Annotated in this window: 101 protein-coding genes and 1 pseudogene (1 of these 102 running past the window's edge); 42 read left to right on the plus strand and 60 right to left on the minus strand. The window is 39.2% G+C overall.

The window, feature by feature from the left end; all coding sequences use genetic code 11:
• Window positions 1-1,139: 1,139 nt before the first annotated feature.
• From R0J88_RS03925 to R0J88_RS03940, 4 genes are all read right to left on the minus strand, one after another.
• Complete coding sequence (locus tag R0J88_RS03925; RefSeq protein ID WP_410899142.1) at window positions 1,140-1,460, minus strand: hypothetical protein; 321 nt, start codon at window positions 1,458-1,460, stop codon at window positions 1,140-1,142.
• Window positions 1,461-1,468: 8 nt separating this feature from the next.
• Window positions 1,469-2,137: a nuclear transport factor 2 family protein gene (locus R0J88_RS03930; protein ID WP_410899143.1), complete on the minus strand. Its 669-nt coding sequence runs from the start codon at window positions 2,135-2,137 to the stop codon at window positions 1,469-1,471.
• 887 nt (window positions 2,138-3,024) lie between these two features.
• Window positions 3,025-3,726, minus strand: a complete 702-nt coding sequence (gene deoD / locus R0J88_RS03935; RefSeq protein WP_006794609.1) for a purine-nucleoside phosphorylase — start codon at window positions 3,724-3,726, stop codon at window positions 3,025-3,027.
• A 14-nt stretch (window positions 3,727-3,740) separates the two neighbouring features.
• Window positions 3,741-4,958 (minus strand): phosphopentomutase, encoded by a 1,218-nt coding sequence (locus R0J88_RS03940; RefSeq protein WP_410899144.1) that lies wholly within the window; start codon window positions 4,956-4,958, stop codon window positions 3,741-3,743.
• A gap of 192 nt (window positions 4,959-5,150) precedes the next feature.
• Between R0J88_RS03940 and udk the strand changes: the two genes are divergently transcribed.
• The 3 genes from udk to R0J88_RS03955 all read left to right on the plus strand — a co-directional run bounded on the left by udk (window position 5,151) and on the right by R0J88_RS03955 (window position 7,996).
• On the plus strand, window positions 5,151-5,783 hold the full coding sequence (gene udk / locus R0J88_RS03945) for a uridine kinase (RefSeq protein WP_006794607.1): 633 nt from the start codon (window positions 5,151-5,153) through the stop codon (window positions 5,781-5,783).
• A gap of 17 nt (window positions 5,784-5,800) precedes the next feature.
• On the plus strand, window positions 5,801-7,027 hold the full coding sequence (locus R0J88_RS03950) for a NupC/NupG family nucleoside CNT transporter (protein WP_410899145.1): 1,227 nt from the start codon (window positions 5,801-5,803) through the stop codon (window positions 7,025-7,027).
• A 258-nt stretch (window positions 7,028-7,285) separates the two neighbouring features.
• Entirely contained in the window at window positions 7,286-7,996 is a 711-nt protein-coding gene (locus tag R0J88_RS03955; RefSeq protein ID WP_410899146.1) for a substrate-binding periplasmic protein, read from the plus strand.
• 426 nt (window positions 7,997-8,422) lie between these two features.
• Here R0J88_RS03955 and R0J88_RS03960 read toward each other — a convergent pair whose 3' ends face one another.
• The 12 genes and pseudogenes from R0J88_RS03960 to R0J88_RS04015 form a co-directional block, all read right to left on the minus strand.
• Window positions 8,423-8,632, minus strand: a complete 210-nt coding sequence (locus tag R0J88_RS03960; protein WP_002959120.1) for a cold-shock protein — start codon at window positions 8,630-8,632, stop codon at window positions 8,423-8,425.
• Window positions 8,633-8,871: 239 nt separating this feature from the next.
• Window positions 8,872-9,585 (minus strand): hypothetical protein, encoded by a 714-nt coding sequence (locus R0J88_RS03965; RefSeq protein WP_410899147.1) that lies wholly within the window; start codon window positions 9,583-9,585, stop codon window positions 8,872-8,874.
• Window positions 9,582-10,322 (minus strand): annotated as a pseudogene (locus R0J88_RS03970) (iron transporter). The gene R0J88_RS03965 and the pseudogene R0J88_RS03970 overlap by 4 nt, the downstream one beginning before the upstream one ends.
• The gene (locus tag R0J88_RS03975; RefSeq protein WP_410899148.1) at window positions 10,309-10,662 is read right to left on the minus strand and encodes a cupredoxin domain-containing protein; all 354 of its coding nucleotides are present in this window, start codon (window positions 10,660-10,662) and stop codon (window positions 10,309-10,311) included. Before R0J88_RS03975 ends, R0J88_RS03970 begins: the two are co-directional and overlap by 14 nt.
• Entirely contained in the window at window positions 10,655-11,956 is a 1,302-nt protein-coding gene (locus R0J88_RS03980) for an ATP-binding protein (RefSeq protein ID WP_410899149.1), read from the minus strand. The genes R0J88_RS03975 and R0J88_RS03980 overlap by 8 nt, the downstream gene beginning before the upstream one ends.
• 62 nt (window positions 11,957-12,018) lie before the next feature.
• Complete coding sequence (locus R0J88_RS03985) at window positions 12,019-12,678, minus strand: response regulator (protein WP_410899150.1); 660 nt, start codon at window positions 12,676-12,678, stop codon at window positions 12,019-12,021.
• 11 nt (window positions 12,679-12,689) lie between these two features.
• The gene (locus R0J88_RS03990; RefSeq protein ID WP_410899151.1) at window positions 12,690-13,337 is read right to left on the minus strand and encodes a hypothetical protein; all 648 of its coding nucleotides are present in this window, start codon (window positions 13,335-13,337) and stop codon (window positions 12,690-12,692) included.
• 13 nt (window positions 13,338-13,350) lie between these two features.
• Window positions 13,351-14,121: an SDR family oxidoreductase gene (locus R0J88_RS03995; RefSeq protein ID WP_410899152.1), complete on the minus strand. Its 771-nt coding sequence runs from the start codon at window positions 14,119-14,121 to the stop codon at window positions 13,351-13,353.
• Window positions 14,118-14,807: a TenA family transcriptional regulator gene (locus R0J88_RS04000; RefSeq protein ID WP_410899153.1), complete on the minus strand. Its 690-nt coding sequence runs from the start codon at window positions 14,805-14,807 to the stop codon at window positions 14,118-14,120. Before R0J88_RS04000 ends, R0J88_RS03995 begins: the two co-directional genes overlap by 4 nt.
• Window positions 14,800-16,278, minus strand: a complete 1,479-nt coding sequence (locus R0J88_RS04005; protein ID WP_410899154.1) for an AMP-binding protein — start codon at window positions 16,276-16,278, stop codon at window positions 14,800-14,802. The genes R0J88_RS04000 and R0J88_RS04005 overlap by 8 nt, the downstream gene beginning before the upstream one ends.
• Window positions 16,275-16,928: a thermostable hemolysin gene (locus R0J88_RS04010; RefSeq protein ID WP_410899155.1), complete on the minus strand. Its 654-nt coding sequence runs from the start codon at window positions 16,926-16,928 to the stop codon at window positions 16,275-16,277. The genes R0J88_RS04005 and R0J88_RS04010 overlap by 4 nt, the downstream gene beginning before the upstream one ends.
• A 152-nt stretch (window positions 16,929-17,080) precedes the next feature.
• Window positions 17,081-18,649 carry a diguanylate cyclase gene (locus tag R0J88_RS04015; protein ID WP_410899156.1) on the minus strand — a complete coding sequence of 523 codons (1,569 nt, stop codon included), beginning with the start codon at window positions 18,647-18,649 and terminating at the stop codon, window positions 17,081-17,083.
• 305 nt (window positions 18,650-18,954) lie between these two features.
• On the opposite strand from R0J88_RS04015, the gene R0J88_RS04020 reads away from it, so the two are divergent.
• The 3 genes from R0J88_RS04020 (at window position 18,955) to R0J88_RS04030 (ending at window position 23,677) form a co-directional block, all read left to right on the plus strand.
• A complete protein-coding gene (locus R0J88_RS04020; protein WP_410899157.1) occupies window positions 18,955-20,766 on the plus strand; it encodes a glycoside hydrolase family 3 protein in 1,812 nt (603 codons plus the stop codon).
• 1 nt (window position 20,767) lies between these two features.
• Window positions 20,768-21,493, plus strand: a complete 726-nt coding sequence (locus R0J88_RS04025) for a 5-oxoprolinase subunit PxpA (protein ID WP_410899158.1) — start codon at window positions 20,768-20,770, stop codon at window positions 21,491-21,493.
• Between the two features lie 159 nt (window positions 21,494-21,652).
• A complete protein-coding gene (locus tag R0J88_RS04030) occupies window positions 21,653-23,677 on the plus strand; it encodes a S9 family peptidase (RefSeq protein ID WP_410899159.1) in 2,025 nt (674 codons plus the stop codon).
• A 590-nt stretch (window positions 23,678-24,267) separates the two neighbouring features.
• Here R0J88_RS04030 and R0J88_RS04035 read toward each other — a convergent pair.
• Entirely contained in the window at window positions 24,268-25,869 is a 1,602-nt protein-coding gene (locus tag R0J88_RS04035; protein WP_410899160.1) for an isocitrate lyase, read from the minus strand.
• Window positions 25,870-26,102: 233 nt separating this feature from the next.
• On the opposite strand from R0J88_RS04035, the gene R0J88_RS04040 reads away from it, so the two are divergent.
• Window positions 26,103-28,283 (plus strand): malate synthase G, encoded by a 2,181-nt coding sequence (locus tag R0J88_RS04040; protein ID WP_410899161.1) that lies wholly within the window; start codon window positions 26,103-26,105, stop codon window positions 28,281-28,283.
• A gap of 274 nt (window positions 28,284-28,557) precedes the next feature.
• On the opposite strand, the gene R0J88_RS04045 is transcribed toward R0J88_RS04040, so the two are convergent.
• The 4 genes from R0J88_RS04045 to R0J88_RS04060 all read right to left on the minus strand — a co-directional run bounded on the left by R0J88_RS04045 (window position 28,558) and on the right by R0J88_RS04060 (window position 33,276).
• Entirely contained in the window at window positions 28,558-29,283 is a 726-nt protein-coding gene (locus R0J88_RS04045; protein WP_410899162.1) for a YebC/PmpR family DNA-binding transcriptional regulator, read from the minus strand.
• A gap of 121 nt (window positions 29,284-29,404) precedes the next feature.
• Window positions 29,405-30,022, minus strand: a complete 618-nt coding sequence (locus R0J88_RS04050; RefSeq protein ID WP_410899163.1) for an HAD family hydrolase — start codon at window positions 30,020-30,022, stop codon at window positions 29,405-29,407.
• 312 nt (window positions 30,023-30,334) lie between these two features.
• Window positions 30,335-30,829, minus strand: coding sequence for a DUF6702 family protein (locus R0J88_RS04055; protein WP_410899164.1), 495 nt, complete (start codon window positions 30,827-30,829; stop codon window positions 30,335-30,337).
• Window positions 30,829-33,276, minus strand: coding sequence for a M1 family metallopeptidase (locus R0J88_RS04060; protein ID WP_410899165.1), 2,448 nt, complete (start codon window positions 33,274-33,276; stop codon window positions 30,829-30,831). The genes R0J88_RS04055 and R0J88_RS04060 overlap by 1 nt, the downstream gene beginning before the upstream one ends.
• 284 nt (window positions 33,277-33,560) lie before the next feature.
• On the opposite strand from R0J88_RS04060, the gene R0J88_RS04065 reads away from it, so the two are divergent.
• The 7 genes from R0J88_RS04065 (at window position 33,561) to R0J88_RS04095 (ending at window position 40,925) form a co-directional block, all read left to right on the plus strand.
• Window positions 33,561-33,797: a hypothetical protein gene (locus R0J88_RS04065; RefSeq protein WP_010556105.1), complete on the plus strand. Its 237-nt coding sequence runs from the start codon at window positions 33,561-33,563 to the stop codon at window positions 33,795-33,797.
• A gap of 133 nt (window positions 33,798-33,930) precedes the next feature.
• A complete protein-coding gene (locus tag R0J88_RS04070) occupies window positions 33,931-34,167 on the plus strand; it encodes a hypothetical protein (protein WP_410899166.1) in 237 nt (78 codons plus the stop codon).
• A 78-nt stretch (window positions 34,168-34,245) separates the two neighbouring features.
• A complete protein-coding gene (locus R0J88_RS04075) occupies window positions 34,246-35,493 on the plus strand; it encodes an exonuclease SbcCD subunit D C-terminal domain-containing protein (RefSeq protein ID WP_410899167.1) in 1,248 nt (415 codons plus the stop codon).
• Window positions 35,490-39,140 carry an AAA family ATPase gene (locus R0J88_RS04080; RefSeq protein ID WP_410899168.1) on the plus strand — a complete coding sequence of 1,217 codons (3,651 nt, stop codon included), beginning with the start codon at window positions 35,490-35,492 and terminating at the stop codon, window positions 39,138-39,140. Before R0J88_RS04075 ends, R0J88_RS04080 begins: the two co-directional genes overlap by 4 nt.
• An 11-nt stretch (window positions 39,141-39,151) precedes the next feature.
• Window positions 39,152-39,808, plus strand: a complete 657-nt coding sequence (locus R0J88_RS04085; protein ID WP_410899169.1) for a class I SAM-dependent methyltransferase — start codon at window positions 39,152-39,154, stop codon at window positions 39,806-39,808.
• A gap of 149 nt (window positions 39,809-39,957) precedes the next feature.
• The gene (locus R0J88_RS04090; protein WP_410899170.1) at window positions 39,958-40,404 is read left to right on the plus strand and encodes a hypothetical protein; all 447 of its coding nucleotides are present in this window, start codon (window positions 39,958-39,960) and stop codon (window positions 40,402-40,404) included.
• A gap of 128 nt (window positions 40,405-40,532) precedes the next feature.
• On the plus strand, window positions 40,533-40,925 hold the full coding sequence (locus tag R0J88_RS04095) for a hypothetical protein (protein ID WP_006793298.1): 393 nt from the start codon (window positions 40,533-40,535) through the stop codon (window positions 40,923-40,925).
• Window positions 40,926-40,996: 71 nt separating this feature from the next.
• On the opposite strand, the gene R0J88_RS04100 is transcribed toward R0J88_RS04095, so the two are convergent.
• Genes R0J88_RS04100 through R0J88_RS04110 form a run of 3 tightly spaced genes read right to left on the minus strand, consistent with a single transcriptional unit; the run spans window position 40,997 to window position 42,406 of the window.
• Window positions 40,997-41,389 (minus strand): ACT domain-containing protein, encoded by a 393-nt coding sequence (locus tag R0J88_RS04100; RefSeq protein WP_410899171.1) that lies wholly within the window; start codon window positions 41,387-41,389, stop codon window positions 40,997-40,999.
• A 17-nt stretch (window positions 41,390-41,406) separates the two neighbouring features.
• The gene (locus R0J88_RS04105; protein WP_410899172.1) at window positions 41,407-41,949 is read right to left on the minus strand and encodes a DUF6942 family protein; all 543 of its coding nucleotides are present in this window, start codon (window positions 41,947-41,949) and stop codon (window positions 41,407-41,409) included.
• Between the two features lies 1 nt (window position 41,950).
• Entirely contained in the window at window positions 41,951-42,406 is a 456-nt protein-coding gene (locus R0J88_RS04110) for a YaiI/YqxD family protein (RefSeq protein ID WP_004588273.1), read from the minus strand.
• A gap of 120 nt (window positions 42,407-42,526) precedes the next feature.
• Here R0J88_RS04110 and R0J88_RS04115 point away from each other — a divergent pair, with 120 nt between their 5' ends.
• Window positions 42,527-43,048, plus strand: a complete 522-nt coding sequence (locus tag R0J88_RS04115) for a lipocalin family protein (protein ID WP_410899173.1) — start codon at window positions 42,527-42,529, stop codon at window positions 43,046-43,048.
• Between the two features lie 236 nt (window positions 43,049-43,284).
• On the opposite strand, the gene R0J88_RS04120 is transcribed toward R0J88_RS04115, so the two are convergent.
• Genes R0J88_RS04120 through R0J88_RS04130 form a run of 3 tightly spaced genes read right to left on the minus strand, consistent with a single transcriptional unit; the run spans window position 43,285 to window position 45,553 of the window.
• The gene (locus tag R0J88_RS04120; protein ID WP_410899174.1) at window positions 43,285-43,626 is read right to left on the minus strand and encodes a DUF3325 domain-containing protein; all 342 of its coding nucleotides are present in this window, start codon (window positions 43,624-43,626) and stop codon (window positions 43,285-43,287) included.
• Window positions 43,623-45,218 (minus strand): PepSY-associated TM helix domain-containing protein, encoded by a 1,596-nt coding sequence (locus R0J88_RS04125; RefSeq protein ID WP_410899175.1) that lies wholly within the window; start codon window positions 45,216-45,218, stop codon window positions 43,623-43,625. The genes R0J88_RS04120 and R0J88_RS04125 overlap by 4 nt, the downstream gene beginning before the upstream one ends.
• Window positions 45,215-45,553 (minus strand): hypothetical protein, encoded by a 339-nt coding sequence (locus R0J88_RS04130; protein WP_410899176.1) that lies wholly within the window; start codon window positions 45,551-45,553, stop codon window positions 45,215-45,217. The genes R0J88_RS04125 and R0J88_RS04130 overlap by 4 nt, the downstream gene beginning before the upstream one ends.
• Window positions 45,554-45,775: 222 nt before the next feature.
• Here R0J88_RS04130 and R0J88_RS04135 point away from each other — a divergent pair, with 222 nt between their 5' ends.
• From R0J88_RS04135 to R0J88_RS04145, 3 genes are all read left to right on the plus strand, one after another.
• A complete protein-coding gene (locus R0J88_RS04135; protein WP_410899177.1) occupies window positions 45,776-46,132 on the plus strand; it encodes a VOC family protein in 357 nt (118 codons plus the stop codon).
• A 149-nt stretch (window positions 46,133-46,281) separates the two neighbouring features.
• The gene (locus tag R0J88_RS04140; protein ID WP_410899178.1) at window positions 46,282-46,869 is read left to right on the plus strand and encodes a uracil-DNA glycosylase family protein; all 588 of its coding nucleotides are present in this window, start codon (window positions 46,282-46,284) and stop codon (window positions 46,867-46,869) included.
• Window positions 46,870-47,133: 264 nt separating this feature from the next.
• The gene (locus R0J88_RS04145) at window positions 47,134-49,518 is read left to right on the plus strand and encodes a TonB-dependent receptor (RefSeq protein ID WP_410899179.1); all 2,385 of its coding nucleotides are present in this window, start codon (window positions 47,134-47,136) and stop codon (window positions 49,516-49,518) included.
• Here the strand turns inward: R0J88_RS04145 and R0J88_RS04150 are convergent.
• Complete coding sequence (locus R0J88_RS04150; protein ID WP_058429330.1) at window positions 49,502-50,431, minus strand: LysR family transcriptional regulator; 930 nt, start codon at window positions 50,429-50,431, stop codon at window positions 49,502-49,504. The genes R0J88_RS04145 and R0J88_RS04150 overlap by 17 nt on opposite strands.
• A gap of 90 nt (window positions 50,432-50,521) precedes the next feature.
• Between R0J88_RS04150 and R0J88_RS04155 the strand changes: the two genes are divergently transcribed.
• From R0J88_RS04155 to R0J88_RS04165, 3 genes are all read left to right on the plus strand, one after another.
• Window positions 50,522-51,328: a class II aldolase/adducin family protein gene (locus R0J88_RS04155; protein WP_410899180.1), complete on the plus strand. Its 807-nt coding sequence runs from the start codon at window positions 50,522-50,524 to the stop codon at window positions 51,326-51,328.
• 126 nt (window positions 51,329-51,454) lie between these two features.
• A complete protein-coding gene (locus tag R0J88_RS04160; RefSeq protein ID WP_410899181.1) occupies window positions 51,455-53,446 on the plus strand; it encodes an AMP-binding protein in 1,992 nt (663 codons plus the stop codon).
• Between the two features lies 1 nt (window position 53,447).
• On the plus strand, window positions 53,448-54,320 hold the full coding sequence (locus tag R0J88_RS04165; protein WP_010556125.1) for a bile acid:sodium symporter family protein: 873 nt from the start codon (window positions 53,448-53,450) through the stop codon (window positions 54,318-54,320).
• Window positions 54,321-54,378: 58 nt separating this feature from the next.
• Here the strand turns inward: R0J88_RS04165 and R0J88_RS04170 are convergent, their stop codons facing one another.
• Entirely contained in the window at window positions 54,379-55,287 is a 909-nt protein-coding gene (locus tag R0J88_RS04170) for a LysR family transcriptional regulator (protein WP_410899182.1), read from the minus strand.
• 115 nt (window positions 55,288-55,402) lie between these two features.
• On the opposite strand from R0J88_RS04170, the gene R0J88_RS04175 reads away from it, so the two are divergent.
• The 5 genes from R0J88_RS04175 to R0J88_RS04195 are packed head-to-tail and all read left to right on the plus strand — an operon-like array spanning window position 55,403 to window position 60,001.
• Window positions 55,403-56,623 carry an acyl-CoA dehydrogenase family protein gene (locus tag R0J88_RS04175; protein WP_410899183.1) on the plus strand — a complete coding sequence of 407 codons (1,221 nt, stop codon included), beginning with the start codon at window positions 55,403-55,405 and terminating at the stop codon, window positions 56,621-56,623.
• A gap of 9 nt (window positions 56,624-56,632) precedes the next feature.
• On the plus strand, window positions 56,633-57,454 hold the full coding sequence (locus tag R0J88_RS04180; protein WP_410899184.1) for an SDR family oxidoreductase: 822 nt from the start codon (window positions 56,633-56,635) through the stop codon (window positions 57,452-57,454).
• 12 nt (window positions 57,455-57,466) lie between these two features.
• On the plus strand, window positions 57,467-58,540 hold the full coding sequence (locus tag R0J88_RS04185) for a phosphotransferase family protein (RefSeq protein ID WP_039037317.1): 1,074 nt from the start codon (window positions 57,467-57,469) through the stop codon (window positions 58,538-58,540).
• Entirely contained in the window at window positions 58,540-59,244 is a 705-nt protein-coding gene (locus R0J88_RS04190) for a histidine phosphatase family protein (protein WP_410899185.1), read from the plus strand. The genes R0J88_RS04185 and R0J88_RS04190 overlap by 1 nt, the downstream gene beginning before the upstream one ends.
• A gap of 10 nt (window positions 59,245-59,254) precedes the next feature.
• Entirely contained in the window at window positions 59,255-60,001 is a 747-nt protein-coding gene (locus R0J88_RS04195) for an SDR family oxidoreductase (RefSeq protein ID WP_170865589.1), read from the plus strand.
• Between the two features lie 62 nt (window positions 60,002-60,063).
• Here R0J88_RS04195 and R0J88_RS04200 read toward each other — a convergent pair whose 3' ends face one another.
• Complete coding sequence (locus R0J88_RS04200; RefSeq protein WP_006793277.1) at window positions 60,064-60,633, minus strand: hypothetical protein; 570 nt, start codon at window positions 60,631-60,633, stop codon at window positions 60,064-60,066.
• 211 nt (window positions 60,634-60,844) lie between these two features.
• Here R0J88_RS04200 and arfB point away from each other — a divergent pair, with 211 nt between their 5' ends.
• Window positions 60,845-61,258 (plus strand): alternative ribosome rescue aminoacyl-tRNA hydrolase ArfB, encoded by a 414-nt coding sequence (gene arfB, locus R0J88_RS04205; protein ID WP_006793276.1) that lies wholly within the window; start codon window positions 60,845-60,847, stop codon window positions 61,256-61,258.
• A 53-nt stretch (window positions 61,259-61,311) separates the two neighbouring features.
• Here arfB and R0J88_RS04210 read toward each other — a convergent pair whose 3' ends face one another.
• The 3 genes from R0J88_RS04210 to R0J88_RS04220 form a co-directional block, all read right to left on the minus strand.
• Complete coding sequence (locus R0J88_RS04210; protein ID WP_006793275.1) at window positions 61,312-62,196, minus strand: spermidine synthase; 885 nt, start codon at window positions 62,194-62,196, stop codon at window positions 61,312-61,314.
• Window positions 62,189-62,812 carry a fused MFS/spermidine synthase gene (locus R0J88_RS04215; RefSeq protein ID WP_410899186.1) on the minus strand — a complete coding sequence of 208 codons (624 nt, stop codon included), beginning with the start codon at window positions 62,810-62,812 and terminating at the stop codon, window positions 62,189-62,191. The genes R0J88_RS04210 and R0J88_RS04215 overlap by 8 nt, the downstream gene beginning before the upstream one ends.
• Before the next feature lie 461 nt (window positions 62,813-63,273).
• Window positions 63,274-64,149, minus strand: coding sequence for a LysR substrate-binding domain-containing protein (locus R0J88_RS04220; RefSeq protein ID WP_410899187.1), 876 nt, complete (start codon window positions 64,147-64,149; stop codon window positions 63,274-63,276).
• A 107-nt stretch (window positions 64,150-64,256) separates the two neighbouring features.
• On the opposite strand from R0J88_RS04220, the gene R0J88_RS04225 reads away from it, so the two are divergent.
• Window positions 64,257-64,937, plus strand: coding sequence for a hypothetical protein (locus R0J88_RS04225; protein WP_410899188.1), 681 nt, complete (start codon window positions 64,257-64,259; stop codon window positions 64,935-64,937).
• A 43-nt stretch (window positions 64,938-64,980) separates the two neighbouring features.
• Here R0J88_RS04225 and R0J88_RS04230 read toward each other — a convergent pair whose 3' ends face one another.
• Entirely contained in the window at window positions 64,981-65,280 is a 300-nt protein-coding gene (locus R0J88_RS04230; protein ID WP_410899189.1) for a gamma-glutamylcyclotransferase family protein, read from the minus strand.
• Between the two features lie 316 nt (window positions 65,281-65,596).
• Here R0J88_RS04230 and R0J88_RS04235 point away from each other — a divergent pair, with 316 nt between their 5' ends.
• Both R0J88_RS04235 and R0J88_RS04240 read left to right on the plus strand, forming a co-directional pair.
• Complete coding sequence (locus R0J88_RS04235) at window positions 65,597-66,148, plus strand: hypothetical protein (RefSeq protein ID WP_410899190.1); 552 nt, start codon at window positions 65,597-65,599, stop codon at window positions 66,146-66,148.
• Between the two features lie 111 nt (window positions 66,149-66,259).
• Window positions 66,260-67,099, plus strand: a complete 840-nt coding sequence (locus R0J88_RS04240) for a DUF2971 domain-containing protein (protein ID WP_410899191.1) — start codon at window positions 66,260-66,262, stop codon at window positions 67,097-67,099.
• A 184-nt stretch (window positions 67,100-67,283) separates the two neighbouring features.
• On the opposite strand, the gene R0J88_RS04245 is transcribed toward R0J88_RS04240, so the two are convergent.
• The 3 genes from R0J88_RS04245 to R0J88_RS04255 form a co-directional block, all read right to left on the minus strand.
• Window positions 67,284-67,772 carry a GNAT family N-acetyltransferase gene (locus R0J88_RS04245; RefSeq protein WP_410899192.1) on the minus strand — a complete coding sequence of 163 codons (489 nt, stop codon included), beginning with the start codon at window positions 67,770-67,772 and terminating at the stop codon, window positions 67,284-67,286.
• A gap of 57 nt (window positions 67,773-67,829) precedes the next feature.
• Window positions 67,830-68,273: a GNAT family N-acetyltransferase gene (locus tag R0J88_RS04250; protein WP_008130523.1), complete on the minus strand. Its 444-nt coding sequence runs from the start codon at window positions 68,271-68,273 to the stop codon at window positions 67,830-67,832.
• 200 nt (window positions 68,274-68,473) lie between these two features.
• Window positions 68,474-68,974, minus strand: a complete 501-nt coding sequence (locus R0J88_RS04255; RefSeq protein WP_008130525.1) for a lactoylglutathione lyase family protein — start codon at window positions 68,972-68,974, stop codon at window positions 68,474-68,476.
• Between the two features lie 114 nt (window positions 68,975-69,088).
• On the opposite strand from R0J88_RS04255, the gene R0J88_RS04260 reads away from it, so the two are divergent.
• Window positions 69,089-69,955: a LysR family transcriptional regulator gene (locus R0J88_RS04260; RefSeq protein ID WP_008130527.1), complete on the plus strand. Its 867-nt coding sequence runs from the start codon at window positions 69,089-69,091 to the stop codon at window positions 69,953-69,955.
• 74 nt (window positions 69,956-70,029) lie between these two features.
• On the opposite strand, the gene R0J88_RS04265 is transcribed toward R0J88_RS04260, so the two are convergent.
• The gene (locus tag R0J88_RS04265) at window positions 70,030-70,701 is read right to left on the minus strand and encodes an HAD family hydrolase (RefSeq protein ID WP_410899193.1); all 672 of its coding nucleotides are present in this window, start codon (window positions 70,699-70,701) and stop codon (window positions 70,030-70,032) included.
• Between the two features lie 454 nt (window positions 70,702-71,155).
• Here R0J88_RS04265 and R0J88_RS04270 point away from each other — a divergent pair, with 454 nt between their 5' ends.
• Window positions 71,156-71,944 carry a hypothetical protein gene (locus tag R0J88_RS04270; protein ID WP_410899194.1) on the plus strand — a complete coding sequence of 263 codons (789 nt, stop codon included), beginning with the start codon at window positions 71,156-71,158 and terminating at the stop codon, window positions 71,942-71,944.
• A gap of 518 nt (window positions 71,945-72,462) precedes the next feature.
• Here R0J88_RS04270 and R0J88_RS04275 read toward each other — a convergent pair.
• The 3 genes from R0J88_RS04275 to nhaR form a co-directional block, all read right to left on the minus strand.
• Window positions 72,463-73,503 (minus strand): methionine synthase, encoded by a 1,041-nt coding sequence (locus R0J88_RS04275; RefSeq protein WP_410899195.1) that lies wholly within the window; start codon window positions 73,501-73,503, stop codon window positions 72,463-72,465.
• A gap of 31 nt (window positions 73,504-73,534) precedes the next feature.
• A complete protein-coding gene (locus R0J88_RS04280; protein ID WP_410899196.1) occupies window positions 73,535-74,509 on the minus strand; it encodes a DUF1852 domain-containing protein in 975 nt (324 codons plus the stop codon).
• 507 nt (window positions 74,510-75,016) lie between these two features.
• Window positions 75,017-75,910: a transcriptional activator NhaR gene (gene nhaR, locus R0J88_RS04285; RefSeq protein WP_410899197.1), complete on the minus strand. Its 894-nt coding sequence runs from the start codon at window positions 75,908-75,910 to the stop codon at window positions 75,017-75,019.
• A gap of 109 nt (window positions 75,911-76,019) precedes the next feature.
• On the opposite strand from nhaR, the gene R0J88_RS04290 reads away from it, so the two are divergent.
• The 4 genes from R0J88_RS04290 (at window position 76,020) to R0J88_RS04305 (ending at window position 79,053) form a co-directional block, all read left to right on the plus strand.
• Window positions 76,020-76,331 carry a hypothetical protein gene (locus R0J88_RS04290; protein ID WP_039037334.1) on the plus strand — a complete coding sequence of 104 codons (312 nt, stop codon included), beginning with the start codon at window positions 76,020-76,022 and terminating at the stop codon, window positions 76,329-76,331.
• A 364-nt stretch (window positions 76,332-76,695) separates the two neighbouring features.
• Window positions 76,696-76,983 (plus strand): helix-turn-helix domain-containing protein, encoded by a 288-nt coding sequence (locus R0J88_RS04295; protein WP_090495002.1) that lies wholly within the window; start codon window positions 76,696-76,698, stop codon window positions 76,981-76,983.
• Window positions 76,976-78,244: a HipA domain-containing protein gene (locus R0J88_RS04300; protein WP_410899198.1), complete on the plus strand. Its 1,269-nt coding sequence runs from the start codon at window positions 76,976-76,978 to the stop codon at window positions 78,242-78,244. The genes R0J88_RS04295 and R0J88_RS04300 overlap by 8 nt, the downstream gene beginning before the upstream one ends.
• A 164-nt stretch (window positions 78,245-78,408) precedes the next feature.
• The gene (locus R0J88_RS04305; protein WP_276755614.1) at window positions 78,409-79,053 is read left to right on the plus strand and encodes a hypothetical protein; all 645 of its coding nucleotides are present in this window, start codon (window positions 78,409-78,411) and stop codon (window positions 79,051-79,053) included.
• A gap of 176 nt (window positions 79,054-79,229) precedes the next feature.
• Here R0J88_RS04305 and R0J88_RS04310 read toward each other — a convergent pair whose 3' ends face one another.
• The 4 genes from R0J88_RS04310 to R0J88_RS04325 form a co-directional block, all read right to left on the minus strand.
• The gene (locus R0J88_RS04310) at window positions 79,230-81,563 is read right to left on the minus strand and encodes a S9 family peptidase (RefSeq protein ID WP_410899199.1); all 2,334 of its coding nucleotides are present in this window, start codon (window positions 81,561-81,563) and stop codon (window positions 79,230-79,232) included.
• 245 nt (window positions 81,564-81,808) lie between these two features.
• Window positions 81,809-82,387, minus strand: coding sequence for a DJ-1/PfpI family protein (locus R0J88_RS04315; protein ID WP_410899200.1), 579 nt, complete (start codon window positions 82,385-82,387; stop codon window positions 81,809-81,811).
• Window positions 82,388-82,499: 112 nt separating this feature from the next.
• On the minus strand, window positions 82,500-85,700 hold the full coding sequence (locus R0J88_RS04320) for a glycoside hydrolase family 2 TIM barrel-domain containing protein (protein ID WP_410899201.1): 3,201 nt from the start codon (window positions 85,698-85,700) through the stop codon (window positions 82,500-82,502).
• Between the two features lie 135 nt (window positions 85,701-85,835).
• On the minus strand, window positions 85,836-87,077 hold the full coding sequence (locus tag R0J88_RS04325) for an NADH:flavin oxidoreductase/NADH oxidase family protein (protein WP_410899202.1): 1,242 nt from the start codon (window positions 87,075-87,077) through the stop codon (window positions 85,836-85,838).
• 92 nt (window positions 87,078-87,169) lie between these two features.
• Here R0J88_RS04325 and R0J88_RS04330 point away from each other — a divergent pair, with 92 nt between their 5' ends.
• Window positions 87,170-87,574, plus strand: coding sequence for a MerR family transcriptional regulator (locus R0J88_RS04330; protein ID WP_243534284.1), 405 nt, complete (start codon window positions 87,170-87,172; stop codon window positions 87,572-87,574).
• On the opposite strand, the gene R0J88_RS04335 is transcribed toward R0J88_RS04330, so the two are convergent.
• The 7 genes from R0J88_RS04335 to R0J88_RS04365 all read right to left on the minus strand — a co-directional run bounded on the left by R0J88_RS04335 (window position 87,571) and on the right by R0J88_RS04365 (window position 97,167).
• The gene (locus R0J88_RS04335; RefSeq protein ID WP_341219741.1) at window positions 87,571-87,978 is read right to left on the minus strand and encodes a hypothetical protein; all 408 of its coding nucleotides are present in this window, start codon (window positions 87,976-87,978) and stop codon (window positions 87,571-87,573) included. The genes R0J88_RS04330 and R0J88_RS04335 overlap by 4 nt on opposite strands.
• A gap of 56 nt (window positions 87,979-88,034) precedes the next feature.
• Entirely contained in the window at window positions 88,035-88,487 is a 453-nt protein-coding gene (locus R0J88_RS04340) for a GNAT family N-acetyltransferase (RefSeq protein WP_410899203.1), read from the minus strand.
• Between the two features lie 54 nt (window positions 88,488-88,541).
• A complete protein-coding gene (locus R0J88_RS04345; protein WP_410899204.1) occupies window positions 88,542-89,123 on the minus strand; it encodes a hypothetical protein in 582 nt (193 codons plus the stop codon).
• A gap of 124 nt (window positions 89,124-89,247) precedes the next feature.
• Window positions 89,248-90,714: a DNA recombination protein RmuC gene (rmuC, locus tag R0J88_RS04350; RefSeq protein WP_410899205.1), complete on the minus strand. Its 1,467-nt coding sequence runs from the start codon at window positions 90,712-90,714 to the stop codon at window positions 89,248-89,250.
• A gap of 666 nt (window positions 90,715-91,380) precedes the next feature.
• Complete coding sequence (locus R0J88_RS04355; RefSeq protein ID WP_410899207.1) at window positions 91,381-94,527, minus strand: DEAD/DEAH box helicase; 3,147 nt, start codon at window positions 94,525-94,527, stop codon at window positions 91,381-91,383.
• Between the two features lie 423 nt (window positions 94,528-94,950).
• Complete coding sequence (locus R0J88_RS04360; RefSeq protein ID WP_410899208.1) at window positions 94,951-95,913, minus strand: transcriptional regulator; 963 nt, start codon at window positions 95,911-95,913, stop codon at window positions 94,951-94,953.
• Window positions 95,914-95,928: 15 nt separating this feature from the next.
• Window positions 95,929-97,167: an AAA family ATPase gene (locus tag R0J88_RS04365; protein WP_006793244.1), complete on the minus strand. Its 1,239-nt coding sequence runs from the start codon at window positions 97,165-97,167 to the stop codon at window positions 95,929-95,931.
• A 775-nt stretch (window positions 97,168-97,942) separates the two neighbouring features.
• Between R0J88_RS04365 and R0J88_RS04370 the strand changes: the two genes are divergently transcribed.
• The gene (locus tag R0J88_RS04370; RefSeq protein ID WP_006793243.1) at window positions 97,943-99,157 is read left to right on the plus strand and encodes a hypothetical protein; all 1,215 of its coding nucleotides are present in this window, start codon (window positions 97,943-97,945) and stop codon (window positions 99,155-99,157) included.
• A gap of 63 nt (window positions 99,158-99,220) precedes the next feature.
• Here R0J88_RS04370 and R0J88_RS04375 read toward each other — a convergent pair whose 3' ends face one another.
• Window positions 99,221-100,096: a DNA replication terminus site-binding protein gene (locus tag R0J88_RS04375; protein ID WP_410899209.1), complete on the minus strand. Its 876-nt coding sequence runs from the start codon at window positions 100,094-100,096 to the stop codon at window positions 99,221-99,223.
• 583 nt (window positions 100,097-100,679) lie between these two features.
• Between R0J88_RS04375 and R0J88_RS04380 the strand changes: the two genes are divergently transcribed.
• Window positions 100,680-102,029, plus strand: a complete 1,350-nt coding sequence (locus R0J88_RS04380; protein WP_276755860.1) for a class II 3-deoxy-7-phosphoheptulonate synthase — start codon at window positions 100,680-100,682, stop codon at window positions 102,027-102,029.
• A 64-nt stretch (window positions 102,030-102,093) separates the two neighbouring features.
• Here R0J88_RS04380 and R0J88_RS04385 read toward each other — a convergent pair whose 3' ends face one another.
• Window positions 102,094-102,903: a pyruvate, water dikinase regulatory protein gene (locus R0J88_RS04385; protein WP_006793240.1), complete on the minus strand. Its 810-nt coding sequence runs from the start codon at window positions 102,901-102,903 to the stop codon at window positions 102,094-102,096.
• Between the two features lie 154 nt (window positions 102,904-103,057).
• On the opposite strand from R0J88_RS04385, the gene ppsA reads away from it, so the two are divergent.
• On the plus strand, window positions 103,058-105,430 hold the full coding sequence (ppsA, locus tag R0J88_RS04390; protein ID WP_410899210.1) for a phosphoenolpyruvate synthase: 2,373 nt from the start codon (window positions 103,058-103,060) through the stop codon (window positions 105,428-105,430).
• 63 nt (window positions 105,431-105,493) lie between these two features.
• Here the strand turns inward: ppsA and R0J88_RS04395 are convergent, their stop codons facing one another.
• Window positions 105,494-105,706 (minus strand): PGPGW domain-containing protein, encoded by a 213-nt coding sequence (locus R0J88_RS04395; protein WP_008131796.1) that lies wholly within the window; start codon window positions 105,704-105,706, stop codon window positions 105,494-105,496.
• A gap of 144 nt (window positions 105,707-105,850) precedes the next feature.
• On the opposite strand from R0J88_RS04395, the gene R0J88_RS04400 reads away from it, so the two are divergent.
• Window positions 105,851-108,898 (plus strand): FAD-binding and (Fe-S)-binding domain-containing protein, encoded by a 3,048-nt coding sequence (locus tag R0J88_RS04400; RefSeq protein WP_410899211.1) that lies wholly within the window; start codon window positions 105,851-105,853, stop codon window positions 108,896-108,898.
• Window positions 108,899-108,954: 56 nt separating this feature from the next.
• Here R0J88_RS04400 and R0J88_RS04405 read toward each other — a convergent pair whose 3' ends face one another.
• Together R0J88_RS04405 and R0J88_RS04410 are read right to left on the minus strand one after the other, a co-directional pair.
• The gene (locus R0J88_RS04405) at window positions 108,955-110,151 is read right to left on the minus strand and encodes a cation:proton antiporter (protein ID WP_410899212.1); all 1,197 of its coding nucleotides are present in this window, start codon (window positions 110,149-110,151) and stop codon (window positions 108,955-108,957) included.
• A complete protein-coding gene (locus tag R0J88_RS04410) occupies window positions 110,151-111,362 on the minus strand; it encodes a tyrosine-type recombinase/integrase (protein ID WP_276755853.1) in 1,212 nt (403 codons plus the stop codon). Before R0J88_RS04410 ends, R0J88_RS04405 begins: the two co-directional genes overlap by 1 nt.
• A gap of 139 nt (window positions 111,363-111,501) precedes the next feature.
• Here R0J88_RS04410 and R0J88_RS04415 point away from each other — a divergent pair, with 139 nt between their 5' ends.
• On the plus strand, window positions 111,502-112,065 hold the full coding sequence (locus tag R0J88_RS04415; protein ID WP_006794784.1) for a YSC84-related protein: 564 nt from the start codon (window positions 111,502-111,504) through the stop codon (window positions 112,063-112,065).
• Between the two features lie 163 nt (window positions 112,066-112,228).
• On the opposite strand, the gene R0J88_RS04420 is transcribed toward R0J88_RS04415, so the two are convergent.
• From R0J88_RS04420 to R0J88_RS04430, 3 genes are all read right to left on the minus strand, one after another.
• On the minus strand, window positions 112,229-112,927 hold the full coding sequence (locus R0J88_RS04420) for a hypothetical protein (protein ID WP_410899213.1): 699 nt from the start codon (window positions 112,925-112,927) through the stop codon (window positions 112,229-112,231).
• 254 nt (window positions 112,928-113,181) lie between these two features.
• Entirely contained in the window at window positions 113,182-114,198 is a 1,017-nt protein-coding gene (locus R0J88_RS04425; RefSeq protein ID WP_410899214.1) for a patatin-like phospholipase family protein, read from the minus strand.
• Window positions 114,199-114,337: 139 nt separating this feature from the next.
• A protein-coding gene (locus tag R0J88_RS04430) for an alanine/glycine:cation symporter family protein (protein WP_006794782.1) crosses the window boundary here: on the minus strand, window positions 114,338-115,343 show its 3' portion. The gene runs 401 nt beyond the window's last position; the window shows 1,006 of its 1,407 coding nt (coding positions 402-1,407); the start codon falls outside the window, past its right edge — the gene reads right to left on this strand; it ends in the stop codon at window positions 114,338-114,340.

Raw genomic sequence — 115,343 nt, forward strand, 5'->3', positions numbered from 1 at the left:
GTAATTTAATATTTTATCTGAAACAAGAAGCTACGCTTCTAACGTGAGCAAGCTCTACGTCTACAAAACAAGGCTAAACTATAACCTGTTCACTTTGTTTTCTCATTTTCTTCTCATTCGCTTCTCTTTGTGCATTACTGTTTTAAAGCCCATTTTTCACAAAGAGGTTAAGAGGCGCTGCGCTTTTAGAGTTAGGGACTAAGTAATTTAATATTTTATCTGAAACAAGAAGCTACGCTTCTAACGTGAGCAAGCTCTACGTCTACAAAACAAGGCTAAGCATTGCCCAGATCATTATGTTTTCTCATTCGCTTCTCTTTGTGTATTACTGTTTTAAAGCTCATATTCACAATGCCGTGGCTAAATACAGCCTGTAGAAGCGTTTTAGTTATGCTATAAAAGTGATTGTTTTACCACCGAGAAGTGAATGAGAAAAACAGGAGCAGTGACTAACCAATATTTTTTAACTCTGTGTAGCGCGAAGCGCCTCGGTGCACTCTGTGGTCATATCTAATTTTAAGTAATAAGAAGTCTCACTTCTAACGTTAGCAAGCTCTACGTCTACAAAACAAAGCTCTATGCTGTGTATTATGGCTACTCATTTAGTCCTCATTCATTTCTCTTTGTGCATTTAAATTTTAAAGCCCATTATTCACAAAGAGGTTAAGAGACGCTGCGCTTTTAGAGTTAGTGAAAAGCTCATTTTTCAAAAGCAGTGGTTAAATATGGTCTGAAGGCGCGCTTTGCTTTCGTTTAAAGCAACATGTTACTTATGCTATAAAAGTGATTGTTTTACCACCGAGAAGTGAAGGAGAAGACCTGGATAAGTAACTAATATTACTAGTGTTTTCTCTGTTTAGCACGAAGCGCCTCGGTGTGCTCTGTGGTGATAAAAGATCACTTACCCTGTCACTTTGGCTGCTCATTTACTCCTCATTTGCTTCTCTTTGTGCATTAAAGATCTAAAAGCCCATTATTCACAAAGAGGTTAAGAGACGCTGCGCTTATCGAGGTAGGGGCAAGTAATTTGATGAATAAACAGCAACCGCGCTTCTAAGTTGAGCAAAATTGATGTTGATAGCAAAGTGACTAAATCTAAGATGTAGATGTAAACCCTGCAGTCATTTAAGCTTGTAATACTAGCGCTTAAAGTACAAGTCGATTGCTTTGGTGAGTAGCTCGTCGAGTTGCTCTTCAAAGCCATCCATATCGATTTCAAAATAACTAAAGTACTTTTTAACCTGCAATTGCGATAGGTTACGGTTTTTTACGCTGTATTGGCGTTCGTCTTTTTGTTTATCGTAACGCGGTAAAAAGACAAATTGTGCGTAGTACGGTGACTTAATATGCTTGTTGGCATAACGACAAAAATCTTCAATATATTCTGCGCCTTCAGGGCCTAAACAACCGGGCTCTACTCTGTACATTAAGCGAAGTTTTTTGTCGTCAGTAATTTGCATAATAATCCTTAACGAAAAAATAATACGCGGATTATTTTTCCGTTTTTAATTTGATAGCTCGATACAAGCTCTGAGCGTTTATCTATTACGTTCTCGTCTGCTGAACAGGTTTCTGATAGCTCATGGTCTATTACTATATCACCGTGTACTATGCGTTTAATTGGCGATGAGTGGATACACTTTAGCTTTTTAAACATTAAACCATAACGTGCAATTAGTTTTTCTTTTCCTTTAAATAATAGCTCATTGGGGAAAATATAAAACTCTACATCTTCATCGTAAACACGAATAAACTCTTCAATGTTGCGTGCGTTGTATGCTTTTATAAGTTGTTCAACCACGGCTAGTGATTCGCGAGATTGTTTGGCTTTAGCTTGCTGCTTAGCTGTTAAGGCTTCTTTTGCTTGGGCTACTGCTTTTTCTGCTTCGGCTACGGCCGCCGCTTTTTCTATTTTATTTTTAGGCTTTTCAACGGGCTTAGGTGTTTCATCGCCTAACACTTTTGAGTCATCTGGTTTGGTTTGGTCAACAATAGGTTTTTTAAGCTCAGGAGCTTTATATTCAAGTGTGTTTACTTTTTCGTCCGCTTTTTGCTGTTCGTTAGTGGGCTCTGTGGCATAACTATTTAAAGCTAGCGTAAAGGTAAATAAAGCAAAAAAAATAGATAACGATTTCATAACTTTCCTAATAAAAACACTAAGCGTGTACTGTATTGCAACATAGCAAATTTTAACGTTTTCGGGTAGCAATTAAATAAATGACCTTGGCTTTCATAGTGAAGTTTAGCTTGAGTTTAACCCAGCTTTTAAAATAATTTTGTTAAATACATAATTTTTAATGATGGTATAAAATTGATTGTTTCACCACCGAGAAGTAAAGAAAAGGCAAGGAGCCATGATTAATTGTTACTCCTGTTTTCTCTGTGTAGCGCGAAGCGCCTCGGTGTGCTCTGTAGTGATACCTTTTTTAAGTAACAAGAAGCTACGCTTCTAACGTGAGCAAGCATTCGTCTACAAAATCAGTTAACCCTGCTTACTATGGCTACTCATTTACTCCTCATTCGCTTCTCTTTGTGCATTAAGATTTAAAAGCAGTGGCTGAATGTAGCCTACAGACTCGCTTTGCTTTCGTTTAAAGCAACATATTACTTATGCTATAAAAATGATTGTTTTACCACCGAGAAGTGAAGGAGAAGACCAGGAGTAGCGACTAACCAATATTTTAACTCGGTGTAGCGCGAAGCGCCTCGATGCGCTCTGTGGTCATATCTATTCTTAAGTAACAAGAAGCTACGCTTCTAGCGTGCGTCTACAAGACAAAGCTCTAACCTGTTCATTTGGCTACTCATTTTCTTCTCATTCTGTTCTCTTTGTGCATTACGTTTTTGAAAGATTATTCACAAAGAGGTTAAGAGTCGCTGCGCTTTTAGAGTCTGGTACTCATGATTTTATTATTAAGGCATAAAAAAAGCCGCATAAAATGCGGCTTTGGAGGTTAGTCTCACTTCACTTTGGGCGTGTCTCCAAAACTTAGTGAATACGTTACCAAGGAACTGTTTTATTGATTAGATAGACTCTAATGCAATTTTAACCATTTCGTTAAACGTGCTTTGACGCTCATCGGCAGGTGTTGCTTCGCCAGTGATCACGTGGTCACTTACGGTGAATAACGCCATTGCGTTTGCGCCGTATTCAGCTGCAACGCCATATAAACCGGCTGTTTCCATATCTACTGCAAGAACGCCTAACTTATCTAAATCTTTGTAGAAAGTGTCGTCTGCTTGGTAGAAAGTGTCGGTTGTGAATACGTTACCTACTTTTGCTTTAATACCTAGCTCTTTTGCGGCGTTTACGCCGTTTAACAGTAGGTCAAAGTCTGCAATTGCAGAAAAGTCGTAACCACGAACACGTGCACGGTTTACGTTTGAATCTGTGCTTGCACCTTGTGCAAAAATTACGTCACGGATTTTAATGTCGGTACCAATACCGCCACATGTACCAATACGTATAATGTTTTTTACGCCAAAGCTAACAATTAGCTCACGTGCGTAAATAGACATTGATGGAATACCCATGCCTGAACCCATAATGCTTACTGGCTTACCTTTGTAAGTACCTGTAAAGCCAAACATGTTGCGTACACCCGTTACTTGTACCGCATCATCTAAAAAGTTTTCAGCAATATATTGCGCACGTAGCGGATCGCCTGGCATTAAAACTGTTTCGGCGAAATCACCAACATTTGCATTTATATGAGGAGTACTCATTCGTTGTTTCCTTTTTATTTTTGCGCGTTTAATTGAGTTAAAAAGCTGTCGCCATATTCAAGCTCAGACAAGTTAAACCACTGTGCTAGTGTTTGACCAATATCTGCAAAACTGTCTCGTTCACCTAGTGGCGTATTACCCATGCCAGGCTTATACGCTATCACAGGTACGTATTCACGTGTGTGCTCAGAACCTGGAAAGGTTGGATCACATCCGTGGTCGGCAGTGATCATTAATACATCATCTGCATTTAACTGGTTTAGTATAGTTGGTAAGTAGTCATCAAATTCTTTTAATGCTTTAGCGTAACCTACAGGATTACGGCGATGACCAAATTTTTCATCAAAATCAACTAAGTTGGTAAAAATTAAGCTGCGATCAGGTGCTGTTGAAATAACCTCGCTGGTTTTTTCAAGCAAGTTCATAAGCCCAGGTGCTTTGTGCTTTTGGGTTATGCCTTGATGCGCATATATGTCTGAAATTTTACCAATACTAATTACTTCGCCGCCGTCTTTTGCTAGTACATCTAACAAGGTAGGTGCTGGCGGAAGTACTGAATAGTCACGACGATTACCTGTTCGTGCAAAGTCTTGACTATTTGAACCCAAAAATGGCCGCGCAATCACTCGCCCTATATTCATTTCATCAAGCAGCGCCCGTGCGATTTCGCAAACTTGATAAAGCTTCTCTAGGCCAAATGACTCTTCATGCGCGGCTATTTGAAACACGCTATCAGCTGAGGTGTAACAGATTGGTTTACCTGTTTTTACGTGCTCTTCACCTAGCTGTTCTAATATGGTTGTTCCTGATGCATGGCAATTACCTAAGATGCCAGGAATACCTGTACGAGCTATAAACTCGTCTACAAATTCTTGTGGGAAACTTGGCTGTGTTTTTGGGAAGTATCCCCAATCAAATAACACAGGTACGCCAGCCATTTCCCAATGACCTGATGGTGTGTCTTTTCCGCTAGAAAGTTCTTTAGCGTAACCCCATGCACCTTGTGGTGCTTGGCGGTCTGAAACTAAACACGTTTCTCCACCGGCGGCTTCGCAGGCGTCGACTAAACCTAATTTTGATAGGTTAGGAAGCGAAAGTGCACTGCCTGTTTCGTCGTAATATGCTTTTAATAAGTGAGCGAATGTATTGGCGCCAAGATCACCAAATTTATCTGCATCTGGTGCTGCACCGATTCCTAGGCTATCTGCCATTAAGATAATTGCTCTTGCCATTTTGACCTCACTTTGTTTCTAGGTGGTTACTTTATCTGCTGAACGATTTTTACGTACAGGACAAAAGTCCTGTTTCATAAAACCTAAACATTATAAATTTGCGTTCTTAAGCGAAGCAAAAGAGATTAATCGTGTCTTTTTTGCTATTGTGATCTACCAACAATATATCCTTCTGTGTGGGTGAGAACTTTAGTGACACGAACAACTATTATAGCTATTGCTGGCGCGTCTGCGTCGGGCAAATCTCTTTTTAGCCAAACTATATACAACGAGTTGGTTAATGAGCTTGAACCGGGCGCAATTGCCATTATTGAAGAAGATGCTTATTACAAGGATCAGTCGCATTTGCCGATGGCTCATCGTACGCAAACGAACTACGACCACCCTGATGCATTTGAACATGAGTTAATGCTTGAACATTTAACTCAACTTCGTAGCGGAAATTCAGTAGAAGTACCAACATATGATTATGCACAGCATACCCGCAGCGATAAAACGCGACGTGTAGCCGCTGCAAAAATTTTAATTGTTGAAGGTATTTTATTACTGAGCGACAAAGCGCTTAATAAAGAATTTGATATTAAGGTATTTATAGATACCCCTTTAGATATCTGCTTAATGCGTCGTATGCAACGTGATATGGAGCAGCGAGGCAGAACGTTACAATCTGTTGTTGAACAGTATCAAGCAACTGTAAGACCGATGTTTTATCAATTTATTGAGCCTTCTAAGCATAATGCAGATTTAGTAGTGACTCGAGGCGGCATGAACCGCGTTGCGATTGATATTATAAAAAGTAAAATTAAATATTTACTACAAGAATAACAACGGGAAACATTTGTATGACAACATTTATGAGCTTAGTAGGCATGTGTGTGCTGCTGGGTATTGCCTTTGCCGCGTCAACTAATCGCAAGGCAATTAATTTAAGAACCGTTGCTATAGCATTTGCAATGCAAGTTGTTATTGGTGGCTTTGTTCTGTTTTTTGACGCAGGAAAAAACGTATTAGCAAGTATGTCGGCCGCTGTTTCATCGGTTATTGGCTATGCCAACGATGGTATTGGCTTTTTGTTTGGCCCTCTGGCTTCACAAGACACACTCGGTTTTATTTTTGCAATTCAGGTTTTGCCCGTTATTGTGTTTTTCTCAGCGCTAGTTGCTGTTTTATATCACATTGGCATTATGGATTGGATTATTAAGATTTTAGGCGGTGGTTTACAAAAGCTTTTAAAAACCTCGCGCACAGAATCACTTTCAGCAACAGCAAACATTTTTGTTGGCCAAACTGAAGCACCGTTAATTGTTAAACCTTTTATATCAACAATGACCAAGTCTGAGTTATTTGCTGTAATGGTAGGTGGCTTAGCCACTGTAGCTGGGTCTGTAATGGCTGGTTACGTAATTATTGGTGTAGAGCTTAAGTACTTAATTGCAGCCAGCTTTATGGCGGCACCGGGTGGTTTTTTAATGGCAAAAATGATTGTGCCAGAAACAGAAACACCTAAAGATAACTTAGCTGATTTAGATTTAAACGATGACGATAAACCGGTAAACGTAATTGATGCTGCTGCATCAGGTGCGGCAAATGGTATGCATTTAGCACTTAATGTTGGTGCAATGCTACTGGCATTCGTAGCGTTAATTGCGCTTCTAAATGGTTTATTAGGTGGTGTAGGCGGATGGTTTGATCATCCAACATTAACGCTACAAGAAATTTTAGGTTATGTATTTGCTCCTGTTGCATGGTTACTAGGTGTACCGTGGGATGAAGCAATTATAGCCGGCAGTTTTATTGGTCAAAAGATAGTAGTAAACGAGTTTGTTGCTTACTTAGACTTTATAAATTATCGCGATACGTTAAGTGCGCACACACAAGCAATTGTTACGTTTGCTTTGTGTGGATTCGCTAACTTATCATCGATAGCCATTTTACTAGGTGGGTTAGGCGGTATGGCGCCTAGCAGGCGGAAGGATATCGCACGCTTAGGGCTCAGAGCAGTGTTAGCAGGATCTATGGCTAACCTTATGAGCGCAGCAATTGCTGGGTTTTTCCTCTCGCTAGCTTAGAAACTTAAGAGATGAACCGGTGTTGCAAAACAAGAAGTTAGTACTTTAAGGGGTTAAAGTGCTATCTGACTTGAACGATACTTCACCAAGGGCCGCAAGGCCCTTTTATCGTTTTAGCCGTAAATTACCTTATCCTTTACCTTATCCTAACTACCACTTAATCATTATAATGCTCTATTTTAATCACTTTTTTTTGTAATTATTCTATTTTGTTCCACACTTAAGTTAGTGTTTTTAATCCAATAATGACTCGCTGTTGTGAAATACATTCTGACCCTTTTTATACTTGTTTTATCGTTTTCTACTTTAGCTGAAAAACCGTTACTGGTAGTTACAGAATTAGCACCGCCTAATCAATTTTTAATAGACGGTGAAGTTCAAGGTAAAGGGACACAGTACATAAGGGACATATTTAAACAGGCCGGTTTAACACCAGACATACAAATGTACCCTTGGGCTCGCGCTTATAAAATGGCAAGCGAGGAGAAAAACACGTTTATATACAGTATTGCTCGTACAGCAGAACGAGAAAATCAATTTCAGTGGGTAGGCGAAATTGGTCGCTTTGAAATGGGGTTTGTTGGGCTATCAGACAGAACAGATATAGTAATCAATAATATTAACCAAGCAAAAAATTACAAAATTGCTATGCAACATAACGACTTTTCAACACAAACTCTCACAAAAATGGGGTTTGAGGGCGTTATAACTTCAGATATACAGCATTCTTATCAGTTACTACTAGCGAAAAAAGTAGATCTAATATTAGATGACCCGCATTACATGCTCCAATACAGTGATTACTTCAAACTTAAGCCTGGCCACTTAAAGTTTATTTTTAAAATAGATGCACTAACAACGGTTGCTTATTTAGCTGCAAATAAAGATACAGATACAGTTCTTATAGAAAAAATGCAAAAAGCACATAAAGAGATAAACAAAACTAAAAAAAGCCCTTACGGTAAATAAGCAAACTTTTAATTTGTATTGTTTACCTGTGCTGAAAACCAATAACAAGTGTTTGTTACCTCATCGTATTAATTAGTACTTTAATAAGCGCTGCAAGCACTTGTCAGCTTCTTCGCTTTTATACCAACCTGCAATGCAAAACGTATCGTTATCTGCGTAAAAAACTCATTTAGAGCAGCTTTCACGCGCTTTTTCATCCTCAAAAGATCTCTTAATTAAGGGAGTTGGTATTATTCATTAAAACTGGCTATTTCGACATTTTATTGCCACGTATTACTGCCAAAAAGTAGTGGTGTTTAGGGGGAAATAGAATCACTTAAATTGTGCTTGTGTGTAGTAGGTAGGGTTGTTACATAAGTTAGGTTTATTTTAGGCACAAAAAAAGCGCCCTAGGCGCTTTTTTTTCATTTTACTTAAAAAGTAAAATTATACAGCTGTGATGTTATCAGCTTGAGGACCTTTTTGACCTTGTGAAAGAGTAAACTCTACACGTTGGCCTTCAGCTAAAGTTTTGAAACCTTCGCTTTTGATTGCTGAGAAATGTGCGAAAACGTCTGGGCCATTTTCTTGCTCGATGAAACCAAAACCTTTAGACTCGTTAAACCACTTAACTGTACCTGATACGATGTTAGACATTGTAATATCCTGATATAAAAATAAAAAATATGCTCATATGAGCGGGTGTAGCAAAAAATGAGATGGTACTTTAAAAACTTCAGGACGGTACTACAAGTATTACTTATACAACAACGAAATGGAGATTTATAGCTTACATGCTTTCTTTCTAGCTGCGGCCCACTATATAGATAACCAAATATAAGTCAAGCACTTCCTTTAAATACTGAGCAACAAATAACCACATTGTGTTTGCTAGCTTAAAATTCAAATTCTAGGGCTAGTCTAAAACTGTGGTTTTTATCAGACTGGCTAATTTCACTTATAAAACCGGCTTCCCATTTTAGCTGTTTTTGACCTTCAAACCGGTATAACCCAATAAACCCGGGTCCAATTCCGATAAAATCCTCCCCTGCATACAACTCAATAGAGGGTTGAAACGCAGACAAGTATCGGTAGCGATATTGTGCCCTAAACTCTGTCTCCCACTCATTCTCTATGTCTTGCCCCCATTCGTATACCAAAAAAGCATTCATGGTGAGACTTGCACGACCGAACTCTTTTTCAACTACAAATCCCGTTGTGGCTTCAAAAACATCTTTGATATGTTGTTTTTCTAGTTCAAACAAAGCGCCCCAATCGGCCCATAACCGGCCTTGCTCTATTAGTTGCCATCTAAGCTCTAACTCATACGCTTGCAAGCCAAAGTCGCCGTTATCATCTCGCTCGCCCACTAAATAGCCTTCCAATGCCATGGTGTCGTTAATTGCGCCGCCTAAGCCAACGCGCTGCGCTAAAATATTACCACTGTCGGTTTGATGTGACACAAGCCGCCACTCTAGCTCGCGCTCAAACGGCAACACATACGGATGATAAACTTTATCAACCACTATGCTATCAGCATAAGCCAGCTTAGGTATTAATAAACAAAAACCAATTAATACAGTGGCTGCAAATAGGTTTATTGCTTTCATGATTGTTCCTTAGTTATTGATTTAGGAATAAAATAACAAACTGATAAAAATAACACGCTGCTCAGCACATAACTTAAAACACTGGTTAAATTAGGCGTAGCCTCATAACCGGTAAGAGCTCGCAATACTCGTCCAAACTCTGAGTTTTAGGTTAAAATGGCACGTAAATCCCATACGGTTACCGTTGTTGCTATCAAATCAATTTGGCTCGCCAAATCAAGCGCCACAACTATTTTTGCCGAACTATTTAATGCTAACAATACCAATAAAGGAGTAAGCCCAAAGCGCTGCTTGGTTGCACTCAATAAAAAATACAACAACACGCTAAAGCTGCTGCATATTCCCAACCCTAAAAAAGTGCCAATAAATAAACTTCGAGCCGCTTCGTTGTTTTGCCAATAGCCAATTAGGTAAATAATGTAGTGACTTAAATAAAGTGTCATTACGCTAATAATCGCAATCATAAAAGCAGCTGTTGCTTGTTTAATGGCGTAGTAAAGCGCACTAATAAAAATTAAAATACACAAACCAATTTGGGCATACTCTAAACCCTGATAATCAAACAAGGGGCTAATTAACGGCGCACTTTTTACAAATAAAAATGTTAGGCCTATGCCTAAAACAAGCATACCCAATAACCGTAATAAGCTTTGCTTGGCAATCACTTGCAGTAAAATAAGTAAAATGGCGACCGGCAGCAATTGATTGAGGCTCATCACTAGGCTAGTTATTAGCATTAGAGCGCTCCTTTTCAGTCACTACGACAGCACCACGCGCCGTATTTGGCGAAAACTCGCCAAAAAACTCATAGCGCCCAGGGATTAACGGCCCTATATAGATAACGCTTTTGCGCTTAGGGTAAAGTACTTTTTCCCGGTTGAGATCGAAACTATCGAATTCTTCAGGCGTACTATCTTGATTTTCGATTAACAAGCGTACCTTTTTATTAGCTGGCACGACGATTTCTGAGGGGTAAAACAAATGATCTTTTAGTACAATAAGGTAGTCTTTACTGGCGGCGTTAAATGACAAAAATACACAACAATATAAGTAAGGCCTAATAAGTCGTTTAATCACATTTAGCTCCTGCAAAAACTACTTGTACTTTTAAGCCACCCAAATCACTATCCGTTAGGTGAATTTCAGCGCGATATATAGCAATAATATGCTGCACAATTGCCATGCCCAAGCCTGTACCTTGTTCGCCCGAAGGGTGTTGGTCACCGCCAACACGATAAAAACGGTTAAATATTCGTTGTTTCTGATCGTCCGTCATACCAGGGCCACTGTCCTCTATTTGCCAAATACGTTGCTTGTGTATCTGCTTTAGGGTTATTTTTATTTGTCCATTGGCTGGTGCGTACTTTATAGCATTGCTAAGTAGGTTTGAAATCAGTGTCACTAAGGTAAATTCATCGCCGTTAATTATAAAGTCGTCTCCCTCAAGACTGATAGAGTGGTTTTTAGCCTCTATTTTTTCATACAAATGGCTAACACCTTCTTGCGTGATCGCTAATAATGACTGCTCCTTAAATTGCTTTTGCCACTGCTCTGGCTGAGTACGCCCTAGTATTAGCATTTGCTCTACTATATTGGATAGTCGATTAATACCTTGAGTCATGGCTTGTAATTCTTGGTTATCGCCTTGTTGAGCTGCCAAATTATGCACATTAATTTTTAAACTGCTCAGGGGAGTACGTAATTCATGTGCCGCATCAGAGGCAAAAAAACGCTCTCTTAAATAGGCGGTTTCTACGCGTTTAAATAAGTCGTTTAAGCGGCTGATCACCGGTTTTATCTCTTCATCAGTCACCTGCCAATTGATCGCTGTGAAATCATTTGCTTGGCGCAGAGCTAACTGTTTTGATAAACGGGTTAATGGTGCCAGTGCATATTTAACAAAAAAGCTAATAAATAGTGCAAGCAAAGGAACCGCCCATAACATGGGTAACATGGCTGATAAAATAACCGCCTCGGCAAGCTCAAACCGCTTAGCAATCGGCTCGGCAACAATAACGGTGCGTAAAGAAGTAGCAAAAACGAATACCCGCATTCGCTGCCCTGCAATGTTAAGCGTTTGAAAACCCGTTTGATACTGGCTCAAATCAAGATTTAATTCGTCAGAGCCACTAAGGAGCTCACCCCCTTGCCAAATTTGATACAGTAACTGGGCGCTTTCTTGCATTTTTGGCGCCACGGCGTTTATAGATAAAGGCTGTTGCATCAACACTCCAGCGACCACTTTTAGCTCACTATCAAGTAGCTGCTCACCATGGCTCATACTTTTTTGGTAGCCTTTGACTAAAGCTAAAAAGCAGGTTAACACCATCATTGATAGTAAAATAAGGGTTAAACGCTTACGAATTGACATGGAACATGATTACCTTTGTAAATCCAAGTTTGTGCAATCTAGCGGCGTTTTAATCACGTGAACTACCTCTTTCCCACGACATAGCCAATACCACGGAGAGTTTTAATAAAATCGCTGGGGAATTTTTTTCGTAGGTGATGAATATGCACTTCAATGGTGTTAGAGCCAATCTCTTCACCCCATTGATAGAGTTTATTTTCTAACTGCTGTTTAGATTGCACGCGACCTTGGTTTTCCAATAGCGCCTTTAGCAGCATGTACTCTTTTCGTGGTAGAGAAAGTAGCTCATGGTTGAGTGTGACAGTATGCGCTGACGTGTCCATAGTCACTTCACCACACTGTAATAAACTCGACTGAGCTTGATTTACTCGTCGGCTAGCTACGCGCAAACGAGCAAATAATTCGGCTGGTTCAAATGGCTTAGCTAAATAATCATCAGCGCCCATATCAAGCCCTTGCACTTTGTCATCTATGCTACTTCGTGCGGTTAGTATAACCACCGGAATCACTTTTTTTTGGGCTTTTATGTGCTTTAAAATTTGTGAACCATCACCATCGGGTAAACCTAGGTCAAGTATAACCAACTCTATTTCACCACTGCCTAAGCATTGCAACGCATGCTTAACCGTTGCGCTATGCTCTACACTGTAGCCTTCTTGGCGCAATGAGCGGCAAAGCCCTTGCGCCACAAGATGATCATCTTCAACTAATAATAAATGCATTGTTTATTTTGCTATCTCTTTAGTTTTTTATCTACTTTAGCTAATAAAGAGCTAATTGCTTGTTGACGATATTTATCAGCTTTAGCACGAGTATCACGAATACCTGCAGCTTGCGCAACTAACAAATGGGCTTTAGCTTGATCATATTCACGTTCGTCATATAAAAACTCACCATACAAGTAATTAGTATCAATGCCTTTTTTGTTAAAAGCGAGCGCTTGCTTAAAAAACTTATCGGCGGTGTCATCATCACCAAAACCAATTGGCCAACCCGGTACTTTACTGTATAAGGTTGCAAGGCTAGCATACGCTGAGCCACCTAAAGCACTGTCGTCTATTTTAAGGGCTTGCTCTAATGACGCTTTTGCATCTTTAGCATAGCCCAGGGCTCCTAATCCGCCCTTTGCGCCAGCAAAACTTGCCAGTACAATGCCGTTCCACGTATAGCTATTTGCTGAATCAGGATAGTTTTCAATAAATTGAGCACTTTGCTCACTCAGTTGAGTAAACGCTTTGATTTGTGCGTCATCTTTTAGCTCATAATTAGCGACCGCCCACTGCTGTTGAATAGCGAGTAAATCGCTTTGTTCGTCTGCAAATACCGGCGATGAAAACACACTAACAATGCTTAAATAAGCTACTAAAGTAAATTTTTTCATAATAAATCCTCTATTAACCTAAAAACTGTTTTATTTTAGGAAGTTGTTTAGCAATTGCGTTATCCACAATACGTGGAAAAACGCCATTGATACGTGCAAAAAGTTTCTCAGGAAAACCAATAAATCGTCTGGTTTTATTTGAGTTTAATAACGCAACTAACTCATCAGCCACCAACTGTGTGGAGTCCATTTGATTACCAAGCGCTTTGTTCATTGCCCGCGTTTGTGCATCATTAATATCTGTATCGGTTGCTCTGGGTGCTAAATAAGTAACTTTAACGCCAGTGTCTGAGAGCTCTCGTGATAGCGCTTCGCTAAAACCACGTAAACCGAACTTACTAGCACAGTAAAGTGTTTGATATGGGTAACCTATGCTGCCAAATGACGATCCAACATTAACTATGGTGCCTTTATTCGCGTGCAACTGCGCTAAAAACAGCTGACATAATTTCATAGGGACGGCTAAATTAGTGCTCAGTAGATTATCAATTTGTTCGCTACTACAGTTACTTAAGCTTTGCATCACATTAATGCCTGCATTATTTATTAGTAACTTAGCGCCACCTAATTTTTTAGCTTTAATGGCTAGTGCCAACATGTTTTCGGCAACCGTTAAATCCCCCACAAAAACCATACTACCTGGGCACTGGCTACTTAACGTATTTAAGGTTTCACTATTTCGCCCCACCAAGAGTAGTTGCCAACCTTGGCCGTGCAGTGTTTTGGCAATGGCTTGACCAATACCGCCTGTCGCACCAGTTAATACACATAAGCCGGTATTCATGCGTGTTGCTCTTGTGCTGATGCTTTAAAAAACGGCTCGTCGTCTAAAGCGCGAAATATATTCCCGTATAAACGGTAAAAACACTTTGCACCATGTAAAATAGCCTGCTGATCCGCCTCGTCAGTAATTTGGTTCATCAAGTTTTCAAAAAACTTTACGTGCTCTATATCAAGCGCACCATGAGAGGTTAAATAGCTAAATGCTTTTTTAGGTAAACCAACTGCATCAGCAATATTTGAAGCTGCGCCATCAGCCAGTGCAATTGAAGTCCCTTCGAGTACATGGACCATGCCAAAAAAGCCTAATGGGTTTTTACGAGCGATACTGTCATACGCATACGAGACCATCATTTCGGTAGCAAATTGTGGCTGACTATGGCGCACACTTTCTTTATCAAACCCACAGGCGGCAATATCGTTTAGCACCCACTCCTGATGACCAATTTCTTCTTCAATATATTCAGCTACCGCTTCACGTAACCATTCTTGCTCATCAGTTAAACGTGCGCCAAGTGACATCATTAAAGGAACGGTGTGTTTTACATGATGATAAGCCTGCGCTAAAAACGAGGCATACTCTTCAAGCGTTGCTTGTCCGTTAAATACACGCTGTATAATTGGCGCAGCTAATAAGTACTCACGCTCGTTTTGAGTTTGTGCTTTTAATGTATTAAAAAAATTACTCATGGATCACTGCTCCAAGTCGGTAAAATTGTTCAAAGATAGGGCTATAGTGCTGGCTAATTGCTGCTCGTTTAGGGCGATTATTAGCGGTTAATAATCCTTGCTGCTCGTTTAAAGGTTGGGCTAAACGGTGCCACTTTTTAATCTGTGCGTAGTCGGGAAGTTGCTGGTTTACTGTTTTTAAATGTGCTTTTAATTGCTCATCACTAAATCCGGGAGCCGCATAAATAAGCGCGCTTAAAAATTGCTGGCTTTCACCAAACACCACCGCCTGCTGTATCGCACTTTGGCTTAAAATTAATGATTCAGGCCATTCGGCGCTAACATTTCGCCCCATACTGGTGATGATCAGGTTTTTTACTCGCCCTTTTATGTAAAGCTTATTATTGTGCTTAGTTACTAAGTCGCCAGTGGCGTACCAGGTATTTGGGTTATGCGGCGTTTGATTTAAATACCCTAAAAATAACGATCCTTTAATAAATAACTCACCATTTTCAACTTTCGTTTCAACGTGCCCTAGCACTTCACCAGCACTATTTATATCGTCATCATTGGGGGTATTTAAACTCACCACTGAGGCTGCCTCAGACAAACCATAACCTTGATAAACCGGTAGGTTATATTCTCGTGCAGCTAAAATTAAAGACTCACTAACCCGTGCTCCGCCAACAGCAATAAACTTAAGTGACTTTGGTGGCTGCCAGCCTTGTTTTGCAAAGGCAACTAAACATGTTAATAACTCAGGCACTAAAATAAGGGTGTTAGGTTTTACACTATCGATTGCGCTAATGAGTTTGTTAGGGTTTTTTAACCCTGAGCCAACAAAACCTAATTCATTTAGCGGCATTAAATGTACACAACCACCACTTAACAGAGGCGCATACACACCCGCTATATTTTCTAATAGTACTGGCAGCGGAAGTAAACATAGATGCACAGGGTTACTAATGTTTATTCGCTCACATAATGACTTAGCGACCTGCAACTGGCTTTGTGTTGATAAGCACACCCCTTTTGGCTCGCCAGTAGAACCTGAAGTAAATGTAATTTTTTGCGTACCAGTAAAATAGTCCACGGGCTCAATCGCATCGAGCTGATAAATATAAAAGGTATAATGCTCAAATAATGTTACCGACAATAAATGCTTACCAAGTGAATCACGTGGCATATCACTAATAAAAAACTGCGCACCGCATTGAGCTAGCACATACTGTGTTTGCTGATGACTAAAAAAATGGGCGATAGGCACCGCAACCTTGTTTGCAGCGCTGGTTGCGGCATCAACAACCAGCCAAGCTGGAGTATTATCAAGCTGGAAGGCAATTGCGCCAGAGTCTAAAGCGTTAAAAATAGCTGTCAGCTTATTAGTTTCTTGTTGTAACTCCAAAGCACTAATAGGCACTACTTTATTGGCTAAGTAACTAACAACCACGGGCTCATTCGCGACCTTATTAATATTATTTAATAGGCTCATAAGCTCTCCAACGCGGTCATCAAGGCATTAATTTGTTGTGTGCTTTGCTGTTTAATATTTAGCAGCATGGGTGTGTTAAGTACTTGCTGATGTGCCTGCGCTAAATTAACAATGCACACCGTAGGTTGGTTTGCATAATAACTTCCCCAACTTAATGGGTTTTCAACTACAAAGCTGTTAGCAACAGCAACTTCAGTGCAGTTAACACCCAGCATTCGAACCATCGCCCGTACTTTTTTTGTAGCGCAAAATACTAAATATTTAGCTCCAGTATTGTAAAGCGCCTCGTTAACAACAATAAAATGACCAAGCGTTGCCCTACGATGTGTAGAGCATAAGTTACCTAACTCAAATATTTTGCTACGCGGAGTTTGTCCTAATATAAAGTGCTCAATGGGCTCTGCAGTGTACTGCTCAATAAATAAGGGAGAGGTAGCTTGCCTTAAACCTAACGTACATTGCCCCTCACTTGTTGTGTATTGGCAAAGTAGTGGCATAAATGATTTAAGCGTTGCATTGTAAGCCACTAAAAATCCATCTTTTACCGCAGATTCTAGTGCATTGCGATGCTCACCATTTTCTCGAGCAGTTATTAAATGTGCCGAATTTGATATGTTATCTAGTGATAAGTTTGACTGTGCTAATTGCATAAACATCGCCCGTTTAAGAAGTATGTTTATAAGTTAAAGAGCGAAACTTAAAAAAAACTTAAGAAACAAAAAAGCCCTTAAATAAATTTAAGGGCTTTTAAAGTAAAGTCTATTTTTAAACTAAAGATTAATTCAAATTAAACATGTCTATATTAACTAGGCTCTGCCACTACGCAGCGATTACGGCCATGCTCTTTAGCATGGTAAAGCGCTTTGTCTGCACATTTATATACTTGGTCTATGTCATTGCTGTGAATTGGCCAAGTTGCAATTCCAATTGAAACGGTAATAAAACCGATTGTTTCCATTTGCGTTGTTTCAACAGTGGTGCGTAATCGCTCTGCTATTTTTAGAGCGCTTTGACTGTCTTCATGAGGCAATACAAGTAAAAACTCTTCACCACCAATACGCGATACAATATCTCCTTTTCGAGAGATCTTTTTTATAATATCGGCTAATACTTTAAGTGCATCATCGCCTTTATCGTGCCCAAAGGTATCGTTCACACGTTTAAAAAAATCGATGTCTATTTCTAAAATAGCGAAAGGTGTTTGCTTTAACATTAGCTGACTGAGTAAACCATTTAAGCTTCTACGATTGTGGGTGTTTGTCAGCGGATCGGTTTGGGCATCGTGCTTAAGTTGCCCTATTTGTGTTTGTAAAATATTGACGCCATTAAGCATGGCCAGTTTCAATCTTTGGCTTTCAAAGTACCACGCTTTTATTTTTTTTAGCTTTTCTATACTGTTTACTTCGTCGAGTCTGTTTGCACTACTAGCGAGTTGCTTTAATGGGCGTGAAATGAAATACGAAAATACACCTATGAATATGAAGGTAACTAACGCCATAGGGAGCGTTCTTGAAAATACTTCCATAATTAATGTATCTAAAGACGTAAGTGTTGCTTTGATGGGCCGTTGGGCCACTACGCCCCAGTTTGAATTAATAACGGGTGAAAATCCTGCGAGCATTTTTACCCCTTTGCTGTTTACTACAACGGCTTGTCCCGCCTCTCCTGTAATAACCGCATTGATTACTTTATTATTGGCAACGCTTGTACCTACTCGCTTGCTATCTGGGTGATACAGGATTTGCTTATTAGCATCGACGACATAAAGGTGCGATCCCCCTTCGTAAAAGTGTTGCTCTAGAAGATCATTTAAAATATTTCTTTCTTTTAAATATAACGAGCCGCCCACATAGCCTAAATAATTTCCCTCTTTGTCAAATAAGGGGTGCGATATAAATATAATTAAATTATTGGCTGCTGACATGTACGGCATACTAATAAGTGGCTTTTTTTCTTTTAAAGCCTGTGTTGCGCCGGGAGAGGAAATTGATTTTCCTATGATCTCAGGTAAATAAGGGGATGTGGCATTTATAACCCCATTCTTACTGATAACAACTGAATTAAAGCTATTTGTTTGCAAATTTAAGCGCGTTACTTCTTCTTGCAGCAATGCTGCATTATTTATGTTTTGCTCAATTTTATTTGCTGAATATGCTAGTTGTTGTTTTGCAGACTCTAAAAAGTTGTCGGTTGCTGAAGCTAATTTATTAGCGTAAGCGAAGTTACTTTTTAATGTATGGCTTACTAACTGCTCTTTTTGTACTTGGTACGTTGAATGAAAACTACTAATGAGCGTGGCTAAAGCCGCAGAAAAAGCCAATAGCACAATAAGAAGACGCAGATTAAGCACAGGAAATAATTTATTCAGCAAAAGTAAATAGCCCACAGTACACTGCTATTAAAGCAAGTACTTTGTTAAAAAGTATTTACAATTATACCCCGCCATTTATTAATTATCTAATATTTGAGCACATAGTGTATTTTTAATAACCAGCCAAATAACTTTTTATTACATTGTGACGTTACATTCCCCCCTACTAACTAGGGTGCGCTTATTTTGCAGTTGTATAAAAAAATAGATAAGCTGCTTTTACTTGTTCATTTTATTTAGCTTTGGAGTGTATTTTGCTAAATAAGTATGTTTTATCGTCAATTATTTTTATATCTGGGTGCTTAATGCCATCAATTAAAGCGGTTGCAAAACCGGCTCTTTCTCTTGAGGAAAAACTAGGGCAAAAGTTAATGCTCGATTTTCGCTATTTCTGTGAACAAGGCACTGGTAAACATTGCAGAACACCAATGACAAAGCTACCAGAGTCATTGGCACGCGTAATCAGCGACTATAACATTGGTGGCGTCATATTATTTTCAGAAAACACACAGTCAATTGAACAAACCATTACGCTTAGCCATCAACTTCAAGTGGCTGCCCGTAAATCTTCAAGTAAACTGCCACTATTTATATCAATAGACCAAGAGGGCGGAAGAGTTGCGCGTTTGCCGCGTGATGTTGCAACGTCATTCACGGGTAATATGTCTATTGGTGCAACCTATAAACAGCACGGCGTTGACTTTGCTACTAAATCAGCAACGGTTATTGCCAATGAGCTAACAGCCCTGGGGATCAATGTAAATTATGCACCTACCATTGATGTGAATATGAACCCAGACAACCCCGTTATAAATGTACGCTCGTTTGGTGAGAACCCACAACGAGTGAGTGAACTTGGCGCAGCACAAGTGGCTGGGTTTGAGAGCAATGGCATAATTACATCGCTCAAACATTTTCCGGGACATGGCGATACTCACGTTGATAGCCACACAGGACTCCCTAATGTTGCTCACTCAAAAAATACCATTTACGAACAAGATTTAGCCCCTTTTAAACATATTATTGCTAAGCAAAATCCCGGTATGATCATGACAGCGCACATACAATACCCAGCGCTAGATAGCTCAACCTTTGTCTCTGTAGAAGGCAAAACAATGATTAAACCCGCCACTATGTCGCGCACTATTATTACCGACATTTTAAGAGGTGAGCTTAACTATAAAGGCGTAGTGGTTACCGACGCACTTGATATGGCTGGTATTAGTCAGTTTTTTACACCCATTCAAGCTGTTATAAATACATTTTTAGCCGGCGTTGATATTGCGCTTATGCCAATAGAAATAAGAACGCCCGATGATATAAAAAAGCTTGATGAGCTTATTAAGTCGTTAGTTCATGCTGTCGAGTCAAATCAGTTAGATGAGCAAGAAATAACACTGTCGGCTGCGCGTATTATTTCGCTTAAAAATGCATTTGAGTTATCTACTGAGTTTGACCCTATTAATGCAGTAGTTAATGCAAAAAGTATATTAGGCAATAAACAACACAGAAAAATAGAGGCCGAGCTTGCTTTAGCAGCAATAACACAGGTAAAAAACACAGAAAACACATTGCCACTAAATTTAAATAATGGCCAACATATACATATTATTATGCCCGACACCCGTAAGTGTATGGCTATGCAGCAAGCAATTGAATCTGCAAGTTCATCATCTATTACGTTCAGCTGCAGCAGCTTACAAGGGTTTGACCCAGCACAAGCAACCCAGAGCATTAAAGCAGCTGATGTTGTCATTGCGGGTAATGCCACGCCTAATCAAAGCGCGGTTGAAATTGGTGGCATGGATGATTTAAAAGATGACCCTAATTTTGCGCTTAACACGCGCGAACAGCCACAAGCGCTTGAGTCACTGCTTGCCATGGCTAACAAATTTGATAAGCGTACTGTATTTATAAGTTTGAGGGCTCCTTACGACATCGCTAAATTTGGCGACTATGCCCACAGTGTACTGGCATCATATGCATACAATATTGATGTAGACACGCACGAACGTGTTTCAGGCCCAGCGTTTACCGCACTCGCTAAAGTAATAGTTGGGCAAGCCACTGCCAATGGCACCTTACCTGTTACAATTAAACCGCAAAAAGGCAATTAACATGAAACTAAATTGTGATTTGGGCGAAAGCTTTGGCTCATGGAAAATGGGGCTAGATGATCAAGTTATGCCACATATTGATATGGCGAACATTGCTTGTGGTTTTCATGGCGGTGACCCTGATGTAATAGCAACAACATTAACGTTAGCTAAAAAAAACAACGTAACAGTAGGAGCGCATCCCAGTTACCCTGATCTTCAAGGGTTTGGACGACGCTCTATGGCGTTAACAACAAGCGAACTAACAAATTGTATTCAGTATCAGATAGCAGCGCTTGAAGGCATGGCAAAAATACAGGGGCTTACGTTAAGCTATGTAAAACCACATGGTGCACTTTATAACGATATGATGGCTAACAACGACGTGTTAGCAACCATTTTATCTGCTGTCGCGAACTACCCTAGCAAACTAAAGCTGATGATTTTAGCGACTAATCAAGCAGATAAACACATCCAGTTAGCTAAACAGTTTAATGTAGAACTGTTACTCGAAGCATTTGCAGATAGGCAATACACTGATGAGGGCCATTTGGTCTCTCGCAAACTCGATGGCAGCGTGCATGATAAACCCGCCATACTTGCACAGGTAAAACAGCTTATACAAACAGGCAGTGTAACTACACGCTCAGGTAAGCAACTAATGCTTAATGCACATAGTTTATGTGTCCATGGAGACAATAACGATGCAATTGAACTCATTAAAGAAATAAAAGCACTGTGTGACTGACCTTTAGTAATATACGAAAGCTGTAAACCCCCTTTACAGCTTTTTACCCCAACTTGTTAAATACACCCATGGAGTTAAATATGAGCTTCATCGCATTGCACTGTTAATTTAATAATCCCTCACTTATAACTGTACATAAGTTAATAACAGGGATTAATAATGAAACAACTTTTAGCACTTAGTTTTATATTAAGCGCAAGCCATTTAGCCAGCGCAAACGAGAATACACACACACTGCAACTTCAAGATGTATTTGATTTAGAATATGCAAATCAAATAGATATTACTGACGACGGAAAAACCGTTTACTTTGTGCGAAACCGCATGGATATAAAAACAGACCGAAAAGTGGGAAACATTTGGTCTGTTAATTACAAAACCAAACAAATGCAGCCCCTCACTTCCGGCGTTCATATGGATTACTCGCCAGTACTTTCTCCAGATGGGCAACGCCTTGCCTTTATATCTACTCGTGATGGCAGCAGCCAAATTTATATGAAGTGGCTTAAAACCGGTGCCATTGCCAAAATAAGTAATTTAACCAGTAGCCCTCGCGCTATTAGTTGGAGCCCCGATTCAAGCCAGCTTGTATTCAGCATGTTTGTACCAAGTAAAAACACGCCACCGGTTAATTTGCCAGGAAAACCGAAAGGCGCAACGTGGGCAGAGCCGGCTAAATTTATTGATGACGTATACTATCGAGCCGACGGTGGTGGATACTCGCAAAAAGGCTTTAATCAATTATTTACACTTGATGCTAACGGCGGAAATGCTAAGCAACTTACCCGTGATGAATTTGATAACGCTGGCGATGTTAGCTTTAGTAAAGATGGCAGCTCACTTTATTATTCAGCTAATAGACATGAAAATAACCAGCTTAAACCCACAAATACTGAAGTATATAAGCTAAACCTTACCACCTTAGCCATTGAAGCAATCACTGATAGAAATGGTCCAGATCAACAGCCTAAAGTCTCGCCTGATGGTCGCTACCTTGCTTATACAGGATACGATGATAAACGTACTAATTACGAGAACACTCAACTTTATATTCGTGATTTAAAAACCGGTGATACTCAAAGTCTGACTAGCGATTTCGATCGCAGCGTTGGCCAAATAAAATGGAGCGCAAATTCAAAAGGCCTCTATTTTAGCTATGCCGATGAAGGCAAAACCGCACTCGCCTACCAACCTCGTAGTGGTAAACGTAAGGTGATCACCGAAAAAATTGGCAGTGTGGCATTCGGCCGACCATACTCAGGCGGGGATTTTGATGTAAGCAATAACGGCGATATCGCGTTTACACTTGCCGACACTCAACGCCCTGCAGATATAGCCACCATTAAACGCGGTAAGGCAGAGCGCTTAACTTCACTTAATAGCGATGCGCTGGGTGATAAACAACTGGCTAAAGTAGAAGAAATTTGGCTTAAATCAAGCTACGACCAATTACCTATTCAAGGATGGATTGCTTACCCGCCAGGGTTTGATAAATCTAAAAAATATCCTTTAGTGTTAGAAATTCATGGCGGGCCGGTGGCTAATTATGGGCCTCACTTTAGTGCCGAAGTTCAGCTTTTTGCAGCAAAAGGTAATGTGGTGTTATACATGAACCCGCGCGGAAGTGACTCGTATGGAAAAGAGTTTGCACAAACCATTCATCATAATTACCCAAGTAATGACTTTGATGACTTAATGACTGGGGTTGATGCACTTATTGAAAAAGGGTTTATTGATGAATCAAAACTATTTGTTACAGGTGGCTCTGGCGGAGGTGTACTAACTGCTTGGATTGTAGGTCACACTGACCGATTTGCTGCTGCCGTTGTTGCAAAACCCGTTATAAATTGGATCAGCTTTGTACTAACTGCCGACTTTTATCCTTTTTTTGCTGATTACTGGTTTCCAGGCAAACCTTGGGACCACATAGCGCATTACATGAAACGCTCGCCAATTAGTTATGTAGGTAATGTGACTACCCCTACAATGCTACTAACAGGTGAAGCTGACTACCGAACACCCATTTCTGAAACAGAGCAATACTACCAAGCGCTTAAGCTACAAGGTGTAGACACCGCTATGGTTCGTATACCCGCTGCATCACATGGTATTACAGCGCGTCCGTCTAACTTAATGACTAAAGTGGCTTATATTCAATGGTGGTTTGATAAGCACAGTAAATAACTTTTCATTTGAGTTAATTATTAAAAGCCACTTTTTTAAAGTGGCTTTTGTATATTTGCAAAGTGTAAACCCCCTTTACATTTTAATGACACATTACATATCGGACTTAACCGATTTCTCAGTTAGTAAAATTTCGGTTTATAGCTCTTTTGATAGTTTGAGTTAGTAAAAAACCGGTTTGAGTCACTGTTTATAGCCTTTCAGTTAGTAAAAATTTGTTTTGTGAAAGGTAAGCGTTGGTAAAAAATCGGTTTATAAATTGAGTTTAAGCACTAAAAACATCAAAAATTAACGCATTTCCAACCTTTCATTGCTCTTTTAAGCCCCTTTACAACAAAAAAATACTTATAAAACGCTTTAATTAAGCGGTTAGTTAAACTCTGATCTACAAATGTGGTTAGCTAGTTAAATCGTGATCTGTATATCCATTGTTAGTCAAACTATGATCTGCAATACCCAAGAGACCTGATGTAAGTTTTATTCCTCATAAAAAATTCGCTTTAAATACGGCTAAGGGCTTTGTTATTAAGTAAGATTTTGTTGCACATAAAAAAGGCCTTGCGGCCCTTGAGTAACACTATCTAGAAATTTTAGAACTGGTTCATGGTGTTATCTTCACCACCGGCTTTTAATGCGTTATCACCAGAGAAGTACTCTTTGTGTGTATCACCAATGTTAGAACCCGCTAGGTCTTGGTGCTTAACAGATGCTTGTTCACGGCGAATTTCTTGGCGTTGTACATCACGTACATAAGCAAGCATACCTAGGTCACCAAAGTAGCCCTCTGACAAAATATCTGTGCTAAGTGCTGCTGTGTGGTAAGTAGGCAGCGTAATTAAGTGGTGGAAAATACCCGCTTCACGTGCACCATCACGTTGGAAGTTCTGTACAAGTACGTCAGCAGCGGCGGCAAGCTCTGTTGCATCCATTTCTGGCGCCATAAGTGCTTTGTTGTCACCTAAGCTTGGGTATGCACTAAGGTCACGGCCTTCTTCTGCCCACTCTTGATAAACTTGCTCACGGAACTTAAGTGTCCAGTTGAATGAAGGTGAGTTGTTGTAAACTAGTTTAGCATTTGGTACTTGCTCTTTAACGCGGTTTACAAGTTCAGCAATTTGTTTTACATGTGGCTTTTCTGTTTCAATCCACAATAAATCAGCGCCCGATTGAAGGCTAGTTACACAGTCAAGTACTACGCGGTCTTTCTCTGTTCCTTCACGGAACTGGTACAGGCCATTTTCAAGGCGAGTAGGTTTACACAGCTCACCGTTGATTTTCATTGCCGTATCACCTTCGTTTAAGTCCTCTACACCATTAATAGGCGTAGTCTCTAAGAAGGCATTATACTGGCTTGCTAAATCACCTGGAGTTTTTGATACCGGTACTTTTTGAGTCAAGCTAGCACCTAATGAATCAGTACGCGCAACAATAATACCGTTATCGATACCTAGCTCTAAAAATGCGTATCGAACCGCATTAATTTTTGCTAAAAAGTCTTCGTGAGGTACGGTTACTTTACCCGCCTGGTGACCACATTGTTTAGCATCAGATACTTGGTTTTCGATTTGAATAGCACATGCACCGGCTTCAATCATTTTTTTAGCAAGTAAGTAGGTCGCTTCTTCATTACCAAAACCGGCATCAATATCAGCAATAATTGGCACTACATGTGTTTCAAAATTGTCGATTTTATCAAGCACAGCTTGAACGTCGCCGCCATTCGCTTTTGCTTCATCTAGGTCATTAAATAAGTGATCAAGTTCACGGGCATCGGCTTGCTTTAGAAATGTGTAAATTTCTTCAATAAGCGCTGGAACAGATGTTTTTTCGTGCATGCTTTGGTCAGGTAACGGACCAAACGCAGAGCGAAGTGCAGCAACCATCCAACCACTTAAGTAAACATAACTACGTTTAGTTGTTTTTTGATGGCGTTTAATAGCCATCATCATTTGCTGGGCAGTAAATCCATGCCAACACCCTAAAGACTGTGTGTACTGGCTTGTGTCTTTATCGTAAGCGGCCATATCCTCACGCATTACGTCAGCTGTGTATTGCGCAATTTCTATCCCAGTACGAAAGCGATTTTGTAAACGCATGCGAGTTGCATACTCTGGGTTAATTGCCTGCCATGCATTTCCTTGAGATTGGCATAAAGTAGAAAGTGTATCGGTTTCACGTTGATATGTTGTCATAATAAAGTCCTTCGAACGGGTATATAAATAATTTATGTTGTGAGAGTGGCGACGTTGCTTGTGCTCCGTAGCGCTTAATTCAACATTAGGCTTATTTTTCAGATTTAGTAAATTTATAGTTTTTATTGCGACTATATTTTTTGTGAATATCAAAAACACACTCAACATGGCTTTTTTACGTTATTGTTGCTCAAACGCACAAATACTATGGCGACCGTTTAAGGAAGGCAATTATGACCCACACTCTCACACATTCAGGACTCAGCGTAGATTTAGAGCTCGCTGACTTTGTTAAAACTCAACTACTACCTGGTACACACTTATCAGAACACCAATTTTGGCAAAGTTTTGCAAAAATTGTTCAAACGTTAACGCCAATAAATAAAGCGTTGCTGGCCAAACGTGAACAACTACAGCAACAAATTGATCAATACCACATTGAAAATAAAACGTGGGATAGCGAGCAATACCGTCGCTTTTTAAGTGACATTGGCTACTTAGTACCAGAACCTGCTAATTTTAAAATTGAAACACAACAGGTTGAACCCGAAATAGCTGTTACAGCAGGCCCACAATTAGTTGTTCCAGTAAGTAACGCACGCTTTGCACTTAATGCGGCTAACGCGCGCTGGGGGTCGTTATACGACGCCTTATATGGCACAGACGTGCTAAGTGAAGATGACGGTGCCGAAAAAGGAACTACCTATAACCCTGTTCGTGGCTTTAAAGTAATGGCATACGCACGCCAGTTTTTAGACAAAGCACTCCCTCTTGAAAACGGCTCGCACATAGAAAGCACCAACTATTCTGTTGTAAATGGCGCACTGGTTATTACTCTGCGTGACAGCTCTCAAACCACGTTAGCTGACCCCTCTCAGTTAATTGGCTACCAGGGCGAAGCCCAAAACCCAAGCGTTGTATTGCTTAAAAACAATGGCTTACATATAGAATTACAGATAGATCACCACCATATTATTGGCCAAGCTGACAAAGCGGGTTTAAAAGATGTGGTACTTGAAGCAGCCCTAACTACTATTATGGATTGTGAAGACTCTGTAGCCGCTGTCGATGCACAAGATAAAGTGCAAGTTTACAAAAACTGGCTAGGTTTAATGCAAGGTAACCTAGTTGAATCGTTTAAAAAAGGCGATAAAGTCGTAGAGCGTACGCTGCAAAACGACAGAACATATACCTCTATTGATGGCGCTGCTATAACGCTTAAGGGCCGCAGTATGATGTTTGTCAGAAACGTTGGCCACTTAATGACAAACCCAGCTATTACTGACGTTTACGGCGAGCCGGTTTTTGAAGGCATTATGGATGCAATGTTTACTGCCACAGCCGCCCTGCACGACTTAAATAAAACGTCTGGCGTAAAAAATAGCAGTGCACAGAGCATTAATATTGTAAAACCTAAGATGCATGGCCCAGAAGAAGTTGCTTTTACAAGTACACTGTTTACCCATGTAGAAGAGGCGTTAAACTTACCAAAAAACACCATGAAAATGGGTATTATGGATGAAGAACGTCGTACATCTGTCAATTTAAAAGCATGTATAAATGAAGCAAAACAACGTGTTGTATTTATTAACACCGGCTTTTTAGACCGTACAGGCGATGAAATTCACACATCAATGCAAGCAGGTGTTGCGCTTCCTAAAGCCGAAATAAAACAACAGTCTTGGATCAGTGCTTACGAAGACCGCAATGTCGATATTGGCCTTGCATGTGGGTTAAGCCAAAAAGCTCAAATAGGCAAAGGCATGTGGCCGATGCCAGATAAAATGGCGCTGATGATGGAGCAAAAATTAGCACATCCTAAATCGGGTGCTAACACAGCATGGGTGCCCTCTCCTACTGCTGCAACGCTGCATGCTATGCATTACCATGATGTTAATGTTTTCAGCGAGCAAAACGCTATCGCTCAGCGTGCCATAGCGAGCCTTGACGACCTGCTTACTCCACCACTCATGCAAGACCCATCGTCACTTTCAAAAGAAGATATACAAAGTGAGCTAGAAAACAATGCGCAAGGTATTTTGGGTTACGTAGTGCGTTGGATAGACCAAGGTGTAGGCTGCTCTAAAGTACCCGATATTAACCATGTAGGGCTAATGGAAGACAGAGCAACACTTAGAATATCTAGTCAACATATGGCTAACTGGTTATTGCATGGCATATGTACACAGGAGCAAATTACATCCACAATGGCAAAAATGGCCAAGGTAGTAGACGGCCAAAACGAACACGATAAAGCCTATACCCCAATGGCAAGCAGCCCTGAAACACTAAAAAATAGTATTGCGTTTCAAGCAGCCCTCGCCTTAGTACTTGAAGGAACGACACAACCTAGTGGCTATACTGAACCGTTATTACATAGCTACCGTATACAGTATAAGTTACAGCAAAGTTAATACACTCCAAATGTTTAACGCTGTATCTTAATTGTTTATTTCGTGTCAAAACCAGCCTTAGGGCTGGTTTTTTATTGTCTAAATCAACAAACAAGCACACCAATTTTTATAAAGATGTGCTTAAACACAATTAAAACAACTCATTTTAAAATAGAAACACATAAATTAATAAACTCTATGAATACCTAACATTTCTTTAAATACAAAAAAGCGTGTTTTGTATACACAAAACACGCTTTTTAGTGTTTATTTGCTATAAAACACAACGTTAAGATTATTTTTTTATAATTGCATTGTGATAAACATTTTGTACGTCATCACAGTCTTCAAGCATATTTATAAATTTATCGAAGTTAGCTATAACCTCTTCGTCCTCAATATCAATATTAACTTGAGGAATAAAAGTAATTTCGTCCACCTCAAAGTTAATACCTTCAAATGCGTCTTCAAGAGCTGTTTTAGCCTTAAAGTATTCTGTAGGCGGTGCAAAAACCGAAATTTTACCGTCCTCAGCTTCTACATCAGCAACATCGACATCAGCCATCATTAGTGCTTCTAAAACAACTTCATCGTCATCGCCAGCAAAACCCAATACCGCGTAATGGTCAAACATGTGCGCTACACAACCAGGTGTACCTATTTTTGAATCAGTTTTAGTAAACGGTAAACGCACATCTTTAATTGTTCTATTTGGGTTATCGGTTAAGCAATCAACAATTACCATACAGTTGCCAGGCCCATAGCCTTCGTAGCGAGCAACCGAGTAATCCTCCCCTGCTCCACCGGCGGCTTTCTCTATTGCTTTTTCGATAACGTGCGCAGGAACTTGGTCTTTTTTAGCTTTTTCGATTAGACGACGCAAAGTTTGATTTACTTCAGGATCGGGTTCACCATTTTTAGCAGCAACGTAAATCTCTTTACCGTACTTTGAGTTTACTTTTGTTTTTGCATTAGCTGTTTTGATCATAGAACTTTGACGAACTACAAATGCTCTGCCCATTATGTGCCTCTAATAAATACATTAGTTTTTAATATTTTAACAATTCAAAGCGAGTTGGGCTAGTACGCCTTACGTGCATTTTATAAGGATAGTGTATACATGAAATCAACCAGCAGCCAATTTAACATAATTCTACTTTTTTAGCGTAGCTTTCAACTAAGGCAACTAAGTCGTAAAAATCATGTAATACGTAATCGGCTTGATCTGCGTATGGCGGAGTTTCTTCTGGAGCATATAAACATGCACGCATTTTGGCATTATGTGCAGCTTGAATATCGTACAAATAATCGCCCACATACAGTAAGTTATCAGCACTAATGTTCCAAAGTGTAGCAATGGCGTTTAAAGCACTCGGATCAGGCTTAGCAGGCGCATCACTTCGTGTAAGTACCGTACTGATTGGAAGGGGGTTATTTTTTAATTTAAGTGCAGCAGCTTTGTCAAAATTACGCGTCACTATTGCCATAGGAATATTTCGTTCATTTAACAGCGTAATAGCTTCACTTACGCCAGGTAATAACGTGGCATGTTGAGCATCTAATAATTCGTGCTGATGAACAATGTTCATTGCCTCTTCGCGCATATAAGGAGAAGGAAGTTGCGCGATAAAGTCGAGTAAATCTTCGCTATCGGGACAGCCAATTTGGGCTTTAATAAGTGAAAAGTCGAGTTCTGACGATACTAATGTACCATCAAGATCAAAAATAACACCATGGATAGCCTCTACCTGAGTCGTCATACCAATCCTTGTTTATGAAAATAATTAGTTAAGCTTTTTTCAAACATAAAATTCTCGGAGCTTACACCCTAAAATGGGAACAGTTAATACTAATTATATTTAAATTAATAGTGCGTGGTGTTCATTAACTTCAAAGCAACTAACAATGAAAAGAAGCTTAGCAGTTAGTTGTATATTGCGCAAAACAAGGTAAATATAAACAACTCAGACTTTTACGTATCTCTGTATTTTACCGATCAATTATGAACATAGCTTAAATAGCGCATTAAGATGCGCACTTGAACAAAGTGCGCATTGTGTATTAATGATGAGTTAGTTAGTCTCAAAGCGAGCCTCAAGCCAGGTATCGTCTTGAGCAAAGGTTAGGGTTTTAACCCTACCTTTGCCTTCAACATTGACCATATTTACTTGCGATGACCACAAATCGCGCAGCGCACCGTTACTCATTTTTATCCCTTCAATTCCCTCTGGGATAGGTGCCTCTTGGTAAACCCAAAAAAACTTACCGTCAACCTGCGCGCCAACAAAACTAAGCGGCACAGCGTCACCATTTAATGTTTGCAAAGCCACATGTGACTCAACATATTTAGCAAAACGTTGTTGATCGGTTTTATTGCTCATTATATCAATTTTACCTTCAAATAAGCTGCTAACAGCATGCTCAGTATCGTGTAAGTAAAACCGATGCATAAGCTCAACATTATGCGTTCTTTTGTTAAAAAGCACAGTAGTTACTGATGATTTTAATTGATGCGCCATACTTGGCGCAGCAATTAAAAAGCAAACAACAATAAGCAAAAAACGCATTATTGCTGTTCCTCTACTTCATCCTTTTCGTCTTTTTTTTCATCGCTTTTAAGCTCTGTTTTAATATCTTGCATGATATCGCGACTCACTTTAGCTTTGCTCTTACTCTTTTTAAACACTTCAATACGTGAAGGGATAATACGACGCGGGTAGTTATTATTTTCTATATCAACGTCTGCTGTTTCCCATCGTGGATCAACACTTACTGATACAAGCGGCTTATTTTTATCGGTAACTATAAGCTTTTGTACATTTTTATGATTACGACGCCAAATTTCAGCAGGAATGTAACGCTCTTCTTTAGTGCCATCTTCATACGTGAGCTCAAGTAAAATTGGCATCACCAAACCGCCTAAGTTTGAAAATTCCATCACGTAATAGTTTTGATCGTCACTTAATGCGCGGTCTAGCGTTTTACGCTCCCACGGCTCAAGCCCTTTTAAAAACTTGTTGTACGCGTTGCGCTCTTTATTCGTTACCGTGAATCGGTCATTTTCGTCATAAAAATCAGAAATATCAGGGTTTTTCTCAACCCATGTTTTTTTACCTTCTGCTCGGTTACGCTCAACAAATAACGATGTTGGTTTATCAGCTTCAATATCACGTAGGCGGCTGTAATCTATATCTGGATTCTTAGTATCTAAACGCAGTTGATACACTTTATCTAACGAGATATCTACGTGGTCTGTAGTGTAAAACCAGCCGCGCCAAAACCAATCTAAATCAACACCTGATGCCTCTTCCATAGTACGGAAAAAATCAGCAGGGGTAGGGCGCTTGTATTTCCAGCGCTGTGCGTACTCTTTAAATGCAAAGTCGAATAAATCGCGGCCTAAAATCACCTCACGTAAAATATTAAGCGCAGCAGCTGGTTTAGTGTAAGCATTAGGGCCTAAGCGAAGTACGCTATCTGATTGCGTCATAATAGGCACCTGAACTTCAGATTTCATATACGATACAATATCACGAGGCTCAACACCCCAAGGAATAGTAGGGTCCCATTCGCGTCCAGCAACACCATCTAAAAAGCTATTTAGACCTTCATCCATCCAGGTCCACTGACGTTCATCAGAGTTAACGATCATTGGGAAGTAAATATGACCAACTTCATGAATAACAACGCCAATTAAAAAACGTTTCTCTGATTGAGAATAAGTGCGTGTACCATCATCTTGTAACTTAGTACGTGGACCATTGAAAGTGATCATTGGGTATTCCATACCACCAACCGGACCATTTACCGATTGTGCAGTTGGGTAAGGATAATCAAACGAATACTTTGAATACACTTCCATTGTATGCACTACTGATTCTGTAGAGTATTTTTTCCATAAGTCGCCGCCCTCTTTAGGGAAAAACGACATTGCCATTACAAGTGGTTGAACATCACCGCCTTGCTGATAGCCTTTTGCATCCCACATAAATTTACGTGACGACGCCCACGCAAAATCGCGAACATTTTCGGCTTTGAAGCGCCACGTTTTCGTTTTGTCTGTGCCTTCTTTTTCGTTTTCGAGTGCTTCTTCTTCGGTCACAATAAACACAGGACGCTTAGCAGTTTCAGATTGCTTTAAACGTTTACGCTGCGTGCTTGTAAGTACCTTGCTTGGATTATCTAACTTACCCGTCGCCGATACAATGTGATCAGCTGGTACTGTAATTTCTACGTCGTAATCGCCAAATTCAAGCGTAAACTCACCCGACCCTAAAAAGGCTTTGTTTGTCCAAGCTTCGTAATCTGTGTACGCTGCTAAACGCGGAAACCACTGGGCAAGTAAAAATATATCGTTGCCATCTTTTTCAAAATGCTCATAACCTGAGCGTGCGCCAACAGCATCTTCTTCAACAATATTGAACGCAAAGTCCATGCTGAACTCAACTTCTTTACCTGGCTTTAACGGCTCATTCAAGTCAATACGCATTAATGTATCTACGATTGTTACACGTAGTGCTTTACCGTCTTCGTCTTTAACATTGCTTATTTCAAAGCCAAGTTCGTTGTCACTCATAAATTGCTGGCGACGTAACTGCCCTAGGCTCAGTTTTGCGGGCTTTTGCGCTGGTAAGCTTTCAAGTGTGCTCTTAAATGTTTTTGTAGTTTCAGCAATTGAATCGCTTTTAAAAATATTTTGGTCTAACTGTAACCATAAATATTTTAATGTATGCGGTGAGTTATTTTTATACTCAATGCTCTGGCTTGCACTAAGACGACGCTTTTTTTCATCTAACTTCACGTCAATATCGTAGTTTACTTGTTGTTGCCAATAATTTTCACCTGGTTCACCCGCAGCACTGCGGTAAACATTTGGTGTCGGCAATGCTTCATCTAACTGACGAAACTTATCAACAAACGACCCTTTGGTTTGTTCAACTGAAGACGCAAAAGCACCGCCCGACATTACCACTGGTAATAAAAGCGCACTTAGCGTAAGACTTATTTTTTTCATTGTTAGTCCTAAAATAATTTTGTGATCATACTGTGTCAAATGTAGCCGTTTTCTTCAATTAAATAGCGACCAAACACCCTATTTTTAGGGTGATATTCACTAAAGTTTTGTACGCACAAATAAGAATAATTTGTTAGCTATTTTAATTCATTTAAAAATGTAAAGGGGGTTTACAAATTTTAAACCGACTAGAGCATTAAAACACACTCGTATTAGCCAATTTCAGGTCAAGTTCATCAAATAAGATTACAGTAAAGTTAAGTGAGATTTTAAAGGTCCACGCTATGAAATTCTATATTGTAAAAAAGGCACACAAACTAGACGCTATTCCTGCTGAAAAAGAACTACTTGAGCGCTATAAAGCTGACCATTATTCTTATGTAGATATTGTGTCGGCCTGCAACAAAGAAGATGCCCTAAAGCGGCTAACCACTGAACAAAAACACAGTAAAAAACAGCTCATAATTGGCGTAAATATTGCGGTGTTTTCACTAATTTTAATTATTTGTACGATAAATTAAAATTACCGTAGTTTTTGGTTGATCTTTGTAGTCATTTGTATTTAAAATCGCCCACCTTTTTATTTGAGGCAAATAAATTACTAATATTTATCCTCAAATATTATCGATTACAAGTAAGAAATGCGGTGGGCTTATGGATTTTTATATCCTAAAAAAACAACAAGAACTAATTGCAATCCCAGCCAACGAAAATAGCTGTAAGCAGTACCTTGATTCAGGTTATTTTTACATTGATAAAGTAGCCGCTTGTAACGAAACGAACGCACTCAAAAAGCTGCAATCCAAAAAAACTAAAACGTTAAAAAAACCTCTACTCATCGCATTGATTGCTTTGCCAGTAATTTTTGGCATTTGGTACAGCTTAAGCTAACTGTTTAGTTATACGGGGGCTTGCATCTTTAACAGCCTTGGGTATATTGGCGCTCTTACTGGTTTTTAAGAGCGCGACATGAAAGTCCTTCACACCTCCGATTGGCACCTTGGCCAACAATTTTACGAACACGACCGCCGTGTTGAGCATCAAGCATTTTTTACCTGGTTACTTGCCACTCTTGTTGAGCAGCAAATAGATTTGTTATTAGTTGCAGGCGATATTTATCATACGGCAACACCCAGTGCCAGCGCCGAAAACCAACTTTACCAGTTTATAAAAGACGCTAAAAAACATTGCCCACACATGCACGTGGTAATTATTGCTGGCAATCATGACTCTGCAAATCGTATTTTAGCGGCTCAGCCTTTACTTGCTCAATTTGATACCCACGTAGTAGGGCGTTTTGATGTATCAGCGCCTGGCGATATTATTATAGAAATAAATACTAATAATAAACGCGCTGTAATTGCTGCTATGCCTTTTTTGCGCTCAAGCGATGTGAGCTCACTAAGCCAAACAAAAAACGGCCCTAGCTATGCACAGGGCGTTGCAAATGCATATGAGCTTGCTTTGGAGCATGCCTATAAAATTAATGAGCAAAAATCACCGTTAATTGTAATGGGGCACTTACACGCTAAAGGCGGCGACATATCAAGCGATTCAGAGCGCAACTTAGTGATAGGTGGTGAAGAGTCTATTTCAGCCAATGTGTTTGGCAATAAAGCCAACTATGTAGCTCTAGGCCATTTACACAAAGCGCAACAAGTTGCCAAAAACGAGGTTATTCGCTATAGCGGCACGCCTATTCCCATGTCGTTTTCAGAGCGTAACTATACTCACCAAGTTAATGTTATCGAATTTAAAAGCGATAAAAAACAGAGCATTAGTACAACTGTAACCCCCCTTTACATTCCGCGCTCAGCCGACGTTATTATTTTACCAAAAGGGGAGTGTGTGCCACTGAATGACTTATGTGAACAAATTAAAGCACTCGATACATCACAACATGCTATTGCCCCTTATTTACGCGTAAAACTTAAATCAAGTGATACCGACACCACCTTCAGAGAACAAATAGAACAAGCACTAGAAGGTAAGCACGTAAAATTTTGCGGTATCGAACGCGTTCGTGAACAAACAGCCCAAACCAACAACGACACAGTATTTGAAGATTTAAGTGAAGTTGAAATGCTCAATCCGCTCAATTTATTAGAACAAGCCTTTGCAAACGACAAAGACATGGCAGGGCAGAACGTACCCGATGAACTAAAAGTGCTTTTAAACGATGTAATCAGTGAGCTGGCGGAGCAAGAGCAACTATGAAAATAACCGCAGTACGCATTCATAACTTAGCGTCAATAGTAGACGCCGAAATCGACTTTACTCAAGCCCCACTGAAAGATGCGGGCTTATTTGCAATAACCGGCGACACCGGCGCGGGTAAAAGTACCTTTTTAGATGCTATTTGTTTGGCGCTTTACACAAAAACGGCACGCCTAAAAGGCGATAAAGGTAACCTGATTGATTTTAATGGCGACAGCATTAAATTAAACGATGCGCGTAACTTATTACGCCGTGGAAAGTGGGAAGGCTTTGCTGAGGTTGACTTTGTAGGGCAAGACAAACAACTTTACCGCGCCCGCTATTCTATACAGCGCACCCATAAAAAAGTAACCGGTAAATTAAAAGTCGCCGAGCACACGTTAGTTACCCTACCAGATGAAACATTAATAGCCGACAAAAGCCAAACCTTAAAACAAATAGAAAGTAAAATAGGTTTAAGCTTTGAGCAATTCTCGCGTGCGGTATTATTAGCGCAGCACGAGTTTGCTGCATTTTTAAAGGCCACTGGCGATGAACGCGCGCAATTATTGGAGTGCCTAACAGGTACCGATAAATTTAGCCTAATTGGTAAGCGTATTTTTGAACGTAACAAAGAGTTAAAAGATAAGTTTGATCTACTACAAGCAAGTCTCTCAAGTTATACCTTATTGAGAGAAGACGAATTAGCAATAAAACACACCACGCTTAATGAGCTAAAAAAGCAAATAGAACATACTAAAAAAACAATAATAAGCACAGAGCAAAACCTAAATTGGTACAAGCAAGCAAGTGCACTTGAGCTAGCACTTGAAGAGGCAACAAAAAGTCAGCAGCATGCTACCAACGAGCTTGCAAAAATTGCTCAACAGAGTGAACAAGCAAAACAAGCACAAAGCGCACTTGAGATAAAAGATAATCGAAAACGACATGAGTATTTAACAGCGCAAAATATCACCCTAAATAAACAAATAAGTGACTTAAAAACTATTGACCATGCAACGCTTATTGAAGAGCAAGCAAAGGCACTTAAAACAAAACAAAGCGAATTAAAAATAGCGCAAGAGCAAAAGCAATCTGCTGAGCCAATTATTGTAAAAGCCCGCGAGCTCGACAGCCAGCTTGCTATTCACACACAAAGCATTACTAGCCTTACTCAGCAAAGTGATAAAGAGCAGCAACAACTTAGCGAATTACAAATTCAGTTTAAACACAGCCAAACCGCGCTTGATGAAGCAACTAAGCTAAATACGCTGCATCAGCAATGGCTTACTGAACATACGCAGCTTAAACCGCTCGCGAATGATTGGAATTATTACCAACACAGCTTTAATGCGTATTTAGGTGCCAATGAGCAAATAAAGGCAACCGCTTCTCAAAGCAAACAGCTTCTAGAAGAGCAAACTAAACACGCGACACAGTTAGCAGATCAAACTAAAAAAGTAGAGCTACAAGAACAAAAACTTGCACATCAGCAGAAAGATCTCAACCAACTAAGTGAGCAACTACGTCAATTCAATATTGAGCAATGCGATAGCAAACTTAAAAATATTGAATATTTAAATGATCAGCGCTTGCGCTACCAACAGTTTAATCAAGAAATAAAACACAGCTCACAACAACAAGCCGCGGTTGCAGCCAAACTTGTAAACAGTGAGCAAACGCAAACAACATTGCAACAAAGCTTAGCTTCATGCGAACAAGCACTTAAACACAGCGAATACGCATTAAACCAAGCACGCCTGCGTGCCAGCGAAAACGTAGAGCATTTACGCACTCAGCTTATTCCAAACGAGCCATGTGTAGTGTGCGGGGCAAAAGAGCACCCGTATGCAAGCAGCCAAAGCCCGCAATTAAATAGCCTAATAGCCGATTTTGAAACAAGTTATAACCAAGCTAAGCAGCAACACGATAGCGCTCAAACTAAGCTGCATCAGCATCAAACACAGCATGCTGTACTTGTTACTGAGCACGCCCAACACAGTCAAGCCATACAAAGCGCACAGGCAAAGCAGCTAGAAATTAAAACAACAATGCAAGGAACGCGTACAGAGCTTAACGATTTAACAAAGCAGCAGCTTGATGAAACCCACGCCCAGCTCAGCAACCAAAAGTCTCACTATTTTGAATCGCAAAAACAGCAAACTACCCTACAAGCAAAAGTAAATCAGCAACAAAGCTCACTAAAAGCTGAGCAGCAAATACAGCAACAATTGCATAATTTAAATAGTGAATTAACCAATAAACTAAGCCAAGTAAATACAAAGCACGCTGAGCTAACGTTGCAAATTAATGAGCTCACTACAACGCTTAATGCACAATTTGAAAACAGTAACTTTTGGCAACAGCTTCAATCAGGCGCACTGAACCTAAATGATTTAAGCCAACAGGTTGAGCTGTATCAGCATACATATGCGCAACTTGAGCAAAGTCAAAAACAAATAGACACGACCAATCAGCAATTACAGCAGCTTAAGCCACTAATAACTAAAAGCGAAAGTGCACTTAAAACGCTAAAAGATGATTTAGACAATGCTCAACAGTTACAAAATACAACACAAAGTGAGCGTCTTGCGTTATTTAATAACGAGCAAATAAGCGTAAACGACTACCAAACAAAAATTAATGCCCAGCTTGAGCAATGCCAAACTCTGTTAACTAACAGCCAGCAAACTTACGATAACGCTGTAAAAAAACGAGACGAGCATGCAATTGAGCTTAGAAACGCAGAGCTACGTTTAGCCGAGCAAAGCACGGAGCTTAAAACACTTGAAGAGCGCTATAACGAATGGTTTAGCGACTTTAAAGCCCAGTATAGTGAGGCAACGCACGAGCAGATCACTATTTTACTAACGTTAAGCAGTGAACAAATTAAAGCCCATTTAACCCAGTTTGAGCAGCTTTCAGCTGCACTTACTGATGCAAATGCAGCGCTTAAACAGCAACAAAGTGCGCATACAGATCACCAAAATACTAACAAGCCAACAAAAAACCACACTGAACTCTCCGAGCAATTAGCAGCATTAAATGCAAAGCAAACTGAGCAGCAAAACAGTTTACTTACCACCAATACTGCTATAGAACAGCACAACCAAAATGCCAAAGCGCTTGAGGGTAAACAAGCTGAGCTAGCCACCCTTAAAAAGCGAGTGGAACAATGGCACTTACTTAATAAAGTACTAGGCGATGCAACCGGTAAAACCATGCGTAACTTAGCGCAAACACAAACGCTAAAAATATTACTGCATTACGCAAATAGCCACTTAAAAACCCTTAATAAACGCTACGAGCTTACAGCCATTGCGCAATCGCTCGATATTGCCATTATTGACCGCGACATGGCCGACGAACAACGCTCGGTTAATACGCTCTCTGGAGGTGAATCGTTTTTAGTATCACTGGCACTAGCATTAGGCCTTGCATCGCTTTCGTCAAACAAAGTACAAATCAACTCTTTGTTTATTGACGAAGGGTTTGGTACGTTAGATAGCGAAACACTCAGTGTTGCTATGGACGCGCTCGATTCTTTACAAGCACAGGGCCGCAAAGTAGGGGTTATATCGCACGTGAGCGAAATGAGCGAACGCGTAGCAACGCAAGTCCATGTTAGTAAGCAAAGTGGTGGATACTCCACCGTTGAAGTTTTATAAAGGAGTTAAAAATGCCCACATTTACAGGCGAAGAAGCAACGCATTACGATAGTCGCATTACCCGCTTAGTACCGGGATACGCACTTTTACACCAACTGACCAACGCACAACTACTTGCTACATTAGCAGACAATGCGCATATTTTAGTCGTAGGAGCCGGTACAGGTAAAGAAGTACTCGCCCTTGCCGCGCTTAACTCTACATGGCAATTTACAGCGCAAGATACCTCAAGTGATATGCTCGCCATTGCTAAACAAAAGTTTGAAGAGCACGGCATAGCAAAGCGCGTTAACGTTATTGAAGGCGAACTTGATAAACTCTCTACCAAGGCCGATACCGCACTATGCCTACTCGTAATGCACTTTTTAGAAGACGATGGCAGTAAAAAGCAGCTACTTAAAAACATTAAAGCTAATTTAAATAAAGGCGCACACTTATATATTAGCGATTTAATGAAACCCGAAACCGACTTTGAGCGCGAAGCACAAATTACTGTGTGTGCCGATTTAGGACTAAGTGATGCAGGGCAAGCCTACACAGCGCAAAACTTAGAAAGTGAATTTTACCCACTTGATAGAATGCGCTTAAGTGAGCTACTGAGCGAGTGTAAATTCGGCATTCCTAAGCTTTACTTTAAGGCGCTTGGTTTTAGTGGGTACGTTGTTTAATCGTCTTAATTTAAACATCGGCTTTTCCTGAGTCGATGTTTTCCTCTGAACACATTCTTACAACTTCTAACAGCTACAAACAAAGCTCTCACAGTTTTATTACGAATTAGCGATTATGATTGTACTCATTACCAACACAGAGAATAATCATGAAAAAAAGTTTAATTGCCCTTTTATTACTGTCTGGCTGTGCCTCTCAAGGCGTTGACCGTGACGACCAAGGTCATATCATTAAGCATTACTATGCAACAGTCGAATCAATTGAAAAGGTAAAGCTGTCATCAGAAATCGGAACCGGAATCATGGTTGGTGCAGGCATTGGTTTAGCCGAGGATTTAGATGGTAACACCGAAGACATGATCAGCGGTGCAATTGCCGGAGCATTGATTGGCGGACTTTTTACGGCATTATTTGAAGGCGGTAACACAGCATACCAATACACACTTAACGATGAAGATAACGGCGAATTTAATGTAATTCAAAAGACAAAATTGCCGAAAAGCACTCGCTGTGTAAGAGTTAAAACTGGAAATAAAGTACAGCTAGAAGCGGCTAATAACAGCTTTTGCATAAACAATAAAAGTACCGAAAGCTAAGCTAGCGACAAAAGTTGTATTATTTATCACTTACAAAATGTTGCAATTAAACCAACCCATTAAAATTACTTTTTGGTGTGCTTTGTTATAAGCTCTTTAGCAGTATATTTATCCATCAAGGAAGCACTATGAAGTTTGAACAGTTATTAAATAATTTTGATATGGGCGTGTGTGTTGAGCAACTTCAAAAAGAGTCGTTATTAGACCTGGCTTTACTTTTTGTCACTGTTGATGGCTCCATTGCTGACGAAGAGCTAAATGTAGTGAGTGCTTGGGCACAAAAAATTGAATGGAACTCAGCAATAGAAATAGACAATTACATAATAGAGATGACTAAAAAATGTGTTTCAGCGGTGCAAACAAACGAAATAGAGTCATTTATTCAACACCGTATGTCGCACATTATTGACCAACCAATGAGGGTGTTTGTTTTAGAGCTTCTTAAGCAAGTAATTGAAGCTGATGGCATAACCCATGAAAACGAACTTAAGGCATTGAAAATTGTTGAATCTATTGTGTAATTAAAAATATTAAAAGCTAGGTTACTGAACGTTAAACAACTCAGAACCAGAGACTTTTAATGAAATTAAGTTTAAGCAATCTCTTTAAGCGCACATAGCGCCGACTGTGCTTTATCTATTTGTACAAAAATATGGTCGTGATAAAACGCAGCCACTACATTGGCACTAATATTATGCTCGGTTAATTTGGCCGATACCGCAGCGGTTAAGCCAACAGCCTCAAGGCTTGAATGCACATTAAGGGTAATTAAATTATATTTAGCTTCATAAGTAATACCGGCTTTGTCAGCGGTATCTGCATTTAAAATAAGGGTTAGGCCTTCTTCTTCAACGTAGCTGGCAAGTGGGTTTAAATGAACGTAGTCGGCAAGGTCGCCTGCTAAACAGCAAAATATATATTCACCCTGTTTAAGCTCGGGGTTCATTGATTTTAATAACGTATTTAGCTCTAAAATTCCCACCATGTTGACTCCTTACATTTTTAATTAGCTGTTTTAAGCTTGGCAACTAGCTCGCTTAATCGGGCTATTTTAATATTACTTAACTGCCGGTAATCAAAGTACGGGCACACGATAATGTTATTCGTTGTATCAATTGCAAACTCATCGTCTAACCAATTAAATTGCGCATTAAGCTTACCTTGCTGTAATAAGTTTTTAGCATGGGTTCGCCCAGCAATAATATGCAGTTGATTTTTATTTGCGCCGTTAATAATGGGCGCACTAAATAACAGCGCTGTTTTACTGTTTTTTTGCAGTAAAAATGTATCGCGATACGCTTGCCAGCTAGCGGCTTGTTTAGCAAAGCTGTAATGCTCACTCGGTAGTGCAAACAACACTTTAGCGTATACGTTAAACACTTTACGCCAGCCATTACCGCAGTGCTGGTTTATGGTATTTATTTGCTCGTTTATTACAGGCTCAACACTGTGTAGGGTTTCAAAGTAGGGCATAGGCGGCGCTTTTGCCACATAAACGGCTACGCTAAAGGCTTGCTCACCTAAGCCAATTAGTTGCTCACTCACACTAGCTCGCCTTTTTTTGCGCTAAAATACGGTCGAGGTTATTGGCAAAGTTTTGGCGGTCGGTTTGGCTAAGCGGTGGTGGCCCGCCACTCATTTCTACGCCGCTTGAGCGCATGGTATCCATAAAGTCGCGCACGTTTAATAACGAGCGAATATTCTCTGGCGTGTAAAGCTCACCACGCGGGTTAAGTGCTTGGCCACCGTTATCTATAACTTCACTGGCTAGCGGTATGTCGCCAGTAATAACTAAATCGCCTTTTTCTACACGCTTTACTATTTCGTCATCGGCCACATCAAACCCGCTCGAAACCTGTACGCGGCTTATAAATTTTGAAGGCGGAATGCGCATTGCATGGTTTGCTACTAAAATGGTTGGTGTTTGCGTGCGCTCAGCGGCTCTAAAAAGTATTTCTTTTATTACCACAGGGCATGCGTCGGCATCTACCCATATTTTCATGCTTAAATCTTTTAATTGCTCTAGTATTTAGCTGATCCTATAGCAATTTATTTTAATCGGCTAGCAAACTTTATTTGGTTAAAGCCGTACAAACTGCATCACATTTAAAAAGGAGCTTTCATGAAGGCCATTACGACTATTTTACTTATTACAGGGTTATTTTTACTCACTGCCTGCACAAGTGCACCTGAAGGAATTACCCCGGTTAAAAACTTTGACTTAGAGCAGTACAAAGGTAAGTGGTACGAAATTGCCCGCCTTGATCACTCATTCGAAGAGGGCATGGAGCAAGTAACCGCGACTTACACAGTAAATGACGATGGCACAGTAAAAGTGCTCAACAAAGGTTTTATAACTAAAGAGCAAAAGTGGGATGAAGCACAGGGCTTAGCTAAATTTGTAGAAGGGACTGACACAGGCCATTTTAAAGTCTCGTTTTTTGGCCCATTTTATGGTGCTTACGTAATTTTTGAATTAGACCAAGACGACTACCAATATGCATTTATTACAAGTTATAACCGTGATTATTTATGGTTTTTATCACGTACACCTACCGTTAGTGACAAACTTAAACAACATTTTATAGCTAAAGCAAACAAACTAGGCTTTGCTACAGAGCAAATTATTTGGGTTAAACAGTAGTTATTTAGCGATGTAAAGGGGCTTTACAGTTGTAGTGCTAATGATTGTTACAGCTGTAATAAAACGATCATTTTACTGTAAGGTAAGTTAAATATGTTAGGGCTATATTAGCTGCACTTGCAACAAGACAAGCAAGTATTGGACATGCTGAATATCCCCCTATTGTTGGCAAGCTTTATAGCTTGCCATTTTTTTGCCTAAAATTAATGGCTTTCTTTGGATCAGGTTTTTACTAACTAAAGTGAATTTACTGCCAGTAATAGCACTGATAAGCCAATCAGTAACATATTTAAAAAGCTAAATGGCTTAATCAACTTTTCTATAAAATTATAAAAAATCGTTATAATTAATACACTTAGCCCCATAAAGCCACAAAACAGTAAAGCACCGTATCCCTGCTGCGTAACAACACAGAGCAATAAACTTAGTAAAATACTGATCCAGGCAACTATTAGCAGCAAATTACTTTGCAACTTAGAGGGACGCGTTGTAAACACCGTTTTAAAATGCGCTGGCTTTGCCAAAGCAAAACCATTAAAAGCAAACAAACAGAGGCTAAAGCTTAGTAAATCAATCATGCTTCTTGCCTCTTTTTATTATCGGCTAGCTTATTAGCTGTTTTTTTAGATGCGCTAGAAGCAGTACGTAATTTTTCGGTTTGTACTAAAAACAGTATGCTAAACAGTAAAAATACCGCATCGAAAATAAACAAGGCCCATTGTTTATTAAGTAAGTAGCTCACCATATTGCCCTGTGTGGTGAGCGCATTTATTGCCGGTACACTCAAACACGCGAGGGCATTTATGGCTGCCATTACACGCCATTGCAGCCTATCGCGCTTTAAAAGTGCCATAACGGCAACCACTAACCATGCTAAAAAGAACGCTGTAACTTCTTTTTCACCACGCCCTGCTAAGGTTGGACTAAGTAATCTATTGGCAATAAAAAAGGCGCAAGTAGCCAGTGGTAAACCCATAATAGTGGCAAGGTTTAAACCTTCGACTAATTGTAAGCCAAGTGAGTCTTTACCCTTATTACGCTCGCGTATGCGTTTAGCCCACATTATGCAGCCAGAGCCAATCATTACGCAGCCTGCAATACCGCCAAGTACGTATAACCAGCGCAGTAAAGGCGTAGCAAAGCGCCCTGTATGCATAGAGTTAAGTGACTCATAAAGTGCTTTACTACTGCTAAGTTCGTCATCAGTTTGTGCAACTAATTCGCCGGTAGCACCACTAAACAAAAGCCGCGGAGATTGATCGCGAAGCGCCTTTGCAGGGCTTACCAATACCGTTACTGTTGAGGCGGCCATATTCGGTTTACTAACCTGAACACGCGTAATATCTGCACTAGGCCACTTGGTATAAACTTGATCCAAAATAGTGTTTATAGAGAGCAAATCTGCACTGCCTTGGGCGTTATTAGTCACGTTATTGCTAGGTGTTACATCATTAAAAAAGCCACGCATACCCTTGTCGTAGGTCGTTAACGCAGGGTAGGGGAACAACATAAATATAAGCGTAATAATGCCTGTGTAAGTAATCATTAAATGAAACGGCAAGGCAAGTACCGAGCTTAAATTATGCGCATCTAACCAGCTACGAGTCCCTTTATTGCGCCTAAAAGTAAACATATCTTTAAACATGCGCTTATGAATAACCACGCCCGAAATTATTGCCAGCAGCATAAAAAAGCTGGCAAAACAAACCACCCAACGCCCTGTTATGGCATCTAAATAATAAAGCTGATAATGCAAGCGATAAAAAAAGTTACCGCCTTTGGTTTCAATAAAAGGGGGCAGCGCTTGCATGTTGTTTGGGTTTAATTGGGTATTTACAAACTGGCTGCGGCGCTGTCCTGGCTCTTTAGGTTTTGCATAGCCATATACTAAATACGGTATTCGCGCTTCGGGCAAGGTAATACGCCAACTAGGGGAGTTTGCAGCGCGCTGATTTAAGTAATCAAAGCCCTTTATAATTTGCTGCCTTTGCGCGGCCACTCTGTCGGTTTGGGCTTGCACATTGTGTATAGCAGGTTGATTCCACAAGTTTATTTCGTCTCTAAAAAAACTCGCTGTGCCTGCAAAAAATATTACGTAAATAATCCAACAGGTAAGTAAGCCCACCCAGGTATGCAGCCAGGTCATCGACCTAAAAAAGCTGTCTTTCATAGCCATCCCTTCAATAACGCCAATACAGCAACAAAAAAACCTGTACTTAGTAAAATACTGATCCATGTAGTTTTTAACGACTTAATCGAAAACGCATAAATAAACACGGCGGCGTAAATTAAAATACTGATAGACACACACAGTAATACGGCATCTTGCTTAGGAATGGGCAGTAGCACACTTAATAATGAAATACACGCTGAGGTAAACGCATAGCCACCTACTATGGCAATAATAAAACGCAAAAATACTAACACTCTATAGCTTTGGGCCACCTTTAAAAGCGCAGCTAGGTTAGTTTTTGTAAAAGATGCTATGTGCAGAGGTGCCTGCATAGTTAACAAATCCCTTATTCAAATACGAGGATAAAAATAAGGGGTCATTATAAAGCTTACAAATACAAAAGATAGTGATTCTCATTTGTATATTATAGATAATTCAACATTATTGTCTAGCATGTTAGTAAAATACTGATCTCTGCTCTTTTAGGGTTATTGCTTAGCTAATAACGAAGGTTTACAGTGGTCAATACTGGCAAGCCAAAGAGTAAATTTAAAATGAGCAACCACGAAAAACTAAATTATGTAGAGTTTCCCGCGTGCGATTTAACAGCCACAAAAAGCTTTTTTACTAACGTGTTTAACTGGCAATTTACCGACTACGGCCCAGAGTATACGGCGTTTAGCGGCCAAGGACTTGATGGTGGCTTTTTTAAAGCACCGCTTAAATCGCTTACTCAGCATGGGGCCGCACTGCTGGTGTTTTACAGTAACGACATTCACGCAACCTATAAAAAAATAGCGCAATATGGCGGCAAAATAGTAAAACCTATTTTTGAGTTCCCCGGTGGTTGCCGCTTTCATTTTACCGAGCCGAGTGGTAACGAATTTGCCGTATGGTCAGAAAAACAATAAATATATCAAATGATTACTTGTTATTTTAGATGAGATCACGATTTTACTAACTAATAACTAATTTGAGTAAAATAAACCGATTTTTTACCAACTCATTAGGTCTAAATGGCCATTTAGAACAAAATTTAAGCATTTAAGGCCAGATTTATATGGATCCCATCAATTTAATTGAGCAAGTTAGTAAATGCGTGATCTGTGAACCTCATTTACCGTTAGGTGCTCGCCCCGTTATACAATTTAATACCAATGCGCGTATTTTAATTGCCGGCCAAGCACCGGGCATAAAAGTACACGAAACTGGCAAGCCCTTTAACGATGCCAGCGGAAACCGCCTACGAGAGTGGCTTGGACTAAGTGTTGATGAGTTTTATGATCAGCAAAAAATAGCTATTTTACCTATGGGCTTTTGCTACCCTGGTAAAGGTAAGTCGGGCGACTTACCTCCGCGTAAAGAATGTGCACCTGCTTGGAGAGCGCAATTAATGGCCGCTCTGCCAAATTTAGAGCTAACAATAGTGCTTGGTAAATACGCGCAGGCTTATCATTTACCACATACTAAAAACAGGCCCTTAACCGAGTTAGTAAAATCGTGGCGTGAGTATTGGCCGGAGCATTTGGTGCTACCACACCCAAGCCCACGCAATAATATTTGGCTTAAAAAGAACCCATGGTTTGAGCAAACAGTACTACCAGAGCTTGGCGTTCGTGTGACTACAATATTAAATAAAGAGCCATAGTGAACATTTATAAATCAAACGGTTATATGCTTGTAAAGGGGCTTTACAGAATTGCTTTAAGTAAATAAAGAATCATTAGTGGTTTTAAACTCTATAAATTTTAATTTAATTACTTTTTTAATTACCTGCTAAACGAGAGCAACTATAAATATTACTAATAGTGTTTAATAAATAAACATCACTGTTATTTATTTTAAGACTCGTCAGTATGAAATAGACGCAAAATTATCCAATAACAATAACCTCTATAATGGAGTTGCAGCTATGACAACTGAACACACACAGTCACACACACGTTTAAAGCCTGCTTTTTTAAAACAAAAAGCACTAACTTTATTTACCCTAAGCGCATTAAGCGTGGGTATGGCACAAGCTGGCGAGCAAAAAGTAAATAACAGCGAGCTTGAAACCATTACCGTCACTTCGCAAAAGCGGGTGCAATCACTGCAAGATATTCCTACCTCTATTCAAGCGCTTTCGGGTGACTACCTCGAGCAAAACAGTGTTGACGATTTACTCGCCCTAAGCGAAAACCTACCTAACGTGCATATAACCGAAACCTCAAGCAGCAAACGTATTTTTGTACGCGGTATTGGCTCTGGTACTAACTCTGGCTTTGAGCAATCGGTTGCTATGTATAAAGATGGCGTGTATTTAGGGCGCGGGCATCAGGCTAAATTTCCATTTTTAGATATGCAGCGCCTTGAACTTATAAAAGGCCCGCAGTCGGTTATGTTTGGTAAAAACGCCACGGCAGGTGCCTTTAGTATGATCTCAAATTCGCCAACCGATGTGTTTGAGGGCAATGTATCGGCAGAGTTTGGATCAGACAACGAAAAGCGTTTTACCGGGGTTATAAATATTCCTATTAACGATGATTTAGCCATTCGTATTGCCGCATTTGACCACTCTGTTGATGGCTTTTTATATAACCAAGCGCGCCAAAGCGACGAGCAATCTAACGACTCATCAGGTGCGCGTTTATCAATAGATTGGCAAATAAACGATGATATAAATGCATTATTTAAATGGGAACACGGTGAGTTTGAGTCGCACGGTTCACGCTACCAATACATTATTGATACTCCCAACCGCGACTTACAAATAGCAAGCGATCCAACAAATCCGGGTAACGTGGGCTATCGCTCACTTTTACTAAGCGACAACTCGGGCCTTGATTACACAAGTTCGGTATCGGGCGATGGCCACCCAGGCGGGCTTAATGAGCAAAGTAAAACAACGCTTGATAACGCATCACTTAAATTAACCTATAACCATGGCGAATACGAATTTACCTCTGTAACCACGTATAGCGAGTACGATTGGGATTCAACCTTTGACGCCGACTTTTCAGAAATCCCGCTTATAAAACAAGACTACTTAGAAAACTATAACCAGTTTACGCAAGAGTTTAGAGTAAGCTCGCCAACAGGGCGCACGCTTGAATACGTAGCGGGCATTTTTTACATGAGCAGCGAACTGGAACACCCAAACGATATTTTATTTGGCGCATCGTTACTTATTCCTGATTTAGTGGGTACATCATTGGGCGTAAATGCCCTGTTTGATCAAGACCAACAAAGCTACTCAGCATTTACCGCCCTTACGTGGAATGTAAACGAGCAATGGCGTGCTAATTTTGGCCTGCGTTATCAAAAAGAAGAAAAAGAAGTAAGCAGCGTACAAAATGTGTATAGCGTATTTGAGCCAAACACACCGCAAGCCGTACAACAATTTGCCAATGCCGCTGCGCCCATTATTGCAGGGCAGCTTTCGGGCGCGGGGGTACATAACCTTAACGCTAAGCGTGATGAATCACACTTATCACCCAATATTAGTGTGCAATATTTAGGGTTTAACAACACCATGTTATTTGCAAGCGCCGGCATAGGCTACAAAGCCGGTGGTTTTGATGGCTCTGGCTTAAATGGCTCGCAAGGTAATACGGTTGATGAAAACTCAGGCTTTGAGTTTGACGACGAAAAAGCCACAAATTTTGAATTTGGCATTAAAGCCGAGCCAATTAAAAATACTCTACAAGTAAACGCCACACTGTTTTACACTCTGTACGATGACCTACAAGTATCTGAATTTAATGGTAATGCATTTGTAGTTAAAAATGCTGCCGAAACCAAAGTAAAAGGGATTGAGCTCGATTCGCGCTGGGCAATAAATCAAAGTTGGCAGCTATCGGCAAACCTTGCTGTGCTTGATTTTGAATACGAGCAATACGCCAGTGCCTCGCCAACAGTTATGCAAAGCGAGCTACTTGGACAAGCGTTTCAAGATTTAACCGGGCAAACGGGCGCGTTTGCTCCCGATTATTCAGGCAATATAGCAATTGATTACAATACCGAGGTATTTTCAAATCTTACTTTAAGTAGCAATTTAGCACTTAACTTTAGTGACGATTACTTTCTAGAGCAAGATCTTGACCCAATAGCCAAGCAAAGTGCTTTTGAAAAGCTAAATTTACGCATAGAACTAGGCAGCAGTGAAGGAGATTGGTCGGTGTCGTTATTAGCTAAAAATCTAACCGATAAGCAAACTTTTTCGCAGGCCAATGATGTGCCAGTAATTAGCTACGCACACCGTTTTTTATCAGAGCGTGGGCGCAGTTATCACGCACAATTTAATTATCGCTTTTAAGTTTGTCAGCAGGGATAAGTTGCTGGGCTAAACCTAGCAGCTTTTCTCGCATCCAACTATTTACTAAATCGTCATCGGCTTGTTCGTGCCAATACATGTGCACGGGCATTAACGGCACATCAAACGGCAAGCTAGTTACATGCACAGGCATTTGCTCTTTTAATACCTGCGCGTACGCGTTTGGCATTGTCATTATCATGTCGCTTTGGCTAATCACTTTAGTCGCCGCAAAATAATGTTCACATTTAAGCACTACATTACGGGCAAGTGCATGCTTTGCCAGCGCCATATCAATAATATCTACCTGCGCACCTTTTAACGACACCAACGCGTGCGATGCCTTTGCGTAATTTTGTACGGTTAAGTCATTTAATATTGGGTGATCGTGCCTACAAATTAGCGAAAAATGCTCATTACAAATAAAGGTATTTTTTATATGGTTGCTCGTTGGGGTAAGCACATCAATGACTATATCTAGCTCTTGGTTTTCGAGTGATTTTTCCATATCAACATGCGAAACCTGTCGGCTGTTAATTGTAATATTAGGGGTGTTTGTAAGTAGGTCGCTCATTAGTGGCGGAAAAAATATCGATTCTAAAATATCTCTAAAGCCAAATTTAATTTCCCGCTTAAAGGCGGCTATATCAAAAAGCCGCTCGTTGTTCATGGTTGCCTCTAATGCCTGCACCGACTCAATCACTTGGGCTATTATTTTTTGGCAAAAAGGCGAGGGCACCATACGCCGACCATGGCGAATAAATAAGGGGTCGTCAAACTTATCTCTTAGGCGCGAAAGCGCATGGCTAACTGCTGGTTGCGTTAAATGCAGCTTATCTGCAGCACTGGTAATGCTCCCCTCTTGGTAGACCGTTTTGAGTATTACAAACAGGTTTAAATCTATCTTTCCATGCATAGCATTTATGTTTAACCATTAATTAACATCACTTCTATTTATCTTAAGCGAGACTAAACTAAAGTCAATAAACTTTAATTTAGGATTATTATGAGCAATACACTAGAGCAGCAAGCCGCAAAAATGACCATAGGCAGCGATAAATTTAAACTTATTATGCCGCCTAAATTTAACACCCTAAACGAGCAACGCACCTACGAAAAACAGCGCCTAGCCGCGGGCTTTAGAGTATTTGCTATGTACGGTTTTGATGAAGGGCTTGCGGGACACATAACACTTCGCGACTGCATAGAGCTCGATACATTTTGGGTAAACCCCGTAGGTATGCACTTTGCGCATATTAAAGCGTCAGATCTTATTCGGGTTGATCATAAAGGTAATATTATTGAAGGCAGCACACCGATTAATAATGCGGCGTTTGCTATACATTCACGTATACATATGGCGCGCCCCGACGTAAACGCAGTAGCCCATGCGCATACACGTTATGGCCGTGCGTTTTCAGCACTAGGTGAGTTACTTAAACCAATTTCGCAAGATGCCTGCGTATTTTACGAAAACCACAGTGTATTTGATGTATTTAGCGGCGTAGTAGCCGACAGCGAAGAGGGCGACATGATAGCTAAATCGCTGGCTGATCACTGCGCTGTTATTTTGCAAAACCATGGTTTACTTACCGCTGGTTCGTCGGTTGATGCCGCAGTTGCCAACTTTGTATTGCTAGATAGCTGCTGCCAAAGCCAGTTATTAGCACAAGCCGCAGGCGAGCCTAAGCTTATCTCGCACGAGGTAGCACTACATACAAAACAAGCCAATGGCTCAGAGCTGGTTACATGGGGGAACTTTCAGCCCATGTATCAGGTCGTTGCTGCACAAGATAACAGTTTTTTAGATTAAAAAATGGCAATAACTTAGTTTTTGATGGACTAAATTTTACGCGGTAATGGCCCACACACCCAAAGCCGCGTTAAACACCATGCACTCACACGCAAACACACATTATAAAAATACGTTGAGAGTTTTATGACTATAACAACAATTAAAAACCACGCCGATATTGGCAATTTAAACCTTGCTGAAATATCACCAGCGCAACTTCCTCGCTCTACTTATCATGCCATTTTACAATCGGCCCAAAACTTTGGTGATGCAACCGCTATTGAATACATTTTAGATGGCGACTGTATTAGCGAAGCGCAAATTCCGTTTGCAAAAAAACTTATTCACCGCATTTTAATGACCTTTAAAGGCAAAAGCTTTGCTAATCCGCACCGTAAAATGAGTTACAAAGCGCTCGCAAAAAACGTAACAGGCCTTGGCAATGCATTGCACTCGTTGGGTATTACTAAAACCGAGGTAACCTCGCTGGTGTTACCTAACTTTCCAGAAACCTATGTCTCGCTTTGGGCAGCAGAGGCCGCAGGCATTGCAAACCCCATAAACCCCTTGCTTGATGAGTCCATAATGAAAGAAATTATGATCTCAGCCAATACCAAAGTAATTATTGCCCTAGGCCCAGTGCCTGGTAGCGATATTTGGCAAAAAGTAATGGCAATTAAAGAGCATATACCCGGCCTGAAAGCAGTTATTAGCTTATTTGGTGACGACATAGCGTGCTCGCAAAATAATAAAGTACCCGTGTATGGGTTTAAAAAGTTAGTGGCAGCGCAAAATACGCAAGCAGCTAATTTTACTTTGCCTGAGCAAAGCGATGTGTGCGCGTATTTTCATACGGGTGGTACCACCGGTCTACCAAAACTTGCAAAGCACTTGCACTTAAACCAGCTCACCAATGCAGGGCAGGTTAATTTACTTTCGCCAGTAAACGCAGGCGACACCATGTTAGTAGGCTTACCTATATTTCATGTAAATGCGGCGGTAGCCACGGGCATAGCCTCGGTTATGAAAGGCTGTAAAATTTTACTCGCAAGCCCATCTGGTTTTAGGGGTAAAAACATCATTCAAAACTTGCTCACCCTAATTAATAATTACGATGTAGCCGTTATGACCGCCGTACCTACGGTTTACGCTGCTATGGTTGAGCAAATTACTTCGCAAAAAATTACTGTACCACCGCTTAAAATGAAGTTTGCCATTTGTGGGGCCGCGCCGCTTTCATCAGATTTACAAGCCCTGTTTACTAAACTCACCAATACCCCACTGGTAGAGGGTTATGGCTCAACTGAGGGCAGCTCGGTAAGTACGTTAATGCCTGTAAATCCAATTAATAAAGAGGCTTCTGTAGGGCTACCAATACCGGGGATTACGCTTAAAATTGCCGATATAAACGAGCAAGGCACGCTTGTTAAAATGTGCGATACACTCGATGTTGGCGAAATAATAATAACCGGTAATAACGTATTCCCGGGGTATGTAGAAGATGCGCATAACCAAGGCGCATGGGTAGTTGATGAAAACGGCCAACAATATTTTAGAACCGGGGATTTAGGAAAAATAGATGAGAGCGGGTATGTATCGTTATGCGGTAGGCAAAAAGAGCTAATAATACGCGGCGGGCACAATATAGACCCCAAAATGATTGAAGATGCCGCAACCAGCCACCCCGATGTAACACTTGCTGCCGCCGTGCCACGCCCAGACAGCTACGCAGGCGAAGTGCCGGTACTTTACGCCATGCTAAGCCCACAGAGCACGCTTAAGCTTGATGATCTCACCACATATGTTAGCGCCAACATACCTGAGCGAGCAGCAATACCAAAAGCTATTTATATAGTTGACGAAATACCGCTTACTGCTGTAGGTAAAATTTATAAGCCCGAACTGGTTTGCCTAGAAATAAAACAAACCATTACAGAGGCAATTAACGCGCATTTAAAAAACAAAGCCGTGCAAATAAACGTATTTGCTGATAAAAAGTTAGGCATAAAAGCAAATATTTTTGTAAATGAAAACGAAATAAACGAGTTACAGCCTCAAATAAAGGCGCTGTTAACCCCGTTTTCATTTAACTATGAAGTACTCGCTATAAAAACAATAACTAACGAGGTCGCCTAATTTGAATGCATCTTTTTTAACAGAAATAATATTACCCCTAGCCTTAGCGCTCATTATGTTTGGTATGGGTTTAGGCCTTACAACTACTGACTTTACAAGACTTTTTAAAAAGCCCATAGCAATTGCTATGGGCTTGGTAGGCCAAATTATCGCCATGCCGCTATTGGCTTTAGGTTTATGCTATTTACTTAATTTACCCACACCAATTGCAATAGGGTTAATGATTTTAGCCGCGTGCCCTGGCGGTACTATGTCAAACGTAGTGAGCCAGCTAGCAAAAGCTAATTTAGCGCTTTCGGTAAGCTTAACCGCTGCCTCAACTGCTATTAGCATTATTACCACACCGTTTATTATTGGCTTTGCCATGCACCAATTTGCGCCGCAAGACGATGCCAGCTTTTCAATATTAACTACATCACTTGGGCTATTTGTAATCACCTTAGTGCCTGTAGCCATAGGCATAAGCCTGCGCCATTTTAAAAGCGAATTTGCGATTAAAAGCGAGCCGTTTTTTAGGCGCTTTTCGTTATTTTTTATGCTCGCCATGATAGCCGCGCTAGTAATAAAAGAACGCGCCTTACTGGCAAGCTCATTTAACGATGTATTTTGGGCGTGTATAGCACTTAATATTGGTTCAATGATCATTGGCTTGCTAATAGCAAAGCTTTCAAAACTATCTTTAACTGATTCGTTAACACTCGGCATTGAAGTAGGGATTCAAAACGCATCGCTGGCTATTTTAATTGCTATAAGCTTTTTAAATAAGCCTGAGTATGCGGTAACTGGTGGTGTATATGGCCTTGCCATGTTTATTGGGCCACTGTTATTAATTGCTGGGCTTAAATTTAAAAACAAACGCCTTGTAAACGCTTAAAAAACAACGCGAAGCGCCAAATTTAGTTCACTAAATTTGGCGCTTTTTTTTATAGCTATTAACGTTTAAAAATATGCTGCACTTGCCCGCGTAACCATACTAACGCGTCGTCTTTATCAGTACTTTGATGCCAATATAAATGCTGATAAATAGCAGGCATAGTGGTGGGCACAGGCCTTGTTATTAGTGTGTCGTCAAGCAATTGGCTTGCAACCATTGAAGGTAAAGTAAGTAAAAATGGCGCGTCTTTTATTACCTCTTTCGCGGCAAAATAATTTTGACAACGTATAGCCACCTGCCTATTAAAACTCAATTGCAATAACGCAATATCTTCAATAACAGTACCGGTTGCCCGGTTAGATACCGCCACATGCTTAGCCGCTAAATAATTGTCTATATTGAGTTGGTTTTTAAGCGGGTGGTTTTTTTTCATGAGTACACAAAAGTGATCGCTTGAGAGAACAGCGTGGCTAATGGGCGCTTTTATTGGCCGTGCTACATCAATTGCCATATCTATTTGATGATTAGCTAATTGCTTATGCATATCTTCACGGCTTAATTTTACGCTCGCTAAGCTTGCATTGGGAGCATGTTTTGCCAGTGCAAGTTGCAATTTAGGCAAAACAATAGGCTCTATTGCATCGTGCAGGGCTATTTTAAAGGTTTGCGCTGTGGTCACTAAATTAAAGTCACCGCAGGCTTGTAGCACTTGGCGTAATTTTTCGAGTAAATCTATTAGCTCGGGTGCCATACGTTGGCACGCAGGGGTGGGTAGCATTAATTGCCCTTGGCGCTCAAATAACGGATCGTTTAATACACTGCGCAAACGTTTTATAGCATGGCTAACTGCTGAGGGCGTTATGTACAGCACCTTTGCGGTTTCGCTCATGTTTTTTTCACGGTATAGGCATTCAAATATTTTAAGTAAATTTAAATCTAACTGTTGAATATTTTTAGCTTCTATCATTATTACCCGCTCATACTATGAATGTAATTCACACTTAACTGGTAATATATTTCATTTAATTCATTGGGGCGAATGTTTTATGCTGGGTTAACTAAAAAATAAACAGGCAACCCTAATGAACTTTGAGCCAAGCCAAAAAAGCCAAGACTACCTAAAGCGTGTAACTGCCTTTATGGATGAACACGTATTGCCTATTGAGCAAGCAGTAGTTGCGCATAACCATGCTAAAAATAATTCAAACGATTGGACCACTTGGCAACTAAGTGAGCACATTGAGCCATTAAAAGCGAAAGCAAAAGCCGCTGGCCTGTGGAACTTATTTTTACCCGATGCCAATTTAGCACAAGGTTTAACCTGCTTAGAATACGCCCCTATTGCAGAGCAAATGGGTAAATGCTTATTTGCCTCAGAAATATTTAATTGTAACGCCCCCGATACCGGCAATATGGAAGTGCTTTATCATTTTGCAAACGATGAGCAAAAACAGCAGTGGTTAACCCCATTATTAAATGGCGATATTCGCTCAGTATTTGCTATGACCGAGCCCGATGTCGCTTCATCAGATGCGACAAACATGCAAGCAACCATAGATGTTGATGGCGACGAGCTTATTTTAAATGGCAAAAAATGGTGGACCACCGGCCTTGGTCATCCTAATGCACAGGTGGCTATTTTTATGGGGCTTTCCAACCCCGAAAACGATAAACACAGCCAGCATTCAATGGTACTTGTGCCGCTAAACACACCCGGTGTAAACATTAAGCGTATGCTAAGTGCCTGTGGCGATTTTGATGCCCCCTACGGCCACGGTGAAATGAAATTTAATAACGTACGCGTACCAAAACAAAACCTTATTTTAGGGTTAGGCAAAGGCTTTGCCATTGCACAAGGGCGCTTAGGGCCTGGGCGAATTCATCATTGTATGCGCGCAATTGGCGCAGCAGAGCGCTGTTTAGAGCTCATGATTAAACGCGGGCTATCGCGCAGCGCTTTTGGTAAACCCTTACTTAAATTAGGCGGTAATTTAGAACGTGTAGCGCAAGCGCGTATGGCAATAGATCAAGCCCGTTTATTAACCCTACACGCGGCATGGAAAATAGACACTCAAGGCGTTAAACACGCCATGACCGAAATATCGAGCATAAAAGTAGTCGTGCCTAATATGCTGCAAATGGTCTCAGATATGGCAATACAAGTGTTTGGTGGCGCAGGGGTGTCGAGCGACTTTCCTATTGCCTCGTTTAATGCAATGGGCCGTATTTTACGCCTTGCAGATGGCCCAGACGAAGTACATATGGGCATGGTTTCGCGCCTCGAACTTAACAAATACCGCTAAGGCAACACCATGAAAACACGACTAATAATAACAGGTGGAGCCACAGGACTGGGTAAAGCTCTAGCCCTGAGTTACGCAAGTAATTTGGGCGCTAACTTACAAATTTGTATTGCCGATATAAACGCCGAGCGTGCAGCCATAACCATTAGTGAGCTGCAAGCACTAAAAGCTGATGCTTTTTTTTACGCCTGCGATGTAACCAAGCAAGCAGATGTAAAGGGGCTTTACGATATTATCCAAACTAAGTGGCAAGGCGTAGATATTGTTGTTAATAATGCAGGTGTAGCAACGGGCGGCTCGCTTGAGGGCGAATCGCTTGAGCAATGGCAGTGGATTATGGATATTAATTTGCTCTCTATGGTGCGGGTGTGCCAAACGTTTTATCCCGTATTTAAGCAACAAGGCAGTGGCTACTTTATTAATATAGCCTCACAAGCAGGGCTTACCCCTATTCCGTTTATGAGCAGTTATAACGCCGTAAAAGCGGCGGTTATTGGCTTTAGCGAAACCTTAAAACTTGAACTCGCCCACGATAATATAGATGTAAGCGTAGTGTGCCCAAGCTTTTTTAAAACCAATCTTGATGAATCAATGCGCACTAGCGAGCCGGCCATGAAAACCATGCTTAATCGTGCCTTTGAGCGCTCCCCCATAAACGCACAACAAGTTGCCGATATTATTTATACGCAGTCACTTAAACGCCCATTTTTAATTTTGACCCATAAATTAGGTAAACAGGCCTTTTTAATGAAAAAACTACTACCCGTTGAGTGGTACATTAAAAGCATGCTGAAAAAAACACGCTCTATGCAACGTTTAAAATCAAAATAATAAAGGCTAGCAATGAACACACAATTATTAGATCAAGCCAAAAACGTACGCCAAGGCGAAGAGCTCGACACACAAAAAGTAGATGCCTGGCTTAAGCAACACATTACACAATTAACTGGCGAGCCAAGTGTTACTCAATACGCAGGGGGGGCATCAAACTGGACCTACTGCCTAGAGTACCCAGAGCAATCGCTTATTTTACGCCGTGCGCCCAAAGGCACCAAAGCCAAAGGCGCACACGATATGGGCCGCGAGTTTAAACTTCAGCAGGCACTAAAACCAGTTTACGGCTATGTGCCAAATATGGAGGCGTTTTGCGACGATGAAAACATACTCGGCACCGACTTTTACGTTATGGAAAAGCTTACGGGGATAATTCCGCGTAAAAATTTACCACGCGGATTAACCCCCACGCCCGAGCGCACCAAAAAGCTGTGCGAAAACGTACTCGACTGCCTAGTAGAGTTACACAAAGTAGATTACAAACAGGCCAATTTAAGTCATTTAGGCAAAGGTGAAGGCTACACCCAGCGCCAAATTAGCGGCTGGAGCGAGCGCTTCACTAAAGCCAAAACGTGGAATGTACCCAGCGGCAAAAAAGTAATTAAATGGCTTGAAAACAACATGCCAAGTAACGAGCGCATTTGCATAACACATAACGACTTTAGGTTTGATAACGTTGTGCTTGATGCAAACGACTACACCAACGTACTGGGTATTTTAGATTGGGAACTTGCCACCCTTGGCGACCCACTTATGGATTTGGGTAATACACTGGCTTACTGGGTAGAGCCAGGAGATGACTTTTTAGCCCAAGCCACGCGCCGTCAACCCACTCACTTAGAGGGTATGCTAACGCGCAAAGAAGTGGTGGCCTACTACTGTAAAAAAATGAATATAACCGTAGATGACTTTACCTTTTACGAAGTGTACGGACTATTTAGACTTGCCGGCATTGTGCAGCAAATTTATTACCGCTATCACCATGGGCAAACTAAAAACCCCGCCTTTAAACACTTTTGGGTGTTTGTACATTACCTTTTATGGCGCTGTAAAAAAGCCATTAACACCCAAGGTAAAGTCTAATGTGTATTTTATATTTAGTACGCCACGGGCAGGCCAGTTTTTCGGCTGATAATTACGATACGCTCTCAACAAAAGGGCAACAACAAGCCACACTACTGGGTGAATATTTAGCACAAAAGCAGCTCACGCCCGATGCTGTATTTGCAGGCAGTATGCTGCGCCATAATCAAACCGCAGAGCTTAGTTTAGCAAGTGCTAATAATACGCCTGTGGTAATAAACGATGCGCGATTAAACGAGTACGATCACGAACATATTTTAGCCGTTTATAACCCACAGCTTGCCACCCCAAGCCAAGTTCGGGCGGTACTTAGCAAGCAAGCCGAGCCTATGGAATACTTTAAAACGGTATTTATTAGCGCCATACAGCAATGGGTACTCAATCCCGACAGCACTCAGTATAACGAAAGCTTTAATGCATTTACTGCGCGTGTACTGGGCGCACTTGAACAAATAGCCAATGAAAACCACGGTAAAAAAGTACTTATTTACACCTCTGGCGGGCCTATTAGCATTATAACCAGCCATTTAATGGGGCTAAAGCTCGAGCGCTTTATTGATATTAATTGGAGCTTAGTAAACGCAGGCGTAACCAAAGTAGTGGCGCGCGGCAAAGGGGCAAACCGTCAGTTAAGCATTAGTAGTTTAAACGAACATCACTTTTTAGAGTGCCACCCACAACAAAAATTAATTACATACACCTAAGGATCTAATTATGCGCAAAAACATACTAATAACAGGTGCAAGTTCAGGCTTAGGCAAAGGCATGGCAAAAGAGTTTGCAAAACAAGGTTGTAATCTAGCTTTATGTGCTCGGCGCTTTGAGCTGTTAGAGCAGCTAAAAAGTGAGCTTGAACAAATAAACCCAAATATAACCATTAGCATAAAAGTGCTTGATGTTAACGACCACGAACAAGTATTTAGCGTATTTAATGCCTTTAAAGAAGAACTTAACGGCCTTGATAGAGTGATCATAAATGCTGGTATGGGCAAAGGAGCCTCTATTGGTACGGGTTACTTTAATGCCAATAAACAAACCGCACAAACTAACTTTGTGGCCGCACTGGCGCAAGCTGAAGCCGCAATGGAAATTTTTAGAGCGCAAAACCATGGTCATTTAGTGACTATTTCATCTATTAGTGCTGTACGTGGTTTTAGGCGCGCCATGACCGTTTACGCCGCCACTAAAGCGGCTATTACCTCATTAAGTGAGGGCATACGCATAGATGTAATGCACACGCCTATAAAAGTAAGCTGTGTACATCCAGGTTTTATAAGAAGCGAAATAAACGAAAAAGTGAAAACAGTGCCGTTTATTGTTGATACCGAAACTGGCTGCAAAGCACTGGTAAAAGCAATAAATAAAGAAAAAGCCAACAGCTTTGTACCAAGCTGGCCGTGGGCATTCCTGCATTGGATTTTACGCATAGCACCGCTGAGTACAATTCGTAAAATGTCGTGAGTGTTATAAATTTTAGGTATTAAAAAAGGTGGCAAATGCCACCTTTTTTAATTGTTTAATACTTATAAAAGTGCAAACAACTTTTTAAGCTGTGGCATGTATTCACTTACTAATGCTAAATTACTTTCGCTAACAAGTGACTCGGTTGTATCAGCAGCGCTTGACGCATTACCTAACGAACCCATTAACGATGTAGCGCCTTTATCTTTAGCGCTTTTCATGCTTTGAAAACCACCCATTAATTTGTTTGCTGTTTCTTTATTTTCATCAGACAAACCCGATTTAAGGTTTTCTATGTATGCCATAGACACTTCAGAACCCACGGTAATTAACTGCTCAGGCGTAAAGCCATAGCGAGTTGTTACGCTCGCAAAGCTTTTATACAGTGATTGCTCTTTAATCATATTGAGGGCTGTATTTGCAAGCGCGCCTTGCTCTGCTGTAGTTTGATCTGCGGTTGCACCTAGCATGCTGCCTAAGTCTACGTTTTTTAACGCGTCTTGAGAGCTCGCCCAGCTTGTTACAGCAGGTAAGGCTTTCATGTAGCTTTGTAAATCACCTTCGGTGATATCTTTAGCAAAACCAGAAAAGCTCATTGCTAACAAGCTCAGTGATACAAGTAATTTTTTCATGCAGGTACTTCCTATTATCGAAAATCGATTATTATATTAGGCCCGTATAAGGGATGCGCAATTAAAAACTAAATAATTGCCTATGCCAATCTAAATTTATTTATTGGCGTAAATGTTTACTCAACTTTGCATTAACCGCCTATTTAGCTTATTCACCCTAAGTCAATGTACAAATGGTACAATGCATTTTTAGCAACGGAAACTGAACGCAATGTTAACAATTTCAAATACAGTCACTATTGATGAGTGGGAATTAGAGCTCACCGCTATTCGTTCTCAAGGTGCCGGTGGCCAAAACGTTAACAAAGTCGCCAGCGCCATTCATTTACGTTTTGATATTAATCGCTCTAAATTACCAGACTTTTATAAAGAACGTTTACTTGCTTTAAACGATTCGAGGATCACTAAAGAGGGCGTTCTCATCATTAAAGCACAAAGCCACCGTACCCAAGAGCTTAACCGCGAAGACGCGTTAAAACGCTTAAAAGATCTCATATTAAGCGCTACCAAGGTCAATAAAGCCCGCCGTGCAACTAAACCAAGCCGTAATTCGCAGCGTAAACGCATGGATAAAAAAACTAAACACGGCCAAACAAAAGCATTGCGCGGTAATATTAAGTTTTAGCAATAAACCTAAATGGATGCGCCTAACTATATTAGTGCAAGGCGCATTACATATTAAAAGTTAAGTAGGTTAGCAGGAGAGTATTGGTCGGTTAGAATTTTGGTGTTTTTAGGCCAATCTTGCTCATCTTTTGTGTACTGCATGTAATTGCTTATGGCGTTTATATCTACATCATATTTTTTAAGCTTGGGCCCAAGCGCTTTAACACGTTCGTTAAGTTGAGCCTTAGTTGGCATAGCTTTAAAACCCGCTAAAATAATACGGTTGCTTCGATTAGCGCGGCTTACGTTAATAAAATCGCCAAACACGCTATGGTAAGTTGCCGACTCGTGCTCGTATAGTTTACTACTCGAAAATGTATTCGCAGCAACTACGCCGCCATCAGCCAACACACCTTTAACCTCTTCAAAAAACTCTTTGGTTAACAGGTGCTCAGGAATGTAGTCACCGTTAAACGCATCAAGAATGATCCAATCGTACTTTTTCTTTTTAATAGCCGCGCGTTTAATAAAAATACGGCCATCTTGAACACTAGATGTCACTTTATCGTTTTCAATAAAGCTAAAGTAGTCGCGAGCCACACTCAATACAGCGGGGTCTATTTCTACATTGTGTATTTTAGCCGCAGGGTATAACTCATGAATAACATTCGACAATGTGCCTCCCCCAAGCCCAATAATTAATACATTTTTAGGGTTTTCGGTTACTAATAAACTCGCAAAAGTAAGCTTTGTGTAGTTGAAAACGAGCTTATCGGGGTCGTTTTTGTACATGCAACTTTGACTTGTTTGGCTACTTTTAGTGTTAAATTTTAAGCAGCGTAAATCGCGAGTTTCATCAACAATAATATTTCGGTATAAAGAGCGCTCTTCGTGAATAACATTAGCTAAAGCAGCGCCTGAAAACACACTAAGTGCTAAAAATACATATTTAAGCATGCGCAAGCTCCTTATTATTAGCAACACTGTTTACAGCAATTGCAACAACACCTAACACACCCAACGTAGTAGCAAAGGCACTAATAATGGTGTTTACATCAAACGCGAGTACAAAGTAAAAAGAGGTAATAATAGTGCCAAGGGCACTGCCAAGCGTGCTTACAAAATACAAAATACCTGCAACTTGGCCGCTTCTTTCGCTGTCGGTAACCAGCAACCTTACTGAGTACGGTGAAATCATGCCTAGTATAATGGTTGGAATAAAAAACAACGCAGTAGAAGCGAGTAACGAGCCATAACGGCTATCTTCAATATGGGTAAAAATAAATGCCATTATGGGCTCAGCAAACAACGTAATAGGCACAACCATAATGCTCGCAACTAAAAATATTAATCCGTATTTAGTCAACGACGCATTTTTTGTACTTAGCTTACCGCCAAGTAAGTAACCAAACGACAAGCTAAGCATAAACACAGTAATAATACTGCCCCAAATATGTACACTACTGCCAAAGTAAGGCGCTAAAATGCGCCCTCCTAAAAGCTCAATCCCCATAATGCAAAAGCCACTGCAAAAGGCTAAAAAGTAAATCAAAGCGTTTGTTTTTGAAGTCATGTTTTTATCGTTATGTAACTATAAGTAGAGCACCATACTAACGTGATGCCACCAGAGTCGCTAGTGTAATAATTAGCCGTTTGTAGGAATAAAAAAAGTATTGCTTATTAATTTATTGTGCTATTATTTTTGTTATAATATAACATAATTTGCTTTGTTGTATTGTCGGTTAATTGTACTTGTACCATTTCGCTTGATTAAGTGTGCTACTTGAGTGTGGAAAAACGCGTTGATAGCCAGCCAAAATATTTGTTATTTAGTTGCTCTCGGCAATTGCTCCTGCTTTGATCTACCTTCTGCATCTGTGCAGTCGTAAATGAGAGTTTTTTTACGCAGGTATTTCCACCTTTAGCCCCGCAAAGCGATTAAGTATTGTTGCGGATTAGTATTTTTAACCACCTTGCTATTTTGTAATGTAGTTTTCATCCTAAAGCGCTTTAGTGTAGTGGCTAAAGCGCTTTTTATAACGAATACATGAGTTTATTAAGCCACCCATCGGCCTTCGATGGTTTATAAATTAACACAATGTCTTCATTGTAATGACTGTTAACCCCCTTTACAGTTAATTTTGTAAACCCTAAATCATCAATCACAAAATTTGGTAAATACGCCAACGCCAAGCCATTTTGTACTACCTCTATCAATGCACTGTAATCGCTACATCTAAATACAATATTGCGCGGTGCAATATCGTCTTGCCAGCCGTCGGAGCCTATTCCTTGCTCAAGGCCGCACAATGGCGAAAACAGCGGGCATGCAAAAGCTGCGTGCAGTAATTGGTTTTTATTAAGCGTTAAAGAACCAGTTTGTACTAGCTGATGATCAGCGGCTCCAGCCAAACTAAACCCTGTATTAAATAAATCAACCGTAACTAAATTAGCGTGTGAGCTATTATTTAATGCCTCGCGAGTAACTAGCGCAATATGTGCAGCGCCTGATGCAACTTGGCTTATGGCTTCACCTTCAAACACATTATTAATACGTACCGAGCAAGCCTGGTTGCTAAGGGGAGTAAGTAACTTTTTTAAGCCACTTTTAAGTAAAATGGCAGGGCCAGCAATAACTGCATTAAATTTATGATTATTGCTTTTAAAACGGCTAATAAGCTGCTGGTAATTATGAACTAAATCACTACTGTGCTTAACAAACTCTTTGCCTTTATCATTAAGTACTAAGGTTTTGCCCACACGATTAAACAGCTCAGTGGCTAAGTTTGCCTCAACCTTTTTTAGCGTTTTAGACAGCGCCCCAGGAGTAATATTAAAATGCTTAGCGGTTGTGTGCAGGTTTTGCGAACTCGCCATATGAATTACTTTTTCAATGTCATCTAAATGCATAGCACCAAACCGTATTGATTAAAAGGAAACAACTAACAACTTATTATCGATTATTTATATATAAAAATCAGCTTATAGTGGCGCTATATTTATTTTTGAGCATTAACATGAAACACATACTGCTATTTTTTATTTTATTCTCGAGCGCAGCACTTGCGAGCGACCCTCAGCACAGTGCACACAACACACATAAAGCCCACAGCTATGTGGGGTTTCATGGCATGGTGCTTATATTAGCCGGCGATAAAATACTTGCCAGCCACATGCCTTTATACGCCCGCCCACACAACTACCAAATAGTGTACGAAGTAACTACAGATGACACCCACCTTAAAATAATTAAAAAGGCACTGAGCGAGTCACAAAAAAAGCAATCTCAGATCACCATTTTACCCACTAAATTTGATTTGAATTTATTAATAAATAAGATGACACCCACATTAAATACCACTGTGTTTAATGGCCATTTTGAGCGTGGAGGCACAGCTCTGTTTTCGACAAAGCTGACTTTTAAAAACCCGCTATACATTAAAAAACTCGCTGTAAAAAAAACCACAAAAGCAGAGTTTGATTTAATAAAGCTATCTGCAGAGCGAGGGGTGGTAATTCATAAAATACAAAGTAAACCAAGCTATGACTCGTTAAGCTTAGTGCCACTTACTAAAGGTGAATATAATGGGGAGTTAATGTGTGATGCAGCAGTAACCACAATGCTTGCAAGTAAGCTAAAGGCCTGTTTTAAAAGCGTACCAAGCTATTTAGAAACAAAAGATTTATCGGTTAATTAAAAATTCTAGCAGAGCTTTAGCTTAAAAAGCGCTGCTATATAAATTACTTCACGTTAAGAGCATATACATTTGCCAGAACGAATTCGCCGTTTAACAATTTTATTTGCGTTAAAATGCGTGAGTACGCATCGCCTTCAAATTCATCGAGCACATGCCAGTGATCTTTTAAATTAGTTGAGCTAAACACATAACCTTTTATCTCTTGACCTGTTTCGTCTAATACCAGTGCAGGAAAGCCCATTTTGGCGCCCCAGCCCTCGTTAATTAAGTTGCCAACCACACTGCATTGCTCAAACGTACCGCCAATATTGGCAAGAATATGCTCGTCGGATGCCCTGGGCATAAGGTGCCATATACAAATAACGCTTCTAACACGTAAACTCCTAAATTAAGGCTAATGATTATGTTTAACTAAGCTAAAGCTTAACTAAATATGAAAAAACTCACGAGTGAAATTTTACTCTTACAATGACACCCACCTTTAATATTGTTCTATTTAACTTTACCTAAAAACTTTAGAAAACTTAGTTATAGTAATACCTTAGGTAATTTGTTAAAAGTAGATAAATGAGCGTTAAGTCGGCAGAAATATGCGCGATGAGCACACTATTGAATTGTTATGCAGCTATGAGTAGCCTGTAAATATCGGAATATTAAAAGTGATAAAGTTAATTGGAATAGCGCTGCAAGCTTTTGGGATGCGAAGTGCTAAACAAAAAGAAAAAACTCAAAGAGTAATTGATTATATTGATACTTGCCTTGAGCACATGGAGAACATCATGGGCTACAAAAAGGACATAAATGAGGCAAGTGTAGAGCAGTCTAGAAAGTTTCTTCAGAGCGCATATCATGAAATGGCTTCTCAGTTAAACGGTGTAGCTACTCCTATTGAGTGTGACATAATTAAAAACTCGATTGCAAGTGCTCGAATTTACTTTCATGCAGTTAAAGAAGGTAAAGTGGTCAATAAAAGCCTTATAATAGATTATGAATCACGTTATCAACTTTATATTAATCATAATTATGATCAAAATAAATTCCGACAAAACTCATATGAAACGTTCCTTAGACAGCTTGTCAAAGACAAACGTGAAATTGATAAAAATTATGTCGAAATGGAGTTACAAAAAATAAAGGAGGTCTGCCAAGAAGATGTAGCAAGAATAATGTCTTTAAGAGAAATACTTAAAACTCGAAAAGCAGCTGCATAACAGGCCTTAAAGTCGGATTCGTAACAGTTTGCTCGATTCCACTTCGTTTCACATTTTAGCAAACTGTCGCTCACCACTTAAGGTGGCGTTATAACTCAAGGAGAGAGTATTTTGCTTTTCAAATACCTAGAGCCCGATAGAATTGATGTTTTAGCCTCTGGCCATATACGTTTTACTCAGCCAGCCGATTTTAATGATCCTTTTGAGTTTCGACCAGTAATTTCGTCAGTGGCTTCAAAGGAAGAATTCGATAAGGCTATGGATGAAGATCTTAAAACAATGGTTCAAGAAGAACTTCAAAAATTCCCTTCAGAAATACGCAAACAAATTTCACCTGCACAGCTAGAAGCAGTTACACGTAAATTATATGAACAGCATTGGCCTTCTTTGGAAACCAAATTTAAAGAAATGGGCATTGAAACAACTAGAGTTTTTATTGATAAAGCAAACACATTAATTGGTGTTCTTTCTCTAACGGAAAAAAACGACAATCTTCTGATGTGGTCGCATTACGCGTATTCTCATAAAGGGTTCTGTATCGGGTTTGATAATACTTCACCCTTCTTCAACAGAAAGAGAAGCGAGGTCGATGAGTTTTATCATTTGCGTAAAGTCACATACAGTAAAATTAGACCCTCCAAACTTTTAAATCAATTGAATGGTGTCGAGCTATTTTTAATTAAGTCACAGGCTTGGGAATATGAGCAAGAATGGAGAATGTGTGCTGCATTGGAGGATAGCGAAAAGACTATCAGCACAACAACCTCCTTACCGATACACCTATTTCAATTTCCTAACTCAGCGGTTAAAGAGATAATTCTAGGTGCATGTATAGAAAACAATGTAAAAGAAAACATTTTAACGGTGGTAAGAAAAAATTATCCTCACGTAGCGATTAAACAAGCAAAAATATCAAATGAAGAGTTTTGTCTTGAGTTCATAGAGTTATAACAAGTGAATAAGGTTACAACCGTCCGCTCATGGCACTATTTAGACACTCGACAACTTAAAATATTGATAATAATTGGCAAGATATTTTGCTTTAATGATTAGTTTTTTCGGCGGCCACAATGGCCGCTAATATGGTTTAATACTAATCAAAGGCACATACGTACTTATTGCGCTGTTTGTGTGATTATAAACCCACTATGGCGCTGCGCCTTTCCATTAAAACTACATTGCGCCACACACCATTTAATTTACCTAGTTTCTCTCGGTTTCCAACCTGCCTAAAACCATTGCGAGCATGTAAAGCAATACTATTAGTATTTTCAGGGAAGATACTGGCTTGTAGCATCCATATACCGTTGCTTTCTGATTCATTAATGAGTGCACAAAGTAATGCGTGCCCTAAACCTTTACCTTGGGCTTGGTTTGCAACATATACACTTACCTCGGCAACGCCCGAGTATACCTCACGGCTAGAAACGGCAGATAACCCGGCCCAGCCAAGCACCTTTTCATCCTCAACAGCTACAAGACGACAATAGTTGAGCATAGAACTATTCCACTGTTGCCAACTTTTCGCTTCAGTTTGAAAGGTCGCGTTGCCGGTATCAATACCTTGCTGATAAATATTTTGAACGGCTAAAAAATCGTTCTCTGAAAATGATCTTATGATCACAGTATTTCCTTTCAACTATTATTATTCCTTAAAATTAGCGGTCTACTTATCAATGAGTTAACGGCTAATTTTAATAACCGCTAACATATCGTCGTCATCCTCATCGAGGCCAACTTCTTCGAAGCCAAAACTTGTATAAAAGTTTTTAGCAACAGGATTTTGCGGGTTATAACAAATCTCGATTTGTTTAAGCTTAGGAGTTGCTTTAATCTCTTCAATTGCCATAGCCAGTGCTTTGCGCCCAATGCCTTTATTTTGATGAGTTTGATCTACCATAAAGCGCCAAATAGAAACCTTTGTAGGGGTTTCTTGTACCCACATAAAAAAGCCTACTGGTACACCATTTAAGTAAATAGCTTTACAGGTATACCCGCTATTGTAGTGCGCCTCTATTAATGACCACATATTGCATGCCACGTATTCTTCTTGTGTTTTAGCAACCTCTAAATCGCATATGGCTTCGTAGTTATCGGCGGTGATGTCTTCCAATGACAAATTCATGTTTTTCCTTTAGAGAGACTTTGTGTAATTAGTAAGCTACCAATGAATGTACCTATAATCAATCAAATGAAGAGATTGATTTTTATACCCCCCTAAATTAGCCAAATTAATAATCTACAAGTCTATTTAAAACAAAAAGGCCGCTGTAAATAAATACTGCGGCCTTTGTTTTTAGCTAAACTTTTTTAAATTAGCTACGTTTAGTAAGCGCCTGCGCTGTAAATAAGCTCGTAGCTGTGGCTGTAAATCTCAAGGATGTTACCAAACGGGTCTTCCATGTAGATCATGCGGTACGGCTTTTCGCCAGGATAGTAGTAACGTGGCTCTGGCATACGTTTTTTACCACCTGCTGCAACAATACGATCCGCTAAGCCTTCAACATCTGGGTCTTGTACACAAAAATGAAAGATACCGGTTTTCCAGTATTCAAAGTTATCTTTAGGGTTTTCTTGGTCTTTAAATTCGAAAATTTCTACCCCAATTCGGTCGCCTGTTGAAAGGTGTGCTATTTTAAATTTTTCCCAATTTGGACCAAATACATCGGTACACATTTCGCCGATGGGGCTGTTATCTTCAGTGATCACGGTAGGCTCCATTATGGTGTACCAGCCCATCACCTTAGTGTAAAACTCTACGGCTTTTTCAACATCTGGTACTGAAATACCAATGTGCGAAAAACTACGTGGATATGTATGACTCATAATCTGTCCTCTTTAACGTGTGGCTTGTTTTGTAACGAGTTGATGGAGTTAGTTTACGAACCATGCGTTATTAAGTAAAATTATCATTAATCATCATTTTGAGTATGTTTTGCAATGATAAACCCGACATGGTTAAACACGTTTTGCACGTTGGTTGAGGTAAATCATTTTACCCAAACCGCCGAGCGCTTATTTATGACCCAATCGGGCGTAAGTCAGCATATAAAAAAACTAGAGCAGCAAGTAAACTGCGCGCTATTAGAGCGCCACGGCAAACAATTTACCCTTACCGTACATGGGCAAAACTTGTATCAACAAGGCAGCTTGTTATTAAAAGAATGGCAATTTTTAGAGCAGCAATTAAAAGATGACTCGCCTTACAGCGGTTTAGTAAAAATACAATCGCCTGGTAGTTGTGGGCTAAAGTTTTACAATCAACTATTAGCAATGCAAGTAGAGCACAAGGAGCTAGTTATAGATTACCGCTTTGCTCCAAATACCAGTGTTGAACAAGCGGTGGCAAATCATAGTGCCGATATTGGGTTTTTAACTCAAGCGCCAACACTTAGCGAAGTTACTAGCCACAAAATTGGTAAAGAAGCTTTATTATTAGTAACACCTGCACATATTAAAAACCCAACGTGGGAGGTTTTATGTGAGCTTGGCTTTATTGGCCACCCCGATGCAAAACACCACGCGCAGCTATTACTTAGCGAAAACTACAGTGAGTTTGAGCATGTTGATCAAATTAAGCAAACGGGGTTTTCTAACCAAATAAGTTTAATACTGGAGCCGATAAGTTTAGGGTTGGGTTTTACGGTTTTACCTGCGCATGCTGTTAGCGCATTTAATAAACCCGGACTGATAAAAACGCACCACTTAGCTAATCCGATTAGCGAAAATATTTATGTGTGCCATCACCGTAATAGGCCAATGGCAAAGCGCATGAATACAGTAATTGAAGCAATAAAATCAGGCTAGGGCGCGTATAAATGCGCCCGTAAAGCCCCTTTACAGCGTTGGTTTTTGATAAGGCTCAAAAAAGGGGCTCGTTTTTAACTTACTAATTTGGTTTTTAAATCAACTAAATCGGTTGCCGTGGTGGTTGGCTGAATTTCCCATGGATCAAAAATAGAATCCTCAGAACGCTTTATCCACGCACCGCGCATGCCATGCGAAATAGCGCCGGTTATATCAAACGGGTTACTCGAAATAAGCCACGTGTTTGCACCCGTTGAATTTGCCTCGCGTAAAAAGTGGCTGTAAACACCTGGGTTTGGTTTAAATGTTTTCATATCGTCGGCGCTTACAACACCTTCAAAATAATCACTTATGCCTGCCGTTTCGAGCAAAGTATTTACCGCATCAGCAGCGCCATTAGAAAATGCAAACAACCGGTAATTTTGTGCTTTAAGTTGCTCAAGCCCTTTTTTAACATCGTCAAAGGCGGGTAAAATTTTATATTGCTCAAGCAATTGCTGTTTTTGTTCATCAGAGAGTGGAGTTTTATGCGCTAGGCAAGCGTAGTCTAACGCCTGTTTAGTACACACTGAAAACGGAACATAGTTTTGCATTAAGCCGCGCCTAAACGAATACTCTAACTGTTTTTCACGCCATGTATTTGAAAAGTTTTGCGCTTTATCGCCAATCATATTTTCAAGTAAAGATAGAACGCCGTGGGTGTTTATTAGCGTGCCGTATACGTCAAATGCGAGTGTGGTTGCCATGTTTGCTCCCAAAATTTAAGTTACTTGTAGCCTAATTGTTTCGAGCTTAACTTACTTTGAACGACTGCTCAACGTTGTTAATTTGTTATATAAAAAGGTACAGCAACAACACCCGCGCTATAAACGCTAACAGAAACCCCGCAACATTTTAATTAAAGAAACAGCGCTTTCAAACCCGAGATACTCGCTCGTTTTAGAATGGCTAGAACGGCTGTTGAGCTTATAAGTGCTAGTTATAAATCAAATTAAGTAATAGCTAAAAGTAGAGGGTTACTGATTTATCTTATTCCTTTAGACTTTGTCTAATAGGCAAAATAAGGATAACGGGTCGGTCAATAAATTTGATGTCAGAACTGAGACTTTACCCCTTTTGCTTCTTATACATTTTGAAAACTATATTAATTTTATAACCTGAACTATAAATAAGTATTGTCTTTATCGTTGGATTCTTATTATGAAATATAAGGTAGTAACCATATGGTTTTTAACATTCTTTATTGTTGGGTGTGAACTCGAGGGAGATGATGGAGTTTCCGGAGCACAGGGGGAATCTGGTCCTCAGGGTATAGCAGGGCTGAGTTGTTGGGATTTAAATGAAGATGGAAATAAAACCATGCCTGATGAAGATACAAACTCCGACGGCGTTATCGATGTATATGACTGTCGTACCATTATAGATTTAAGCCCCACAAATACTCTTGTAAATAGCACTACGCAAACAATAACAAATCAACACACTCGACAATCCTATTCTTCTGCATTTGCATTAGGCATTACATTGTTTACAGGTTCAAGTGAGGACTATGAAAATGCGACCGTCGACGGCAATTGGCATGCACTAGACAATTTAGCAGCAGATCCTATCCAAGACCCTTGTGGGCTATGGAAATGGGAAAGTACCCCTGGAGGGTCTTATAAACTACAAGCAGAAAATGCAGTGGCTTATAACGTTAGGCATATGCTTGCAATTGCATTATATTCATCAGATCCAGCAGAAGATGCACATTTTGGTTTTGAACAATGTCAAAATGCATGCTTATCAGATAATAACTGTACTGGCGCGTTTTACTCTGTAGAGGACGGCACTAACAACTCTTTGAATTGTAAACTGCTGCGTGATGTGGGATTTGAGATAGACAGTGCGACAGAGTTTTCCGGATTTCAAACTGAAGAAATAGGTTTCGCTTCGGCAAATATTCAAAATAGTCCGATATATATTGGCGTCATTAGTGTTTGTGAGTAGTGCTCTAAAACTTTTTATACGAGTGGGCACGATAATAAAGCTAGGTTAAACAATGCTCATCAAGGAGCATCGTTGAATCTCAAAGTGATGAGCAAAGTGGCACTTCAAACCTGATGTATTAGCAATTCATCTTTTTCCGACTTTCTACTTAATAAGTAATTGGATTTCCAACATCTAAACTGAAGTAAAAATTATTTTCGGAGTTTAAAAATGAAGAACCAAAGAGGCTAGAAGTGTAAATCTAAACTTCAGATATTATAGCTTCTACCTGTCTGCTGATGGCACTCTCCAGCCCATTGAAAAAACTAGCGGCTTGGTTAAGTTTATTTAATTACGCTAGATTTTGTAGCATTCACCCAACCAATATTCAACGAACTTAAGACCTTTCTCCTGATATCTTTCACCTTTAACCTTTCACCTCTAAATTCAGCTGTAAACCCCCGTTACATTTTGATTAAAAAAGCCACACCTAAATATTTGTTAATGGGTGGCTTTTTTGCAGCAGTTGTAACTAAAAGTTAAGCTACATTCGCTGCTAATAGCTCGTTACGTACTAGCTCTGCGCCTTTGCTTAGAGCGTTTAGTTTGCCGTTAGCAATATCACGCGGTAGGGGTGCCATGCCGCAGTTGGTGCAAGGGTAGAGTTTATCGGCATCTACATATTTAAGCGCTTCGCGAAGGGTGTTGGCCACCTCTTCAGGGGTTTCTATAGTATGGGTGGCTACATCGATTGCGCCTACCATTATTTTTTTACCGCGAACGAGTTCAAGTAGCTCTATGGGTACCTGTGAGTTTTGGCATTCGAGGGAAATAATATCTATATTCGATTTTTGCAGCTTAGGGAATACTTCTTCGTATTGTCGCCACTCGGTGCCGAGGGTTTTCTTCCAATCGGTGTTGGCTTTAATGCCGTAGCCGTAGCAAATATGCACGGCGGTTTCGCATTTTAACCCTTCTATAGCTCGCTCAAGGCAGGCTATGCCCCAGTCGTTTACCTCGTCAAAAAAAACGTTAAAAGCGGGTTCATCAAATTGAATTATATCAACCCCAGCGGCTTCTAGCTCTTTGGCTTCTTGGTTGAGTATTTTAGCAAATTCCCATGCTAGTTTTTCACGGCTTTTATAGTGATCGTCATACAGGGTGTCGATCATGGTCATTGGCCCAGGCAGTGCCCATTTAATTGGTTGGCTGGTTTGCTGGCGTAAAAACTTAGCGTCTTCAACAAATACCGATTTAGTGCGAGACACAGGGCCAACCACTGTGGGTACGCTGGCATCGTAACGGTCGCGAATTTTAACTGTTTTACGGTTTTCAAAATCAACGCCATTTAAGTGTTCAATAAAGGTGGTTACAAAGTGCTGGCGAGTTTGTTCGCCATCGCTGACTATATCTACGCCTGCAGTTTGTTGCTCGTGCAGAGTAATTCGCAGGGCGTCGTGTTTGCCATCAACCAGCTCACTGCCTTTTAGTTTCCACGGTGACCATAAGGTTTCGGGTTCGGCAAGCCATGACGGTTTTGGCAAGCTGCCTGCTGATGAAGTGGGTAATAGTTTTTTCATAATAAATGCTGCCTTTAATTTTGCTGTGTGATTAAGCGATACTTGCTGAGAACTGCTGCAGTACTGATTGATAAGGCTTAATAAAATGCTGCTCGGTAAATTTGCCTTGCTCAACCGCTAATTGACCTCGCTCTGCGCGGTCATACACAATTTGCGTTAACGAATGGTCGTCATTTTTTAAATTAGGTTTGTAACGGCTACCTGCGGCGGCATTAGCGTTATAAATTTCTGGACGATAAATTTTTTGAAACGTTTCCATAGTGCTAATAGTGCTAATTAGTTCAAGGTTGCTGTAGTCGTTAAGTAAGTCACCAAAAAAGTAAAACGCTAACGGTGCAACGCTGTTTGGTGGCATAAAGTAGCGCACTTGTAAGCCCATTTTTTTAAAATATTGCTCAGTTAACGACGACTCATTAGGCTGGTACTCTACGCCTAAAATAGGGTGTAAGTTTTCGGTTTGCTGATAGGTTTTGTTATCAGACACGCTTAAACAAATAACCGGTGGCTTTTTAAAGTGCTGTTTATAGGTATTTGAGTTTACAAAGCATTTAAACAACTTGCCGTGTAAGTCACCAAAGTTATCAGGGATACTAAATTGCGGTTTGCTTTTGTTATGCTCAAGCAATAACACACTAAAATCGTAGTCGCGCACATACGATGAAAAGTTATTACCCACCATGCCTTCAATTCGCTCGTTGGTTTGGCGGTCAATAATATTGGTTTTTAATACCTCAATTGACGGAAATGCCTGACCACTGCCTGCAATGTCTAAATCAACCGAAATGATCTCTAGCTCAACCTCGTAACGATCCCCTTGTGGGTTATCCCAACTGGCGAGTGCATTAAAACGATTGTTGATCATTTTTAGGGTATTACGCAGGTTTTGTTGGCGGCTTTCACCCCTTGCTAAATTAGCGAAATTGGTTGTAATACGTGTGTTATTTGATGGGTGGTAGTTTTCATCCAAGCTAGTGCTTTTAATAGTAAATGTAAGATCAGTGCTCATAGCCATATCCTTTCAATTTGAGTGGTTACTGCTTTTATTAACTGGTTGTTAAAACGACATAACGGTTAAGCAGTAGTGATGCTTTGCAGAGTTAATGAATTTATACGCGGTATGCAGCATGAAGAAAAACGGGTTTATTTCAGGTAAAACATGAGACAGATTCACGCTTGAGTGAATTCATTAAGTTAGTAATATTGATTAGTTGCTGATGAGGGGTACAACTCAATTTAGACGTCTAGATTTCTATTTAATAAAGTAAGCTATGCAGTTTATTCATATAAAACCTGAATAATATTCAATGCTTTTAGAACGTGCTTATCGTTTGTACTGACAGGTCTGCCATTTAATAAAGTCTAATTAATTTAATGACTTAAAAGTCACAACCCACGTTAAAAATTTAATATAAAGCTAAATGAGGAAATGTTTATTTTTTAAATACAATTTAGTATTTAAAAATAGGGCGCTTAGTTAAACACATTGATAACTACGTGACGAGTAGCGCTAAGCTTACGTTGTTTGAGCGTGCTTTATAAATTCATCGTAAATACTGTCTTTAATAAGCCTGTCGGGCGTAAAGGCATAATAATGCTGATAAACATTTTTAATTGTACCAATATAATTAACGTCGTAGTGACGCTCTACTTCGGCTCTTACCGAAATAGGCGCAGGGAATATGCCAAACCCTTGTTCACCTAACGACTTCATTAATGCGCTGTCGTCGACATGGCCAGCTATTGTCATTTCAATCTTATGTTCTTGCAGCCAATAATACATAGCACGCGCAACGGGGCTTTCTTTTGCGGGGAGCACTAAAGGCTTGTTATTTAAAGATTGCGGAAACTGCTTATGTAGCTGCGTATGCCATGTTTTGTTTCCAAAAAGAGCTATTTGGCTTTTGCCTATTTCATGGCAAAACGCCTTAAACGATAAAGTGGTATCGAGCGGTTTATCGGCTAACACTAAATCAAGCTTATGAATCGCCATTTGTGCAAGCAGTTCATTTTGCTGACCGTCAATACAGTGTAAGTTGGTAATACGGTCGTTATTAATTAGAGGGGCTAGCCACTTTGACACCAGTGATTTGGGCAACACATCTGAAATACCGACCTTTAACGTTCGTGAATAGTGCGTGGTATCACCTTGCGTGGTTTCGAGCCATTCGTGAGCAATAGCAAACATATCATTGGTGTATTGCTGGGTTACATGGCCAAATTCCGTTAACTGTAGACCTCGCCCTTGGCGAACAAACAGTGGTTTTCCTAGTCGTTGCTCTAAGTTAGTAATTTGTGAGCTGACCGTTTGCGGCGTTAAATTAAGTATTTTACTGGCCGCTGCAATACTGCCGTGCTTACTTACCTGCCAAAAATAATATAAGTGATTGTAGTTGATGTTGGTAATCATTCGAAAATACCTGTTTTAAAGTAAGAAATAATCAGCTTTTTCCTTTGCCTCTAAGTTAGTAGATTACAGTCATGCCTGCAACATAGGTACTATTAAAAGGTGTAATTGCATGAAGCTAAAACTTACAGTTAAAAACAAGATAATTAACGCGAGTGAAAAGATGTCGCTTTTAAAGCTGATCAAAACACAATTGGCAAAACATGCTTTAAATATTCGCAAAGTGGAGATTCAAATAAATGATCTTTCGAGTGATCGCCACGGCACTTTACAGCAGTGCAAAATTAATATTCTTTTACCTGGGCTACCCAGTATTAATGTACATACAAAAGGACGAAGTATGCTGCAAGCGATAAAGCGTGCACTTAAAAGTTTGCAGCACATTCTCGTTAATAAGTATCAACCTTCGCAACCAAGCTCTTAATATCGCACTTGTAGTAGCAAGGATGCTACTTTTTTAATGTATCTCTAATTCCAAGCTGTGTTTAGTATTAAACAATTCAATTATTACCATTGAGCAGTATTCTTGTTCCTTTAATCTTTAAATCCAGCTGTAAACTCCCATTACATTTTGATTAAAAAGAGAGTGAAATTTTCAATTACCTAAATTCATAGTTTATTGTGAATTTATTAGGTTCATGTTTATTAATTTAGTAATTCACAAAATACTGTGAATTTACCTTTTACTGAGTTAACTTTCGCTATAATTCACAAAACATTGTGAATTATTAGCTTTCTTGTACTTTTTTAACTATTATTCACAAAACACTGTGAATTTTGGATTGGTAATGGAAGTCACGATAAAGTCAGCAAAACAACTAGGTAAATTGGCAAGCATTGTGAGGAAAAGCCAAAAGCTTGACCAAAAAACTGCGGGAGATTTCTCCGGTATTAGTATTAATACAGTGAGTGACTTTGAAAATGGCACAGGTTCGTTATCAATCGGCCGCGCGTTTGATTTAATGGAAGCTTTAGGCTTAGAAGTAAAAATAGACGTGGTTGTACCTCAACATGATGAAAAGGCTAAAAGTAAATTACTAATGCAAATCCAGAACATGGTGGCTGGCAATGAATAATAGATCACTTGATGTTTATGCTGGCAAACAGCTCATGGGCCAATTAAAAGATAGTAACGGTTTTTGGTCATTTAAATACGATCAAGATTGGCTTAACTCAGCTAATAAATTTGCAATAACTCCCAGCATTCCATTACAAGATCAAATCATTCTTGATTCTGGTACTACGCGGCCTGTGCAGCAGTTTTTTGATAATTTACTGCCAGAAGAAAATGCACGTGAGTTATTGGCAAAAGAAGTGAAAGTGGATCACGAGGATTCATTTGCTCTACTTACTGCATCCGGTATTGAGTCTGCTGGTGCTTTAACGCTATTACCAGAGCATGTCGATTTTCCAAGCCCTAGTGCAATACCGTTACCTTTTGCCGAGCTATCTAGGCGAATTAAAAACTTACCCAGAGCACCGTTAAATATCCGCCAAAGTAGCCGTATGTCACTTGCTGGCGCGCAGCATAAAATGCTAGTTATTAAGCTCGGCGATGAATTATTTGAAGGAAATGAAGGCACACCTTCAACTCATATACTTAAACCCGATCATTCTGAGCCAGACCAATATTGGCAAACGACATGCAATGAATGGTTTATGATGAAACTAGCGGGACGATTGGGGTTAGATGTACCCAATGTAGAACTTACTTATACGCCCGAGCCGACCTATTTGGTTGAGCGCTTTGACCGTGCAGGAAGTTATCCTGATCAAGAGCGTAAGCATATTATAGATAGTTGCCAGTTATTAAGTTATAGCAGACATTCCAAATATTCTGCATCAACGGTTGAAACATACCAAAAAATACTCAATAAGGTACGGCCTAAAGCAGCAACGGCCATCAAGTTATATCAATGGGTAATTTATAATTTATTAGTCGGAAATGGAGATGCGCATTTAAAAAATATCAGTTTTTATTACGAAAACGGATCTGCGCAAATAACACCGTTTTATGATTTATTAAGCACCATTATTTATGCCCCAGAAGGTGGTAACCCTCTAAAAGAAGCCTTATCCGTTCCTATCAATGATAAAAAACGTTTCTGTGATGTCAACAAAGTTGATGTTATCGCTTTTGCAAAAGAACTTGGTATTCCAAGCTCTGCAGCAATAAAACAGCTAAGTTATTTTGTAGAAAATATAGAAAGTGAATTTAGTAACTTATACCAAGAAATTGCTAATATGCCACCTGCTGATGTGCGCGCAGCGGAATTAAGAATGTTAAGACAAGTGCAGTTTTTAGTAGTTAAAGAAATGGTTGGGAAGTTGAGTTAAACTATGTTTAATGGCAACACACGACAAAACTTGTTTAACCTATGATTTGGACACGTATTGCTAAATTATACTATTGAGCATGTCCTTATCACAAAGTGCTATTGAAGCAATACAAATGACGAAAGCTGTACTGACCATTAAGGATAACAATATGAGGGAAAAGCATGCCCATTTCACCGCATCAAAAGATTATTAATACAATTGTAAGAGAAGCATTTAAACCAATAGGTGTTAAAAGAAAAGGGCAATCAAGAATCTGGCTTGATGATAATGGCCTTTGGACAACTGTAATAGAATTCCAGCCATCAAGGTGGAAAAAAGGCTCCTCTCTCAATATTGCGGTATGCTTTCAATGGTATCCAAAAGAACATTACTCGTTTGATGTAAGCTTTTTTAGAGAAATAAAGTTTGTTGAGTTTGAATCAGAAGAACAATTTAAACATCAAGTTCAAATATTAGTAGATGAAGCAAAGCCTATAATTTCACACATTAGAAATTTATTTTCCGATAAAAAATCTTTGAAAGAGCATGTAATTAACGAGCTCAGTGACAATAGCTCTATTTGGTCAAAATATAATAGAGGTATGGCATGTTTAGTGAGTGGTGACATAGACCAAGCTATACAGTTCTTCCAACAAGTTACTGACGATATTGAGGACAGAGAGTGGGCTAAAGAAGTAAAAAGTATAGCTCAAAAATTATTAGAAATACGGGCATCAGAAGAGAACTATTTACCTTTTATCGAGAATTTAGTTAACAAATCTAGAGAACTAAAAAAATTAAAGCCTTACAGTATCTCTAAAATATAAAAACAATAACTAAAAGGCCATGGGTCATTTATTACTCAGCCAATACCTACAAATTTTTGTTGGGTTTCGTTGCTCTCTACCCAACCTACGCTTTGTAAACCCCCGCACCATTTTGATTAAAAAGCCGCACACTCATAATTAGTATGCGGCTTCAGTCTTTTACTTTTTTAAATCGATTACTTGTTTAATAAATGCTTTTCAAAAAAGTCGGCCATCATAGTATGGTAATGCAAAGTGGTGCCTTTGCCTTCACGTAGGCTGTGTGAGCGGTTAGGGTATGAGAAAAACTCAAACTGCTTATTATGCTTTACAAGCTCGTCAATTAATCGCTCTGAACCTTGGTAATGCACGTTATCATCGCCTGTGCCATGAATAAGCAGTAGCTTACCAGTTAGGTTTTTAGCAAAGGTAATCGGCGAGGTGTTATCGTAACTCTCTGGGTCTGTATTTGGGTTGCCCGCATAACGCTCTTGGTAAATGGTGTCGTACAAACGAATGTCTGGCACGGGTGCTGAGGCAATGCCCACTTTAAATTTATCACCGTGGCGGAACAGTAAGTTAAGGGTTGAACTACCGCCCCCTGAATGCCCCCATACGCCAACACGGTCGGTGTCTATTACATCCCAACGTTTAGCCATAGCATCTAGGGCGTCTACTTGGTCTTGCACGGTAATTGAGCCAATTTTTTTATAAATTGATTTACGCCAATCGCGGCCTTTTGGTGCACGTGTACCACGGTTATCAATCGATGCCACAATAAAGCCTTTTTGCGTTAACAGTGATTTATACAGGTAACTGTTGCCTTCCCAGCGGTCTTGCACGGTAGAGCCCCATGGTTCGCCGTATACGTAAAACACAATTGGATATTTTTTACTTTTATCCATGTTCTCTGGGAACATAATGTAGCCGTCAAGCTCGGTACCATCTTGCGCGTTTACTTTAAAAAACTCATGGTTTGGTAAGCTTTGCTCAGCCAGTTTTTGTTTAAGCTTTGTATTTTCAACTAAGGTTTTTACATTACTATGATCGCTCACTTTAATGATCTCTTTAGTCGGTGGCGTACCAAATTTAGAGTAAGTGTGCATTGCCCATGAGGCATCTTTTGACATGTAGTAGCTGTTTGAGCCTTCAAAATCAGCAGGTGTAACCCGTGCCGGTTTGCTGCTGCCATCAAGCAGTGTGCTGTATAAATAACGCTGACCAGGATCGTTTGGCGAGGCAATAAAATACATTACGTTTTTATCTTCATTAATGCTCAGCATATCAATAATGTCGTAATTGCCTGGGGTTAGGTCGATAATAGTTTTGCCATCGCGCGATACACGGTAAAGATGGCGCCAACCGTCGCGTTCGCTATGCCAAATAAAAAACTCGCCGTCTTTTGACCAGTTGGCTTTATAAAACCATTCGATAAACGCATCGTCTTTGTCTTCTAAAATTTTAGTCAGTTGCTGCTTTTGCCAATCAAACAACCACACTTTGTTATGGCTTTGTGGGCGGTTTAAGTCTTGGATCATTAATTCCTTACCAGTGCCTGCCCAGCTAATACGCGGAATATAACGGTCGCGGTTATCGCCTTCAAGCTCAGCCCAACGGGTTTGTTTGTCGCTAAGGCTTACCACACCAACACGCACGGCAGAGTTGGTTTCACCTGCCTTAGGATAAGGGAATTTTTTAAGGGTAGGGTAGAGCTCGTCGGTGTTGTTGATCATAGTGAAAAATTTAACGTCACTGGTATCAAGCTGCCAATAGGCGATTGATTTGTTGTCGGGGCTCCAACGAAAACCATCAGCAATGGTGAATTCTTCTTCGTATACCCAATCAAAATTACCGTTAACTATGGTGGCGCTGCCATCGGTTGTAAGCGCTGTTACATCGTTACTGCCAACCGATTGCATGTAAATGTTGTTATCGCGTACGTAAGCCACTTTTGAGCTATCTGGCGAGAACTTAGCAAACATTAACTTAGTTGGCTCAACGTCTTTACCACCAAGTTGCTGTAATTGGTTAGTCTCAAGGTTAAGTAACCAAAAGTCGCCTCGGCTGCGTGAGCGCCAAACTTGCTCACTGTTGGTAAATACCATCAGCCACTTACCGTCTTTTGACCACTGATAGCTTTCGATTGCAAATGGCTCGTCTGCGCCCTCTGGCAACAGCTTTTCAAATTCAACCAATACTTTTCGGCCTGTGCCGTCAGCATTATAAAATACAATGTCGTTGCCTTTTACGCCGTGTTCTTTTTCATCATCGGCGTTGTTATCGTCTGCTTTTTCTTTTTCGCTTTCGCGCTCTTCAAGTACGGTGTAGCCGGTACCATCGTCTAGCCACTTAAAGTAAGTGCTTCGCTGGGTTTTAAATTCTTTATCTTTATAAATTTGCGCGAGTGAAAGTGGCGTGTCTATTTCAGACGAGGCTAAAGTAGATGAGGTATTTTGAGTCATAGAACAACCAGATAAAGACAGCCCCGCTAATATAGAAAAAGCAAGCACTGAGGTTTTAAGTATTTTCATGTGAGTCCCTAAAGTGGTATTTACTTACCGCTATTATTTTATGAGTTTTGCAATAAGTTGATTTAGTAATACATACTCGTACTACTAATCTTAATTTATCAAAATTATTGGCTTTATATCAGCACACTTATCGCAAAATAGGTACATTTGAGCCGTATTGCTTTAAATAATAAACAATATTTCACTTTTCACTTTTCACTAACTTATCAGCCTTGGTTAGGCAGTAATGTGGAGTTAAGGCGTATTTAAATATTTTTGTGCCATGTGTACTGCATTTGCTTTGCTGTAAGTTTTGCAAGTTCAGGGCTTATATGTTCAGCGACTAAATGTAAGCTCATATCGATACCTGCCGAAATACCCGCCGAGGTTGTAAACTTATCATGCTTAACCCAGCGCTTATTACTTATTACGTTGAGTAAAGGAAACATCACAGCTAGGTCGTTTATGTCTTCCCAGTGAGTTGTTACATTTTTACCATTTAATAGCTCTGCCTTTGCTAATAAAAATGCGCCTGTACAAACCGATGCAACGACAGGGGCTAACTGAGCTGTGCGCTTTATCCAATCAATAACAGCGGCTTTAGTGAGCTCATTATTGTGAACACCGCCAACCACTAACAATAAATCTATAGGAGGATGATCAGCAAAACTGTAATGGGGGTTTACACTGAAGCCGCCTCTCGCATTGACCGGCTGATTATGTTGCGCGACTAAAAATATATTCCACTCGTGTTTAGCTAAACGTTGAGCAGTACTAAATACTTCAAATGGGCCTGAAAAGTCGAGTACTTCAGCATCATCATATATATAAATACCTATGTTCATTTAGCGTTCCTTCTATTTCAAACGTTTAAATTAGCATGTTTTACATAAAAAAAGCCCACTATTTAAGGGGAAAAAGCGGGCTTAGGGTAGTCATTTAAAGCTTTATGTATAGCTATTTTTTAGCGTTTAACTTAACAGCTTCAATTTTATAGCTGTACTTGTAGTCTAACCATGGGAGCTCATATTCGTACAAGGGTTTACTACCCCACGAATCCGTTCCACCCACACCACGCTGCTTGTAATCTATATTTACAAAAATGTACGGGGCTTTGATTAAATCTGATGGGTGCATATTGCGCCTATTAACTTGTTCAGTACTCTTATCGTAGTCGTGCATATCGTAGAAAGATGCATTAAAGCCAATTAAGGGATCGCCAGAGAACTTGACACCAATTCCTTTATCATCATAAAACGTAACGTACCGTACATCCGTTTTGTGACCGTTTTCTTGCGGGCGAACATACGGTACACGTAAAGAGTCAACGTCAGATTGATATAAGCCAACAAAAGCCGATGACTTACGATCGTCGTAGTTTTCGTGAGGCCCTCGGCCATACCACTGTACGTTTTTAAAGTTCTCGTTCACAACAAACTGCATACCTAATCTGGGTAAGGCTGAATACGAATTATGAGGTGCAGCATAAAAGTAAACATCTACATCAACTACGCCATTGCCATTTATTGTGTAAGTTGTGAAGTACCGACTTTCAACGTTATTTAATGTGTGCTCTGTTTCGACTTTGTATTGTGTTGAGGATACTTTTTTACTACTAAAACTAGTCAGTGTTGTATTTGATCCCGCGTGTTGCCACACAGCAAACGAGTCACCATATCCCTTTTGCGGTAAATCATTATCGGTAGGCGCACGCCAAAAGTTAGGCTGCACAGGTTGGTCTACACTATTGGCTAGTAATGGCTTTCTAAAGACATTAATTTCATTTAATAAGCCTGTTTTTTTGTTAAACGTAAATTGAGCGTTTTTAGTAGAAAAAGCTAAAGAATTTTCAGAATCCTTTACTTTTAACGAGGCTGATTTTGTATTATTAGTCAGTGCAAAGCCTGTTAATGCTAGTTGCTCTGACGCAACCACATGACCCGTTGGCAATGTATTTTTAGCGTTTTTGAGAACGGCTTGTACATTTAAAAAATATTCAATTCCTGCTTTTAGTTTTGTTTTAATTGGCAAACTAACACGCTGAGATGTTTGTGGTTTGGCATTAATACCAAGGTTAGCACCTTGCTCTACTTCAACACCGTTGGCCATTAGCTGCCATGACAAAGTAAAGTCAGACAGGTCGGCAAAAAACTGTTTGTTAATTACATTTATTTCGTAAGGTGTTTTGCTCGTTAACTCAAAGTCGATGTTTTGCTGTACTTGTTTAACCTCCCACAAATAAGGGTAGGGCGTTCTGTCGGCGTAAACTAACCCATTTGCAGCAAAACTTTTTGCGCTTACTGCAAATGGAGGCTCTAAGTCGCCACCATATGCCCAAAAAAGCTCACCTTTACTGTTTTTCATGGCAAAAGTTTGATCGACCCAGTCCCAAATAAAACCGCCTTGTAGCTGTGAGTATTTTTCAAAGGCCTGCCAATATTCTTCAAGGTTACCTAACGAATTACCCATTGCGTGCTCGTATTCAATTAAAATCATGGGTCTTGATACATCATGCATTGTTTTAGCATAGCGAATAGCCGATTGGATTGGCGCATACATTTGACCGTATACGTCGGTGTGGCGCCTTAACTGTGCTTGTTCAGATACAACTGGAAACCCTGGGGCTTGACGCTTTAGCCAATCGTACGACGCCTCTAAATTAATACCATCGCCCGATTCATTACCCAGTGAGCGCATTACAACCGATGGATTATTTTTAGAACGGTGATACATGTTTGAAATGCGATCTATGTATGCATTTTGCCAACTAAGCTTATTTACCAAGTGTGCCGAGGGGTCGTACTTACCTTGGTTTGCGGCTCCCATTCCATGTGACTCAATATTAGCTTCGTCCATAACGTATAAGCCATATTTGTCTGCAAGGTGATAAATGTACGGATCTTGCGGGTAATGAGCCATTCGTATTGCATTAATATTAAAGGCCTTCATTAATGCAACGTCTTTTTCCATAGACTCTTTAGAAACGACGTGCCCTGTTTCTGGGTCGTGCTCGTGTCTATTTACACCTTTAAATAAAACTGGTTTGCCGTTAACTAAAATATTACCATTTTTTAATTCACTGCTTCTAAAGCCTATTGATTTTCCAATCCACTCAACAACCTTATCATTACTATTACGTAAGCCTATTTTTAATTTATAAAGGTTAGGAATTTCAGCACTCCAAGGCAGTACATCATTTACTTTAAACACTGTTTTTACTTGCGTACTTTGTTGTTTTTTTATTTTAGGAACTGACAATGTTTTAGTACTCATTACCTTATCGTTTGCGTCTAAAAGTGAAACGAGTAAGTCAAAGTTAGTTTGGGTTTGCTTAGTGTGGTTTTGTACTGTTGTGGTTAGCGTTAGTTCACCGTTTGTGTAATTGTCAATCAAAGTGGTATTAGCTTCAAAATCACTTATACGCACTTTTGGCGCTGCATATAAATATACATCGCGCTCAATACCACTCATACGCCACATGTCTTGGCATTCAAAGTAAGACCCTGTTGAATAGCGGTAAACTTGTAATGCTAAAGTATTTTCACCTTTAGAAACGTATGGCGTAATATCAAATTCGGCGGCAGTTTTAGAATCTTCGGAATAACCAACTTGCTGACCATTTACATAAATATAGAACGCAGACTTTACCGCCCCAAAATGAATAAGGATTTGTTTGTTATTCCAGCTTTCGTCGATGTTAATTATTTTTCGGTATGAGCCAACAGGATTATAGTAACGCGGCAGCTCAATTTGCTCAGTATTAGGTATTAAACAGTAGTGAGAGTGATAAAAAGGAGAACCGTAACCATTTAGCTCCCAATTGGCAGGGACGGCTATTTCATCCCAGCTTGCGTCATTGAAGGTTACTTTTTCAAATCCATTTGGTTTTCTACTAGGCGAGTCAACCCAGTTAAACTTCCACTGCCCATTTAGTAATTTATAACTATCTAACTGCCAAGGCTCTAGTGTAAATGCGTTTTGCTCATTTGCTGTAGGATAATAGAACGCGCGGGGTGGGAGTTTATTTACTCTAAATATACTTGGATCCTGCCAAGCCTGAGCAACTTGCTGTTCTATTGCAATGCTTGGCAAGCTAGTTATTAATAAATAGAGTCCCCCAAAGCATAGAAGCTTTTTTAGATAACCTTTAAGCCGCATCCTGTTCTCCTTTAATTTTTTTATCATATAAATATGCTAATTAAACTTTAGCGTATTTTTAACAATTAAGAAACCTAATTAATAGAGACTACAACGGCGGCTATGGGGACTATTTCTAATCAACTAAGTTTCAGACTATTCAATATAATGTTTTTTATAGCGCTTTGTTAATTTAAGAGATCTAATTTGGTCGTAAATTAAAGTAAATACTGCTGATGCATTTACTTTCGCACCTTTGCCTTGGCCTATACGACGAATTTGCCTTTTTACTAATGCCATGGTGGCAAGGCCTGCTATGGTTTTATCTTTAATCTGAACGTTTGGCGCTGCAGGAATAAACTCGGGTTGTTTTTGCCAAATATTGACTAAATCAGGTTTATACGCAAGTGCTGTTGCAATACCGGCCAAAGCTACGCCAGAATCAATAACATTATTAGCCACTGATAGGCGACTAATACCACCCGTGGTCATAATAGGAATACTTGATTGTTCACTAATTGCTTTGGCAAATTCTAAAAAGTACGCTTCACGAGCGAGTGTACGTTCATCGGCCGTTTTACCTTGCATGGCGGGTGCTTCGTAACTACCGCCCGAAAGCTCAACAAAATCTATATTTAAGTCACTTAATAGGGTAATTACTGCTTGGGCGTCGCTAGGTTCAAATCCACCGCGCTGAAAATCAGCCGAATTTAGCTTAACCGATACCGAAAAGTTATTTGCGCAACTAGCCTTAATCTTTTGCGTTATTTGTGTGAGTAAACGCGCTCGATTTTCAAGGCTACCACCGTATTTATCATCACGCTTATTGGTTAAAGGCGATAAAAACTGTGCTAATAAGTAACCATGAGCCGCATGTATTTGCACGCCATCGAACCCTGCCTTTTGTGCTTGTAATGCCGTATTTGTGAATCGCTCAATCACATCATCAATTTCATTGTGTGTCATTGCTTTTGGCTGGCCAAATAAATGAGAGTGTTTTCCCATGCTTAATGCCACGTTGGAGGCTGAAAGAACCTTTCCCCCCATTTTTTTAAACACTTGACGACCTGGGTGATTAATTTGCATCACAATTTTACTGTCGTTTTGCTGCCCTAAACGCGCAAGCTCCGCAAAAGGCGTTATATCGGTATTATGCTCAAGCGCAAGGCCACCGGGGCCAGTCATAGCTAAGTGATCAACCATTACATTACCGGTAATAATTAAACCAACCCCGCCCTTAGCCCATGCGTTATAACAATTTTTAAGTACTTGAGAGGGTGTGAGATCGGCATCTGCTAGGTTTTCTTCCATGGCCGCTTTTACTAGCCTATTTTTTAATACTAAACCGCTAGGTAAAGTAACCGATGTAAATACGCTCTGTTGTTGATTTTTTGGCATGTTAGTAACCGTTTAAATTGACATTAATGCCACTATAACTTTAAAGTCAGCTTTAAGGTCAAGGCAGTATTTATAACTAATTTAGGACCACTATGAAAATAAGTGAGCTTGCAAAACTTGTTGGCGTTGCCCCCAGTACAATTCGTTATTACGAAGGCAAAGGTTTATTACCAAAAGGCAGCCGCAACAGTAATGGTTATAGACAATACGACCATTCAAGCATTGAGCAAATAAAAATGATTAAGTTTGCACAGAGTTTAGGGTTTTCGTTAGAGGAGATACCCACATTAAAAACGCCAGAAAACGATCTGGATCACACTGTTGTTATTGAGCGTTTGCAGCAAAAGCAAAACGAAGCGAATGCGCTGATTGCTCAGCTGCAAAAAAAGTCGCAGCGTATTGGTGATTTAGTCACGCAATTAAATGCTAGCTGGTCAAATGGACAATGTTTAACACAACAACAAATGAGTGACTTATTGGATGAGGTTCAGTTTTAACGGTTAGGTGCTTTGATGTGTGTTAAGAATACCCAAGCAAAAAACAGCATAAACACAAAATCGTTGATACCGTAAATACTGTAAAAAATTCCAGCGAATACATCTTTATCGTAAACGTCATCAAGGTTATTGTTTGCTAACCATAATGACCAAGCAACAACATAAACCAGTTTTTCAATTACAAAAGCGCCAGCTAACCACTTTATATTTGAGGTAATAAAAGCACTAGCCAAATATGCTAAGCCCCATATAACAATCATTAACAAACCAAAATTAGACATAACAACAGGATCTAGTTCGTTTATTATGGAATTTGTAAATAACCGCGAGAACAGTAAAACACCACCTATATTCATGGCCGCAGCCATAATAAAACCAAATTTAATTAGTTTATTTTTTGTCATTTTTTTCTTCCTATCAGGCTTATTAATTAAAGCGGAAAACTTAATCACATATTTTGTTAGTGAACTTCAAGCTGCATTGCTGTTTTTAAAATACCATGTGCGGGCAACCATTGTTTATATTCAGAAAAGCCATGTTTTTTATATAAATTTATTGCTGGCGTATTTGTTACAGCCGTTTCTACTATAGCTTTATTATACGTATGCAAAGTAAGCGCATGAGCAATTAACTTACCTGCGATTCCTTTTTTAAAGTAGCGAGGGTGCACTGTTAAGCTTTCGATACTTAAGCACTTATTTTTTACTGTAATTTCTATAACCCCCGCAAGCGTACTCTCACAATAAAAACCATAAAATAGCGCGTTTCTGCGCACAATGGCATGCTGCGTTCTACTAAGAGGAGGAAAATGTTCAGCCTTTATTAAAAGCGCCTCTATTTTATAAGCACATTGAAAAACGTTATAAATTTGCTCTGCAACAGAAGGAACTGCATTTTTTAGTTGAGTGATCATTTTAATTTCACTTATTTATTTTTAGATACTGCAGCGATTGGAAAAAATGAATTATTAATTGGTATATTCAATTAGCTCTTCAACGTATAAATACCCTTTTTGACGCTGAGTTAACTTAATGAATGTTTTTAGTGTTGGTGCATACAAGTGTATGTCTTGTGTGTCCGCTGAATAGCCTCTCGAATTAGTAATTTTACCCGTGTACTCAATGGTGTAGGCTTTATATGTGCCCGCCTGTACTTTTTCATCTTTAAAAGAGACAACTTTAGCGTTTTGAATTGTTGAGCCTTTGGTGCCATCTTCGCTTTCCCAGTGCTCTTCAAACACCCATGCTTTGCCTACATATAACGGCCAATAATAACGAGAGGTTTTACTGTTATTTGGTTTTGTTAATACCTTTAGTAATGTAGATCCCTTAGCCGTTAACATACTAAGTGCGCCATTTTCGCTGACTATTTGTTTAGTATCGGTACCTTGTGCACGTATTTCATTGCTAGGTGTTACCCCTTTATATTTCCATACCCACTTTTCTCCTTCACTATAATCAGCTTCTGTTGGCTGATACGCTTTTTCATTTGAAGCTTGGGCAAAAAAGCTTAATAGGCTTAAGGCAAAAATAATAATTTTAGCGTTCATTCACGTTGTTCCTTTTATTGATTTTTGTATGTGTGTTCAAACCAAATAATTAGGTGCATTGACCTGAAAAAAGTGTGAGTAATAGCGCTTACACTTTATAAGCGCTTTTATAAAGCTAAAAGGACTAATCTAACTCTAACTGTGCTCGCTCTACGCTCTCGTTGGGTAACTCTTTTTGAACAGATACACCAAGCTCTTTAAATTCGGCGGCTTGTTTAATTAAGTTTCCCTTACCTCGGTAAAGCTGAGAAAAGGCCTTGTCGTAACTTTCTTTTGCTCGGTCTAATTGTTTACCAACACCTTCCATGCTGAGTAAAAAGCCATTTAATTTGTTGTAGAAGCGCTCTGCACGATTTGCCAGCTCCTTTGAATATTTAGTTTGCTCTTCAAAACGCCACAGCTGTTTAACAATATTTAAACTGGTTAACAGCGTAGTGGGAGTAGCGACCAGAATGTTTTTTTCTATCGCTTGTTGATAAATATCACTTTGATATTTAAGCGCCTCTACAAAGGCTGACTCTATAGGTACAAACATAATGACAACCTCTGGTGAATTTAATCCCGGGAGGCGGTCATATGATTTACTGGCTAGTTCGTTTATTCGAGCCGTAACTGCATTTACATGCTCTTTAATAGCTTGATTAGCATCAAGTTCATTTTCAGCATTTACATAACGGGTGTAGGCATTAAGGGATGTTTTTGCATCTATAACTAAATGACGCTCTTGTGGTAAGTACACTACAACATCTGGGCGCAAACGACCGTCCTCGGTATTAAACGACACTTCGCGTTTGTAATCGGTACCCGCGCGTAAGCCTGCGCTATCAAGCACGTTTTCAAGCATGAGTTCGCCCCAGTTACCTTGGGTTTTCTTTTGCCCTTGTAAGGCGTTGCTTAGCTTGTCAGCTTGCTCTGTAATGGATTGACTTTTGGCTTGTAAATGTAAAAGCTCAGTTTTTAATTGTGCACGCTGTTTTAAGTCCTCAACATGAATTGATTCCATTTTATCTCTAAAGCCTTTTAACTCACCTTGAACGGGTTTTAGCAGTTGTTCAATACTTTCTTGGTTAGTCACTTTAAAGCTTTGGGTTTTTTCATCGAGGATTTTATTGGCTAAATTTTCAAACTCTTTTTTAAGTACGTTTTTACTTTCTTCTATTTGAGCTAACTGCTCAGTAAAGCTTTGCTGCTTTTGCTCAAGCATAGTTCGCATGGAGTTAAGCTCTACATCGCGTTGATTATATTGTGCACGCAACTGCGTTATTTCGGTTTCGGCTTTTTGCCAAAACTGATTGTATTGCATGCTTTGTTTTTCTTGTTCACTGCAGCGCGTTTTAAAATGCTGCGCCTCGTCGCGTTGTTCTTGGTGGCTATGCTCAAGCAACTCATGTTCATCTTGTAAGGCGCTAAGTTGCTCAGCTTTGTTATCGAACTGACTTTGTAATAAAGAGAGTTGCTGTTGTTGCTCGTTAATTGTTTTTTTTAATTTTCTGCGAGGCAAAACATCAATAACACTATAAAGCACAACACCTGCCGTAAACCCTGCAGCTGTGCTTACCCAATCAATTTGGGTGAGTATTTGAGTAATCATAAAATAAACTTATAAAATTTATGGACATGCCATCATAACGAATAAGTTTGAGTAGAAGTAGGGGGTAACAAATAACAGCCATAAAAAAAGCCAGTTCAAATGAACTGGCTCAACCATTACTAAATAAGTAACACAACAGGGGAATCAACATAAAACTTGAATTAACTGCAATTAATCAACAAGCACAATAGTAGACGCCCTGTTTTGAATTAAGTTCATTAAAAGATCAAATTATTTTAAAAAACTGATCTTTGGCAAATAAAGCATTAAACGGTAAAAATTAAACATAAAAAAAGCCAGTTCAAAATTAACTGGCTTGATCATTACTAAATAAGTAACTAAATGGGGGGGAATCAACATGAAAACTTGTGTTAACTGCAATTAATCAACAAGCATAATAGTAGACGCCCTGCGTTCAAATAAGTTCAAAAAAAGAGCAAATTAATTTTTAAATAACTTTAGCCCCGACTAATAACCAACTAAACACTAAAAACAGGCATAAAAAAGCCAGTTCAAAATGAACTGGCTTAATCATTACTAAAAATTAGTAACTAAATAGGGAATCAACATGAAAACTTGTGTTAACTGCAATTAATCAACAAGCATAATAGTAGACGCCCTGCATTCGAATAAGTTCAAAAAAGATCGCACTAATTTTAAAATAAATTAATTTTTTATAAGTGACAGCATTTGTTGCTCATCGAACTGTGTAAAACTCATTGATTTGTCTGTAAATAATGCATCAACAAGTGCTTGTTTATCTTCTTGCATTTTAAATACTTTTTGTTCAATTGAATGACTCATAATCAACTTATAAACAAAAACTGGGTTTGTTTGCCCAATGCGATAGGCACGATCGGTGGCTTGTTTTTCTACTGCGGGGTTCCACCATGGATCGAAATGAATAACCGTATCGGCTTGCGTTAAATTAAGCCCAGTGCCGCCTGCTTTTAAGCTAATTAAAAAAACAGACGTTTTGCCACTGGTAAACTCATCTATAACTTTATCGCGATGGCGAGTTTGGCCTGTTAATAAACTAAAATTAATGTCCAATTCAGTTAATTGCTTTGCAATTAAATCTAACGCTGATGTAAATTGGCTAAATATAATTACTTTACGCCCCAAACTTAGCATTAAAGGAAGGTGAGTAGATAACCATTCTAATTTTGCAGACCCGGCTTGTGTATCAGGTTCAATGAGCTTTGGATGACAACAAATTTGTCTTAGCTTCAGTAAAGCCTCTAAAAAGGCAAGTTTACTTTTTTGAACGCCTTGCTCAGCAAATAAATCAATAAGTTTTTCTTCAAGGGCACGTGTTATCCCTTGATACATTTCTTTTTGTTTGGGCTCAAACTCAAACTCTTTAGTTATTTCTGTTTTTTGCGGCAGTTCTTGCGCCACTTGTGCTTTTGTTCGGCGCAGTATAAACGGCATTATGAGTGCTTTTAATTGCTCTGCACGCTGCATGTCGGCCTCACGCTCAATAGGCGTTTGAAAATGTTGTTTAAAATGAGCCTGAGAGCCTAAAAGAGAGGGCATAGCAAAGTCGAGTAAAGACTTGAGTTCAAGCAAGTTGTTTTCGATTGGGGTACCGCTTAAGCACAATTTAAAATCAGCATTAAGACGTTTTACCAATCGAGATACTTGCGCCGTGTCATTTTTAATATATTGCGCTTCGTCTAGCACTATGTTTTCAAAAAAAAGCGGTGAATAATAAGCTATATCACGTTTTAACAAAGGGTAAGTAGTCAGTATGCACTGTGCTTGCGCTAGGTGTTGCAGTGGCTCGTTACGATTAGACCCAAATATGGTGGTTACCTTTAATCCTTTGGTAAATTTAAGTATTTCGTTTTGCCAGTTACTCACTAAACTGGTTGGACACACGATTAGTGTAGGACCTGCCTGCGGACGATTATACGTACTCGTTAAAAACGCAATAACCTGCAGTGTTTTACCTAACCCCATATCGTCAGCTAAAATGCCACCAAGTTTGTGGCGTTTTAAAAAACTCAGCCAATCAACACCTTGCTGTTGATACTCTCTAAGTTCGACAGACTCATTTAAACCATGCAACGATACGCTCGGCATTGTTTTATGTGTATTGTTAAGCTCCTCAAGATAGAGCTCGAGTGAGTCGTCGTGCAGCTCAACATTAATTGCAGTGTGTTTTACAAGTTCTGGCAAGTACGAAAGGGGTATATTAAATTCGTCACGTGTTTTTACAAACTCAAAACGTTGCTTAAAATCAGACAAAACGTTCATGGCTGACTTATTAATAACACCAAATTGGCGGCCAACAGGGTAGTAATGAAATAACTGACTTTGTCGATTTAACGATTGATAAAGTGAATCTTCGTTGCTAAAAAGTTGTGAAAGCTTGCTGCTGTTAATAAGCACTTTACAGTGCATTTGATGCCCTGCAGCTCTATTAGCAATCAGTGTAACTTCACTTTGCGGATTGGCGATATCCATCTTACCAACAGTTACTTTCCAACCATGCTCTTTAAAGCTAGGAAATACCTCGTAAGTTAACCAGTGCAAATGAATTGCTGATTGCTTATTAAAAGTAAACTCGCTTTGTAAACCCCCTTTACAAAATTCAAAACCTAAATTAACAAGCTCATTGGTTACTGTATTTTCAAACGCGCTGTTAATTAAATTATTTGGCGCTGTACCAGCGGGGTGATGTTTATTTTTATACTTAAATGATAAAGATAGCCTTAAACCAGCCTCTTCCATAGACACTTTAATTACTGCATTACTTGCTGTATGCGGTAAAACAGATTGCGTATTGGTAGGATGGGGAATAACACCCGCACCAAAGTTATCTGCAAGCTGTTTATAAATACGGTCGAAATTAGGGCTGTGTATTGCAGGCATGGTTTGTAAGTGGGCTATTTCATCGCCACTTAACGGTGTGCGTATACGGCCAACTTTTAAGTGGTCAAGGTCAAGGTATGTAGGAGGTGTAGTTTTGAGTACCGCCCAATTTTTACTTTGTTCTAAATTAACGACTAATTTTGTAAGCTCTTTTTCTTGTCGCCAATTAAAACTAAGCGCCTGGCCACTTTGAGGCTTTATTGCAGTTCGAGAACGATGCAAAAATAAGCGCTCGGTTGCAATCAACTGCTGTAACGCGCTAAACCCCCATTGACCTTTTAACTCAAGACTACCAACTGCATTTTGTGAACGGATCCAACTATAAAGTCTAAAGTCGCTTTCAAGTAAATCATTTGGCGTTATAAAGCTATTTAATTGCTGGTCGGTTAGATTGCGCCCTAAGGTATAATTTTGGTCTTTGTCGAAATTAGCTATTTTAGGAGATATAAATACTTTTTTATTTTCAACACTTAATACAAAAAGTAGTACTTGAGACGGTGTTGTTGATTCGGTACTTTTAAGTGTACTTAATTCGCTGAACCAATCATTTATAAAATAGTCTTCGCCATACTCACCGGAGTGCTCAATTTTGAGCTTTAACAAAATGGCTGCTAGGTGTAGGCATTTAGATTTGATATTACAGGTACAGTGGGTATCAACAGAATAACCTGTTGGTAATTTACTGATCTCGATTCGCTGATTATAAGAGGCGCCGGTATCACTTTGAACGGTTGAGTCTATCACCGAAAAGTCACTGTTATGTTCTAACCAGGCGATTTTACCATTTTTATAATACGCTTTACCCTTTGCCAACACATTTGGCTTAAACAGTTTATTTATAAAACGCTCAGAAAGAGGAAACTGGGTAGCCTGCTCATTTTTAATTTCTTCAAAAATAGCCAGTAAATCATTTTTTGATAAGTTAGCAGACATGTCACTCAAAGGATTAATTTTTTAAAATAATTTTCCCAGTATATGCCTTATAAGCGCTGAGCTAAAGCACTATTCACAGTAATGTAAACTGGTTGGAGTTGATAGGTTAGTAAAAATTCGGTTTAAGGTGTTAAACAGCAGCGTAATAAAAAACGAACAGTAACCCACAAATAACAAACAAAATATAAACACCTTACACACAGCGCAGGGGCTTTACAGATCATAATTTTACTAAGAGATAAGATAACTACAGAAGAAGGACCAGGAAATGGGTAGTAGTTAGTAAAAAAATGATCTCATTAAGGCTATTTAAGTAAAACAGCTATAACAACACAAACATGGATCAAATTTTTACTAACTAGACAGACTACTAGATCATAGTTTAACTAACTGATAGGAACTAGCAGATCGTTATTTTACTAACTAATTAAATGCACTTAATAACTTGGTCAACTGCTCTAAACGTTTGTCTGTCATCACTTTATTATTAATTTTAATCGACACATCGCCACTTTTTAAGTTTCGTTGCAACATTACATACTCGTTTTCCAACACAGCTTCTTTCTTTGAAGGTGCTTGAGGTTCTGCAGTCAATAACTTAGTGATAGCCATAGCACGCTTGTCGTCACTTGTGATGGCGTTTACCTCAGCGTTACTAGCAACATTAGCTACTAACTGGTTAAAGCTCTCAGCATCACGCTCCTTGGCAATAACAAGCTTTTTAGCGACTTCTCTACCAACGTGATTTGCTGTTGGGTACAAAGCAATAACAGAAGACGGTATTTGCTCATACGCTTTTATTGCGTCTGCAATTGCTGTGTGGGATACACCTTCAATGGCTGCAATTTCGCGATACGATCCTTTTTTACCTTGTTCAAGAAGTTCGTTTTTGGTTTGTTGATAAGCTTGACCTAATTCCCACAAGCTGGGTGCTATATATTGGTCAGACGAAACAGCTAAGATTTTAGCATCTTGCTCTGTGAAATCGCTTGAACTTAAAACAAGATAATCTGCATTACCTAAAATACACGCCATTCTGCGGCGAGAACCAGCGAGTACTAAACTTGTATCTCCTTGCTCCCAAAGCAGAGCAGGATGCTGATTTCGTCCGTCTTCACGAATAGCAGGAAGAATATCCGACACCGATTTTTCATTTAAAAGCGACTGAACACGACGGTTTTTGCCATAAACATGAGTCGTTTTTTCAATATCAGCATGTGAGATTACTTTACAAACAAGGGTAATTTGTCGCGAAGAATCACTCGGTGCTGGCATTTTAATTACATCGCCAGCATTAGCTTGTTCTAAAAGCGCATCAAGGCTGCTATTTCCTACAGCTGTTGCAAATGGGTCTAAGCGGGTGTCGTTTTTACGTTTTTTAGCCATTATTATTTAACATCCTTACTTAGGTGTATTTAATTTTGATTGAGTAGATTGCCAATTGGATCGGATCAGCATTTCAAGTTCGTCAACAACATCTTTAATATTTTCTTGTGCTCGCATAAGAGACTCGCGACTTGCTAAACTGTCTGATGCTTTTTGATCAAAAATGGTATTAAACGATGATGAGCTCGCCGTGATCGCTGAGCTGTGGTTAATTGGGTAACTCATTACTTGGCGACCAAAAGCACTACGTACATCTTTAACAATGTCACGTTGTGAATGGTTACCTTTTACGTAATTAGTAACTAAAAACTGCATAAAGTCCCAACCTTCATGGCCAAGTGCGGCAACAGTATGATAAATCTCACCTAAACGTTTTAAATATTTATTATTAGCATCAAAATCAACAGCTTCTGGATGAACAGGAATTAACATAGCTGTAGATGCCATTAATGCATTATAAAACATAAAGTTAAGGGTAGGGGCAGTGTCGATTAGTAATATGTCGAACTCGTCTTTTACCGGATCAATTACCTTTTCGAGTAATTTGTGATAATGACGTGTTTCTTCATAATTTGATGTGTCTTTGAGTAAAGTGGCGGTTTCGTGTTCAAAGTAAAAGTCATCCATACCGGAAGGTAAAACACGAATATTAGGAATATGTGTTGGTAAAAATGAGCTTGAAACAAATTCTGGCCAGGTTTCACCGTCGTCTAAGTCGATACAATCGCGCATTAGATCCCCAACAGTAATGGGATCGTGTTCACTCGATGGGAAAAAACTAGATGAAGAACCTTGAGGGTCTAAATCTATAATCCCAATTCGGTATCGCTTAATATTAGTAGTGGCAAGTGCCGCTGCAATATTAACCATACTGGTTGTTTTGCCACAGCCCCCTTTGAGTGAATTAATAACAATAACTTGTAGTTTATCACTATCAGAACGGTGATCTGGTTTTATGTCCATAATATCTGCCATTGCAAATATATTAACCAATGTGTAAGCATAATGGCCGTTAGCGCCCCGTTTGATATTCAAATCGTCAAAGTCGCCATTATCATGACGACGTTTTAGTGTACGATTGTTACATCCTAATAAATCAGCGGCTGCTTTTTGGGTGTATGTTCTTAATTCTTTTTCTTCTGATTTAAGATGAGCGCGATAATGTTGAATACGTCCTTCTAATGACTTTTCAGCAACTTCGGCAGTTGCTTTTAAAAGTCGATAGGTATCAAGCGCATTATTGTTAATTGACATACTTTCCTTCCTCAAAGTTAAGCAATTAGTATAATGTCCATTCAAATACCTGTAAACAACTATTTATGACGACATGTGTTTTAAAAAGAAGACATCATAATATAAATTTACACCTTTAATATTGCTTAGTATAAATAAAGAAGTTTAAAGGTGGTTAAATATATAAGGTAATAAAGGTTAAGAGGTTAAAAGTGTAGTTTAACTATATGATAAATATAAATAAACTATAAAAAGTTAGATCAGCATTATACGTGGTTAAGATCAGATCTTTAATAACTAACAGATCAGCATTTTATTAACTGCTAAATAAATTTTATAGTTATACACAGCTTACCCTTAAGGTTATAAACAAATAGGTAGATTAAGATCATGCTTTTACTAAGTAAATTAGAATGTTATGCACCGTTCAATGTAGAAAAAGCAGTAATCAATTGGTATAGATCTGATCTGTAGTAAGTACAGATCAGATCTATGCTAACTAACTAAGTCCTTATCCACAGGCTAGTATGAAAAAGAGCAAATTTGTCGTGCTTTGCAGTCTAAATTTAGCATAGCAGTGGACAAATTTATAACTGAGTTAGTAAAAATGAGATTTGAAATGCACGTGTTAGTATAATAATGATCTTAAATTAAAGAAAAATGCTAGTACTTAGTATAAAACTGATCTGAGTAGATTAATTAGAGCCAGATCACTTTTATACTAACTTAAACATTTAACTTTTTTTGTTTTATGTGTTGTTATTAGCTGTCGCAATAATAAATGGAAATAAGAACAATGAGCCGAAAGGTCAACATCTCGGTAGATAACTTGCCTGATACACTAAGAGGCCAAATTCACGGGGTGGAAAGTGCAATTGATAATGAAAGTTTAGCACTATTTACAGATAACAAAGATGTTCGCATTTCTATTGAGAATGCAGCTCATGGTTTACGTGCCTATTCAAATACATTTAATCATTACGATTTATGGGGACGTTTTGTTCGTTCGGGTCATAAAAAACTTCCATTAGAAGAAGCGCCTAAAAAAACAATCATTACACGTAAAATATCAGAAAAAGTAGATGGTATTTTATACGATGGCGAAATAAAAATAACACCAGCCGTTGTTAGTACCCGCAAAGACGGTGAAGATATTGAATACCTAGTATGGCCATCAGATAGAGAAGAAAAAGTAGAACGAGCTCTTATCCGTTTAGCCTCAAAAGGTAAAATAGTAAAAATAAATTTTAAGTCCGGTATTCAATATGCCGTTGTTTTTTCGATGAACGAATTAGCACAAGAACTTAAAGCCGTTGGTCAGTCCATGCCATATCCTGCAATTAAAGAATCACTTGAAGCACTTCAAGGGTCAAAACTTTCATTTAAATACTCTGCAACAGATACTAAAAATTCAGATATTGATGATTCATTCTACGAGTCAAATATGAATTTTTTATCGTCTTTGCATTTTAGTGGGAAAAAAGGTCAGGGCGGTAATGTTAAATGTGTTGCTTGTTTAAATGCTTTCGTTCATAACATGATCGATAACTTAGAATATAAAGGTTATTATTTTAACAGTGCACAAGAACTAAAGCGTGGTTTATCACGTTGGATGATGCTGCGCTTGTATCACTTATGGCGCTACGCGGCACCGGGTAAAACATATCATTTTAGATTACTTTCTATTATGGAAAAATATGGTTCGATATACTCAACCGACAACATAACAGAAAACAAATTAAAAGCATTACGTCGTGATATGACAACTACCATGAAAGACCTTATAGAAAAGGGTGCCATTTCAGAATACAGCATTACCAATGTTAAAGACGATAAGACCGGTAATATTATAGATTACACCTATGAAATGCATCCGTCAGATCAGTTTTGTGATGAAATACTTACATTGAATAAGCATAACAAACGTATTGAAATTCAAGGCGGTAAACGCATAGTTGAAAATGCCGTTTTAATAGATGAAGATAAAATAGAAGAAATAGTCGAAAAATAGTTTTTTATTTATCTTTGTTATACAAATACTAAAAGGCCACTAAATGTGGCCTTTTTAACATAATTAATTTGTTACTTGTTCAAGGTAAAGCCTATCAACCAGAAAATCATAATCTCGTTTTCGAGGATGACTATCTGGCTTTTCGTAATCTGGTAAGGTTCCTATTTTAACATCGGGCTCTGGGTTTATTAATATAAATGGTAATGCAGCACTAACGTGGTAACGATTTTGTGCAGTGTATCTGATATTTACTTGAGGACTAACTCGAGTAGGGCGTCTTATTCTTAGTTTTTCCTTTTCACCTAAGCTAGCAATCCTCATTTGTTCTTGAGCGACCAGAGATTGCCACTTTTGCTGATCGATCATTCTTGGATTTGTATAACCTGCAGATTTACTCAACATTTCAAGAGCCATCTTTTTAGTGAGGGTTTTAGTTGCATGTTTGTGCATCCATGTAAATCTAACAGAAAAAGGTGATTCACTCTCACTGTGTATTTTTCTGTATGCAGCTAAAGTAATTAAATTTGGTACTGCATTATGAACAGCTTCAAAACGAGCGTCGTTGTTATCAATACTTAGAATACATTCCTTAAATGCTGCTTTAGCTTTATTAACCTGATTAATCCTATCATTGAGTGCCTGTTTATTAGCATTTTTTATAACTAACAAACCAGGGTGCCTTTTAAGTACTCGGCTACTTAACCCTGACTTTGTATACATATCAGTAAATGAATTTAGAATAGCTCGTAGGGCATTATCTCCCGTTAGTTTTGAAACGGGTATACTTTGCGGGACATTATTTTCTTCACTAGTAAGAACCTCAGGCAATTTATAGTATTCAGCTTTTGAGTATTCACATTGTTTGAGTTCATCAATTAACAATGAGGTAAGCTCACTCATTAAATCAAACTGACTTCTTATTTTTATTCTAGAGACCATCACACACCAAGAACACATCTTACTTTAAACAGAAATGATACTAACCTTTTGCTTTGATAGCTACTTCTTAATTAATCATCTGTCGCTCAGATTAACAATCATTATCAATTTGGTATGATGTGTTCTTTCGTATTTGACATATAAGTTATTATTTATATTAAATATTATTAATGTTATAGGTCGGCCGCTTAAACTAGGTTGTGCTCCTTTAGCATATATAAATATAAATACAATCCTTATGATTATAATTTTTAAAATCTAACTGTAAAGTTTAGGATACAATCGATGTAATTTAAGTATGATGTGTTCCTTCTTATTCTGTATATAATATCTGGTATTAAGCTTAGTGTTCTCGAACTCTTTGAAATTAACATTTATAGGTGTAATTAACTGATAGTAAATGGTTTTAATAATAGTTTGATTAAGCTAATTTATGAAATATATACATATGGAAAGTTGTTAATTGGTGTTTATAACTAGCCCATAACAAAATAATTAGTAAATAGTGAATTTAGTACTTGAACAGAGGTACGTGCATACGTTAATTTCAGTACATCAGGTAAAGTAGGAATGAGGAAAGAATATGCAATCGTGGAACCCAAATAGCTGGAGAGAGCTGCCAATACTGCAGCAGCCACAATACCCAGATCAAGACGTGTTAAAATCTGTTGAAGGCCAATTAAAAACTGCACCCCCGTTAGTTTTTGCAGAAGAAACTCGTAGTTTATTTAAGCAACTTGAAGATGTATGTGAAGGCCGTGCATTTTTACTTCAAGGTGGAGACTGTGCAGAATCGTTTAGTGATTTTAATGCAGCAAACATTCGCGACACATTTAAAACAATTTTACAAATGGCTGTAGTTTTAACCTACGGCGGTAAATGCCCAGTTGTAAAAATAGCCCGTATGGCTGGACAGTATGCAAAACCACGTTCTGCTGATTTAGAAACTATTAACGGTGTTTCACTTCCATCATACCGTGGCGACATAATTAACAACATAGACTTCACAGCTGAAGCCCGCATACCCGATCCGCAACGTTTAATGACGGCTTACCACCATAGTGCAGCTACATTAAACTTACTACGTGCATTTGCACAAGGTGGCCTTGCAGATTTACACCAGGTCAATCGCTGGAACATGGGGTTTGTAGCCGCCAATCCTCAAAAGCAAAAGTACCAACAGCTTGCTGATAAAATTCAAGATGCATTAGAGTTTATGGAAGTGTGTGGTATTAATTCGACCATTGCACCAAGCCTTAAAGAGACAGATCTCTACACATCTCACGAAGCATTGTTATTGGGCTATGAAGAAGCACTAACACGACGCGATCACTTATCAGGCGACTGGTATGACTGTTCAGCGCATTTTGTTTGGATCGGTGAGCGCACACGTCAATTAGACCACGCACACATTGAGTTTTTTAAAGGAATTAAAAACCCAATTGGCGTAAAAGTAGGTCCTGGTATGGACCCAGATGAATTAATCCGCCTAATTGATGCATTAAATCCTGACAATATTCCAGGACGATTAACCTTAATTACACGCATGGGGGCAGATGTACTGCCAGAGAAACTACCAGCACTCGTACGTAAAGTACAACAAGAAGGGCGTAAGGTAATTTGGAGTTCAGACCCAATGCATGGCAATACTGAAAAAGCCACCTCTGGATACAAAACGCGTAATTTCGACAATATAATGCGCGAAATCAGCCAGTTTTTCTCTGTTCACAAAGCAGAAGGTTCATATGCAGGTGGCGTTCATCTAGAAATGACAGGTCAGCATGTTACAGAGTGTACCGGCGGAGCATATGGTCTATCAGACGACGATTTAGCACAACGCTACAAAACACAGTGTGACCCACGTCTTAATGCAGACCAAGTATTAGAGTTAGGGTTTTTAGTTGCTGATTTATTAAAAGACGCACGTAAATAAAGTTTAGAACATATAAAAAAGCCGCTTAACAGCGGCTTTTTTGTGGCGTAAATATTTAACTAAGTTAGTACTTACGACGCTCTAAATCCGTATCCATTAATATTTTTGCAGAAATTTCTTCAACAGAATGATGGGTTGAATTGAAGTAGGCAATTTTATGACGCTTGTAAAGCATTTCAACCTCACGTACTTCAATACGACACTGCCTTATAGATGCATATTTAGAGTTGGCCATTCGACGATGCCTAATTGCAGCAAGTCTCTCTGGGTCAATAGTTAGACCAAACAATTTATGTTTATAAGGTACTAAACATTTAGGCAAGCCTTCGCTTTCTAAATCTTCTTCGGTAATAGGGTAGTTTGCTGCTTTAATGCCATATTGCAACGCTAAATATAAGCTCGTTGGGGTTTTACCACTACGGCTAACACCTATTAAAATAATATCAGCCTCGGAAAAGTTTTTGATATTGCCGCCGTCGTCATTCATTAAAGCATAATTCACCGCGTCTATTCTAAAGTCATAACTTTTTTCATGTATAGAGTGTGTACGATGCATTTTTGGTACAGGTGCCACCTGTAATTCTTTTTCAATTTTTTCGCTATACGTGGTCAAAAAATCATATGGGATAGCATCCGCTGACTTTATGATTTCGCTCAAACTATGATTAACAAATGTAAAAAACACAAAGGGCTTTTCACCCGTTTTTGCAGCTGTTGCATTTATTAACGCTTTAATTTCGTGTGCTTTTTCTTCTGTTTCTACGAAAGGAATAGTTTTGTGATTAAAATCGATTGGAAACAAAGATAACGTTGCATGCCCAAACACTTCTGATGTAATTGCTGTTCCATCAGATATATAAAATGCAGTTCTCATAATTAACCTTTTTGTTACTTTTAATCCCTAAAATGGGTTACTCACGGTTTACGCGAGGACTGTTGCCAGTGTAGAATGAAGGTGGCCTTTATAAAAGGTTTTCTTTCTTAACTCTCACAGTTTCAACTACAATTTGTTTTTTGGAGAAAGACCCGTGCAAGAATACGTTCTCTGGTATCAAGAGCTTGGTATGCAAGATGTTCCTCGAGTTGGCGGCAAAAATGCCTCTCTTGGTGAAATGATCTCTAACCTAGCCAACGCTGGTGTACAAGTACCGGGTGGTTTCGCAACAACCGCCGATGCTTTTAATGAGTTTTTAGACCAATCAGGACTCAATGCCAAAATTCATGACATCTTAGATACTCTCGATGTTGATGATGTAAATACACTCGCCAAAGTAGGTGCCGATATCCGCCAGTGGATAATCGATACACCATTCCAACCAAATTTAGACCAAGCCATTCGCGATGCATACAGCCAACTTCATGGCGATACATCAGCTGATGTGTCATTTGCTGTACGTTCATCAGCAACCGCTGAAGATATGCCAGACGCATCTTTTGCAGGCCAACAAGAAACATTTTTAAATGTTGTTGGTATCGATTCGGTTATGGTTGCTATAAAGCATGTATTTGCATCTTTGTTTAACGACCGCGCAATTTCTTATCGTGTTCACCAAGGTTATGATCACCGTGGTGTTGCATTATCAGCAGGCATACAGCGTATGGTACGCTCTGATAAATCAGCATCTGGCGTTATGTTCAGTATCGACACTGAATCTGGCTTTGAAGATGTTGTATTTGTAACCTCAAGCTACGGTTTAGGTGAAATGGTTGTACAGGGTGCTGTTAACCCAGACGAATTTTATGTACATAAACCAACATTACTAAAAGATAAGCCATCAGTAGTGCGTCGTAATATTGGCTCTAAAGCCATTCAAATGATTTATTCAAACGACAAAGCACATGGTAAACAAGTAGAAATAGTTGACGTAAACCCTGAACTTTCTAACAAATTTTCGATTACAGATGAAGAAGTACAAGACCTTGCCAAGCAAGCTGTAATCATTGAAAAACATTACGGTCGTCCTATGGACATCGAATGGGCAAAAGACGGCAACGACGGCAAACTATATATAGTACAAGCTCGTCCAGAAACTGTGCGTTCAAACGAAGATACAAATGTAATGGAGCGTTTTCAGTTAAACGGTTCAAGTAACGTTATTGTAGAAGGTCGTGCAATTGGTCATAAAATTGGTAGCGGTGTTGTACGTGTTCTTGACTCGATTGATGAAATGGATCAAGTGCAAGTTGGTGATATTTTAGTCACCGACATGACCGACCCAGACTGGGAACCTATCATGAAGCGTGCAGCAGCGATTGTTACAAATCGTGGTGGCCGCACATGTCACGCAGCAATCATAGCTCGTGAACTGGGTATCCCTGCAGTTGTAGGATGTGGCAATGCAACCGACTTAATCAAAGCTGGTCAAGAAGTCACTGTCTCATGTGCCGAAGGCGATACTGGTTTCATTTACGAAGGTATTTTAGACTTTGAAGTGCTTACTTCACGTGTTGACGAAATGCCAAACCTACCAATGAAAGTAATGATGAACGTTGGTAACCCGGACCGCGCATTCGACTTTGCACGTTTGCCGCACTCAGGTGTTGGCCTTGCACGTGTTGAATTCATCATAAACCGTATGATTGGCGTGCATCCAAAAGCTTTATTAAATTTCGACGCACAAACAGATGCCCTTAAAGAAGAAATAACCGACATGATTGCTGGTTACGATTCACCAGTAGAGTTTTATATTTCAAAACTTGTTGAAGGTATTTCTACGCTAGGTTGTGCGTTTGCTCCCGAGCGAGTAATTGTTCGTATGTCTGATTTTAAATCAAACGAGTACGCTAACTTAGTGGGTGGCCAACAATACGAACCTGAAGAAGAAAACCCAATGATTGGTTTTCGTGGTGCAGCACGTTATATATCTGAAGACTTCCGCGACTGTTTTGCACTAGAGTGTGAAGCAATCAAGCGTGTACGCAATACTATGGACATGACTAACATTGAGATCATGATTCCATTCGTACGTACACTTGAAGAAGGTAAACGCGTAATTGAATTACTAGAAGAGCATGGCCTAAAACGTGGCGAAAATGGTCTTAAAGTAATTATGATGTGTGAGCTGCCGTCAAATGCATTACTTGCCGAAGAGTTCTTAGAGCACTTTGACGGTTTTTCAATTGGATCTAACGATTTAACACAGTTAACACTAGGTTTAGACCGAGATTCTGGTTTAATTGCTCATTTGTTTGACGAGCGTGACCCAGCAATTAAAAAGCTTCTTTCTATGGCAATTCAAACAGCCAAAGCAAAAGGAAAATATGTAGGTATTTGTGGACAAGGTCCTTCAGATCACGAAGACTTTGCTGCATGGTTAGTTGACCAAGGTATAGACTCAGTATCATTAAACCCAGATACAGTAATCGAAACTTGGTTATACTTAGCTAAAAAATTAGCTTAGTAACCTGTTATAGCTATGTAAAAGCCAGCATATATTGCTGGCTTTTTTGTTGGTCAATTTATTTTAACTGCGTGCTAATTTTTTATCTAAATACTGACACGATTTAGTCAGTGCTTTTTGGCAAAGGGTCAAATAATAACGCGCTTTTGGGTAATAAAACGAATAACACAATAAACCAGCCATAAAAAATATAAGTGATGGACCAGGTACAACCGCAAATATTAATCCTAATAAAATAAATAACGCACCCATGATCTGTAATACAATTTTTTTCATATAAATGACCTCTCATGTAGTTAACTTGATTATAATTACAGCAGCGCTTAAATCGACTAAAAGAGTGTTACAAACTGTAAATTCTTCAATTTCTATTAGCAATCAGCATGATATAATTAACCAAATGTCTAAAAGTATGCCGTTATGATCGCAACAATTACTCAGCAAGATGCCGCGTCAGACCTTGTCGCAAATTACCTAAATACATTACAAAAGCAAGGCTTTACCGGTGATACCGATGCAAGTTATGCAACACGTATTACCGCTTCAACCGATAACAGTATTTACCAGCAATTGCCTCAAGGTGTCATTTTTCCCAAAAATGAAAAAGACATTCAACTTGCTTTGCAAACTGCATCACGGGACCCTTTTTTATCATTAACATTTGGACCGCGCGGTGGTGGAACTGGCACTAATGGTCAGTCTTTAACACCAGGTATCGTTGTTGATTTATCACGCTACATGCGTGAAATTCTCGAAATTAATGTCGAAGAAGGGTGGGTTCGGGTTCAAACTGGCGTAATAAAAGATCAGCTAAATGACTTTTTGAGACCTTATGGATTTTTCTTTTCTCCCGACTTATCTACCAGTAATCGTGCAACTATAGGCGGTATGATCAGCACCGATGCTTCAGGGCAAGGTTCACTTGTTTACGGTAAAACAAGCGAACATGTTTTAGGCCTTACAACCTATTTAGTAGACGGTACACCAATGAGTACCGCTCCAATAAACGTCGAAAAAGCAAAAATAATTGCAGAGCAAGACACGCTAGTTGGCACAATATATAAAACTGTACTTAATATAGCCATTGATGAACGTGATGCTATTTTAAATAAGTTTCCTCGGTTAAATCGTTTTTTAACCGGCTATGACTTAGAACACGTCCTAAGTGATGACTTACTTACTTTTGATATGAGCCGTTTAATAACAGGTTCAGAAGGTTCACTAGGTATTGTCACCGAGGCAAAATTAAACCTTACACCGATTGCCGAATTTAAAACACTTATAAATATTAAATACGATAGCTTTGATTCAGCACTTCGACACTCTCCATTTTTAGTTGATGCCCGTGCAACTTCAGTTGAAACTGTCGATAGCAAAGTATTAAACCTTGCTCGCGAGGATATCATTTGGCATTCAGTATCGGACTTAATAACCGATGTACCAAATAAAGATATGCAAGGGCTCAATATGGTTGAGTTTAATGCAGTATCACCCGACGATATAAAAGACAAAGTAAACACACTTTGTACATTGTTAGATGAATGTGTAGCCAATCAAACCAATGGTGTAATAGGCTACCAGCTAACAAATGATAAAAGTGACATTTTAAAAATTTACGCAATGCGTAAAAAGTCAGTTGGTTTACTTGGAAACGTAAAAGGCAGCCAAAAGCCATTGGCCTTTGCAGAAGATACTGCAGTACCGCCTGAAAATTTAGCCGACTATATAGTTGAGTTTAGAGCCTTACTCGACAGTCATAATCTACAATATGGTATGTTTGGCCATGTTGATGCCGGTGTTTTGCATGTAAGACCCGCACTGGATATGTGCGATCCTGAACAAGAAAAACTTTTACGTACCATTTCAGATGAAGTTGTTAAACTCACAGCTAAGTATGGCGGTTTAATGTGGGGCGAACATGGTAAAGGCTACCGAAGTGAATATGGGCCTGAGTTTTTTGGCGAACATTTATTTACCCAACTTCGTATAATCAAAACAGCGTTCGACCCATATAACCGAATAAACCCAGGAAAAATATGCACACCTATCGATAGTGAAGACTCACTAGTTAGTGTTGATGGGCAAAAACGATCGTGGTTCGACAAACAAATTTCAATCGATGTTAAAACGAGTTTTAACAACGCCATGACCTGTAACGGAAATGGTATTTGTTTTAATTATGATGAAAACTCACCAATGTGTCCGTCGTATAAAGTCACAGGCGATCGCCGTAACTCACCAAAAGGGCGAGCAAGTTTAATGCGTGAATGGCTACGCCTTCAAGAATCTAAAAACATAGATCTACTGGGTGTAGAAAAAGAATTAAATAAAGGTGAAGTAATTACCTGGTGGGAAAGGTTTGTACATAGCCGCGAAAAAAAGAAAGGCATTTACGATTTTTCACACGAAGTAAAAGCATCTATGGATGAATGTTTAGCCTGTAAAGCATGTACAACTGCTTGCCCTATTAAAGTGGATGTACCTACTTTTCGTGCTCGCTTTTTAAATTATTATCACAGTTATTATGCGCGTCCACTCAAAGATTACTTAGTGGGTAATATTGAAAGTAGCGCGCCACTTATGGCTAAATTCGGTAAAATAATAAATCCAATTGTTAAAACAAAATTTGTTAGCAGCGTAATTAAAAACACGGTGGGTTACGTTGATACACCACAACTTAGCATTCCGTCATTAGCAAAACGGATAAACAAAGCACAGCAATTTAATTTTGAATTTTTAAATAATTTAACTGCCGAACAACAAAGTGAATATGTTTTAATAGTTCAAGATCCGTTCACTAGCTTTTATGAAGCCGAACTAGTTGAAAGTTTTATAACCTTAATTGCTCAACTTGGTAAAAAACCAATGTTGTTACCCTTTAAACCCAATGGTAAACCGCAACATGTAAAAGGTTTTTTGCACGAATTTAAAGTAACTGCCAAAAATGCCGCAGAATTTTTAAATCAGTTAAACGATATTAATGCGCCACTAGTGGGATTAGATGCGTCTTTGGTTATGTGTTATCGCGATGAATACAACACAATTTTAGAAAATAACCGCGGCGATTTTAACGTACAACTTGCTCACGAATGGTTAGAAACGCAATCTTTTAAAGGGCTAACTGCAAATAATAATAATGAAACTGAATTTATATTATTAAGTCACTGCACAGAAACGACATCTTTGCCAAAAGCAGCTAATGTTTGGAAATCTATATTTGCTGATATCGGACTAACTTTAAATACAACTAATACCGGTTGCTGTGGTATGGCGGGTACTTACGGACATGAAGCACAAAATCAAGATAACTCACGCGCACTTTACGAAATGAGTTGGAAACCCATAGTTGAAAAAACTAAATCAGAGCAACTTTTGTCAACTGGGTTTTCGTGCCGTAGCCAAGTAAAACGCTATGAAAAGTTTAAGCCTAAACATCCTATCGAATTACTTGCCCATGTACTAAGTTAAAATTTTTTAAATATATTTAAAAGGCGTAACTTAAATTTAGTTACGCCTTTTTTATTTTACTTTGCATTTTTAAAACTATCAGCAATCGGTTTTGTACTAATGCCATGAATAAATACACTAAACAAAATTGTAGTCATGGCAATGCTCGCAATCTGAAATTTATTTTCTATTTGCTCATCAATCACCATAAGCGTAAATACAATTGAGGCCAACCCTCTTGGCCCAAACCATGCAAAAGTAAAACGCTCTTTTAAATTTAAAGATGTAAAAAGTAGTGACAACATTACAGGTATAATTCTTATCAATGTAGTACTTAATAATGCATACGTTACTATTTCAAAATTTAATTTTGGCAATACTAAATAAGCACATTCATAACCGAACAAACACCAAATCATCAGAGACGTAAAGTCAGCAATATGTTCTGAATCTTCTATTAATTCAGTACGCACTGTTTTAGTTGAAAACTTATCAAACAATAAACCCGCTACAAACACAGCAATAAAACCACTGCCATGCAAATATTGGGTAACAGAAAATACCGCCATTGCAAAACCTAATAACAAAAATGGGCTAGTGTTTTGAGCAAAGTAATGCCGCTTCATTGCAAAATTTAAACTCGGAATAAAAATCGAAATACTCGTTATAGCAACAAGTAATGCAATACCTAACTCTCTTGAAAATACACTCACTACATGAGAGGTTGTAATTGCCGACTCAGGATTTTTTGCCAATAAAATAAATATTAAAAATACGGGTACACATAATCCATCATTTAATCCGCTTTCGGTATTGATACCTTCACGAATTTTTTCGGGCACTTCACTGCTTGATAGTAATCCTTTGCTAAGTGCTGCATCTGTTGGCGTTAAAATAATAGCAATTAATGCCGCTTGAATTAACGAAAGCTCAGCAAACAAAAATAAACCAACTGCAATTCCCAGTAATAATGTTAAGGGGAGGGCAACAAATAATAATAAGCCAGGATATTGAAAACTATGCCTTAATACACTTAGTTTAGATTTAGCCGCATCCGAAAATAAAAATATACTCAAAGTTAATTCTATAAACGGCAGTAATAAATCAACGCCCGCTTTTAACTCACCACCATTATTAGGCACTAAATTGGCTAATGTAATACCGCCAATAACAAAAAACATTGGGCCCGTTACTTCTGTTTTTTCTAGTTGGCGAAGCGTCAACGAATATATTAAAAACAAAGCGCCTATAAACGCTATCACTAAGTAGGTCATTAAATTTTCCTTTTAGCTCCAGATTTTGCTCGCTCTTTAATATTTGTTTGAATATAAATTTGATCGGTGGTCGCAATTTTTGCATGTCCTAAATCTTCAGATAAATGCTTAAGTGGCCGCGTTTGCGCATCGTGTGTTGCTCCTGTATGCCGCAGCCAATGGGCAGTTGCTGCACCTAATTGCTCAGCATCATCTTTAAAACCATCATCCAACAATGATTGTTGCGCATAATCAAAACTTTGTTGAACTAATCGCCTAATTTGCCTAACAGTCATACCACCTTGGCCTCTAATTTTATGAACCAGTGGCTCGGCTTCATCAACGCGGGGAAGGGCAGGCAGTCCTCTGTATAATCTATAACGTTTTAAATATTCAACAAAATCATCACTTAACGTAACATCTCGTAGCTTGTTACCTTTACCCATTATTCGTAAAAACCAAAAGCCGTCGTTATCTTGCCAAAAGTGAGACATAACCGGTGACCACTGAGGTCGCTCCGATAATTCAGAAATTCTTAAATATAATCCCTTTAAACACGCTAGGGTAAATAAGTTTCGTTCTAAATCTGGGTTTTGTTCACATAAATCGCGAGTTACTCCAAATACATACTCCCATTGTATATCGCTTAATGTGTCTGGGATCTGAATTTGAGATTGCACAACTAAATACGGGCTATTTTTTTTCACTACTGGTACAAAGTTGGCAAAGGTTTTTTCTTCAAGTAATGAAAATTTATAAAATACATTAAGCGCTGTGAACATAGCCGACAATGTTTGTTGGCTAGCCGTAGATTCTTTAAGCATAAAAGGGCGCCAGTTTTTATTTAATCGGCGAATGCCTTGCTCATCTTTATAACGCCACTGAACAGAAGTCGATGCCCACTTTTTATCGGGTTCAACCATAAAATCAACATAGGCTTCAATATCTTCACGTTTTAATTCGAATACTGACTTTTCGGCAATTAACCACGACCATAAATAAAACCGTTCAAGTTCGTTTCTAAATCGACTGTATGTTGCTTCTGATTTTCGGCCATAGACATATAAAAATTGATATAAAAATTTAAGATCCGATTCTGATTCAGTTACAGTCAAGGCAACTTGCTGTATAAAGGTTGCAAGTTCTGGGTATTCCGAATTAAGAGTACCGTCATCAAGATGAGCAATTTGATACCTTAATTGTTTTAACGTATCGACCAACGCAACGAGCATAGTATATAAATATTCAATCAAATAAGTTAGTTACAGAATAACTTTTAAGTCCGATACTGTCTAGTATTGGACATAGTAAATAACTGTTTATTTTAGGCTATGCTTAAATGGCCATGCCAAACCTTATTAAGGAAAAGTTATGAAACAAGTTAGTATATTATTTTTACTTACACTCTCGTTAATACTCACAGGTTGTGCGACTACCGGTAGTGCATCTCCTAGTGAAAAACGTTCTTTAGTTCAAAGTATGAAAAGTAACACACTTAGTAAACTTTATACTAAAAAGCCAGATGTTAAAACGCAAATAGCAAACTCTGCTGGTTATGCTGTTTTTGATAACGCGAATGTTAACGTTATTCTTGCTAGTTTTGGTGGTGGTTATGGCGTAGTAAAAAATAACCTAACAGGTAAATCTACTTACATGAACATGGGTGAAGCTGGTTTAGGGTTAGGTTTAGGTGTTAAAGATTTTAATGTAGTTATGGTTTTTCATACCCAAGCAGCAGTAAATAGATTTATTGAACACGGTTGGGCATTTGGTGGGAACGCAGATGCTGCAGCAAAATACGAAGATAAAGGTGGAGCATTGGTGGCCGAAGCCATTGCAGACCAAGTTACTGTCTATTCTGTAACCGAAAATGGGCTTGCTCTACAAGCTGTTCTAAAAGGGACTAAGTTTTGGGTAGATTCTGAGCTAAATTAATCGTTAATAACTCTCCTAAAAGCGGGCTGATTTGTATAATCACGCTCGCTTTATTATTAATATCATAATTTAACATAACGTAATTTATGGGTTATTAGTAACTACTTTAAGATTGTCTTCTAACGATGTATAAGTCACCAGAAATTAAAATTTTTTGTTTAGTTCATTGAGCTATTTTACTTATTTTTATTTCGTTATTAATCTCATTAGCTTCCATTTTGAAAGCTATATCTCTTATATTACCAATGTCTAGATTAATTGCATCGTCAGAAATATTATTAGGATAAAATGCAAATCTGTATTCTTTTTGATGGGAAAACTCTATTCTTTTTTTAAATATCGCATCATCATCTGTGAATTTTCCTGAGAATATTTTTGGGTCGTAATATTCGATTAAACCAGCTCTTAAATCCAATTGCTGTTGATCAGCCTTATTAAGTACTCTATTCATAAATTCTTGTACATTTGTCACAATTACAGCTTTTCTACCCAGCCCCAAACAGCTTTCTGATATTTTTAATTGTTCAATTAATTTTGGTATATTTTCTTGAGTCAATTCAAAATTTTCTGTTTGATATGATGCATACAAACAGAAGATGTTAACATTATCATGGCTGTTCATTTTTATTGATACATTACCTACTACATCCTTTAAAGTAACACCATTTATTTCAATTTTTAACTCTTCTGCTTTGTACCAACTAATAACTCCTTCGTGCCTATCACCTCTATTTCCTTCAGCTTTATCATAAAGTTTTCTAAAATAAGATATCTTTTTTGAGTGAAGTATCCCATCTAAAAACATTTCAGCATGTTTATCTTCATCAAAAATTTTTATTAAAAAGTATATATACTTATCCATATCAATCCTTATTTATATTTATAGTTCCTACCAGATTCAATCTATTATCGTTAAATTAAACATCTTATATTCTAAGAGTACATAATTTCAAATGGTTAACTTCCCATAAATATATTATCCAGATAAGTCAAACTAGAACCCGACTTAAGTTTTTATTTTATTACCTCCTACCTTCTCCCTGAATATTACAAAATATCGTAGTTCATGTATTTTCATTAATTAAATTATTAATATAGCTTCAAATAAAATTATCATTATCTAATTTTTTCATCTAACGCTTCAGCCAACTTTTCAGTTTCACTAAACACGGTATTCCAATATTTAATACGCGTGTCGGCATCAAGATCGGTAAAGTCGTTTCTATCTGGAATTTTTCCGTAAGGTAAACCGGCTATAAATTCTTTTGATGGGGTGATCATCACTACATTATCGTAATTTTGTGATGCTACTTTACGTTTTAAATTTTTATCAAACCACCCTGCTTTTGGCTCGCTGTTAAAATGCGGATATAAAATTAAGCCTGGGTTATTAATTTTTAAATCAAAGTGGTAGTCAATTATTCCGCCATCGCGGTACATACCTTGTGGCGAGCCTGCAATATTTTTTATGCCTTGCATAACAAGCGGTATAGAGCCGGATGCAAGTAAGGCATCTTTTAAATTTGTTTGGTTAAGTGCTATGTTTTGCGTTTTAAAATTATAACTGTCGGTTATTGATAAATTGCTGTTTGGCGCGCCAAAAATAAATCGCTCGTACTGCGAGCCTAATAATTTTCGATTAATTCTGTTAAGCATGTAACTTTTTGATAAACCTAAAAGCTGAATTAATTTATTTTCGCTGGCTATAAAGCCATTAGATTTAGCGACTATAAAATGTGCTTTAAATACGGGGTTATTTATTATTTCGGTAACGCCGTTATCGCCAAATACATCTTCAAGTAATGCGCGGGCTTTAATTGTAATTTCGGCTGGTGTTGGTTTATTACTTGAATAACGCGTTTGAGAATACGATGTTGCTAAACGCTCAATGGCGGCAACCGGGTCGTTTTGTGCAAAACACGCAGAACGAAAAGCCCCTGCAGATGAGCCAATTAAATTAAGCGGTTGGGTTCGATTTTTAAAAAATTCACCAAAAATATATTTGTCTAATCCAAATAAAGTAAACCATTTAGGCCCACCACTTGCGCCTAAAAATGAAGTAAATAGCTCAGGCTTAAAGCCTTCCTCGTTTATTATTTTTGCTGCGTTCTTCCCTGCGACAATGTCGATCATGTCTGTATTTTTACCTTTTATATATGTATTTTAAACTCTTTAACGCGCTACAAATGTGAATAGTTATGCGAAATTAAAAAGCGGTTTTATGCTGCCATAAAACCGCTATTTGTAGTTAAAGTTAGCTAAAATACATGAATTAATCCCAAATACCGTCTTCGCATTTTCCCTGAACTTTTACATCTTTCACTTTAAATTCGGGTTCTATACCTTTGTCTCTTTGCGTGTGGTAATCGTGCGTTACAGACAAAATAGTAGGCGTTAACAGTATGATAGCGATTACGTTAACGACTGTCATTAACCCTAACGCAATATCGGCTAAATCCCATACTTCTTTTAATGTGGCCGATGCGCCCCACAACATCATTGATAAATATAGTAAGGTGTAAATACCACGCCCTACTTTGTTATCAAGCTTAAATAGATGTAAGTTACTTTCAGCGTAGGCGTAGTTAGCTACCACCGAAGTAAAGGCAAATAATGTAATGGCTGCTGCTACAAAGTACACGCCACCTTGCGCCAAATGCGCGGTCATAGCGCTTTGTGTTAAACGTATGCCTTCCATTTCGCCGCTTATGTCTATATCAGCTAATAAAATAACCACGGCAGTACAACTACAAAGTACGATTGTATCGAAAAACACACCAAGCATTTGTATGTAGCCCTGTGTTACAGGGTGATTAGGAATAGGGCTAGCACTTGCACTGGCATGCGGTACACTCCCTGCACCCGCTTCGTTAGAATATAAACCGCGTTGAATACCATTTTTAATGGCAGCCCCCATCGCGCCTGCGCCCGCTTCTTGTAATCCAAAGGCTGACAAAAATATATCTTTTAGCATGGCCGGTACTTGAGTAAAGTTTATAACGGTAATAATAACGGCCGCTAATACAAAAATAATGCCCATAATGGGCACTACGCGCTCTGCAAACCGGGCAATGGCTTTAAAGCCGCCTAATATAATTGAGCCTGCAAGGACTGTAATAACAATACCTGAGTAAAACGTGGGTACTTCAAATGCGTAGTTTAGTGCATCAGTAATCGTATTGGTTTGCATTGCGCTAAAAGTAAACCCGTACCCCAAAAATAAGCACGCGGCAAATACAATTGCGAATGCACGGCTTCCCAGCCCTTGTTGAATGTAA

The sequence above is a fragment of the Pseudoalteromonas sp. SIMBA_162 genome, from assembly GCF_046535955.1.
GTDB lineage: Bacteria > Pseudomonadota > Gammaproteobacteria > Enterobacterales > Alteromonadaceae > Pseudoalteromonas > Pseudoalteromonas marina.

Excerpts from the sequence above, each read along its gene's own strand:
- R0J88_RS04195 (WP_170865589.1), top strand. The coding sequence starts at position 59,255 with ATGCGCAAAAACATACTAATAACAGGTGCAAGTTCAGGCTTAGGCAAA.
- R0J88_RS04325 (WP_410899202.1), bottom strand. The coding sequence starts at position 87,077 with ATGCCAAAAAATCAACAACAGAGCGTATTTACATCGGTTACTTTACCT.
- R0J88_RS04005 (WP_410899154.1), bottom strand. The coding sequence starts at position 16,278 with ATGAGCCTATTAAATAATATTAATAAGGTCGCGAATGAGCCCGTGGTT.
- R0J88_RS04365 (WP_006793244.1), bottom strand. The coding sequence starts at position 97,167 with ATGTCAATTAACAATAATGCGCTTGATACCTATCGACTTTTAAAAGCA.
- R0J88_RS04175 (WP_410899183.1), top strand. The coding sequence starts at position 55,403 with ATGAACTTTGAGCCAAGCCAAAAAAGCCAAGACTACCTAAAGCGTGTA.
- R0J88_RS04160 (WP_410899181.1), top strand. The coding sequence starts at position 51,455 with ATGACTATAACAACAATTAAAAACCACGCCGATATTGGCAATTTAAAC.
- R0J88_RS04330 (WP_243534284.1), top strand. The coding sequence starts at position 87,170 with ATGAAAATAAGTGAGCTTGCAAAACTTGTTGGCGTTGCCCCCAGTACA.
- R0J88_RS04110 (WP_004588273.1), bottom strand. The coding sequence starts at position 42,406 with ATGAAAATATGGGTAGATGCCGACGCATGCCCTGTGGTAATAAAAGAA.
- R0J88_RS04145 (WP_410899179.1), top strand. The coding sequence starts at position 47,134 with ATGACAACTGAACACACACAGTCACACACACGTTTAAAGCCTGCTTTT.
- R0J88_RS04025 (WP_410899158.1), top strand. The coding sequence starts at position 20,768 with ATGAAACTAAATTGTGATTTGGGCGAAAGCTTTGGCTCATGGAAAATG.
- R0J88_RS04045 (WP_410899162.1), bottom strand. The coding sequence starts at position 29,283 with ATGGGCAGAGCATTTGTAGTTCGTCAAAGTTCTATGATCAAAACAGCT.
- R0J88_RS04400 (WP_410899211.1), top strand. The coding sequence starts at position 105,851 with ATGATCGCAACAATTACTCAGCAAGATGCCGCGTCAGACCTTGTCGCA.
- R0J88_RS03960 (WP_002959120.1), bottom strand. The coding sequence starts at position 8,632 with ATGTCTAACATCGTATCAGGTACAGTTAAGTGGTTTAACGAGTCTAAA.
- R0J88_RS04020 (WP_410899157.1), top strand. The coding sequence starts at position 18,955 with ATGCCATCAATTAAAGCGGTTGCAAAACCGGCTCTTTCTCTTGAGGAA.
- R0J88_RS04060 (WP_410899165.1), bottom strand. The coding sequence starts at position 33,276 with ATGAAAAAAATAAGTCTTACGCTAAGTGCGCTTTTATTACCAGTGGTA.
- R0J88_RS04275 (WP_410899195.1), bottom strand. The coding sequence starts at position 73,503 with ATGAAAAAACTATTACCCACTTCATCAGCAGGCAGCTTGCCAAAACCG.
- R0J88_RS04180 (WP_410899184.1), top strand. The coding sequence starts at position 56,633 with ATGAAAACACGACTAATAATAACAGGTGGAGCCACAGGACTGGGTAAA.
- R0J88_RS04080 (WP_410899168.1), top strand. The coding sequence starts at position 35,490 with ATGAAAATAACCGCAGTACGCATTCATAACTTAGCGTCAATAGTAGAC.
- R0J88_RS04260 (WP_008130527.1), top strand. The coding sequence starts at position 69,089 with ATGATAAACCCGACATGGTTAAACACGTTTTGCACGTTGGTTGAGGTA.
- R0J88_RS04335 (WP_341219741.1), bottom strand. The coding sequence starts at position 87,978 with ATGACAAAAAATAAACTAATTAAATTTGGTTTTATTATGGCTGCGGCC.
- nhaR (WP_410899197.1), bottom strand. The coding sequence starts at position 75,910 with ATGATTACCAACATCAACTACAATCACTTATATTATTTTTGGCAGGTA.
- R0J88_RS04295 (WP_090495002.1), top strand. The coding sequence starts at position 76,696 with ATGGAAGTCACGATAAAGTCAGCAAAACAACTAGGTAAATTGGCAAGC.
- R0J88_RS04085 (WP_410899169.1), top strand. The coding sequence starts at position 39,152 with ATGCCCACATTTACAGGCGAAGAAGCAACGCATTACGATAGTCGCATT.
- R0J88_RS04155 (WP_410899180.1), top strand. The coding sequence starts at position 50,522 with ATGAGCAATACACTAGAGCAGCAAGCCGCAAAAATGACCATAGGCAGC.
- R0J88_RS04415 (WP_006794784.1), top strand. The coding sequence starts at position 111,502 with ATGAAACAAGTTAGTATATTATTTTTACTTACACTCTCGTTAATACTC.
- R0J88_RS04375 (WP_410899209.1), bottom strand. The coding sequence starts at position 100,096 with ATGGTCTCTAGAATAAAAATAAGAAGTCAGTTTGATTTAATGAGTGAG.
- R0J88_RS04300 (WP_410899198.1), top strand. The coding sequence starts at position 76,976 with ATGAATAATAGATCACTTGATGTTTATGCTGGCAAACAGCTCATGGGC.
- R0J88_RS04150 (WP_058429330.1), bottom strand. The coding sequence starts at position 50,431 with ATGCATGGAAAGATAGATTTAAACCTGTTTGTAATACTCAAAACGGTC.
- R0J88_RS04305 (WP_276755614.1), top strand. The coding sequence starts at position 78,409 with ATGCCCATTTCACCGCATCAAAAGATTATTAATACAATTGTAAGAGAA.
- R0J88_RS04270 (WP_410899194.1), top strand. The coding sequence starts at position 71,156 with ATGAAATATAAGGTAGTAACCATATGGTTTTTAACATTCTTTATTGTT.
- R0J88_RS04050 (WP_410899163.1), bottom strand. The coding sequence starts at position 30,022 with ATGACGACTCAGGTAGAGGCTATCCATGGTGTTATTTTTGATCTTGAT.
- R0J88_RS04320 (WP_410899201.1), bottom strand. The coding sequence starts at position 85,700 with ATGCGGCTTAAAGGTTATCTAAAAAAGCTTCTATGCTTTGGGGGACTC.
- R0J88_RS04010 (WP_410899155.1), bottom strand. The coding sequence starts at position 16,928 with ATGCAATTAGCACAGTCAAACTTATCACTAGATAACATATCAAATTCG.
- R0J88_RS04200 (WP_006793277.1), bottom strand. The coding sequence starts at position 60,633 with ATGAAAAAATTACTTGTATCACTGAGCTTGTTAGCAATGAGCTTTTCT.
- R0J88_RS04095 (WP_006793298.1), top strand. The coding sequence starts at position 40,533 with ATGAAGTTTGAACAGTTATTAAATAATTTTGATATGGGCGTGTGTGTT.
- R0J88_RS04125 (WP_410899175.1), bottom strand. The coding sequence starts at position 45,218 with ATGAAAGACAGCTTTTTTAGGTCGATGACCTGGCTGCATACCTGGGTG.
- R0J88_RS04410 (WP_276755853.1), bottom strand. The coding sequence starts at position 111,362 with ATGCTCGTTGCGTTGGTCGATACGTTAAAACAATTAAGGTATCAAATT.
- R0J88_RS04265 (WP_410899193.1), bottom strand. The coding sequence starts at position 70,701 with ATGGCAACCACACTCGCATTTGACGTATACGGCACGCTAATAAACACC.
- R0J88_RS04280 (WP_410899196.1), bottom strand. The coding sequence starts at position 74,509 with ATGAGCACTGATCTTACATTTACTATTAAAAGCACTAGCTTGGATGAA.
- R0J88_RS03990 (WP_410899151.1), bottom strand. The coding sequence starts at position 13,337 with ATGAAAAAATTTACTTTAGTAGCTTATTTAAGCATTGTTAGTGTGTTT.
- arfB (WP_006793276.1), top strand. The coding sequence starts at position 60,845 with ATGTTAACAATTTCAAATACAGTCACTATTGATGAGTGGGAATTAGAG.
- R0J88_RS03995 (WP_410899152.1), bottom strand. The coding sequence starts at position 14,121 with ATGAATACCGGCTTATGTGTATTAACTGGTGCGACAGGCGGTATTGGT.
- deoD (WP_006794609.1), bottom strand. The coding sequence starts at position 3,726 with ATGAGTACTCCTCATATAAATGCAAATGTTGGTGATTTCGCCGAAACA.
- R0J88_RS04380 (WP_276755860.1), top strand. The coding sequence starts at position 100,680 with ATGCAATCGTGGAACCCAAATAGCTGGAGAGAGCTGCCAATACTGCAG.
- R0J88_RS03925 (WP_410899142.1), bottom strand. The coding sequence starts at position 1,460 with ATGCAAATTACTGACGACAAAAAACTTCGCTTAATGTACAGAGTAGAG.
- R0J88_RS04370 (WP_006793243.1), top strand. The coding sequence starts at position 97,943 with ATGAGCCGAAAGGTCAACATCTCGGTAGATAACTTGCCTGATACACTA.
- R0J88_RS04220 (WP_410899187.1), bottom strand. The coding sequence starts at position 64,149 with ATGCATTTAGATGACATTGAAAAAGTAATTCATATGGCGAGTTCGCAA.
- R0J88_RS04315 (WP_410899200.1), bottom strand. The coding sequence starts at position 82,387 with ATGAACATAGGTATTTATATATATGATGATGCTGAAGTACTCGACTTT.
- R0J88_RS04130 (WP_410899176.1), bottom strand. The coding sequence starts at position 45,553 with ATGCAGGCACCTCTGCACATAGCATCTTTTACAAAAACTAACCTAGCT.
- R0J88_RS04250 (WP_008130523.1), bottom strand. The coding sequence starts at position 68,273 with ATGAATTTGTCATTGGAAGACATCACCGCCGATAACTACGAAGCCATA.
- R0J88_RS03980 (WP_410899149.1), bottom strand. The coding sequence starts at position 11,956 with ATGTCAATTCGTAAGCGTTTAACCCTTATTTTACTATCAATGATGGTG.
- R0J88_RS04035 (WP_410899160.1), bottom strand. The coding sequence starts at position 25,869 with ATGACAACATATCAACGTGAAACCGATACACTTTCTACTTTATGCCAA.
- R0J88_RS03930 (WP_410899143.1), bottom strand. The coding sequence starts at position 2,137 with ATGAAATCGTTATCTATTTTTTTTGCTTTATTTACCTTTACGCTAGCT.
- R0J88_RS04230 (WP_410899189.1), bottom strand. The coding sequence starts at position 65,280 with ATGCCCAGGGCATCCGACGAGCATATTCTTGCCAATATTGGCGGTACG.
- R0J88_RS04395 (WP_008131796.1), bottom strand. The coding sequence starts at position 105,706 with ATGAAAAAAATTGTATTACAGATCATGGGTGCGTTATTTATTTTATTA.
- R0J88_RS04170 (WP_410899182.1), bottom strand. The coding sequence starts at position 55,287 with ATGATAGAAGCTAAAAATATTCAACAGTTAGATTTAAATTTACTTAAA.
- rmuC (WP_410899205.1), bottom strand. The coding sequence starts at position 90,714 with ATGATTACTCAAATACTCACCCAAATTGATTGGGTAAGCACAGCTGCA.
- R0J88_RS03950 (WP_410899145.1), top strand. The coding sequence starts at position 5,801 with ATGACAACATTTATGAGCTTAGTAGGCATGTGTGTGCTGCTGGGTATT.
- R0J88_RS04115 (WP_410899173.1), top strand. The coding sequence starts at position 42,527 with ATGAAGGCCATTACGACTATTTTACTTATTACAGGGTTATTTTTACTC.
- R0J88_RS04405 (WP_410899212.1), bottom strand. The coding sequence starts at position 110,151 with ATGACCTACTTAGTGATAGCGTTTATAGGCGCTTTGTTTTTAATATAT.
- R0J88_RS04255 (WP_008130525.1), bottom strand. The coding sequence starts at position 68,974 with ATGAGTCATACATATCCACGTAGTTTTTCGCACATTGGTATTTCAGTA.
- R0J88_RS04190 (WP_410899185.1), top strand. The coding sequence starts at position 58,540 with ATGTGTATTTTATATTTAGTACGCCACGGGCAGGCCAGTTTTTCGGCT.
- R0J88_RS04065 (WP_010556105.1), top strand. The coding sequence starts at position 33,561 with ATGAAATTCTATATTGTAAAAAAGGCACACAAACTAGACGCTATTCCT.
- R0J88_RS04070 (WP_410899166.1), top strand. The coding sequence starts at position 33,931 with ATGGATTTTTATATCCTAAAAAAACAACAAGAACTAATTGCAATCCCA.
- R0J88_RS04345 (WP_410899204.1), bottom strand. The coding sequence starts at position 89,123 with ATGAACGCTAAAATTATTATTTTTGCCTTAAGCCTATTAAGCTTTTTT.
- R0J88_RS04425 (WP_410899214.1), bottom strand. The coding sequence starts at position 114,198 with ATGATCGACATTGTCGCAGGGAAGAACGCAGCAAAAATAATAAACGAG.
- R0J88_RS03965 (WP_410899147.1), bottom strand. The coding sequence starts at position 9,585 with ATGAAAGCAATAAACCTATTTGCAGCCACTGTATTAATTGGTTTTTGT.
- R0J88_RS04185 (WP_039037317.1), top strand. The coding sequence starts at position 57,467 with ATGAACACACAATTATTAGATCAAGCCAAAAACGTACGCCAAGGCGAA.
- R0J88_RS03940 (WP_410899144.1), bottom strand. The coding sequence starts at position 4,958 with ATGGCAAGAGCAATTATCTTAATGGCAGATAGCCTAGGAATCGGTGCA.
- R0J88_RS04040 (WP_410899161.1), top strand. The coding sequence starts at position 26,103 with ATGACCCACACTCTCACACATTCAGGACTCAGCGTAGATTTAGAGCTC.
- R0J88_RS04055 (WP_410899164.1), bottom strand. The coding sequence starts at position 30,829 with ATGCGTTTTTTGCTTATTGTTGTTTGCTTTTTAATTGCTGCGCCAAGT.
- R0J88_RS04290 (WP_039037334.1), top strand. The coding sequence starts at position 76,020 with ATGAAGCTAAAACTTACAGTTAAAAACAAGATAATTAACGCGAGTGAA.
- R0J88_RS04360 (WP_410899208.1), bottom strand. The coding sequence starts at position 95,913 with ATGGCTAAAAAACGTAAAAACGACACCCGCTTAGACCCATTTGCAACA.
- R0J88_RS04210 (WP_006793275.1), bottom strand. The coding sequence starts at position 62,196 with ATGCTTAAATATGTATTTTTAGCACTTAGTGTGTTTTCAGGCGCTGCT.
- R0J88_RS04090 (WP_410899170.1), top strand. The coding sequence starts at position 39,958 with ATGAAAAAAAGTTTAATTGCCCTTTTATTACTGTCTGGCTGTGCCTCT.
- R0J88_RS04140 (WP_410899178.1), top strand. The coding sequence starts at position 46,282 with ATGGATCCCATCAATTTAATTGAGCAAGTTAGTAAATGCGTGATCTGT.
- R0J88_RS03985 (WP_410899150.1), bottom strand. The coding sequence starts at position 12,678 with ATGCATTTATTATTAGTTGAAGATGATCATCTTGTGGCGCAAGGGCTT.
- R0J88_RS04310 (WP_410899199.1), bottom strand. The coding sequence starts at position 81,563 with ATGAAAATACTTAAAACCTCAGTGCTTGCTTTTTCTATATTAGCGGGG.
- R0J88_RS04030 (WP_410899159.1), top strand. The coding sequence starts at position 21,653 with ATGAAACAACTTTTAGCACTTAGTTTTATATTAAGCGCAAGCCATTTA.
- R0J88_RS04355 (WP_410899207.1), bottom strand. The coding sequence starts at position 94,527 with ATGTCTGCTAACTTATCAAAAAATGATTTACTGGCTATTTTTGAAGAA.
- R0J88_RS04215 (WP_410899186.1), bottom strand. The coding sequence starts at position 62,812 with ATGACTTCAAAAACAAACGCTTTGATTTACTTTTTAGCCTTTTGCAGT.
- R0J88_RS04135 (WP_410899177.1), top strand. The coding sequence starts at position 45,776 with ATGAGCAACCACGAAAAACTAAATTATGTAGAGTTTCCCGCGTGCGAT.
- R0J88_RS04100 (WP_410899171.1), bottom strand. The coding sequence starts at position 41,389 with ATGGTGGGAATTTTAGAGCTAAATACGTTATTAAAATCAATGAACCCC.
- R0J88_RS04120 (WP_410899174.1), bottom strand. The coding sequence starts at position 43,626 with ATGATTGATTTACTAAGCTTTAGCCTCTGTTTGTTTGCTTTTAATGGT.
- R0J88_RS04000 (WP_410899153.1), bottom strand. The coding sequence starts at position 14,807 with ATGAGTAATTTTTTTAATACATTAAAAGCACAAACTCAAAACGAGCGT.
- R0J88_RS04075 (WP_410899167.1), top strand. The coding sequence starts at position 34,246 with ATGAAAGTCCTTCACACCTCCGATTGGCACCTTGGCCAACAATTTTAC.
- R0J88_RS04225 (WP_410899188.1), top strand. The coding sequence starts at position 64,257 with ATGAAACACATACTGCTATTTTTTATTTTATTCTCGAGCGCAGCACTT.
- R0J88_RS04385 (WP_006793240.1), bottom strand. The coding sequence starts at position 102,903 with ATGAGAACTGCATTTTATATATCTGATGGAACAGCAATTACATCAGAA.
- R0J88_RS04420 (WP_410899213.1), bottom strand. The coding sequence starts at position 112,927 with ATGGATAAGTATATATACTTTTTAATAAAAATTTTTGATGAAGATAAA.
- R0J88_RS04340 (WP_410899203.1), bottom strand. The coding sequence starts at position 88,487 with ATGATCACTCAACTAAAAAATGCAGTTCCTTCTGTTGCAGAGCAAATT.